This window comes from Rhizobium sp. ZW T2_16 (genome assembly GCF_044987325.1).
Lineage (GTDB): Bacteria > Pseudomonadota > Alphaproteobacteria > Rhizobiales > Rhizobiaceae > Neorhizobium > Neorhizobium cellulosilyticum.
Genome location: NZ_JBJDRG010000010.1, coordinates 1 through 115343 on the forward strand (window position 1 = coordinate 1; position 115343 = coordinate 115343).

Annotated in this window: 109 protein-coding genes, 1 tRNA gene and 1 pseudogene (1 of these 111 running past the window's edge); 50 read left to right on the top strand and 61 right to left on the bottom strand. The window is 56.4% G+C overall.

Annotated features, from left to right (window positions below):
- Window positions 1-29: 29 nt before the first annotated feature.
- The 5 genes from ACI3K0_RS20700 to traA all read right to left on the bottom strand — a co-directional run bounded on the left by ACI3K0_RS20700 (window position 30) and on the right by traA (window position 7134).
- A complete protein-coding gene (locus ACI3K0_RS20700; RefSeq protein ID WP_404946133.1) occupies window positions 30-584 on the bottom strand; it encodes an autoinducer binding domain-containing protein in 555 nt (184 codons plus the stop codon).
- 576 nt (window positions 585-1160) lie between these two features.
- Entirely contained in the window at window positions 1161-1772 is a 612-nt protein-coding gene (locus ACI3K0_RS20705) for a TraH family protein (protein ID WP_206828906.1), read from the bottom strand.
- Window positions 1773-1785: 13 nt separating this feature from the next.
- Complete coding sequence (locus ACI3K0_RS20710; protein ID WP_206828905.1) at window positions 1786-2949, bottom strand: conjugal transfer protein TraB; 1164 nt, start codon at window positions 2947-2949, stop codon at window positions 1786-1788.
- Window positions 2939-3505, bottom strand: coding sequence for a conjugative transfer signal peptidase TraF (gene traF, locus ACI3K0_RS20715; protein ID WP_404946134.1), 567 nt, complete (start codon window positions 3503-3505; stop codon window positions 2939-2941). The genes ACI3K0_RS20710 and traF overlap by 11 nt, the downstream gene beginning before the upstream one ends.
- On the bottom strand, window positions 3502-7134 hold the full coding sequence (traA, locus tag ACI3K0_RS20720; RefSeq protein ID WP_404946135.1) for a Ti-type conjugative transfer relaxase TraA: 3633 nt from the start codon (window positions 7132-7134) through the stop codon (window positions 3502-3504). The genes traF and traA overlap by 4 nt, the downstream gene beginning before the upstream one ends.
- Before the next feature lie 250 nt (window positions 7135-7384).
- On the opposite strand from traA, the gene ACI3K0_RS20725 reads away from it, so the two are divergent.
- Genes ACI3K0_RS20725 through traG form a run of 3 tightly spaced genes read left to right on the top strand, consistent with a single transcriptional unit; the run spans window position 7385 to window position 9813 of the window.
- Complete coding sequence (locus ACI3K0_RS20725) at window positions 7385-7648, top strand: TraC family protein (RefSeq protein ID WP_206828903.1); 264 nt, start codon at window positions 7385-7387, stop codon at window positions 7646-7648.
- Window positions 7649-7652: 4 nt separating this feature from the next.
- On the top strand, window positions 7653-7868 hold the full coding sequence (gene traD / locus ACI3K0_RS20730; RefSeq protein WP_404946136.1) for a type IV conjugative transfer system coupling protein TraD: 216 nt from the start codon (window positions 7653-7655) through the stop codon (window positions 7866-7868).
- The gene (gene traG, locus ACI3K0_RS20735) at window positions 7855-9813 is read left to right on the top strand and encodes a Ti-type conjugative transfer system protein TraG (protein WP_206828901.1); all 1959 of its coding nucleotides are present in this window, start codon (window positions 7855-7857) and stop codon (window positions 9811-9813) included. Before traD ends, traG begins: the two co-directional genes overlap by 14 nt.
- Window positions 9814-10352: 539 nt before the next feature.
- Here the strand turns inward: traG and ACI3K0_RS20740 are convergent.
- Window positions 10353-10661 (bottom strand): DUF736 domain-containing protein, encoded by a 309-nt coding sequence (locus ACI3K0_RS20740; RefSeq protein ID WP_183686418.1) that lies wholly within the window; start codon window positions 10659-10661, stop codon window positions 10353-10355.
- A 459-nt stretch (window positions 10662-11120) separates the two neighbouring features.
- On the opposite strand from ACI3K0_RS20740, the gene ACI3K0_RS20745 reads away from it, so the two are divergent.
- From ACI3K0_RS20745 to ACI3K0_RS20760, 4 genes are all read left to right on the top strand, one after another.
- Entirely contained in the window at window positions 11121-11495 is a 375-nt protein-coding gene (locus ACI3K0_RS20745) for a hypothetical protein (RefSeq protein WP_206828923.1), read from the top strand.
- A 212-nt stretch (window positions 11496-11707) separates the two neighbouring features.
- The gene (locus tag ACI3K0_RS20750) at window positions 11708-13177 is read left to right on the top strand and encodes a sensor domain-containing diguanylate cyclase (protein ID WP_148148640.1); all 1470 of its coding nucleotides are present in this window, start codon (window positions 11708-11710) and stop codon (window positions 13175-13177) included.
- 126 nt (window positions 13178-13303) lie between these two features.
- Complete coding sequence (locus ACI3K0_RS20755; RefSeq protein ID WP_404946137.1) at window positions 13304-13540, top strand: hypothetical protein; 237 nt, start codon at window positions 13304-13306, stop codon at window positions 13538-13540.
- A gap of 280 nt (window positions 13541-13820) precedes the next feature.
- A complete protein-coding gene (locus tag ACI3K0_RS20760; RefSeq protein WP_148148665.1) occupies window positions 13821-14081 on the top strand; it encodes a hypothetical protein in 261 nt (86 codons plus the stop codon).
- A gap of 362 nt (window positions 14082-14443) precedes the next feature.
- On the opposite strand, the gene ACI3K0_RS20765 is transcribed toward ACI3K0_RS20760, so the two are convergent.
- From ACI3K0_RS20765 to ACI3K0_RS20790, 6 genes are all read right to left on the bottom strand, one after another.
- Complete coding sequence (locus ACI3K0_RS20765; protein ID WP_404946138.1) at window positions 14444-14584, bottom strand: hypothetical protein; 141 nt, start codon at window positions 14582-14584, stop codon at window positions 14444-14446.
- 55 nt (window positions 14585-14639) lie between these two features.
- On the bottom strand, window positions 14640-14822 hold the full coding sequence (locus ACI3K0_RS20770; RefSeq protein ID WP_404946139.1) for a DUF1419 domain-containing protein: 183 nt from the start codon (window positions 14820-14822) through the stop codon (window positions 14640-14642).
- 234 nt (window positions 14823-15056) lie between these two features.
- Entirely contained in the window at window positions 15057-15950 is an 894-nt protein-coding gene (locus ACI3K0_RS20775) for a DUF3991 and toprim domain-containing protein (protein ID WP_404946140.1), read from the bottom strand.
- 711 nt (window positions 15951-16661) lie between these two features.
- Entirely contained in the window at window positions 16662-17423 is a 762-nt protein-coding gene (locus ACI3K0_RS20780; protein ID WP_183686408.1) for an acyl-homoserine-lactone synthase, read from the bottom strand.
- 75 nt (window positions 17424-17498) lie between these two features.
- The gene (locus ACI3K0_RS20785) at window positions 17499-18242 is read right to left on the bottom strand and encodes a LuxR family transcriptional regulator (protein WP_148148661.1); all 744 of its coding nucleotides are present in this window, start codon (window positions 18240-18242) and stop codon (window positions 17499-17501) included.
- A 237-nt stretch (window positions 18243-18479) separates the two neighbouring features.
- The gene (locus ACI3K0_RS20790) at window positions 18480-19220 is read right to left on the bottom strand and encodes a LuxR family transcriptional regulator (protein WP_206828894.1); all 741 of its coding nucleotides are present in this window, start codon (window positions 19218-19220) and stop codon (window positions 18480-18482) included.
- Window positions 19221-19507: 287 nt separating this feature from the next.
- Between ACI3K0_RS20790 and ACI3K0_RS20795 the strand changes: the two genes are divergently transcribed.
- The 4 genes from ACI3K0_RS20795 (at window position 19508) to ACI3K0_RS20810 (ending at window position 22361) form a co-directional block, all read left to right on the top strand.
- Entirely contained in the window at window positions 19508-19759 is a 252-nt protein-coding gene (locus ACI3K0_RS20795) for a hypothetical protein (protein ID WP_404946141.1), read from the top strand.
- Window positions 19759-21162: an amidase gene (locus ACI3K0_RS20800; RefSeq protein WP_404946142.1), complete on the top strand. Its 1404-nt coding sequence runs from the start codon at window positions 19759-19761 to the stop codon at window positions 21160-21162. The genes ACI3K0_RS20795 and ACI3K0_RS20800 overlap by 1 nt, the downstream gene beginning before the upstream one ends.
- Window positions 21163-21419: 257 nt before the next feature.
- The gene (locus ACI3K0_RS20805) at window positions 21420-21971 is read left to right on the top strand and encodes a hypothetical protein (protein WP_404946220.1); all 552 of its coding nucleotides are present in this window, start codon (window positions 21420-21422) and stop codon (window positions 21969-21971) included.
- Window positions 21972-22151: 180 nt separating this feature from the next.
- The gene (locus ACI3K0_RS20810; RefSeq protein ID WP_148148657.1) at window positions 22152-22361 is read left to right on the top strand and encodes a helix-turn-helix domain-containing protein; all 210 of its coding nucleotides are present in this window, start codon (window positions 22152-22154) and stop codon (window positions 22359-22361) included.
- Between the two features lie 66 nt (window positions 22362-22427).
- On the opposite strand, the gene ACI3K0_RS20815 is transcribed toward ACI3K0_RS20810, so the two are convergent.
- The 6 genes from ACI3K0_RS20815 to ACI3K0_RS20840 form a co-directional block, all read right to left on the bottom strand.
- Window positions 22428-23669, bottom strand: coding sequence for a CapA family protein (locus ACI3K0_RS20815; RefSeq protein WP_404946143.1), 1242 nt, complete (start codon window positions 23667-23669; stop codon window positions 22428-22430).
- Between the two features lie 91 nt (window positions 23670-23760).
- Window positions 23761-25443 carry a dipeptide ABC transporter ATP-binding protein gene (locus ACI3K0_RS20820; RefSeq protein WP_404946144.1) on the bottom strand — a complete coding sequence of 561 codons (1683 nt, stop codon included), beginning with the start codon at window positions 25441-25443 and terminating at the stop codon, window positions 23761-23763.
- 1 nt (window position 25444) lies between these two features.
- Window positions 25445-26299: an ABC transporter permease gene (locus tag ACI3K0_RS20825; protein ID WP_286195091.1), complete on the bottom strand. Its 855-nt coding sequence runs from the start codon at window positions 26297-26299 to the stop codon at window positions 25445-25447.
- Window positions 26300-26325: 26 nt separating this feature from the next.
- On the bottom strand, window positions 26326-27297 hold the full coding sequence (locus ACI3K0_RS20830) for an ABC transporter permease (RefSeq protein WP_183686393.1): 972 nt from the start codon (window positions 27295-27297) through the stop codon (window positions 26326-26328).
- Between the two features lie 10 nt (window positions 27298-27307).
- Complete coding sequence (locus tag ACI3K0_RS20835; RefSeq protein ID WP_404946145.1) at window positions 27308-28900, bottom strand: ABC transporter substrate-binding protein; 1593 nt, start codon at window positions 28898-28900, stop codon at window positions 27308-27310.
- A gap of 300 nt (window positions 28901-29200) precedes the next feature.
- Entirely contained in the window at window positions 29201-29845 is a 645-nt protein-coding gene (locus ACI3K0_RS20840; protein ID WP_404946146.1) for a hypothetical protein, read from the bottom strand.
- A 135-nt stretch (window positions 29846-29980) separates the two neighbouring features.
- Between ACI3K0_RS20840 and ACI3K0_RS20845 the strand changes: the two genes are divergently transcribed.
- Window positions 29981-30205, top strand: coding sequence for a helix-turn-helix transcriptional regulator (locus tag ACI3K0_RS20845; protein WP_220326518.1), 225 nt, complete (start codon window positions 29981-29983; stop codon window positions 30203-30205).
- 726 nt (window positions 30206-30931) lie between these two features.
- Here the strand turns inward: ACI3K0_RS20845 and ACI3K0_RS20850 are convergent.
- Window positions 30932-32110, bottom strand: coding sequence for a capsular polysaccharide biosynthesis protein (locus ACI3K0_RS20850; RefSeq protein WP_404946147.1), 1179 nt, complete (start codon window positions 32108-32110; stop codon window positions 30932-30934).
- Window positions 32111-32385: 275 nt separating this feature from the next.
- Between ACI3K0_RS20850 and ACI3K0_RS20855 the strand changes: the two genes are divergently transcribed.
- Both ACI3K0_RS20855 and ACI3K0_RS20860 read left to right on the top strand, forming a co-directional pair.
- Complete coding sequence (locus ACI3K0_RS20855) at window positions 32386-35958, top strand: CDP-glycerol glycerophosphotransferase family protein (protein ID WP_404946148.1); 3573 nt, start codon at window positions 32386-32388, stop codon at window positions 35956-35958.
- A 291-nt stretch (window positions 35959-36249) separates the two neighbouring features.
- Window positions 36250-36630 carry a hypothetical protein gene (locus ACI3K0_RS20860; protein WP_404946149.1) on the top strand — a complete coding sequence of 127 codons (381 nt, stop codon included), beginning with the start codon at window positions 36250-36252 and terminating at the stop codon, window positions 36628-36630.
- Here ACI3K0_RS20860 and ACI3K0_RS20865 read toward each other — a convergent pair.
- From ACI3K0_RS20865 to ACI3K0_RS20875, 3 genes are all read right to left on the bottom strand, one after another.
- Window positions 36620-37621 (bottom strand): hypothetical protein, encoded by a 1002-nt coding sequence (locus tag ACI3K0_RS20865; protein WP_404946150.1) that lies wholly within the window; start codon window positions 37619-37621, stop codon window positions 36620-36622. The genes ACI3K0_RS20860 and ACI3K0_RS20865 overlap by 11 nt on opposite strands.
- The gene (locus ACI3K0_RS20870; RefSeq protein WP_404946151.1) at window positions 37611-39236 is read right to left on the bottom strand and encodes a capsular polysaccharide synthesis protein; all 1626 of its coding nucleotides are present in this window, start codon (window positions 39234-39236) and stop codon (window positions 37611-37613) included. The genes ACI3K0_RS20865 and ACI3K0_RS20870 overlap by 11 nt, the downstream gene beginning before the upstream one ends.
- 70 nt (window positions 39237-39306) lie before the next feature.
- Entirely contained in the window at window positions 39307-40608 is a 1302-nt protein-coding gene (locus tag ACI3K0_RS20875; RefSeq protein WP_404946152.1) for a polysaccharide pyruvyl transferase family protein, read from the bottom strand.
- 511 nt (window positions 40609-41119) lie between these two features.
- Here ACI3K0_RS20875 and ACI3K0_RS20880 point away from each other — a divergent pair.
- Window positions 41120-41518: an adenylyltransferase/cytidyltransferase family protein gene (locus tag ACI3K0_RS20880; protein WP_404946153.1), complete on the top strand. Its 399-nt coding sequence runs from the start codon at window positions 41120-41122 to the stop codon at window positions 41516-41518.
- A 10-nt stretch (window positions 41519-41528) separates the two neighbouring features.
- Window positions 41529-42722 carry a CDP-glycerol glycerophosphotransferase family protein gene (locus ACI3K0_RS20885; protein ID WP_404946154.1) on the top strand — a complete coding sequence of 398 codons (1194 nt, stop codon included), beginning with the start codon at window positions 41529-41531 and terminating at the stop codon, window positions 42720-42722.
- A gap of 18 nt (window positions 42723-42740) precedes the next feature.
- Here ACI3K0_RS20885 and ACI3K0_RS20890 read toward each other — a convergent pair whose 3' ends face one another.
- Both ACI3K0_RS20890 and ACI3K0_RS20895 read right to left on the bottom strand, forming a co-directional pair.
- Window positions 42741-44951, bottom strand: coding sequence for a glycosyltransferase (locus tag ACI3K0_RS20890; protein ID WP_404946155.1), 2211 nt, complete (start codon window positions 44949-44951; stop codon window positions 42741-42743).
- 91 nt (window positions 44952-45042) lie between these two features.
- Window positions 45043-45771, bottom strand: a complete 729-nt coding sequence (locus tag ACI3K0_RS20895) for a CatB-related O-acetyltransferase (RefSeq protein ID WP_404946156.1) — start codon at window positions 45769-45771, stop codon at window positions 45043-45045.
- Window positions 45772-47088: 1317 nt separating this feature from the next.
- On the opposite strand from ACI3K0_RS20895, the gene ACI3K0_RS20900 reads away from it, so the two are divergent.
- From ACI3K0_RS20900 to ACI3K0_RS20920, 5 genes are all read left to right on the top strand, one after another.
- Window positions 47089-48390 (top strand): calcium-binding protein, encoded by a 1302-nt coding sequence (locus ACI3K0_RS20900; protein ID WP_404946157.1) that lies wholly within the window; start codon window positions 47089-47091, stop codon window positions 48388-48390.
- A gap of 307 nt (window positions 48391-48697) precedes the next feature.
- On the top strand, window positions 48698-50524 hold the full coding sequence (locus ACI3K0_RS20905) for a hypothetical protein (protein ID WP_404946158.1): 1827 nt from the start codon (window positions 48698-48700) through the stop codon (window positions 50522-50524).
- Window positions 50525-50660: 136 nt separating this feature from the next.
- Window positions 50661-51527, top strand: coding sequence for a calcium-binding protein (locus ACI3K0_RS20910; protein ID WP_404946159.1), 867 nt, complete (start codon window positions 50661-50663; stop codon window positions 51525-51527).
- A gap of 139 nt (window positions 51528-51666) precedes the next feature.
- Complete coding sequence (locus tag ACI3K0_RS20915) at window positions 51667-53439, top strand: type I secretion system permease/ATPase (protein WP_404946160.1); 1773 nt, start codon at window positions 51667-51669, stop codon at window positions 53437-53439.
- A 4-nt stretch (window positions 53440-53443) separates the two neighbouring features.
- Window positions 53444-54745 carry an HlyD family type I secretion periplasmic adaptor subunit gene (locus ACI3K0_RS20920; protein ID WP_404946161.1) on the top strand — a complete coding sequence of 434 codons (1302 nt, stop codon included), beginning with the start codon at window positions 53444-53446 and terminating at the stop codon, window positions 54743-54745.
- Between the two features lie 102 nt (window positions 54746-54847).
- Here ACI3K0_RS20920 and ACI3K0_RS20925 read toward each other — a convergent pair whose 3' ends face one another.
- Window positions 54848-55939, bottom strand: a complete 1092-nt coding sequence (locus tag ACI3K0_RS20925; RefSeq protein WP_404946162.1) for a calcium-binding protein — start codon at window positions 55937-55939, stop codon at window positions 54848-54850.
- Window positions 55940-56948: 1009 nt separating this feature from the next.
- Here ACI3K0_RS20925 and ACI3K0_RS20930 point away from each other — a divergent pair.
- Complete coding sequence (locus ACI3K0_RS20930) at window positions 56949-57287, top strand: Rmf/CrpP family protein (RefSeq protein ID WP_404946163.1); 339 nt, start codon at window positions 56949-56951, stop codon at window positions 57285-57287.
- 900 nt (window positions 57288-58187) lie between these two features.
- On the opposite strand, the gene ACI3K0_RS20935 is transcribed toward ACI3K0_RS20930, so the two are convergent.
- The 8 genes from ACI3K0_RS20935 to ACI3K0_RS20970 form a co-directional block, all read right to left on the bottom strand.
- The gene (locus tag ACI3K0_RS20935; protein WP_148144901.1) at window positions 58188-58385 is read right to left on the bottom strand and encodes a hypothetical protein; all 198 of its coding nucleotides are present in this window, start codon (window positions 58383-58385) and stop codon (window positions 58188-58190) included.
- Between the two features lie 63 nt (window positions 58386-58448).
- A complete protein-coding gene (locus ACI3K0_RS20940; protein WP_183687937.1) occupies window positions 58449-58637 on the bottom strand; it encodes a hypothetical protein in 189 nt (62 codons plus the stop codon).
- A 3-nt stretch (window positions 58638-58640) separates the two neighbouring features.
- Window positions 58641-58889 (bottom strand): DUF982 domain-containing protein, encoded by a 249-nt coding sequence (locus tag ACI3K0_RS20945; protein ID WP_148144903.1) that lies wholly within the window; start codon window positions 58887-58889, stop codon window positions 58641-58643.
- Window positions 58890-60175: 1286 nt separating this feature from the next.
- A complete protein-coding gene (locus tag ACI3K0_RS20950) occupies window positions 60176-60337 on the bottom strand; it encodes a hypothetical protein (protein ID WP_183687939.1) in 162 nt (53 codons plus the stop codon).
- A gap of 597 nt (window positions 60338-60934) precedes the next feature.
- A complete protein-coding gene (locus tag ACI3K0_RS20955) occupies window positions 60935-61252 on the bottom strand; it encodes an amidohydrolase family protein (protein ID WP_404946164.1) in 318 nt (105 codons plus the stop codon).
- Window positions 61253-61273: 21 nt separating this feature from the next.
- Window positions 61274-61735, bottom strand: a complete 462-nt coding sequence (locus tag ACI3K0_RS20960; protein WP_404946165.1) for an amidohydrolase family protein — start codon at window positions 61733-61735, stop codon at window positions 61274-61276.
- 241 nt (window positions 61736-61976) lie between these two features.
- Window positions 61977-62966 carry an alpha/beta hydrolase fold domain-containing protein gene (locus ACI3K0_RS20965; RefSeq protein ID WP_404946166.1) on the bottom strand — a complete coding sequence of 330 codons (990 nt, stop codon included), beginning with the start codon at window positions 62964-62966 and terminating at the stop codon, window positions 61977-61979.
- Between the two features lie 159 nt (window positions 62967-63125).
- The gene (locus tag ACI3K0_RS20970; RefSeq protein ID WP_404946167.1) at window positions 63126-64043 is read right to left on the bottom strand and encodes a LysR substrate-binding domain-containing protein; all 918 of its coding nucleotides are present in this window, start codon (window positions 64041-64043) and stop codon (window positions 63126-63128) included.
- Between the two features lie 121 nt (window positions 64044-64164).
- On the opposite strand from ACI3K0_RS20970, the gene ACI3K0_RS20975 reads away from it, so the two are divergent.
- The 5 genes from ACI3K0_RS20975 (at window position 64165) to ACI3K0_RS20995 (ending at window position 69722) form a co-directional block, all read left to right on the top strand.
- Window positions 64165-65130, top strand: coding sequence for a tripartite tricarboxylate transporter substrate-binding protein (locus tag ACI3K0_RS20975; RefSeq protein ID WP_404946168.1), 966 nt, complete (start codon window positions 64165-64167; stop codon window positions 65128-65130).
- A 52-nt stretch (window positions 65131-65182) separates the two neighbouring features.
- Window positions 65183-65635 (top strand): tripartite tricarboxylate transporter TctB family protein, encoded by a 453-nt coding sequence (locus ACI3K0_RS20980; protein ID WP_404946169.1) that lies wholly within the window; start codon window positions 65183-65185, stop codon window positions 65633-65635.
- A gap of 6 nt (window positions 65636-65641) precedes the next feature.
- On the top strand, window positions 65642-67147 hold the full coding sequence (locus ACI3K0_RS20985; RefSeq protein ID WP_404946221.1) for a tripartite tricarboxylate transporter permease: 1506 nt from the start codon (window positions 65642-65644) through the stop codon (window positions 67145-67147).
- Between the two features lie 12 nt (window positions 67148-67159).
- Window positions 67160-68245 (top strand): tartrate dehydrogenase, encoded by a 1086-nt coding sequence (locus tag ACI3K0_RS20990; RefSeq protein WP_404946170.1) that lies wholly within the window; start codon window positions 67160-67162, stop codon window positions 68243-68245.
- A gap of 313 nt (window positions 68246-68558) precedes the next feature.
- Window positions 68559-69722: a mandelate racemase/muconate lactonizing enzyme family protein gene (locus ACI3K0_RS20995; protein WP_404946171.1), complete on the top strand. Its 1164-nt coding sequence runs from the start codon at window positions 68559-68561 to the stop codon at window positions 69720-69722.
- Between the two features lie 203 nt (window positions 69723-69925).
- On the opposite strand, the gene ACI3K0_RS21000 is transcribed toward ACI3K0_RS20995, so the two are convergent.
- The 3 genes from ACI3K0_RS21000 to ACI3K0_RS21010 all read right to left on the bottom strand — a co-directional run bounded on the left by ACI3K0_RS21000 (window position 69926) and on the right by ACI3K0_RS21010 (window position 72838).
- Entirely contained in the window at window positions 69926-71248 is a 1323-nt protein-coding gene (locus ACI3K0_RS21000; RefSeq protein WP_404946172.1) for an NtaA/DmoA family FMN-dependent monooxygenase, read from the bottom strand.
- A gap of 91 nt (window positions 71249-71339) precedes the next feature.
- Complete coding sequence (locus tag ACI3K0_RS21005) at window positions 71340-72089, bottom strand: NADPH-dependent F420 reductase (RefSeq protein WP_404946222.1); 750 nt, start codon at window positions 72087-72089, stop codon at window positions 71340-71342.
- A gap of 14 nt (window positions 72090-72103) precedes the next feature.
- A complete protein-coding gene (locus tag ACI3K0_RS21010; RefSeq protein WP_404946173.1) occupies window positions 72104-72838 on the bottom strand; it encodes an NADPH-dependent F420 reductase in 735 nt (244 codons plus the stop codon).
- 136 nt (window positions 72839-72974) lie between these two features.
- Between ACI3K0_RS21010 and ACI3K0_RS21015 the strand changes: the two genes are divergently transcribed.
- Window positions 72975-73358 (top strand): winged helix-turn-helix transcriptional regulator, encoded by a 384-nt coding sequence (locus ACI3K0_RS21015; RefSeq protein ID WP_404946174.1) that lies wholly within the window; start codon window positions 72975-72977, stop codon window positions 73356-73358.
- 113 nt (window positions 73359-73471) lie between these two features.
- On the opposite strand, the gene ACI3K0_RS21020 is transcribed toward ACI3K0_RS21015, so the two are convergent.
- Window positions 73472-74095: a TetR/AcrR family transcriptional regulator gene (locus ACI3K0_RS21020; protein ID WP_404946175.1), complete on the bottom strand. Its 624-nt coding sequence runs from the start codon at window positions 74093-74095 to the stop codon at window positions 73472-73474.
- Between the two features lie 128 nt (window positions 74096-74223).
- Here ACI3K0_RS21020 and ACI3K0_RS21025 point away from each other — a divergent pair, with 128 nt between their 5' ends.
- The 3 genes from ACI3K0_RS21025 to ACI3K0_RS21035 all read left to right on the top strand — a co-directional run bounded on the left by ACI3K0_RS21025 (window position 74224) and on the right by ACI3K0_RS21035 (window position 76050).
- Window positions 74224-75102: an SDR family oxidoreductase gene (locus ACI3K0_RS21025; protein WP_404946176.1), complete on the top strand. Its 879-nt coding sequence runs from the start codon at window positions 74224-74226 to the stop codon at window positions 75100-75102.
- 13 nt (window positions 75103-75115) lie between these two features.
- Window positions 75116-75541, top strand: a complete 426-nt coding sequence (locus ACI3K0_RS21030; RefSeq protein WP_404946177.1) for an organic hydroperoxide resistance protein — start codon at window positions 75116-75118, stop codon at window positions 75539-75541.
- Between the two features lie 218 nt (window positions 75542-75759).
- Window positions 75760-76050, top strand: a complete 291-nt coding sequence (locus tag ACI3K0_RS21035) for a DUF1330 domain-containing protein (RefSeq protein ID WP_404946178.1) — start codon at window positions 75760-75762, stop codon at window positions 76048-76050.
- Window positions 76051-76901: 851 nt separating this feature from the next.
- Here ACI3K0_RS21035 and ACI3K0_RS21040 read toward each other — a convergent pair.
- From ACI3K0_RS21040 to ACI3K0_RS21065, 6 genes are all read right to left on the bottom strand, one after another.
- On the bottom strand, window positions 76902-77432 hold the full coding sequence (locus tag ACI3K0_RS21040; protein ID WP_404946179.1) for a DUF4142 domain-containing protein: 531 nt from the start codon (window positions 77430-77432) through the stop codon (window positions 76902-76904).
- A 103-nt stretch (window positions 77433-77535) separates the two neighbouring features.
- Complete coding sequence (locus ACI3K0_RS21045) at window positions 77536-77979, bottom strand: BA14K family protein (protein WP_404946180.1); 444 nt, start codon at window positions 77977-77979, stop codon at window positions 77536-77538.
- A gap of 115 nt (window positions 77980-78094) precedes the next feature.
- Complete coding sequence (locus ACI3K0_RS21050) at window positions 78095-79006, bottom strand: NAD(P)/FAD-dependent oxidoreductase (RefSeq protein WP_404946181.1); 912 nt, start codon at window positions 79004-79006, stop codon at window positions 78095-78097.
- A gap of 9 nt (window positions 79007-79015) precedes the next feature.
- Window positions 79016-80191 (bottom strand): zinc-dependent alcohol dehydrogenase, encoded by a 1176-nt coding sequence (locus ACI3K0_RS21055; protein ID WP_404946182.1) that lies wholly within the window; start codon window positions 80189-80191, stop codon window positions 79016-79018.
- Complete coding sequence (locus ACI3K0_RS21060) at window positions 80188-80568, bottom strand: hypothetical protein (protein WP_404946183.1); 381 nt, start codon at window positions 80566-80568, stop codon at window positions 80188-80190. Before ACI3K0_RS21060 ends, ACI3K0_RS21055 begins: the two co-directional genes overlap by 4 nt.
- Before the next feature lie 69 nt (window positions 80569-80637).
- Window positions 80638-81549: a PhnA-like protein gene (locus ACI3K0_RS21065; RefSeq protein WP_404946184.1), complete on the bottom strand. Its 912-nt coding sequence runs from the start codon at window positions 81547-81549 to the stop codon at window positions 80638-80640.
- 277 nt (window positions 81550-81826) lie between these two features.
- Here ACI3K0_RS21065 and ACI3K0_RS21070 point away from each other — a divergent pair, with 277 nt between their 5' ends.
- The 4 genes from ACI3K0_RS21070 to ACI3K0_RS21085 all read left to right on the top strand — a co-directional run bounded on the left by ACI3K0_RS21070 (window position 81827) and on the right by ACI3K0_RS21085 (window position 86934).
- On the top strand, window positions 81827-82897 hold the full coding sequence (locus ACI3K0_RS21070) for an ABC transporter ATP-binding protein (protein WP_404946185.1): 1071 nt from the start codon (window positions 81827-81829) through the stop codon (window positions 82895-82897).
- Window positions 82884-84470: a gamma-glutamyltransferase family protein gene (locus tag ACI3K0_RS21075; protein ID WP_404946186.1), complete on the top strand. Its 1587-nt coding sequence runs from the start codon at window positions 82884-82886 to the stop codon at window positions 84468-84470. The genes ACI3K0_RS21070 and ACI3K0_RS21075 overlap by 14 nt, the downstream gene beginning before the upstream one ends.
- A gap of 1646 nt (window positions 84471-86116) precedes the next feature.
- Complete coding sequence (locus ACI3K0_RS21080) at window positions 86117-86320, top strand: CsbD family protein (protein ID WP_148144907.1); 204 nt, start codon at window positions 86117-86119, stop codon at window positions 86318-86320.
- A 137-nt stretch (window positions 86321-86457) separates the two neighbouring features.
- Window positions 86458-86934 carry a PRC-barrel domain-containing protein gene (locus tag ACI3K0_RS21085; protein ID WP_404946187.1) on the top strand — a complete coding sequence of 159 codons (477 nt, stop codon included), beginning with the start codon at window positions 86458-86460 and terminating at the stop codon, window positions 86932-86934.
- A 149-nt stretch (window positions 86935-87083) separates the two neighbouring features.
- Here ACI3K0_RS21085 and ACI3K0_RS21090 read toward each other — a convergent pair whose 3' ends face one another.
- Entirely contained in the window at window positions 87084-87281 is a 198-nt protein-coding gene (locus ACI3K0_RS21090; protein ID WP_148144909.1) for a hypothetical protein, read from the bottom strand.
- A gap of 107 nt (window positions 87282-87388) precedes the next feature.
- Here ACI3K0_RS21090 and ACI3K0_RS21095 point away from each other — a divergent pair, with 107 nt between their 5' ends.
- Entirely contained in the window at window positions 87389-87547 is a 159-nt protein-coding gene (locus ACI3K0_RS21095; protein WP_210298141.1) for an entericidin, read from the top strand.
- A gap of 344 nt (window positions 87548-87891) precedes the next feature.
- Window positions 87892-88749, top strand: a pseudogene (locus ACI3K0_RS21100) (transposase); the annotation flags it as partial.
- 1371 nt (window positions 88750-90120) lie between these two features.
- Here the strand turns inward: ACI3K0_RS21100 and ACI3K0_RS21105 are convergent.
- The 3 genes from ACI3K0_RS21105 to ACI3K0_RS21115 form a co-directional block, all read right to left on the bottom strand.
- Window positions 90121-90309, bottom strand: coding sequence for a hypothetical protein (locus ACI3K0_RS21105; RefSeq protein WP_404946188.1), 189 nt, complete (start codon window positions 90307-90309; stop codon window positions 90121-90123).
- A gap of 177 nt (window positions 90310-90486) precedes the next feature.
- The gene (locus ACI3K0_RS21110; RefSeq protein WP_148144912.1) at window positions 90487-90771 is read right to left on the bottom strand and encodes a hypothetical protein; all 285 of its coding nucleotides are present in this window, start codon (window positions 90769-90771) and stop codon (window positions 90487-90489) included.
- A 679-nt stretch (window positions 90772-91450) separates the two neighbouring features.
- A complete protein-coding gene (locus tag ACI3K0_RS21115; protein WP_404946189.1) occupies window positions 91451-91705 on the bottom strand; it encodes a hypothetical protein in 255 nt (84 codons plus the stop codon).
- Window positions 91706-92037: 332 nt separating this feature from the next.
- Between ACI3K0_RS21115 and ACI3K0_RS21120 the strand changes: the two genes are divergently transcribed.
- Complete coding sequence (locus tag ACI3K0_RS21120; RefSeq protein WP_404946223.1) at window positions 92038-92151, top strand: hypothetical protein; 114 nt, start codon at window positions 92038-92040, stop codon at window positions 92149-92151.
- A gap of 663 nt (window positions 92152-92814) precedes the next feature.
- Here the strand turns inward: ACI3K0_RS21120 and ACI3K0_RS21125 are convergent.
- Window positions 92815-93078: a DUF982 domain-containing protein gene (locus ACI3K0_RS21125; RefSeq protein ID WP_183687961.1), complete on the bottom strand. Its 264-nt coding sequence runs from the start codon at window positions 93076-93078 to the stop codon at window positions 92815-92817.
- Between the two features lie 224 nt (window positions 93079-93302).
- Between ACI3K0_RS21125 and ACI3K0_RS21130 the strand changes: the two genes are divergently transcribed.
- The gene (locus tag ACI3K0_RS21130) at window positions 93303-93734 is read left to right on the top strand and encodes a BA14K family protein (RefSeq protein ID WP_148144915.1); all 432 of its coding nucleotides are present in this window, start codon (window positions 93303-93305) and stop codon (window positions 93732-93734) included.
- Between the two features lie 282 nt (window positions 93735-94016).
- On the opposite strand, the gene ACI3K0_RS21135 is transcribed toward ACI3K0_RS21130, so the two are convergent.
- A tRNA-Ser gene (locus ACI3K0_RS21135) sits at window positions 94017-94106 on the bottom strand.
- A gap of 159 nt (window positions 94107-94265) precedes the next feature.
- On the bottom strand, window positions 94266-94586 hold the full coding sequence (locus tag ACI3K0_RS21140) for a hypothetical protein (protein ID WP_404946190.1): 321 nt from the start codon (window positions 94584-94586) through the stop codon (window positions 94266-94268).
- Between the two features lie 271 nt (window positions 94587-94857).
- Here ACI3K0_RS21140 and ACI3K0_RS21145 point away from each other — a divergent pair, with 271 nt between their 5' ends.
- From ACI3K0_RS21145 to ACI3K0_RS21155, 3 genes are all read left to right on the top strand, one after another.
- The gene (locus ACI3K0_RS21145) at window positions 94858-95031 is read left to right on the top strand and encodes a hypothetical protein (RefSeq protein WP_404946191.1); all 174 of its coding nucleotides are present in this window, start codon (window positions 94858-94860) and stop codon (window positions 95029-95031) included.
- A gap of 1399 nt (window positions 95032-96430) precedes the next feature.
- On the top strand, window positions 96431-96607 hold the full coding sequence (locus tag ACI3K0_RS21150) for a DUF1330 domain-containing protein (RefSeq protein ID WP_404946192.1): 177 nt from the start codon (window positions 96431-96433) through the stop codon (window positions 96605-96607).
- 1228 nt (window positions 96608-97835) lie between these two features.
- Window positions 97836-98261, top strand: coding sequence for a PAS domain-containing protein (locus tag ACI3K0_RS21155; protein WP_286194948.1), 426 nt, complete (start codon window positions 97836-97838; stop codon window positions 98259-98261).
- Between the two features lie 731 nt (window positions 98262-98992).
- On the opposite strand, the gene ACI3K0_RS21160 is transcribed toward ACI3K0_RS21155, so the two are convergent.
- From ACI3K0_RS21160 to ACI3K0_RS21180, 5 genes are all read right to left on the bottom strand, one after another.
- Window positions 98993-99217: a hypothetical protein gene (locus ACI3K0_RS21160; protein ID WP_148144919.1), complete on the bottom strand. Its 225-nt coding sequence runs from the start codon at window positions 99215-99217 to the stop codon at window positions 98993-98995.
- Window positions 99218-99549: 332 nt separating this feature from the next.
- A complete protein-coding gene (locus ACI3K0_RS21165) occupies window positions 99550-99738 on the bottom strand; it encodes a hypothetical protein (protein ID WP_404946193.1) in 189 nt (62 codons plus the stop codon).
- Between the two features lie 337 nt (window positions 99739-100075).
- Complete coding sequence (locus tag ACI3K0_RS21170) at window positions 100076-100294, bottom strand: hypothetical protein (RefSeq protein ID WP_148144921.1); 219 nt, start codon at window positions 100292-100294, stop codon at window positions 100076-100078.
- A 232-nt stretch (window positions 100295-100526) separates the two neighbouring features.
- Window positions 100527-100700: a hypothetical protein gene (locus ACI3K0_RS21175; protein WP_183687967.1), complete on the bottom strand. Its 174-nt coding sequence runs from the start codon at window positions 100698-100700 to the stop codon at window positions 100527-100529.
- 560 nt (window positions 100701-101260) lie between these two features.
- A complete protein-coding gene (locus ACI3K0_RS21180) occupies window positions 101261-101467 on the bottom strand; it encodes a hypothetical protein (protein WP_206827344.1) in 207 nt (68 codons plus the stop codon).
- A 459-nt stretch (window positions 101468-101926) separates the two neighbouring features.
- Here ACI3K0_RS21180 and ACI3K0_RS21185 point away from each other — a divergent pair, with 459 nt between their 5' ends.
- Together ACI3K0_RS21185 and ACI3K0_RS21190 are read left to right on the top strand one after the other, a co-directional pair.
- Window positions 101927-102121, top strand: a complete 195-nt coding sequence (locus tag ACI3K0_RS21185; RefSeq protein ID WP_404946194.1) for a hypothetical protein — start codon at window positions 101927-101929, stop codon at window positions 102119-102121.
- A gap of 605 nt (window positions 102122-102726) precedes the next feature.
- Window positions 102727-103119, top strand: coding sequence for an RES family NAD+ phosphorylase (locus ACI3K0_RS21190; protein WP_353654213.1), 393 nt, complete (start codon window positions 102727-102729; stop codon window positions 103117-103119).
- Window positions 103120-103332: 213 nt separating this feature from the next.
- On the opposite strand, the gene ACI3K0_RS21195 is transcribed toward ACI3K0_RS21190, so the two are convergent.
- The 5 genes from ACI3K0_RS21195 to ACI3K0_RS21215 all read right to left on the bottom strand — a co-directional run bounded on the left by ACI3K0_RS21195 (window position 103333) and on the right by ACI3K0_RS21215 (window position 109655).
- Entirely contained in the window at window positions 103333-104808 is a 1476-nt protein-coding gene (locus tag ACI3K0_RS21195) for a hypothetical protein (protein ID WP_404946195.1), read from the bottom strand.
- A complete protein-coding gene (locus ACI3K0_RS21200) occupies window positions 104751-105821 on the bottom strand; it encodes a class I SAM-dependent methyltransferase (RefSeq protein ID WP_148144926.1) in 1071 nt (356 codons plus the stop codon). The genes ACI3K0_RS21195 and ACI3K0_RS21200 overlap by 58 nt, the downstream gene beginning before the upstream one ends.
- A 1436-nt stretch (window positions 105822-107257) precedes the next feature.
- Window positions 107258-108004 (bottom strand): SDR family oxidoreductase, encoded by a 747-nt coding sequence (locus tag ACI3K0_RS21205; protein WP_148144927.1) that lies wholly within the window; start codon window positions 108002-108004, stop codon window positions 107258-107260.
- Window positions 108005-108058: 54 nt separating this feature from the next.
- On the bottom strand, window positions 108059-108493 hold the full coding sequence (locus ACI3K0_RS21210; protein ID WP_206827346.1) for a MarR family winged helix-turn-helix transcriptional regulator: 435 nt from the start codon (window positions 108491-108493) through the stop codon (window positions 108059-108061).
- 259 nt (window positions 108494-108752) lie between these two features.
- Window positions 108753-109655 carry a LysR substrate-binding domain-containing protein gene (locus ACI3K0_RS21215; protein ID WP_404946196.1) on the bottom strand — a complete coding sequence of 301 codons (903 nt, stop codon included), beginning with the start codon at window positions 109653-109655 and terminating at the stop codon, window positions 108753-108755.
- Between the two features lie 147 nt (window positions 109656-109802).
- Between ACI3K0_RS21215 and ACI3K0_RS21220 the strand changes: the two genes are divergently transcribed.
- From ACI3K0_RS21220 to ACI3K0_RS21240, 5 genes are all read left to right on the top strand, one after another.
- Window positions 109803-110501, top strand: a complete 699-nt coding sequence (locus ACI3K0_RS21220; protein WP_183687975.1) for a type 1 glutamine amidotransferase domain-containing protein — start codon at window positions 109803-109805, stop codon at window positions 110499-110501.
- A 64-nt stretch (window positions 110502-110565) separates the two neighbouring features.
- Complete coding sequence (locus tag ACI3K0_RS21225; protein ID WP_404946197.1) at window positions 110566-111006, top strand: heme-binding protein; 441 nt, start codon at window positions 110566-110568, stop codon at window positions 111004-111006.
- 190 nt (window positions 111007-111196) lie between these two features.
- Entirely contained in the window at window positions 111197-111958 is a 762-nt protein-coding gene (locus ACI3K0_RS21230; RefSeq protein WP_183687979.1) for an alpha/beta fold hydrolase, read from the top strand.
- A 76-nt stretch (window positions 111959-112034) separates the two neighbouring features.
- On the top strand, window positions 112035-113315 hold the full coding sequence (locus ACI3K0_RS21235) for a CynX/NimT family MFS transporter (protein ID WP_206827352.1): 1281 nt from the start codon (window positions 112035-112037) through the stop codon (window positions 113313-113315).
- A gap of 87 nt (window positions 113316-113402) precedes the next feature.
- Entirely contained in the window at window positions 113403-114134 is a 732-nt protein-coding gene (locus tag ACI3K0_RS21240) for an SDR family oxidoreductase (RefSeq protein ID WP_404946198.1), read from the top strand.
- A gap of 271 nt (window positions 114135-114405) precedes the next feature.
- On the opposite strand, the gene ACI3K0_RS21245 is transcribed toward ACI3K0_RS21240, so the two are convergent.
- Window positions 114406-114819: a VOC family protein gene (locus ACI3K0_RS21245; RefSeq protein WP_206827356.1), complete on the bottom strand. Its 414-nt coding sequence runs from the start codon at window positions 114817-114819 to the stop codon at window positions 114406-114408.
- A gap of 92 nt (window positions 114820-114911) precedes the next feature.
- On the opposite strand from ACI3K0_RS21245, the gene ACI3K0_RS21250 reads away from it, so the two are divergent.
- Window positions 114912-115343: the start of a LysR family transcriptional regulator gene (locus ACI3K0_RS21250; protein WP_206827357.1), read on the top strand. The gene runs 435 nt beyond the window's last position; 432 of the gene's 867 nt are visible here — the first part of the coding sequence; it begins with the start codon at window positions 114912-114914; the stop codon falls past the right edge of the window.

Sequence of the window (115343 nt, forward strand, 5' to 3'; positions counted from 1 at the left end):
CTGGAAACCATCGCCACAATGAGCGATGATCAGCTTATCAGCTTGCCAGCCGCAAGTTGACCCATTCCCGGCCTTGGCCGGAAAGCTCGATGATCAACCGAGCTACACCATTCCATGGGACACGATCCGACAGCAGAAGCCGCTGCAATTGCATTGATGTCTCGCTCCATGACCAGCTTTGGTTTAGAAGATGCAAAAGTCAGCATGGAGATTGCCCCGTTCGGCGCGGCGATCGGGATGGAGACACCCGATCTGATGTCATAATCGGAAGCGTCAGAAAAGAAGCCCCGCTCCTTGGCGGATAGGGAACTTCGCAGCGCGTCACCAGACCATGAAAATGCGCGCATGAGGCGCCGCGCTTGCGTCATCACCGGATCGAGCAGTTGAAAACCTTTGTCGCGATATCGCGCTTGCCACTCGGGGTGATAGTTCGAGATTCCATAAGCCTGACCGGGTTGCAAGTTGACGAAAGCATATCCAGAACAGTCGAACCTATCTGCGAGTTCTGCAAGCGCCGATTTCAGCGTCTTTTGATCACGAGCTATCGCGTTAATGTCCAAAAGCTTTTCAACCCACCGGGCCATCAATGATTCCTCATCTCTTTAAGCCCCGCGATCGACTCTAATTCTCAGAGGGAAGCATAAAACTACAGCGCGATCGGACGGTGATCGCCGAAAATATGGGGCATACTAGATCGCAAACTTCATAAACATATCGGACTAAATATCATATTTTAACGTGAGTTGGTTGAATTGCAAACAGATTATACCCATTGTCTATCTCACCCATGGGTCAAACAGGCCGTTTCTGAAGGCCACGAGTGGCCTGGTTCGGGTACCTACTTCAGGAAGAACGACCTACAACAACGGGTCGATCGGCCCGAGTTATAAAGCCGCCAGTGGACTTACAGCGAGCCGTACGTTCTGGGCGCGATCGTCAATGGTGGTAATCGCCTTGATCTGATCACGCGCAAGTAATAGCCCTCGTCCAGACCAGCTACCGCTTGTTGAAAGGCCATTTCGACGCGATTGGCGATGCGGAAGATGACAAGAGATCCGACAAGCTCTGTAAGAAAACTGCCCCATGATGATTCAAATGTGTCGACGCATCCGTTAGAGCATTTTCGTGTCATTTCGGCCTCGCTCTCAATATCGACATCGTTACTGCCCACCGATGCGCGACAGATCGATGCGGATGCCTGTAGTTGCAGCGTCTTTGGGGTCAGTGTTTTTCTCCCTCTCGTCGCGGCGCGTCGGTTCGTTGATAAGCGCCATCGGCTGAACTTCCCCGGATCCATTGAAGAAAAACGTAGGACCGCCCGGATCTTCGGTCTTGAAAACATTCTGTCCTTCAAACTCTCCTGTTCTCCAGGCATAGATCGCGTCATCCATCATTTGAGGAAGAAGCTCGATGTTAGTTGGGCGGCCATACCACTTGGTCACGATCCGGGCGACTTTCGCGAACAGGGCGGTCCCAATGCGCATATTCTCACAGCGGTCAAAAATACCCGGCTGCAGTTGAGACGGGTCGTTAAGTCCTATTCCGGCGGGGAGCTGGGTTACCCCGACTCTAACCGATGCGCGCCCCACATAGTCCCTTACAGTGCTCAACGCCTCTTCGGGCGATCGCTGCTTCGGGATCAGGACAAGGCGCCCCCCTTGCTTGATTGTTATGGCCAAAGGATCGTCTGAGCCGGCGGATGCAACGAACTGCTCGATTATGGCAGGGGGCAATGCTGCGTCAAGGCAATCGTTCGTCAAGGCAGCGTACATTTTTCTCTCTCCGTCAGGTGTTGAAGGACATCACGAAAGGCTTGTAGAAAAGGCGAGCCCAGGCCACGACGCTCGTGCGCTGGATTTCGACTATGGATGTGCCCGTCGTCCACCAGCCGTTTCCTACGGCTAGGACCATGTCAGGGTGATGCAGCATGGATTGGAGGATGGGCCACACGATGAGCTGCTCGTAGCAAATCAGGGGGGCGATCTTCTTCCCGGCTATTTCGACTACAGGGTTCGCGAAGAAATGTGCGCGCGCACCACCGCTCTCGCCGGCCAGCTGTCGCCAAGGCTGCCACATCGCGCCCGGCACCGGCATTCGCTCGCGGTAGACGACCTCGGCGCGCTGGCCTGTGATCCGGACGAGAACGTTGTCGTATCCCGTTTCGTTGACGACGGCGGCCCCGGCGACAACAGTCATGCGGCCCTTCACAGCATTGGCCTGCCACACGGTCGCGACGGTCGGCGTCCAAAAGCCAAGAGCGCTTTCCGGCAGGACGACGAACCGGTTCGGGGGCTCGCTTCGAACGATCGTTGCAAGAAGATCATGCTGATAGGCGAGTCCTGCTTCACGGCCCATTCTGGCCCCCAATTGGAGGTCGATGCCCCGCCATTCGCGCCCTATCTGAGGCTGCGTCCAGAATGCGGCGGACCACAGCCAGCAACCTGCGAAGGTGAGGGCTGCAGTCGGCCAAAACCGCGTCGCCATGATCGAGAGGCCGGCTGCCATCCCTATCAGCCCCACCCAACCCCAGCCGGCAAAGACGACGCCTGCAGCGGTGATTGGATGAGCCCAGCCGAGAACTCCGAAGGGAGGCGAAGCCATGAGGATCATGGCGATGAGATAGGCCAGACCGCTTCGACCACCTTGTCGACCCGTCCAGAGCACAGATTGGACGAAGACAAACCCGCTCGACGCCACCAGCCACAAGATTAATCCTGGCCAAATATCGGATTGGTAGAAGGCCGCGACACCCAACGGCAATCCCCGCGAGGCTGCCAGGAAATACCCCGCGGACAAGAGCGCCGCCGAAGCCCGACTTGGCGCGCGTGACCACAGATACGGGAAGGCCACTGAAACCGGCAGAAGGGACAGATTGCCGCTCCATCCAACCCAGCCAGTTGCAACCGCGCATGCTATGAGGACCGCTGTCTTCCACCGATCAGGGCGCATAGGTCAGCACCTCGCGCGCGCGTCCGAGTATTCCCGAAACCGGAACCGGGCCAAAATACCGACTGTCCCATGAGCCTTCGAGAGGAGAGTGGAGAAAGACCCGTCCCGCCGGCACGATCCCACCGAGATAGGGGCGTAGCGGCCGGCCGAGACCATCACGTTTGACGAGTAGGGAGCGGTCCAACCTTACACCATCGATCGATACGCTCGTGTCGATTGCAACTTGTTGTCCAGCCATCGCAACGACTTCCTTTATCAGCGGCCCGGTCCCGCCAGGGCAAATTCCCCATCTCAGATAGCCACGCGATTTTCCCTCCTCACGCTCGGTGCTGTCAGGCATGCAGACAAAGACGAGATCGCCGATCTCGACCGGGCGATTGATCTGCACGATGCGCCAGAGCCCGAGCGGCTCGCTCGGTGTCGTGTTGATCCTAATGCCAGCACCGAAGCCTGCCGCCAGGACCGCCGTGAGGCAGAGCAAGGCGCCCAGCAGGATGAAAGCCACAGGTCGGCCTGCGCTCTTGGGACGACGCTTGTACAATGTTTCGGTGCTCATTTCAGGGAGAGTCCCGCGGTCTTCGTTTGGCGCATGGTCTCGGCCTGCTTGAGGGCGGTCACGGTTCGCTCATGGGCAGATAATTGCTGCACCGTCCGCATCGTGTTCCATGCTGACTCCAGTTCGGCCTTCTGGGCCAGCGCCATGCCGGTGGAAAGCTTCTCGAACACCTTGCCATCTGCCTCCTTCGCAGCGAGCGGCAGGAACGACCTTTCCCCAAAACGCTCGGAGACGGCTCTGGCAAATCCCTCCAGCTCTGCCTTCACCATTTTGTCGGAAAGCGCATATTCCAATCCGGAGGGAAGGTCGTTGCGGTCGATAGCATCACGCACCTTTTCGAGGATCTGCTTGGCCGCACCGGACAGCGCCGGAATATCGATCGAGACCTTCAAGCGATCTGCGCGCTCTTCGGCCTCGTAGCGACGCTCGGCTTCAGCCCGCTTCCGCAGATAGCCGTCGAGGTCACGGGCCAAAGCCGGAACATTCACAAGCGCCGTCTCGCGCGCCTGACTTTCGGCCTTGCCGGCGAATAGACCAGTCTTGCCCTTTAACGCGCCAAAGGTTTCCGGCTGCTTGTAAATCGTCATGATTGTTGTCTGCGCAGTTTCGGAATTGACAACCATGGCGTCGACATTGAGCGCATTGAACGCCGCCTGCGGATCGGCATAAACGAGGTGGAAGCGGGCCGAGACCTCCTGCCATTGCCTGTTCAAGGCGGGATCGGCGGAGACCTTGTCCTCGACGGATTTTTCGATCGATTTTGCAAATGTGCTGATGCCAGCAACCATGGGCTTCCTTTCCTCGTGTATGACAGAGTTGGTCTGGCTGCGGGTTTCGGATGCGCCGCGGGTGTGGATTTCGCTGGCAGAACCTGGACCCAATCCGAGACGGCTCGCGATGGCAGCGAGCCGCGAAACGAGATCGGTCAATTTGTCCTTCTGATGGATGGTCCACTGCAGCCGATCGCGCAGCAGGGTGCGCCCGACGTTCATCAGATGCAGGCCACGCGTGTCGGCAAACCGGAGTGCTCCGCGATAGGCAGAGGCGTGCTGATAATCGAGCGTCGTTTCCTTGGAGCCGTCACGAGACAGCCGTTCATGCACGCGCGCCATCGCGAGTTCCGAGACGGGCACGACCTTCCAGGAATTGCGATCCGCCTCGGTGCCATCAGGCAGCGTAACGCGCTCCGATCCGATATGCTTAAGACCGATGCGATCTCCAATCTCGGCTCTCGATTCATGCATCGCACGCGCGAGATCGACGCCCCAGACCGTGCGTTCCTGACCGTCGACAAAGTTGAGCGTGACATAGTAGCTGGCCCGGTTGCCTTGCTTGTGCTCGTAGGGCGCTTCGCCATGGTCCATCAACACGCCGCCGCGCAGCTGGGCGAACTCTTCCAGCCCGACATAGAGCTCGGCCGTCTCGCGATGGCGGGTCATCGCGACATAGGAAAGATGCCGGTCCAGCGTTCTCGATGCCAGCACTTTCACTCGGTCGACGGTGGCGCCCTGGCTTTTGTGAACGGTCGTGGCATAGCCATGGTCGACATTGGTATAGAAGCGCTGTTCGACGACGACATGACGCCGGTCACCGCCATTACCGATCTCAGCGGTGATGCGGCCTGGCTGCGCTTCAACGACACGCGCCAGCATGCCATTCTTGACACCGAGCGATCCTTCATTCTTCAGAAAGACGATCTGGTCTCCTGCCGCAAACTGACGCAATCCATCTTCCGTCTTGAACGCATGGCCGGGCTCAACGAGGCCGCGCTCGACGAGCTTGCTGCGTGCCAGATCGTTCAGCATCCTGACGTCGATACGGCGATGGGCAAGGATCAGGGAGGACTTGGCTGGGTCGTATTCGCGGTCCCAGTCGTCGATCAACATCGTGATGGCATCGTCCCGAGTCCAACCGTTTCGCACCATGCCCTTGCTCTCGTAGGCGGAGAGCGCATCCGATACGTTTCCACGGGCAAGCTCGAGCGAGGCATTGCGCATCCACTGCTCGTGCTGCCGGTAGACAGTCTCGAGTTCTGAATAGCCGATCCGCTCGGAAATCGCGCGGAAGGCAGCACCCGCTTCGATCGGCTGAAGCTGATCAGGATCGCCGACCAGGACCAGTTTTGCACCTGATAGTGTCGCAGCTTCGACCAAGCGCGCCATCTGCCGTGAGGAGACCATGCCGGCCTCGTCCAGGACCATGACGGTCTTCTCGTCGAGACGGTCACGGTCCTGATCCCAGCGCAGCTCCCAGGCCGCCAGCGTGCGGGACACTATGCCCGCTTCCTTCTCCAGGCCTTCGGCGGCCTTGCCGGCAAGCGCGGCACCGACGACGCGATAGCCGGCCGCTTCCCAAGCTTCCCGGGCGGCCTTCATCATGGTCGTCTTGCCGGCGCCAGCGCGGCCAACGACCGCAGCGATCCGACGATTTCCCGAGATATGCTCGATGGCCGATTTCTGCTCGTCCGAGAGACGATCATGCCGTTCAAAGGTCTGGGCGAGAACACGGCTCGCAACGTGATGCGCCTGCTGTCGACCGAGCCATAGCGCCCTGTTCGCCATCTCAGCTTCGATGCGGATGAGCTCGTGAGTAGTGTACTTGGCCGGGGACCGGGCACCCGTCGAAAACAAGATCCGCTCTTTGTCCAGCCGCAGCGCATCAGGGTGTTGCAGAACCCGCGCCATCAGATCTCGAAACAGGGCCGGATTGTCGATATAGCGGTGCAGGACCTTGGCGATGTCGCGCTCGTCGAAAACGCTTCTTTCGCGCGTGATGAGATCGATGACGAGGCCAGGATCCCGCTGGATGCGACGGGCATTCTCTTCGCGGCGCTCTTCCTGAAGCTCGATCCGTTCGAGCTTTACCGCAGCGGCGGATGCGGCCTCCCCCGCGCCATCTGCCTTCCGCTCGATCGCCGTCGCGCCAACGCCGACATGAATAGTCGGTTCTAGCGCGATCCCCTGCTTTTCGAAAGAACGACTGTCCACGCGGATGTCCAATCCAGCGAGCGCAAGATGCCGGTTCTGGCAGGCAAACCATCCCTCGCGAAAGGCGTTGAAATCCTCTGCACCACCGGCCCAAGTCTCATAGACGATCTTGCCGGCATCGTTGCGCTGCGGCCTTCCATCGGGGGCGAGGACTGCGACCTTCTTCGCCCCAAAACCATCCTCGGTCAGCGGTCGCAACGTCGTCATCAGATGGATATGCGGATTGCCCGGCGCGTCGTGATAGACCCAGTCGGCCACCATGCCGTTCGCCTTGGTATGCCGCTCAACGAAATCCCTAACCAACGCGATATTCTGCTCGGCCGACAGCTCGATTGGCAGGGCTATGGTGACGTCCTTTGCAAGCTGGGCGTCGGACCGCTTCTCGAACGCCTCCACCCTGTTCCAGAAGGCCTCGGACGCCCCTGAGACGGACCGCTCAGCCACCATCGCCCGCAACCAGTCGGGCGCATCTTCCGGGATCACGAACTCCTCATGCAAGAGACCCTGCTTGGCGCGATAGTCGATTGTTCTTGCTTCCCGCTCGAAATCCATTGTCGCGCAGTGCCGATACGCCGCAGACAGGACCGCGCTGCGGCCGGAGCCTCGCGCAACGATACTGACTGAGAAATGCGGGACGGCCACGAGGTAATTTTTCCTTTTGGCAAACGATTTCAATCGGTTCGAAGATAACGGCGGCCCCGCCAGGCCGCTCTTCGAGCACGTCGCGCCAGCGACGTATAATTGCGCCCTTGGATCCGCTTCTTCGAAACGGCGGGATCATTCGCCAAAAGCTGGCGCTTTGGCGAGGTGCAAATTTGCACCTTTCGAGCGGGAGAAAATTGAGGGACCGTTGGACCTCATCATCCCGTAGCGACGACAGGAGATCGCCAACATGAAGAAGCCAACAGCAAAACTTCGCGAGGAACTCGCTCGACTTCAGGAAGAACTGAAGCAAGCCGAAACGCGAGATGCCGAGCGGATCGGGCGCATTGCTCTGAAGGCGGGCCTCGGAAATTTCGAGGTCGAGGCAAGTGAGCTTCAATCGGCCTTCGAGGAAATCACCAATCGGTTTCGGAACGGCAGCAAAGCAGGGGGCAGTTACGCGAAGACGGCGGTCAGGGCTGTCCAGGCTGCGGGCCAATCTCAGGAGGCTTGAGCGGATGACACGGGCCAGTATCACCGAAGCCCGCAGGAAGGACACCCGCGAGAAAATCGAGCTCGGCGGACTGATCATCAAGGCCGGTCTGCGCTTCGAGAAGCGCGCGCTGTTGCTGGGTCTTCTGATCGACGGCGCCTTGCGCGTGAAAGCGGACGGCGAGGAACGGGATCGGCTGCTGGCGATCGGTGCGGAGGCCTTCGGCCATGACGATCAGTAGAATCGTGCTTGTCATCATGCCGGTCGTGCTTATGGCAACGATTTGCCTGCTCTTTCCTGGTATCGAAAACTGGCTGGCAGCATTTGGCAAATCGGAGCAAGCCAGGCTGACGCTCGGTCGGATTGGACTGGTGGCGCCCTATGTGCTCGCCGCCGCATCAGGCGTCACCATCCTGTTTTCCGCACAAGGGTCGCGGAGCATCAAGGCGGCTGGTTGGGGCGTGGCCGGCGGCACTCTTGGCGTGCTGGCTATCGCGTTCATCCGGGAAGGAACAAGGCTTGCCGGATTAATCGGACAGTTGCCAGCCGGCCGAAATCTGCTCTCCTATACCGACCCCTCTACGGTGATCGGAAGTGGAGCGGCCGTCGTCGCCGGGGCGTTCGCGCTCAGGGTCGCCGTGAAGGGCAATGCTGCCTTTGCACGGGATGAGCCGAAGCGGATGCGTGGGAAGCGCTCACTCCATGGCGAGGCCGACTGGATGAAGATGCCGGAGGCGGAGAAGCTGTTTTCCGGAGCCGGCGGAATGGTCATCGGCGAAAAGTATCGCGTCGATCGTGACAATGTCGCGGCTCTGGCATTTCGATCAGACGATCCCACGAGTTGGGGCAGCGGCGGCAAGTCGCCGCTCCTGTGCTTCGACGGATCCTTCGGCTCATCGCATGGTGTCGTCTTTGCCGGCTCCGGCGGCTTCAAGACGACGTCGGTGACCATACCGACGGCGCTGAAATGGGGCGGGATGCTGGTCGTCCTCGACCCCTCGAACGAAGTAGCGCCGATGGTGAGCGGACACCGGCGCAAGGCAGGCCGTCGCGTCGTCGTGCTCGACCCGAAGAACCCCCAATCGGGCTTCAACGTGCTGGATTGGATCGGCCGGAACGGCGGGACGAAGGAAGAGGATATCGCGGCCATCGCCTCCTGGATCATGAGCGACAGCGGCCGCGCCACGGGTGTCCGCGACGACTTCTTTCGAGCCTCCGGCCTTCATCTGCTAACGGCGATGATCGCAGATGTTTGCCTGTCCGGGCACACGGTCGAAAAGGATCAGACGCTGCGGCAGGTCCGCGCCAATCTCTCGGAGCCCGAGCCAAAATTGCGGGCGCGGTTGCAGGAGATCTATGACAATTCGGAATCGGATTTCGTGAAGGAAAATGTCGCCGCGTTCGTCAACATGACGCCTGAGACTTTTTCCGGCGTCTATGCGAATGCGATCAAGGAAACCCATTGGCTGAGCTACGCGAACTACGGCGCGCTTGTCTCAGGATCGAGCTTTTCGACTGACGCGCTGGCAGACGGTCAGACCGACGTCTTCATCAATATCGACCTTAAGACGCTGGAGACGCATGCCGGGCTTGCAAGAGTGATCATCGGCTCGTTCCTCAACGCGATCTACAATCGCGATGGCGCGATGCAGGGCAGGGCGCTCTTCCTCCTCGATGAGGTGGCGCGCCTTGGCTACATGCGGATCCTGGAGACGGCGCGAGACGCTGGCCGCAAGTACGGCATCAGCCTGACGATGATCTATCAGTCGATCGGCCAGTTGCGCGAAACCTATGGCGGGCGGGACGCGGCGAGCAAATGGTTCGAGAGTGCCAGCTGGATCTCGTTCGCTGCGATCAACGATCCAGAGACCGCGGATTACATTTCGCGGCGCTGCGGCACGACTACGGTCGAGATCGATCAGGTCAGCCACGGTTTCCAGGCGCGCGGATCCTCTCGCACGCGATCCAAGCAACTGGCGTCGAGGCCACTGATCCAGCCGCACGAGGTGCTGCGCATGCGTGCCGACGAGCAGATTGTCTTTACGGCGGGCAACGCGCCGCTGCGCTGCGGGCGCGCGATCTGGTTCCGCCGCGCTGACATGAGATCCTGTGTCGGAGAAAACCGGTTCCAGAAGAGCACCACCACCGCGGACGTCTCGTCGCAGGCTGCTGATCGAACTGGATAAAGGACGGGAGGCAGCGATGCGATACTGGGAAGCTTGCGAGGCGAATGTGACGGCAGACGAGGCTATTGCAGAATGCGATTTGTGATTGTGAAAAGGCTTGACGAAGGGGGTGTTCACATATCCGCCTCAGAAAGACGGCTCGCTTTCTGCAAAGCCGTCCACCTCGGCGCCCGCGACAATCAGCTCTGCCTGCGATTTCGAGCTCGGCCTGGATCTGACGGCGTTCCGCACCGTTTTCAGCGTTGCGCAGCTCAGTCCGGAGTTCTTCGATCTGGATTGCTAGTTCGTAGATCATCTCGCAAGCGACCGGCAAAGCCGGGGAGCGGGGGAGACGGTTTGCGAAGAACGTCCGTCAGGGGGGGGCTGGAGCAAATTGGGGAAACCGTTCATTCTCTGACGCAGGCAGTGACGATTGTACCATCACGCATTCTTAGCAGCTTCCCCACCCGAAAAAGCGGGACATGGCTCGATACCAGGTCCGGCTTTGGCTTTTCGGTCGCGAAGAAGGCCCCGCTGGTGGCGGAGCCTCATGATGTCGATCAGTCCCGGTTCGAGCGGGACCAGATGAGATGAAGGCCATCTTCACCTTCGACCTCAGCGAGCGTTGCGTAGATCGGAGCCGGGAAGCTCGGATCGTCGAGCTTGACCGAGAGGTAGTCGCGGCCCTGCTCGGAGGTTTTCTGCCAGGCGGCGCCGAGTTCAACACTACCGGCGTAGACGCGGAACTGCGGGCCCTTGTCGGAGGGGTTTTCGACCCGGGCGATGCGGGCCTTGACGTTGAGGGCGAGAGTGCGAATGGAGCCGGTGAAGCCATTTTCGGAAGAGGTGAAGGTGCCGATGGTAGCCATTGTCATATTCCTTTCTTGTGTATCGGGCCGCGCCCATCGCGGCCTCGATGGCTGTCGAAAGACCGGTGACGATCGGACCGCACCTGATAAGGCCGCAATGAAATGGAGGACGGCAAGGTGCAAATTTGTTGGTGGGAAAGGAGGAGCCAGTAAGGCTCCGGGGCAAGAAATCTGAACGTTGTCGTTGCGGGAAGACGATCGAGGCGCAGCCGATCTCCGTTCAGACATGCCTCATCGAGCCCGCAGATGGGTTGCCCGAGGCTCTGACGTGAAGGGATCTGACAATGGCGTTCCGCCGCATTTGCCATAACTACGAGTGGCAGTCACGGTCATGCCCCATAGAACCATCGTCATTGCTTGCCTCTTTGAGAAAGATACGCTCATCGCAAACAGAGCCCCGCTTGCCCGCAACGATCTGTGGGATATCGTTGCAACCGAGAATCGCAGCCAGGAGGACAAATGCCGCAGCAGACCAAGCCGTTCATTGTCGAACGCAACCATCCCGCAAACCCAGGCGCGACGCTCCAAAGCCGCCGATCTGGGGAAGGCTGGATGGAGATGGACGATGCCCACGGCTTCGATCGTCGCCAGCATCAGCACGTCTGCCTGCGGCGACGACTTAGACTGGCGCATGCGGTCAAGGTTTTCCTTCAAAGCGCGCGGGTCAGCCCTCATGATCTGCAAGTGATGTGTCCTTTTGAGGCTTGGGACCGGCACCTTGCCAGCCCTTCCTGTCTTCATTTTTCTCGAGGACACCCCCCGAACCGCCGGGCGGCCGGACTGCCGCAACTGCGGCCGAGCATCGCTGCTGCGCCGGACAAGCGGGGCTCTTGAGCCCTGCGAACGACGAGCGGCCGGGATCGCGTAGGCGGCAGTTGAGCGAAAGCGGCGGCAGGAGGAACGATCGGCGATCGGGTTCTTTCCTCATTCACCTTCACACCTCACTTAATAAGCGTGTAGGCAAGCAGCGGTTTACCTCTTGCCCATAAGGTGGCCTTTCCGGATACGTAGGTCCGGCTGTATCAGTCTTCTCTTAGGCACTCTTCATGACCGCTGTTTTTGATTCCGACATTTTCAACCTCGCGCCGATTGCCATGTGGATCGAGGATTTCAGCGGGGTGAAGGCACTATTCGATGATTGGCGCGCAGACGGCGTCGTTGATATCAGGGCCTTCCTGCGCGAGAATCGCGACCGGGTCATCGCCTGCTCAACCCGCATCCGGGTTCTCGACGTCAATTCCAAGACGCTGGAATTATTCGAGGCTGAAAGCCTCGATCATCTGACAGCTAATATCGCCTCCGTCTTCCGCGACGATATGCTGGACACCCATATCAACGAGCTTGCAGCACTTTTCGATGGCGCACAAACATTTACGAGCACGACGGTGAATTACACGATCGCTGGGCGGCGGCTGGATATCCAGCTGCGTGGCGCCGTGCTACCCGGTTATGAACGGACACTCGACCGGCTGCTTCTGACGACCGAAGACATTACTGACCGCGAAGATGCCCGCCGCGCCGAAGCCGAGCAACGTCGCCAGGCAGAGGGCGTCTTCGAGCATTCACCCGTGTCACTGTGGATCGAGGATTTCAGCCGCATCCGGGCGCTGATCGAGGACATACGTGATCGCGGTATCAGCGATTTCCGCACATTCATGGACGTTCATCCGGAGTTTGTGCGCCAATGCATGAGCGAGATCAGGGTGATTGATGTCAACCAGGCGACGCTCGACCTGTTCTGCGCAAAAGACCGGTCAGATCTCCTGCAGCGCCTCGGCGAAGTCTTCCGAGACGATATGGAAAAGCCATTCCGCGAACAGCTAATGGAGCTGTGGAATGGCAATCTTTTTCACCATCGTGAAGTGATCAATTACGCGCTCGATGGCTCCCAGCGACATATTTTGCTGCACTTTTCCGTGTTTCCCGGCCACGAGCGCGACTGGTCGCGAGTTCAGGTGGCACTCGCCGACATCACCGCGCGCAAGAAAGCGGAGGCCTATCTCGAATATCTCGGCAAGCACGATGTTCTGACCAAGCTCTATAACCGCGCATTCTATGCGGATGAGATGAACCGGCTGGAGCGCAAGTCGCTACGTCCGGTCTCGGCGATCGTGATCGATCTCAACGGCCTGAAGGATGCCAATGATCAACTCGGGCACGATGCCGGCGACGGTCTGCTGCGCCGGTTCGGCGAAATCCTCAACGGCGCCGTATCTGCGCCGAACCATGCCTGCCGCATAGGCGGCGACGAGTTTGCAGTCCTCTTGCCAGGTGCAGACGCCAAAACCGCTGGGGCGATGGTGGAAACGATCATGGAACTACTGAACATCAATAATCAGTTCTACTCTACCATGCCGCTCAGCATGTCTTACGGGGTCGCGACCAGCGAGACCGGAGAAGCGATGGAATCCGTCGTGAGGCGTGCCGATTTTCTGATGTACGAGCACAAGAAGGCACATTATGCCGCGGCCGCCGTCAGCGCTGGCATACGACGCGTCGACACTCGGACACGCTAGGATAACAGCAAGCGCCGTAAAGGGACGAACGGACTAAGTTCGCGGTCTCAAAAGCGCAACCGCATCCGCCATCATGCGCCTCAATATGAGTTTCCTATCAGTTGGCGTGACGAGGACGGCTTCCGATTGAGCGACGTGTGGTTGCTCAGCGGCTTCCACAATCGGGTGCAAGACAGGCGGCTGCCCGTCGCCTGTCGCAGCGACAGTGATATGCGTTATCGTGGTTTCATCGGACGTCACGGAGACGGTGATTTTCGCGCCGGAGCGGAGCTGGGCAGCTCCCGTCTCAGCGGCGTCATGTTCATTTTCGGCTTCGACCAGCAATGTCTGCGTTACAAGATAGAATGGCATGTGTTCCCATGATTTTTTATGCGCAAATCTCATCTTCGATGCGATCCCGGTCAAGATGCAACAGATCAGTTGCCGCCGTCACAAATAGGAAAAAGGCGCTCGACCCATCAGGGAAGCGCCTTTCTCTGTGTCCCGGCACAATGTCGAACGCCGCGGCGATTGCCGCGAGCAGGACGTCGTTTCATCGGGAAGTGATCGTCAGATATTGTTGACGAAGGAGGATTTCAAGTCGCGTCATGCGGAAGTGCCTGCTAGAGGTCGCGGCCCATGCCAAACAGAAGCTGAGGTCCATATGGTCGCTGATCCCGAGACCCGCAAAGCAATCGCGCAACGCGCCATCGACCGCGCAGCAGCCCGAGGCGCTCCGATCGATCAGGATCCAGCCTTCATCGCCTTGCTGAGTGACTGGATCCGAGGGGATATCGAGTTCAAGGAAATGCGCGAGCGATATCTGGACCTACTGGCGCTCCAGGCCGCCGAGCGGCGCGGCAGTTGGAGGAGCCGTGTTGGCAGAACGCGCCTGGCAATGCCGAACGAGCCGACCGAGGCATAAAAAAATGGGCCTGCGGAGAACGCGGCCCATGAAGTGTGGAGATCTTGAACCTCCAGAGGGGAACAGCTGCTGCGCGACTGGGAGGTCGCAATGTGCATCAGCTCCGGGCGTTATGATCCTTTTTTGATCGCGCCGCATCCATTTATTGTGCAGCGCAGCTATGCAGCCGGTGCGGCCCTGGCTGCATTAGCCTCGGTGAATACCTCCGCAGCCAGTTTATCTTCGTCGTCCCGCAGCTGTTTGAGTTTGGCATCCAGTTCGGCGGCGAACTGCAAGAGGCCACCGGTGCGCGTTTGATTAGACACCAATCGACGCTGTGCTTCGCCAGCCGCGGCGCAGATTTGTTGAGGATCAGATTTGGCTCAGGTGGCCAGGTCTGAGGGCAGGCGGCGCAGATGCACCTGCAGCTTGGCGGCGCTCTCTTCGTCGGTCAGCGCGTTGAGAAGCTTGAGGAAGCTGCCTTCCTTGCCGCGATAGAGCATCACTGTGCGATGGCCCTGCATCGGCCTCGGCCAGCGGTCGTGCTCCAGATATGCTCGAGGCACTCCTCGCGGCGCATTACCTGACCGCCGGACTTTCGCGTGCGATAATCGCCGCACGTATTATCTGCACGGAAGTGGCATCGGAAAGGTCGCAATAGGCATGGAAGTGACGGAGAGCGCCGTCTATATGGATAGCGTAAAAGATCGAGGTCATCGACCCGGTCATGAACTCACGCATGGCAAAGATCGGCCCACGCATCCACAGCGGCGTTAGGATATCGAGCAGGTAGGTGTAGCAGAACTCGTCGATTTCCAGGGTTCAGGCACCGAAGCGGGTGGTGTCCTGTCGACGTACCCGTCTCTTCAGTCCTTCATCACCCGTCCCGCTCGGCCGCTCTCGTGTCCGGGCGGGTCAAGCGCCGGCACTAGCCGGGCGAAGCCTCCCTTGATGCGGCCGGCGCGCATGCGGCAGGCCTCCTTCCACCTCCTGTTTTCACCCACCTCTTTGCTTCAGAACCTCATTCCAGTCGTCTGCAGTTGGACGCAGGCGCAGCCAGTCTCGATCCAGTTCGTCAGTGAGGGCGCGCAAGCGATCCGCAAAAGTCTCACCCTGCGAGTTGGCATCTGTCGCCGCGATGAGTTGCGCAGAGGGCTGACGCAACAGATGTCGAAGCGAAGTTTCGGTATTTGGCGACCAGCCGCCACCGGTGCTGAGATAGATCGTACCGTCCCGAAGACCCTCGATTGCCGCGAGGCTCAGCGCATCGATTGCGGCCTCTGTCACGCAGATCCGCAACCCGGCAGCAGCGCCAAATCGGAACAGCACCTTGGTGCCGCCGCTCGAAAAACCGCGCCAGTCGGGCCCACGCTCCTCCCAGCCGGTGACCGTGCCCGTGTCGTCGGTGTGAGCGGCCCACATGCTGTCGGACGGTCCTTCGCGAAGAAGATTCTGTCGGATGGCTTGTCGAAGAATATCAACTGGCAGACAACGATCCCTTTTTAGATAGCGCCAAACGCCGGACGCCGGTGCAGGACTGCTCCGTGCTAGCCATCGTTGGAACACTGGCACTATCGCCACTTTTTTAGGTCCAGTCTGCCATACGGGCGAAGCGGATCGAAATCCGCTGAGGCTGGCCACATGCTCCAACGCTTGCGGAAACCCGACGCTCTCGAGATGAGAGACGAGTGCAAACACATCGCCCTTCGCATCGCCAAGCGGATCGAACCATCCTTGCCCCTCATGGGTCAAGATGACGATTTCCGATGCCCGTCGGTATTTGACCGCGCGCCTTGTGCTTTCCTTGGCGTCGATCGCAAATCCCGCCGTCTCAAGCACAGCGACGCATGAAACACGCTCCCGCAATTCTTCTATCTCTTTTCTGTCCATTCCTTATCCGATCACACTAAGATCGGTCCTCTCACCTCAATTTATCCGCAATATGCGGGGCACTTCTGGTCCACCGCGAAAAGGAAAGCCTGCAAGGGCGCAGCAGGCTGTTCCCCAAAATGGGGTTCTTCACACTCCAACCGAGGGGAAGCCTCCCTTGCGGGCGCCTGCTCGCAAGCGGTACCACACTGGCCTTAACGGCCACGGCCGGCTCAATGAGCTGGCGAAGGGAAAATTCATGCACGATGTCGAGGTCGTCGCTTGCGTCGATTTCGTCGGAGGGCAGCACGCTATATTCACCGTCAACTTCAAAGACGGTAACCGGGACCCTCAGGTCGCGGGAAAGCTGGAAAGCTTGGGATTGTGCAAGACAAGATCGTATGACATCTGAGAGGCTCCGATTGCAAGCGGGCAAATTCCCGCTCGATGGCTTTTCAAGAGGCTGTGGACGGGGGCGATCACCGCGCTGGCGAGGCCAAGCGGCCGCAGCATGGCTGCCCGACCCCTTGCGGGTTGAACGTGGAAGATCCAGCCCTGAGCCTAGAAAGCCATCACATGAGAGCGGGTTTGGTTCGCCTCCATGATAGCTCGCCGAATGACATGACTGCCGCCTCGCTAAGACCGCACTGTAGGGTCTGCCCATCGGTCATCCCCGGCATTCAAATTCGCGGCGTTCAATGGGCGAGGGTGCGACACTAATCACTGGAGGCATCAGCCTTGCTCCCATTGAGAAAGTGGTTTGTCTCCTTTAGCCGTGCCCACCACTTTCACGCTTTCGAGATAGAGCTGATGCCGATGGTCGACAAACGGCAAACGTGCCACGCGAGTTGGTGTACTTGGTTCCGGAATGGACTGTCGATAACCGCTTAGCGGCTGTGTCACGTGTAAAGCCGCTCTCATCTTCGACAGGATCCTGGCCGAAACCTCGAAGGCCCCGCAGCAGACGGGAAGTCGGCCGTACCCATCTGCGCGTCCGAGCTCCTCGAGCTCTGCGCCCGCCCGCCTGTAAAGACGTCGCATGTGAGGTTCGTAATTCGACACGAGGGTATCGATGCCGTTTGTCATCGCGACTTCGCAAAGCGCGACGAGCAGCAAACAGAAGGCCCTCTCGGGTTTCAGATCAGGCATATCGTGGGAAATCGCCACGTCATCAATGCACATTCGCGTCCCTTCCCAGATTGATGGCGCCACAAGATCACAAGCATTTGGGAAGGTACTTCTGAACACGTCGTAAAGGAGCGTCGGTCCAGTGGTCGGCATCAGCCGCACGCAGCCGTACAGCGTGAGCGCGTCGTCATCGCACCACATGAAATAGGCCGGGTTGAGATCATCATAGATATCTCTTTCATAGTCGCCGACGACGGAGACCGACCATCCCAATTGGTCAGCGAAAATTCGCTTTCTCAGCCGGAAGGATTGGTCGAGCAGATCCGGATACCTGTCATATTGATGTGCTTGAATGAGGAGGTACATGTTCATCTCCAGTGCTTGGTGCACTGCAGCATGGAGCTGCTCCCGGAGACGAAAAATATCCTTCTATGCGTTCCCTCATATGGGGGTATTGCCATACGGATGGATGAGACGAAGATGTCTGGCTTTGGTGGTCGCTGCGGCCAAGGTGATGCAGCCGAGCTTATAACGAGCGGATTTCAGGTAAGTTTTGACGGTATGCTGCGACAGGTTGAGGATTGTTGAAATACCCGTGGCATCGTTTCCGAGAGCGGCCCAATGGAGGCACTCGAGCTCGCGCTGGCTAAGGAGAAGTATAGGATCGCGAGTGCCGTATAATTGTAGAACGGCTTTGCGGTGAATTAGCTGCGCGACTTCAATCCATTCACTTCGATATCGTGTTATCCTTCTAGTCCAAGCTGGGCCGTCAACGCCTGAATTGAGGGTCAACAGCGCGCGCCGTGACTTGTCGATGATTGGAATGGAAAAACCATTCTGCGCAACGCCGTGTTTTCGAGCATCGAGCATAAACGCTCGAACAGCGCTGTCTTTGACCGCAATCTCACGCCAGTCGAACGGTAGCTGGCGGACAAGCCCCTCCTGAATGACCGGATCGACCCGGACATAGCCGCGTAGGAGGTAGCGAGCGACCCAGGCGTCCTGATAGGTCGTACGGACGAAAGGCGTATCGACAATGTCGGAAATCGTGTGTGCGAGATGATAGGTCGTAAAATCAATGTCGTAGATTTTTTGTAAAGCAATCAAAGCGTCAGTTAATTCAGTAGCTTCGGATATTCGCACTGACGCTGCTAGAAGTGTTTTCGAGTGAAATTCGGTAGTCATTGTTCCTTGATTGAATAGTTTCGATTGGGAGAATGGCCGCTATGAAACAGCCTGTATAAAATATGATAAACTGTCACAATAATGAAGTTTGGCTTAACGAATTTTCAAAAGGCCGGCTTCATAGGCATAACCGGAGGTCGTAGTGACCATGGCCGTGGCGCATCGTGCCTGAGACGCTGCTTTCGACAACCTATCGAAATCAACAGATTGACGATTTCGAGTGAGGCACGGATTTTATCAGCGCTCGCTGTCTGCGGAGATGATCTCAAGGATGATGGCTTTCGCGACCGCGTGGTGGCTCGTACGAACCCCGAGTTTTCTTCTGGCAGATTGGAGATATAGCCTCACGGCGCTCTCTGAAATTTGCAGATACATTGCTGTTTGCTTTGCGATGGAACCGTTCGCCAAATAGCAGAGGCATTCGCGCTCGCGCTTTGACAAATGATGAGGGCGGTCGTGTTGGATAAATCCGCTGATGCGCAGGATTTTCTCGTAGAGATAATGGGACAAGACCAGCATGTCGTGAGTACGGTGATCGCGGAACTTAAACCACTCCGTACCATCGACCGCAGATGAAGCGGAAAGCAGGCTTTGAGCACCTCTCGGTCCTCGAACAGGGACCGAGAGGCCGTTTGGGCCGATGTCGTAAGATAAAGCCTCAAGGCGAAACCGCTCCGCTTCTGCCGAACGCCAGTCCAAAGTAGCCCAATCAATCGGCAACAATGCCAAGGGAAATGCACGCATCACCGGATCGATCGAGACGAAGTTATGGGCTGAATACGAAGAGGTCCATTCAGAAGGATAGGTCGTGCAATAGAAAGGATAGTTGTCCGAGGTTCCTCGGAGACGGGCAATCACGAACGTCATGTGGTTGAATTCATAGACGCTGGCAAGTTCACCAAGGACCGGTGTCATCTCCTCTATGCGATCGACATCCTCCAGCCTCCCAAGAGACCAGGAAAGAAGGCTTTGATCCATGGCTATCCTCCCTACGCTGCGCGGCCAGGCAAGTGATCGGCGATGCCGTGCGATTTATTGAGCGGGATGTGAATTTGAGGTCGGAGAAATCACCTCGACCATAGGTAGAGCATATGGGTGACACGTACTGCATTCCACAGAGTATCCTCTTCCTCGCGATCGGATCAGACCTCGTGTCTATGGCGCGAACTACGACTTTTAATCCGCAGGCAACCGAACCGTACAGAAAGCTCACATTGGGCCGCTTGGATCGGACACATCCGTGCGCACCGCGAAAGGCAGAATCAATGCAAATTGACAGGATCACGAGTGAGGACTGCGCAGCACTCATTGAACGCGCCGGATTGTCGCTGAACCAGGCGCAGTTTGAAGCCGCACTCCGATCGTACGGACGCCTGCGCGAACTGGCGGAGTCGTTGCGGATTCCCCGAAACCGAGCGGCCGAGCCGGCACACCTGTTCCATGTTCCAGCATCACCTCATGCCGGCGCCTCCGCTTTCGCCAAAACCGAAACTCGCCGCGAAACGGGGGACGAATGATGCCCGAAATTTGGGAGCTTGGCCTGTCAGCGATATCCCGGCTCATCGGTCAACGCAAATTATCGCCGGTCGATGTTCTCGACCATTATCTGGACCGTGCCTGCAGGCTCAATCCGACGCTCCACTGCTTCAACACTATTGATGCTGAACGTGCCCGGATCGATGCTCGATCCTCCGAGGCCGAAATGTCGCGCGGCCTCTACAAGGGACGCATGCACGGAATCCCATTCGCGGTAAAAGACATTATCGATGTTGAAGGGGTTGCGACCACCAACGGCTCGCGGCTGACGATCAATGAGGTTGCCAAAACGGACTCTGCGGTTGTTCAGCGATTGCGCGCCGCAGGGGGCATCTACATGGGCAAGAATGAGACGCAGGAATTTGCGATGGGTGGCCCGGATTTCAGCCTACCCTTTGGACCTGCACGCAACCCCTGGGATATCGAACGATTTACAGGAGGTTCATCCAGTGGGTCTGCGTCTGCCGTATCGGCGGGAGCTGTGCCACTGGCTATCGGAACCGATACTGGCGGATCGATTCGAACACCGTCTGCCTATTGCGGGATTGCCGGAATGAAGCCGACCTATGGTCGGTTAAGCCGTCGCGGCATTACACCGCAGGCCTTTTCGCTGGACACGGTCGGGCCGATGACGTGGACGGTCGAGGACAATGCGATCGCGCTCGAGGCGCTTGCAGGTTTCGATCCCGAGGATCCGTCGTCAGTCGAGATTGCCCCACAGCCATGGTCGCAAGCCCCAGCACTTGGCCTTCAAGGCATGAAAATAGGTCTCGTGCGACACTTTCACGAAGAGGAACGGGACCGCTTCTCGAACGAGTGTATCTCGGCCTTCGAGACAGCAGCTCTTCTGATGAAGGACGCGGGCGCCGAAACCGTTGAGGTTAGGTTGTCACCGCTACGTCACTATTTCGCAGCGCAACGGATCATCATGTATGGCGAAGCCGCCGCCATTCATGAATACGATTTGAGGCACAACATCGAGCAGTATGGGCCGTTTTCGGTGGAGCGCTTTCTCCCCGGCTATCTGCTCACTGCGGTCGATTACGTTCAGGCTTGCCGGCGCAGGGGAGAGCTTGTCCACGAGCTGGCGGAAGTCTTCCGCTTCGTTGATCTCCTGCTTGTAGTCGGTGCCCTCAGCGTTGCACCACGAATGAAGGATGTCGCCAGAAACTCGCTGGTAAACGGAACGCCATCTGCCAATGCGCCCTTCAACCTCACTGGCTCGCCGGCGATGAGCGTTTCAGCCGGCCTGAATGCCGATGGTTTTCCGCTCTCCGTTCAGATCGTCGGACGCAATTTTGATGAATTCAGCATTTATCGTGCCGCGCATGTCGTAGAGGCAGGCATGGGCTGCAGGAATATCCGTCCGCATGCGGCAAGGTAGAAGACTGAACCTGCACTCAAGCTGCCTCCGAGGTCAGATCGGGTGAGCTCATCGGGCGGATTTTAGGCAGGATGCCCGTGCTGGGGAGCGCGCTGGAGTGATTGAAGAGACTATTTCTCGAAGGTTTGCATGAAGCAGCGTGTCCCTGTAAATAGAATCTGAAACGGGACAGGCATGACAGGCGCTTTGTGTTATTGAGCGTCACATATAAAACGAATTTAGAAGCATTGCCTGGACATGGCACGCGGGAAAGCCTCTTGAAAAACCCAACCAATCGCCCTCAACGCAATTTTGTCGTCGAATACAAATCAAATCGCAGGCAGCCACGAGAAACCGCGAAGTCGATTTGGGGCAATACGGATTTACGTGCGCTGTCCGAAGCCGTCGCCGACGACATGCCGGCAACAATTGCAGCGCGCCAGCCGTCCGAAACCCCACTCGCAATGGAGTCCGCGATCACGCCCCAGCCGGAGCCTGTGCTGACGGAAGTGCCTCCGGTTGCAGCCTTGCGGGAAGCCTGTCCCGTGGTGGAGCCGATTGCGCCGGTGATCGAGGCAGCGGAGAGTGTCCCGGCTTCGAAAAAGCCGGAGAAAGTTCGGAAGCAGCGCCTGGCAAGAACCGCAAAGAAGCGGGCACAGCGCGCCCCAAGAGCGTCGGCTGCGATGAGGGCAGCCGCCATCTCATTCGACGAGCGCGATGTTTTGTCGGCGCTTGAGCTGGAGAACCGCCGCCTGAAAGGGCTCCTGGTCGATAAACTGCGCCGCGAGAATGACGAATTGATTGCAATGCTACGTCGGTTCGAAGACTGATCGGACATGGACAGAATTGATCTATGGATCGTGCACGCGGCAATGTGATCGATGGCACGATGTATCACGCCTCCTGAATGGGCAACCAGCGAGTCTGCAGACCTGAGCCCCGCACGAACTGCCCAGAAATGCAGAGTATACTCTGTAGATGAATGCGCGTCGCAGCGCATGAATCCGGCCATGGACATCAGAGAAATATTCGCTGCGAATTTGCGTGACACTCGGCTGAAGCAAGGCCTTTCACAGGAAGAGCTCGCACACCGGGCCGACATCCATCGAACCTATGTGAGTTCGCTGGAACGGTGCCAGTACTCGGCAACGATCGACATGGTTGACAGCCTGGCACGGATCCTCAATGTCGAAGCCGCCGACCTGTTGAAAGCACGGTAACCGAACTGGCGGACACGTGCCGACAGTCCGGCGTGGGAAGCGGTCCGCCCGACCCGCCGATACACTTTATCGCGCAACATCGTAGAACGCTGCATCATCCGAGATCCTGATCTGCGTGCCGAGCAATGCGCACTGGCTCTGAAACCGTCGCAGGATCCTCTGGGCGTCTTCGCCGATGGCGATTTCGGGGGCAATGCGTTGATCGAGCGCTTCCTGCTTCAGTCCTTCGCTGCCACCGATGACGACCGGATGAAACTCCATTCCGGTCAGGGATCCGTTCTCGTCGAAAAAGCAGAGCCCGATCACGCTCTCCCAGATTTCGCGAGCGGTCCATTTGGACTTTCCCGGCCGAAGGTGGAAGATGAAGTTGCCAAGGCTGTAGAAAATCGGCTTGCCCTTGTAGATCTCGACCGGCTGAAGAACCGGAGCACCATGGCTGACAAACATGGTGGCGCCGGCGTCAATGCAACGCTTCGCGACCGATCCGACCCAGCCCGGTACCTGGTACCAGTCCGAGGCCCAATGGTGATGATGGAGATAGGCGATGACGTGGCATCCGTCTTCTGCCGCAGCGGTGATCGCGGCAAGGTTCCGTGCAAGATCCTCCTGATCAATCTTGACGTTTCGGGCGAATCCCTCTGAGCGTCTGTAAAGGCCCCGAGCAAGCGCGATCTCTGTCAGTTCATCGACAATCGGTTTGTCGTCAGGCTGGCTGTCATTGCCGAGGTCCATCGTCGTATAGCCGACTTTGTCCCGGATCGCAGCAATCTGTTGGAACGCCTCATCATCCACATCGATGATCTGGGTTAGTTTCAGGCGATTGACACCCGGCCGTTCAGGCCGGCCTGCGGATGCGTCCGAGGCATACATGAAGTCTGGGCCAGGGCCACCATCCATGGCGACGAGAGCAACTTTGCGACCGCTGAACGAGCCCTTGCCGGCGCGAGCTGCAGCCGTCTGGTTCCGGCCGATGCCGGCATGCAGAAAGCCGCGACGTTCGACTTCTTCAAGCGTTGACAGGATCCCGGGCGAGCCCAGGTCGAAGGCGTGATTGTTCGAGAGGGAAAGACCGTGGATGCCAAGCGATTGAAGGGTATCGAGTACGACGGGTTGGCTGGCGCCGAAAAACGAGCCCTTAAGCGGCCATCCGCCGTGGCTGCCGAATATGGTGCTTTCAAAATTGGTAAACGCGAAGTCGGATTTCCCGAGCGCCTCGCGTACGCCGTTGAACCCCGGCGTCTGAACAGTGCGAATGTCGTGCTTGATGAGGGATTGGCCGGTTACGGCAACCGTGAAGATATTGGACATGATTGGGCTTTTCCTGCGTGGCAATCAGGCGTGAAACCTGCTGAAATGATCATTGAATATTCATGGCATCGGATCGGCGAACGACCTTCCGTCAGTGCGTGAACCGGCCGGGTCGTGCGTCGATGAGACGTCTCGTGTATGGATTTTGAGATTTGGAAAAGATGAAGTCGGCACTGCCGGCATCCTCGACGACACCGTCCCTGAAAATGTAGATTTCGCTGCAAAGGTCCTGCACGAGTGCGAGGTCATGTGAGATGAACAGCATCGAGACACCTCGCTCGCTGACCGTTTCCTTCAGCAGCCTCACGATGTCCGCCTGGACCGAAACGTCGAGCGCCGAGGTCGGCTCATCAGCAACGATGATGCTGGGATTGGCCAGAAGTGCTCGGGCAATGCACACTCTCTGTTTCTGGCCTCCCGAAAGCTGATGCGGAAAACTCAGCAGCAGCGATCTTGGAAGCCCTAGGCAATCCATCATCTCTCCGACATCCTGTCGATCCGATGGTGATCCCCGGCTCCCGAACCAGACGCTTTCCTCCAGGGCGGCACCAATCGACATGCGCGGATTGAGAGACATCGCCGGGTCCTGAAAGATCATCTGAACCTGACCGAGCAGCCCATTTTTCTTTCCGGCGAGAGAGATATCGAACTGCCTGCCATTAAGGTCGAGTGATCCTCGGCCTGCTGTTTCCAACCCGGCAACAATGCGTCCTATCGTGCTCTTGCCGCTGCCGCTCTCCCCCACGATGCCCGTTATGGAGCCGCGCACAAGTTCGATGGAGACATCCCGAAGGGCAGGAGATTGTGGGCCACGCCGAAGCCAGGGGAAACTGCGACCGGCATAAGTCTTGGTTACGTCCTTCACGCGCAATATCGGGTTCTGATCAAGCTTAGTCTGTGGCACGATGTTGGCTTGAGGATCGGCCGAACGAGGCACGTCGTTGGTTGGGGAGCTGGCTGGAGGGAGACGCAGACGCGGAACCGCAGCGAGGAGATCCTTCGTATACGCGTCGGCGGGCATGTCGAGAATGGCGGATGTTGCACCCTGTTCGACGACCTTGCCGTGACGCATTACAATGACCCTGTCGGCGATCTCCGAGATCACGCCCATATCGTGCGTAACGAGCATAACCGAGACCCCTGTTTCGTCAGTGAGGTTTCGCAATAGGGCAAGGATCTGCTTCTGGATGGTCGCGTCGAGAGCAGAGGTTGGTTCATCCGCAACGATGATATCCGGCCTGCCGGCCAATGCGATGGCGATGACGATACGCTGCCGCTGTCCACCGGAAAACTGGTGGGGGTAGTGACGGAAGCGTATGGCGGGATCGGGGATCCCCACGCGCTGCATGAGTTCGAGCGCACGACTCTTCGCCTGCCGCGATGTCAGGCCATCGTCCAGTGCCCGTATCGTTTCGACGATTTGAGATCCGACACTCATCAGCGGGTCGAGGGAGGCTGTGTGATCCTGGAAAATCGCCGAGATCCGGCGCCCCCTCAACTCCATCCGCTGCTTGTCGCTCAATTCATTGAGCGCAAGTCCTTCAAACAGAATGCGTCCGCCGGTCTGGCTAAATCCGGGTGCGAGCAGACCGAGGACCGCATTGCCGAGCGACGATTTTCCAGCACCGGACTCGCCAATTAGTCCGAGTATCTCACCTCGTCGCAACTCGAGACTGACATCGCGTAGGATGGTCGTGGTCGCCGCGGCGCCCTGATGTTTGAGGGTGAGGTTGTCTACAACGAGGAGGGGGTCGTGGTGGTGTTGCTGTTCCATATCAACGGCTCCTTGGATCGAGCCGCCGGCGCACATTCTCGCCGACGAAATTGATGCTTGCGATGAGGCCGAACAGAGCCAGACCGGGAAAGAGGCTGATCCAGTATTGTCCTGTAAGCAGATACTGAAACCCGTTAGCGACGGCGGAGCCGAGGGACGGCTTGTCGATCGGCACACCGAGGCCGAGAAACGAAAGCGTTGCTTCCAGCGCTACGGCATGACCGAGTTCGATCGGGACGAGGGTGATTGCGGGAGCAATGCTGTTCGGAAGAAGATGGCGAAAGATGATACGTCGGGTTGGCAGACGCAGGAGGCGCGCTGCATCCAGGTATGACTTGGCTGCCTCGCTCATCGCGACGCCGCGTGTCACGCGAGCGTAGGTAGCCCATTGTACGATCACGAGCGCCAAGATGATGCGGTCGATACCCGGCCCGAGCGTAACGATGGCGATGAGGGCAACAAGGATGGTCGGCAGGCTGAGCTGCAGATCGACGATCCGCATGATCAAGGCGTCGCCCCACTTGCCTGTATAGGCTGCTGTTACTCCGGCAGTCACGCCGATAAGAGCTGCGAGTGCCGTACTGGTGAAGGCAACGAAGAGGCTTATCCGCAATCCGTAAAGGACGGTGCTGAATATGTCGCGTCCCAGTCCGTCGGTTCCGAGCAGGTACGTGTAACCACCGCTGCCGGCGGTTCCCGGAGAAGACGAGGACTCCCAGGCGTATATCTGCAACGGGTCATAGGGATTTTGAGGAGCGATCAGAGATGCCGCGACTGCCAGCAGGACATAGGCCATCAATATCAGCAGCGGCAGGCTGACGCCGGATCGGCCGGAGCGTTTCCAGAATGTGCGCATTGTATCGGTTTTCATAGGGATACCTTTCAGGCGCTGCGGCGTGTTCGCGGATCGAGAACGACATAAAACAGGTCCACGAGTGCGTTGAGGGCGACAAAGGCAATCGAGATGAAGGTGAGGGTCGCCATGACGACCGGGCGGTCGAGAAGCTGAATCGAGTCGATCAGCAGTTTTCCGACGCCTGGCCAGTTGAAGATCGACTCCACCACCACGGCAAAGGCCAGCATTCCACCGAACTGCATGCCGATGATCGTGACAATCGGAACGCTGATGTTTGGCAGTGTATGCCTGAACAGGATGCGGCGGGGCGAGAGACCCTTCGCCTGGCAAAACCGTGTGAAGTCCTGGGTTTCTACCTCGATCGTTCCGGACCGCGTCAGCCGTGCGATGAGCGCAATGTTGGGAAGAGCAAGTGCCAACGCCGGAAGCGTCAGTTGTCTGAGCCCATCAAGCGTCAGGAAGCTCCACTCGGTTCCGAGGAGAGCCCCTGTTGGCCCCCGGCCGCCTGACGGGAACCAGCCCGTCAGGATGGCCCCGATCAGGATGAGCATCATGCTCAGCCAGAAGGACGGTATGCTCAGTGCAATAACGCTCAACCGAAGGATCGTCCGATCGACGGGCTTGTCCTTGCGGCGGCCTGCAAGCAGGCCTAACAGCACCCCCGCCGGAGCAGCGATCATCATCGCAACGATTGCGAGCTCGAGGGTTGCGGGGAGCTTGCCCATCACCAGCTGGAATGCCGGCAGGTGATAGATGTAGGAGGTCCCGAAATTACCTGTGAGGACATTGCCGATGAACCGGAAATACTGATGCCAGACCGGCTGATCCAATCCGAGAGCCACGGTCGCTCTCCTGATATCCTCAGGAGTAGCGGTTTCGGCGTTGACAAGATTGAAAACCGGGTTGCCGACGCTGTGAATGCCGATGAAGCCGATTACGGACATGACAAGGAGGAGGAGGAAGGCTTGTGAAAGCCTTCCAATGATTGCTGATATCATGGTGTCGCCCTCACTCGGTCGGTGGGGCGGCCTGCATGGCCATTGTCCAACCACGCGGGTGGACGGTGTAGGAACCAACCTTCTGGCTATGCCCGACGATCAGATGGAAGTGATAGAGCGGAATAGTGGGATAGTCGGCCATGACGAATTCCGTCGCGCTGGCGAGTGCCTCGCTGCGGCCAGGTCCTTCCTCCATCGCCTTGGCTTTGGTCAGCATCTGGTCGAAGGTCTTGTTTTCATAACGACCGTAATTCAGCGACCCGGTGCCGAGCGTTTCGTTTTGGGATGCGAGGACGCCATCGAGGCAAAGGGTGACAGCTTCTCCAGAGCAGCCGCCATACCAGAGAGGATACTCGCCACTTGAGCGTTTAGTCATGAAAACGGAGAACGGCGAAACGACAGGCTGTACCGTGACGCCGATACGAGCCCAGTTTTGGGCAACGGACTGAAGCGATTCGGCGTCGCCCGGATAACGACCGCCAGGCCCGGCGAGCACCACGTTGAACCCATTCGGGTAGCCGGCCTCTATAAGCAGTGCTCTTGCGCCATCATAGTCCGGCGGCGTGACCTTGAGCTTGTCCGACGTTCCTGAAAGACCCGGTGGGAATATCTGGGAAGCAGCCGTGCCGTAACCAGATAGGATTTTTTCGGTTATGAACGGACGATCGGTTGCCATCGTCAAAGCCTGACGGACGCGGCTGTCACGGAAGGGATTGGCAATTGTTTTGCCGGACTTGTCGGTAATGCCCGGATGCGTTTCGCTCGCGATATCGAATTGCAGGAAGTTCGACCGCGATGCGCTGGTGCTCTCGATCTTGATGTTGCGTTGCTTGAGATTTTCGACATCGCGGGCAGGGATGTAGTCGGCCAGATCGACGTCACCCGTTGTGAGCGCCGCTACGCGGGCAGCCGGGTTTTCAATGACGCGGAACGTGACATCGGACCATGCCGGCGGCTCGCCCCAATAGTCGGGGTTGCTGGCAAGTGTCAGCCGCTCGCCGGACTGCCAGCCCGCAAATTTGTAGGGACCGGTGCCGTTTGGCTTCGCGCCCGAATTCAGTTCTTCGGTCGTCGCGAAACCATTTGTCTTGTGCGGCAGGATGAACAGGGTCGTCATCTGAAGAGGGAGGGTAGGGGCTTCCCCATCGGTTTCGATGACGACGGTCATCGGATCGGGAGCGATCACAGACTTGATCGGCTTGGTGTAGGACTGGAAGCCGCCGCTCGGGGGCTTCAAAAAGTCGCGGACTCTCTCAATCGAGTAGATGACGTCCTGGGCGGTGAAGGGAGAGCCATCATGAAACCTCACGTCTTCGCGCAACTTGAACTCCCATTGCGTTGGGGCCAGCCGCTTCCAGGAAACGGCGAGAGCAGGCTGGGGAGAGAGATGTTCGTCCTGCCTGACCAGGCGCTCATATATATGGGCGAGAAGCGCGTTGTTCTCGTTGAGATCGGCATAATGCGGATCGAGCGTCATCAGCTTCAGCTGCGTCCCGATGCGCAACTCCTCCGCCATCGCCGTCGTTGCCGCAAGACCGGGGGAGAATACGGTCGCGATTGCTAGCGCCAGCAAAGGCGACCGGAATTTACGGATGAATTGCATTACGTCGTTCCCTTCTTTTTTGGTTTATTCAGCATTCCTTCAATGCGACGAGGAGTTGTCTCGACGCACACACCATCCTTTCCGCGACACGCTCCAATGGCGCCGCTGGTTAGGAATTCCTAATTATGAATTGCATACTCTGTAGTGGTATACTCTACATTGCATAACGCGATAAGCATGAAAAGCGGAAATTTTGCTTAATTTTCACGAGCGTTCGACCAGCCTCGGTTTAGAGAAGCGAATGTGAACGACGCGACTGCCGACGAAATCGAACTTCGGACTTGTAACGGGCGACCTGGATCAGCGATCACGACCGGGGAGGCAGAATACGCCGTTCATCGCAAGGAGATCGACTAGCATCGCACTGAGCTGCGGCCAGGGAAACTCCTTGCTATCAGACCGCGGTGCACCACGTTTCAAGATACAATGCAGCTTTGCAGCGGCAGCGACAGTCGACATTGCCGGCGCTTCCGACAGCTCGGCGGCCAATTGCTCCTCAACGATCGATGCTTCGCTTTCCGCTTGCTTCGCCCGGCTGTAACCGACCGATAGGTCTGCGGCATCCCACCGCCGTCGCTTGGCAAGCAATTCGGCCGCTGCATTTGCACGCGCATCGGCGAAATTTACGCCTCGAAGCTTGTCCTGAATTTCTTTGATGGTGGACACAACAGCCACCCCGCCGTGATCGGCAAGTTGGATCTCCACTCTTGCAGCAGGAACCATGGCAAATAGCGTGCTCTCGAGTTCCTGCTGCTCGCAACTTCGATGGCCGAGCTCCCGGAAAGCAAGCATCCAGGCTTTCCACCTTATCAGAACAACGTCGCGAACGCCGGCAACCCGGCGTTCCTGATCCGCGATATTCCTGGCCAGAAACCACTCTGTTGTTTGTAAAGGGTTTCTGCACGTGATTGCAGGCAAAGTTCTGCTATTCTCAGAATCAGCCATGATCCGAGCTCCAGACAGCTAGGGTTTGGTCAGGCTGTGAGAGGTGGTTGCAACACCACTCACAGCCGGTTGTTCGAATTAAAGGTACAAGCTCAGAACCCGATGCGCAACAAAAAATCAGTGCAGTGTGATGATATGAACGGTTTACAGTGCAAACTTGCGCGTACGGCCGTCGGTTGGGGCGTTCGTGAACTATCAAAAGCAGCCAAGGTATCTCAACAGACCATCACCCGCCTAGAAAAGGGCGAGCAGCTTCGTGAACCCACCCTAGCTAGGATAAAGAGTGCCCTTGAAGGAGCTGGCGTGGAGTTTATCGCTGCCAATGGTGGAGGTGTTGGGGTACGCCTCAGGGACCCTTGATTACGGCGTATGCCTCATTAAACACTCGAAGACATCCGGGGGCGCCGATCGGCGGCCGGCTTTCTTCCCTCATCGTCTATCCCAAAAGCATTGAAGAACGCCATTTCTCACGTTATATTGCCTCCATATCGGTGGCTCTGTGAGATTGAGGCGTATCATGGTCTCGCACAATATGCTGTGCTGGACGTCATCTGCCCCGAAACGGAACACAGGCCAAAATCTGAGCACGCTGCCGGTCGCTAATGCTTGATCGCATGATCTCTTCCACCCCTGTTAGCCATTGGCCGCTTCCATGGTCAGGTCATATCGCGCAAATACCCGGCATGACCGTCAAATTACCGTAGAAGTCAGTGTTTTAGGGCTACGCCGGAAAACCCATCACACCGCTGCCCAGGACCATTCAGTTGCATCGGGCGAAACACGCCCAGTCACGAGGTGCTTGGACATTTCGGTGTGGCAAAGAGAGTATTCAAAGACGTAGCGGTTAACTCGTTCACAACAAAGGTCGAAACGTTTACGGTCAAGGGCGATCTTTATTATACCGTGTCTTTGCACTTCATTGTCACGGAAAGGTATGATTTGGTCGACTGCGGGGCATATTCTGACGCTCCGAGGCGGCTTCCTCTGCTACGTCTTAGAGTAGATTTTCAATGTATGAACATCGGCTACCCGAACCTATTTTGAACTTTCGGTTTCGCGGGGTAAGGTCAAGGCCACTACAATAAGCTATGAAGACAAACTTTCGGTTCTTTTATTGGACAGAATCGAAAGGGCATCCTCAATCTCGATGTGCTTCTTTTGTTCAGGGTCGAAATATCGAGGATATAGAATGTAGGCACCCGCGAATATTTCCTCAACGGAGAGCTTCCTGCTTCGGCGTGGGTTGGCTTGTCGATCATCGGTTACGCCCCAGCCCGAGTAAAAGGGGCAGCCAATAGTCGTGACATGAATACCCCGTAAGAGTGCCTCGAAGCCTGACAGGGACGTGATTGTGTAAACATGGTCTACGGATCTGAATGCATCGGCGAGACTGACGTCTTGCTCCAAGATCCTGGCGATCATTCTAACATCGTTTGGGTCTGATAATTTTGTCGCGATCCCGCTGAGAACTTCTGGATGCGGTTTATAAACCACATCCGCGTCAGGATTCTCAAATCTAGCCAACCGTACCAGATCATTGTTTGTGAATGGCTTGTCGCATCCGTAAGAGATCGAAGAATCGCTTTCCACTTGGCCGATCACAAGAATGCGCTTCTTCGTTTTGGCACCATATACAGAGCTGATATCGATCGGGGTGCTGGAATTGTACTTGCTGATGCCGCTACTGAGAATAAAAGCAATTGCTTTCTTTGCGCGACTTATAAGTTTTTTGTCGTTAGAGAAATCGTAGTTTGAAAGTATATCCTCCAAGTCTGTAGAATTTCGTGATGAAAAGTACATGTCTTGGCAATCAAATGTCAAAGACATTGGTGGGGTATGCAGGGCTCCTAGCTTAATGGAGCGAATGAACCCATCTTCCACGTAATGAAATGAGATGTTGTTGTTTACGCAGAATTCTTTGAGGCTTGACGGGCCCTTGTACTGCCAGCTCAACACAGCGCTCCGATCGTCACGAAGTATTCGCTTTTTCCAAATCCGGTCGAATTGATCCGATGAAGTTTTTGCCGGCGCGATTATGACCTCGTGGTCAGGAAACCAGTCTTGGATAAAGGTTTTCCATTTACTGAAGCCGAATATGTATAATGGTGGTTTTCTCGAACGGGACAGCGCCCGCGCAGACTCGAGCCACTGCCTCAGGATTGGAATCCGCGCTGATCTTTTGCCGGAGGCGGCACTTTTATGCATCGCTTCGGGCAAAGCCGCGCTACTTTTAAGGTTCACGCGATCCAGAGCACGAAAAATCATCCGGCAAGCCCACACGACACTAGAAAAAAAATCGAGACCGCAACCTACCGCGGCTTTATGACAGGCGCATGAATTCGAGAGTAGCTTAATTGAGGAGCGGTGGATTTGTGTTTAAACCTCGCTGGGCACTCAGTCTCTGGTGGATAACTATGAAGCTAGTTCAACAGGTTGCCTTCATCGGGCCTTTTTCAGTTTGCAAATGTTGTTTGCGTGAGAAGGATGTGATTCCGGTCAGTTCGATCTCGACCAAACGAAGTTAGTACTGGACGCAAAATATGCTCAATGCAGCAGAGTTAAAAAATATACTGCTTAATAACAAATCATCAAAGTTTGGCAAATTAGCGCTGCGTTGGGCTGAAGCTGGAGCCGTCGCCGCGGTTACGGCGTTCAAACTCCTTCTTCGATTCTGGCCGAATTGTGCCTACTTTCATTCACGCCATGGCCGCTGGCTTGCTTTGCTTGGCTACCAGGATAAATCAATCACAGCGCTTGAAACTGCCACCAAACTTAATCCCGGCCTCGTACGAGATTGGGAGTTGCTGGCGGCCTCTTACGAAAAACAAAATCGCCCGTGGCTGCAGCTTGAGGCGATGCGAGGTGCGGTCGAGGCTGGACACGCAACTCCTTCAAGGCTTCGCCGGCTTGCACAGATCGAGGCGAAAATGCATCGCTACGAAGATGCATCTAGGACTTTTGAGAGCTTTCTATCTGCGAGGCCGAGTGACAAAGGTTTCGCCGAATACGGCTTAATGTTACTGGATGCGGGCGATCCTCTCAACGCAGCTGCGCAATTTCGCCGGGCGGAATCGGTTTCCAACAGAGAGAATGTGAAGCGTTTCGGTGTAGGGCATCTTCTTCAAGGCATGGGTCGATGGGCAGAGGCTGCCGAGGCCTATAGGCGCCTAGCCCAGGGAAAGCCGCATGACGGCGAGTTGTGCTATCGAACGGCTCAAGCTTACGATTATTGCTACAGGTGGGAGGATGCAATTCTCTGGTATCGCCGGGCTGTTGTTATCGACGAACGGAAAGCCAGATGGTACATGCGGCTCGGTTTCTGCCTGGAGCGCGCTGGCAACTACCTCGAGGCTTCGAAAGCCTATAGACAGGCCATTGCCTTGGAACATGTGCCGAGCTGGTGGTTCAGGCTAGGCGTGGTTCTTAACGCCCTAAACGACTATTTCGATGCTGCAGATGCTCTTCTCATTGCGCTCTCTGGGCACAGCGACATAGATCCGACTAATCAAGACCAGCCAAATCAGCCTGTTCTGCGGTTAGACGATTTCTCGTTGCCGGCCTTAGAGGGATTGGCCGCGGCCTCGAAAAGCCAAAAAGATTGGGCAATGCTTGGTGCGGCAAGCCAAGCACTGATCGACCGAACAGACAATCACACACAATCGCTCTATGCAGATTTGGGTTACGCGCTTATCCAAACGGGCCGCCTTGGGGACGGAATAGCGGCGCTGATCACCGCTCGCATCGATGCCCCAACCTTCGGAATGGACCATTCGATTTTCAAGCGGGCCGGGAACCGAACGCTTCTGGAAAATTACTCGCTGTTCAGGTCGACGCTGCCGATTCGCGAGAAAACTATCGTATTTGAGTCTTTTGGAGGCTCGTCAGTAGCCTGTAGCTCGCTCGCACTGTTTCGTCACCTGTTGAACGACCCACAGTTTGACGACTGGCTTCATGTATGGGCGTTATCGGATACCGAAAGCGCGCCAACCGAATACAAAAATCTTCCTAATGTCGTTTTCATCACAAAGGATAGCGACGCGTATGCGCGCTATCTGGCGACGGCGGGCTTCCTGATAAATAACAGCACTTTCCCTTATTGGTTCACACGGCGAGATGGCCAAAAATACCTAAATACCTGGCATGGCACGCCGTTGAAGACCCTCGGTATAAAAATGAAAGGGAGGCTTCTAGAGCACGCAAACGGTGCGAGGAATTTCCTGCAAGCGACCCATCTGGTGACACCGAACGCCCATACGACGCGTAGCACAATCGATGACTTTGGCGTCAAAGGATTAGTTGAATACAAGATTCGCGAGACGGGATATCCACGAGCAGATTTGGTTCTCGCATCTGATGATAGCCGCCGCGCGAGAACAAAACAGGCCTTGGGATTAACAGGCGAGAAGCCGGTTCTTTTCTACGCTCCAACTTGGCGCGGAACGCATGGGAAGGTGGAAGTCAATGTCGGAAGACTGCAGCAAGACATGTCAGCCTTGGAAAAAAGCGGCTTCGACATTGTCTATCGCGGGCACTCCATGGAACAGAAGGCTCTCGCTGGCCTTACGCTGAACGTGAAGATCGCGCCGATTGACATCGACACAAACGATATATTGGCCATCACCGACGTTCTTGTAACCGACTACTCATCGGTATTTTTCGAATTTATCCCAAGGAAGATGCCCATCATATTTTATGCTTACGATTACGAAGATTATTCGAGAGACCGTGGTTTTTACTTAGATATTCACGATATGCCTGGACGCGTAGTGAAGGACATTGATGGACTGCTATCGGCCATAGCGGATACCAATGTTGACGAATCCCGGTATGCGAAAGCAGCAGCTGAGTTCTGCTTTCATGATGATGGCCATGCCAGCGAGCGTGTTAAGCAATTCTTCTTTGGGGAGTGCCCTGCATGCAAGATTGATCGCAGCGAGAAGCGCGTCTTGTTCTATGCCGGTCCTTTTATGGCCAATGGTATCACAGCGTCATTTGCTAATCTTGCTAATGCTCTCGCAGATGATGAAGCTCAGACCTATCTGGCCGTCGATCCAAAGGCAGTGCAGAAGGACAAGCGGCGTGCAGCTCAGGTGGCTGGATTGCCGGAGTCTATGCATATCATCGGGCGCGTGGGATTAATGCCTATGACGCCGGAGCAGCGGTGGGTCACCAATCGAGCACTGACGATGGAGTCCATTGAGGCGCCCAACCTACGAAAAATACTTGTACAGGCTCACCGTAATGAATTTCGCCGGGTTTTCTCTGACGTGGAATTTGATGCGGTCGTCCACTTTGAAGGATACAACACATTCTGGTCGATGCTCCTCGCGAACTCGAACGCTAGCAAAACGATAGCTTACATGCATAACGATATGTATCAGGAGTGGTTCACAAAAAATCCTCCTCTGAAGTTCTTGTTTCGCAGCTTCAAGGAGTATGATGCACTAGTCTCCGTGAGCGAGCTGCTGAGCGAGCACAATCGCGAGGCAATGTCGACGGCATTCAGCATAGACCGAAGCAAGTTCGTGTCAGCGCCAAATCTTATCTCTCCTGACGGGATAATTGCACAGAGTCTCCATCCTCTCGACGAGGATCTCGTGCCTTGGTACGCTGGCGGGAAAACCTTCACCACAGTAGGCCGACTGTCGCCGGAGAAAGATCATCACAAGCTCATTAAGGCTTTCCTCGCGGTGTCGAAAGCGCACCAGGATGCAAAGTTGGTTATTTTAGGAGATGGCCCTCTACGATTATCGCTTGAGCATTTAGTCAACGATCTAGGTTTGAAAACTAAGGTTTTCCTGGCTGGCCATAGAGCTAATGCTTTCCCGGCAATGAGACGTTCAGCCGCATTTATTCTGAGTTCGAACCACGAGGGCCAGCCGATGGTCCTGCTCGAGGCGATGACGCTGGCGGTACCCATAATCGCAACAGATATACCGGGTAATCGCGGAGTTCTGAAGGGAAAGTTTGGCCAGTTAGTGCCAAACACAGAAGAAGGTATCGCCCTTGAACTTATTGAATTTCTTTCGGGAAAGCCTACCGTTGCAGAGGCATTTGATGCTTCAGCTTATCGGCATCGTGCGTTGGAATCGTTCAAGGAGCTATTGCGGTAGATCTCCGATATCCGGTCGAACTATGACACAAGCGAGGAGAAAGCGTCTATGTCTAAAAGGCAAGCAACTGTCGCCGCAATCATTTTGGAGTATATACCGATGGCATCTCCTGATGTCGCTGCGGAACTTTCTAAAAAGATTGTGGCTGCACTCGACGAGAAGAAGCTCCCCCAAGCGCCTGGTGGGTTCCTGGGAGGCTCTCAGCCGGATGACTAGAGAGCAATTCCCGGGGGAATTGGCCGAATTGTTGTGAACGTCTTGATCACTCGAAAATGAATTAGATAGACTCTGATGGATATCGAAGAATTAATCTTACAGTTAAAGGATGAGAAGTGGCCGAGCAGAAAGCTCGACACGGATATCGCGGCGTTTTTTGGGTTCAAACGCGCCTCATCGGCTCAGTACCCTAAATTCTCGTGGCATCATCCTAATGGCACAACGAACCCATTGCCAAAATTTACCTACTCTATGCAGGACGCCTATGAGCTTTTGCTGTTAGCAGCACCGGGATGCGTTGGAGCTTGCAGTTGGGAAGAAGGCCAGGCTACCGCCCGAGTCGAGAATGGCCCCTTCTGCATGGCCGCAACGCCCGCAATGGCGATCTGTATAGCGGCCCTTGTCGAGTTACGGCGCAATCACCAGGCAGGCTCTATGGCCACAGCTACTTCTTGATCGAGCACTTATCCGGCAGATCCGATCCCGGAACGCCTTCCGAAAGTGGAACGACAAAGGTATCGTACCCTCTACCGGAGCAGTCCTTCCGAGATATTCCTATCCAATATTCCGCCTGTCCGCCCGCGCCTTTGATCGTAAACATACCTTCCGGTTCTCCGATCTGAGGAACGTTTTCGTCACTTGATCGCAGCCTTTGAACGCCGGTTCCCAAACTCGAGGACTTCATTACGGACTTGCTCATGATATCAAAATCCGTGACGCTCTGCTGCCCAGCAACCAAATTGTTGCCGTTTAGGAACTTCAACTGATTTCCATCTAGGGCAATACCCTGGTTAGGCAATCCAAGGTTCGGCTGGATGATCTCAATGTACGGTGTACCATCACCGGTTCTGTCGCCCTGTGGCCCAGCGGTAAGTGCCGCAACCGGCCATATCCTGACATTCTTCCCCCTCTTATAGGGGCCGCCTGTCTTAATAAGTCTTGTCTTATCAACGGAGAGGGCGACGGTACCCGACTTAACCTCACTTGGCTGCAATGTGTAAACCCGCACATTTACGAGTTTCCAGCCTTTGCCCGATCCTGACATCTCAAAGAAAGTTGCTCCGCGGCTATCACCGCTGTCGGTCACTAGAGTGAAGGCACCATTAATAAAAAGATAGTCAATGCTTTGCCCGTGACCCAAGCTGTAAGGTGACGAGCTGCCAGGGCCGACCGTCTCACTGTAATCGATTACGTTACCAGTCGCATCGTGTCGGACAACGTTGATCCGCTCAGAGCCGTCCCCGTTGCGTCGGTTCCATGTCGAATAGAACATTTGCTGCTCAGGAACCCACACTACTCCTTGAATCCCTTGGAGCCTCTTGATGTTAGGCGTCCTGAGCTGAATGAATGCTTTGTCGCGGATTGCTGGGTCTGCATGCACCGACGACGGCGGCCAGGTAAAGGCGAGACATAAAAGCAAGAGCGGAATAATGGTTCTACGAGTCATGTTTAGTCACTCTTCTAAAGGTAACCACTGGTCCATGAGAGCCGACCGTTTCGTAGGCAAAGCCCTGCGCTGCCAATTCTCCGAACAACTGTGCCATCCCCGACAGCCCGAATATGCCGGGATGTGTCTCCATGATTATGACGTTAACAGAAGCCATATCGACGGTGGCGAATAGGCCCAGTTCCGCCCCTTCAATATCAATGATAATCACTTGTGGCTGGAGATCATCCAGAAACTTTTGCAAAGGTACTGCGGGAACGCGGACCGTCGTACGAGTCTGCCCGATGTTGTGAATAGATGATCCAAGAAGGCTTTTCCCGATATTGAAGTCGTAAAAACCGCGCTCAATAGCTTCGGCATCGCTTGTTGCGATGCAGTTATGAACCGTAGCCACCTTTAGATCATTGAGTTCATGCGCATCATTGATAGCTGGAACCAACGAAGGATTTGCTTCGATGATATTATAGCTTTGGGGGGATTTCGTTTTGCAGATAGTTGCCGACACGATCCCAAACCCACCGCCGAGTTCGAGTATGCGCTCTCCGCCCTTGAGAACTGATGACGCCGCCTGAATTTCCTTACTCTCAAACCGGCCCGCCTTGACCCGCGCGGCTTGATGCTCAGTCATCAAATCTGCGTTGTATCGCAGCTTTACGCCAGTTGTTGGGTTTATCAAGATCTCGCCAGGGTTCACCCTTTGATGTTCCTTCGGTGGGCTAACGGCTTTGAAATCGGTAAGATTTAACCAATCGCCACGAGCTACCGCCGCAATAAGCGTCTTTGAGGTAACCTGCTCAGGCTTATGCTTCCAGCTCAACTTATGGACAAACGAGGATCTATACACTTCCGGAAAGTTGATCCCGCTCGCGCTCTTCAACATCAGGCGGTTCATTTGCCTGGGCTTAGATTTCCCTGGATCAATAGATAATACGATTGACCTGAACTGGGCGTCTTTCTCAAAGCACAGTTTGAAAATTTGGTGCAAAGCAAAATAATGATCTGGACCGGGGTGCTCGCTGCAGTAGGCGATCATCATTTCCCGGATCAGGCAAGAGACGTAGTTCCCTGGTTGACTGGCTAAGAACCAGCTTGAAATCACTCCGTCTTTCCCTTTTGGAAACGCAAAAAATCCGCTATTTTCAATAAGCCTCTGCGCTACTGGTATCCAGTTCTTGGAGGCAAGGCAGGTCGCGTCAGCCCATATGCCTCCATATCGAGACAGCAATTCAAATCGAAGCAGGTCTGAGAAGAACGTCTTATTCGCAAATACTTCTGGCCTGACGGTATCAGGCAAGTCGACAAAAAATCGAAAATTGGCGTCGGTCACGAGCGCAACATCGGCCTCGGCATGAAGCGCCTTCAAATGTCTTAGGCAAGATTGCACGACCGCAGGTGCCTGCTCGAATCCCTGCGCCCAGTAGACAAAGATGCGGAACCTAGGAGTTAGATCTCCGAAGCGGTTCTTAGCAATCCAGTCAATGCGCTTCGATGCTGCTTTGGCTGCTGCCGGGTACTGTTTATCAACAAAACGGAAGACGGCTTCTATCTGCTGCGGCTCCGCCCCAAAAGGATCGCTCTTCTCATCACCTGTAACTAAAGCAGAGCCTGCAATCATCTGAATATCCCCGTTGTTTATCGAGCCGTACTTGGGTGGTCAGAGCCAGACAAGCCGGCTGGCGATGCAATCAAGCCTTTGCCGCTGCAGCGATTTTGTTCATCCGGACTTCCAGCTTTTTCAAGCGGGCGGCGATTCGCTCAATCTTGTCCTCGTATCGGGTGTGTAGACCGGTAATGCGATAGGCCAAGTCGTCAGATGCCGAAATAACATCAATTGGGGCCGGATAGTTCATCTTTGCCACCTTCTCGTCAAACGCTGCTACGTCTGAGCTATTTCCATAAATATGTGGAAGGCCGTTCTTTTCTAGGAACGCCTTATATGTGGTGAATCGTGCCAAATGGCCACGCATCATCGGACCATAATCGGCTCTTTCATAAAGCTCGCGTACGGAGGTCTTATCCGTGATTTCTTTACTCTTTACATGGGGAATTTCATAATACTGCGATAGTTCCAGCGTTCTAGAGTCGTGAGCAATCACCATGCCAGGGGTGCCAGCAAGGAGTGCGAAGACATTCCCGTGAATTCGTGTTCCGATCGCGAAGTGGCGCGGCCGCATGAAGTCAAGCCACGTTCGGACATCCGTGAAGAAGCGGGCTGCACCCGTCGCAATATACAAACTGCTCAAATCAGACGGGATGCCATCGGCAGACCCGGCCTCTTTTCGAGGCTTGCCCCACATTAGAAGGTGCGCATCTTCCATATCCTGCGGAACATAGACAGCCTGAGAATGGTCTTCTAAGGTTCGTGCAAAGAACCGTTCTACGATTGAGCCCTGCTTGTTTGTGATGTTGACCGTAACCAAGCTATCTCTATCGAGTGCTGCAACTTTTTTCGCAACCTTCAGGTTTTCGCCATTGAGGTACATCGAGGGACATCCGATGGTTTCGACGGCAGAGAATCCGAGGTTGTTGAGATATTCTCGCGTATATTCTCCTCTGACTCCGATTATGGCTGACTTATCGAGTACAGCCGCCACAAACTCTTTCGCAGCAGCGTCAATAGGAGAGCCCTTAAGCTGAGAGAAGTTCATATCGGTTTGAGCGCCAATTCCCACGACGACACACGGAATCTTTAGCTTTTTGATGAGATCCGTATGGGCACGGAGCTGTTTCTCGAAGCTTCCGCGAAAGGCGTTCGCAAAGGGAAGGACGAAAACATCGTACTTCTCGTTGATCTCGTCGGCTGATGCGGGATCTGCCTTGTACCGGGTAACATCGATCTCTGTGTTGGCCTTAGACAGGCTCTTGAATACGGACTGTGCGAACAGAAGATTTCCGCTGTTATTCGCGATCAGGTTCTGGTCAAGCGTGACCAAGGGGTCGATCACCTCGAAAGGAGATTTCCCGGCACGCATAAGTATCTTGGTCATCTTGCTCTCCAGAGTTGATGGGCCTCCATATCCCATCTTTCTGGAGACTGGCAACGCCGTATCGCTGGTTCCGACGTGTTCTGTCCTAGAGGTGTGTTTCCTTCCGTCTCATTTTGCGGAACACGCCACCAGCAAGACCTGCGCCTTCACTTGTTTGTAGCGCGATTTGAGAAAACAATCGTTTGCCGATGTTAGGTTCCCGGACTCTTGTTGACTGTCGTCAGCTGATAAACAGTCGACGTCAAGCGTAGATCATTTTCTGAGAAAACTGCGAGAATCATCAACGAGCAATGGGAGGCAACACAGTTTCAAGAAAAGGGCTCGTGCGGGTTAGTTTCGTGGGTATGTCACGGTGGACATCTGAGCAGTTTAGCCGCGATCACTCGCGAGAGCTGTATTTTTTTATGTCCTGAGCTTTTTCTGACTACGATTCCGAAAGCTTGGAAGCTTGCAATGCCGTCATAAAAGCTTCATAAATCTGTCATCTCCCAAGGGCAGAGAAGGGCCGTATATGAAGAGAATCATTACGTTCGGAACATTCGATGTTCTGCATGTTGGGCACATCAGGATTCTGCAGCGGGCGCGGCTGCTTGGCAATCATTTGACGGTCGGAATCTCAACCGACGCGCTTAATTGGTCCAAAAAACAGAAGAAAACCGTCTACTCCCAATTTGATCGTCTTGAAATCGTAAAAGCTGTCGCAGGTGTGGACGAAGTCTTTTTTGAACATTCTCTGGAAGAAAAAGGCGAATACATCAAACAACACGCGGCAGATGTTCTCGTCATGGGCGACGATTGGGCGGGAAGGTTTGACGAGTTCAAATCCCTTTGCGAGGTTGTTTACCTTCCGAGGACGGAGGGAATATCCACAACCCAATTGCTTGCTGAAATCCGAGCAATCGCGTCCTAAAGTCATTGCAATGAAAGCGCCTGCCGTTGGCTTTATAGCCCGAAATGAGTTTCAATTTAAACAAGTCGAACAGTTATGGCAGGCCTACCCCTCCTCAAAGGTATTACTCGTTGGAAACGCCGTTGATTGGACAGACTTCCTTGCGGCGATTCCACTCGAGGCGCGTGATCGCTTCCTCATTTTATCCTATCGTCAAGCGGTTGCGATGGAAGGAGATTTCGACGTTCTTTTTTTTCAGACGCCGTTTCCACTCATTGAGGAAATAAACAAAGCGCGTCTTGTATGTGTGCAATACGGACTAGCTAAAGAGCGTCATAATTACGGCGAATGGCATTCTCTCGCGGATATGAACCTTATGTACGGTGATTATTCTGCTGCTGCAGTCTCACATTTTTCTCCAAGTTATGCTGTCGGAAACTTGAAATTCGCAGGTTGGAAGGTTTGTGACGGGGCCTCTGCCAAGAAGGATGCGGCGATCAATTTAGGGTTGCGACCTGATCGCGCCACAATTCTTTATATGCCGACTTATAATGAGCTTGGTTCGCTCATGCGGCTTCTTGAGCCGTTATCTCGTTTAGCCCAAAGTTACAACGTTGTTATCAAGGCGCACCATAATCAAGAAAAGAACGGTGACACTTCTTGGCGACAAAAGGCGAAAGAATTCGGGTTTTGCCATCTTTTTGGTGCCTCCGCCGATCAGCGGGAACTGCTCAATGCTGCCAACGTCGTGATCAGTGATTTTTCCGGTGCGATTTTTGATGCACTTTATGCTCAGGTACCTGTCGTCCTCTTCCAAGAAGATGCAGCAAGCGCTGTTGGTATTCAGAAATTCAACCTCCACTCAATCGAGTACCGACGACGGCATGAACTCGGCGTGGTTTGCGAAAATCCCGAGAACCTTCGGCACTGTATCGAGCAAGCCTTAAATCCCTCGGCTTCGGAACGAGAGAAATTAGAGGTGCTGCGATCGGAGTTAATGATCGACTGCTCCAAGGTCGATGTGATTAAGTTGGCACAATCCAAAGTTCGGGACCTGCTTGAAGGGCGTGTCCCCGCTTTGAGTACCTCTCAGAGTTATGTACGCGAACTCGTAAAAATGGCTCGCAGTGGGGAACGGCAACTGAAAAGTGTTCAGAAGAAAAACTCGAACAGGCGTGTCGGGGTTGCGAGCTGGTTGACTTGGCTCAAGCGGTTTGTTGTCTAAAAGGCCTCAGGTATGCGGCTAAGCAATTACTCGGCCGCCTCGTTCCGTAAAGGGGGGGGGCGAGCTCAGTTCAGTTGCTCTCATTGACTGTACTAGATTGAAGGCATCTTCGATCTCAATGAGTTCGCCGGACATAGGGTTCACATAGACGGACATGTCGATGCATGCTGCGTGGAAAAGCTCCTCTTTTGTTCGTATCCTGGTACGTCGAGCGATCGGTTGGCGGTCTTCGGTCAAGCCCCAACCGGCGTAGAAAGGCATGCCAAATGTCACTACTTTTTTTTCCCGGAGCAGTGCTTCAAATCCCACTTGAGAAGAAACGACATATACAGATGCGCACTGATCCAGAACCTGCGTGATATCCGCATCGTCGGGAAGCAACTTCACGCGCGCTGTCGTCGGAAGGATATTGCGATTTGTCTTGACGTTGTCGGGATGACGCTTGAAATAGACCGTCGCATTCGGGTTTTCCCGAACTGCCGCAGTCACCATGTCGGTTATGGTGCGCTTCTCGGCGCCACCGAATCTGATTGAGGCATCATGCGGTGTTTGGTCGATCACAACCACAGCTCCTGGTTCCAAGGAAACGGATGCTCCTTTACCGGCATTCCGGTTGTATTTGGTGAGACGCTCGGATTTGACGCGTTGGATCAAGCTTTTTGCGCGAGCCAATTCTGCATCATTGAGTTCATACGAGGCATCATTCAACTTAAGCTCTAGGCGCGATGGCTGCCTTGCATCGTAATAATAGCATAGGTCGTCAAGAATATAGCCGAAGGGTCGCCTGCCAACAGCTGGTGATGCGTGGTCAAAATAACCAGCGTAAGCGCCAAAGAATGCGGCTTCTCCGAAAATGATGTCACGGTCGAAGCTTGCGGTAAGCAATGCATCCCAGAAGCCGGATGTGCGAATCGCCATATGCAGGACTAGCGAAAAATCGGCTTCGTAAGGGAGAACCTTCATGCTCACATTTGGCGTCCGGAGAATGAGTTTGATGTTCTCGTGGAACCCTCCTTCAAGGTCGTCATTGGGGGCGTTTGAATAGACTTTGGCGTTTTCGGGAATGTTGCGGACAAAATCCGTTGCAGAAAATTTCCGTTCCCGGCGCAATATTCCCCGCATTGCCAGGAAGGAGTGCATCTGGATTAGAGATTGCTTTTCCGACAAGGTGCGCAACTCATCAAAAGGCTTTTGCTTCCAGAGCTTTCCGCTTTTGACGTTTTTTTCGAGCCAAGTACGTGTTCCCTTTGCTTTGTAGCCCTCGTGTAAAGCTCTAACGAGCTTATCGAGCCACAGTTTCTGGTACAACGTCGCTAGCAGTGACGGCTTCTTATCGCGACGAACCTTGATGGTCGGCCAATCTGGCTCGGGGAATAAGTCGGCGTAAACAGAGACGTTTGAAAACCGGTACCAGTCACGTCGCCTTGGATGAGCGCCGCCGTTCCATGGCTTCATTGTGCCATTGTAGTGGATGATCTTGGGCTCAGTTCTTCCATCTGCAAAATCTGTGGCAGTCACAAGTGCTCGACCACCCATATTGTTCGCCACCCATTCCTCTTCGAACAGTTGTCCGTGCATGTTCCATCGGATGTGAACATAAGCCATTCGTTCGCTGAAAAGAGAATTCAGGATCTGCTGATCGCCATGGAATATGAGAAACTGGTTTTGCTCGACATAGGCGCTTACTACTTCGAGAAAGTCCATCGCGCGGATAGCTTTGATGTTGCAGACCAAAACGCCAGCATTCAGATTTACTGAAGTAGCCGAAGTCTTGTACGCCTTGCGATGTGCCACACTATTATAGTCCTCCGCACCAGCGAAGAGTGTTTCCTCGTTAAGAGGCGTATCGTAAAGATCCGCAATATTGCCGAGGATGATCATGTCGGAATCGAGATAAACAACCTTGTCGACATCGGGTGGCAAAACAAGGTGCATGCCTAGTCTGAAGTACGTCGCACTCGAAATGCCACGACTTGTTCGGACCGTCGCGTATTCTGCCGCGGAGACGGTCAATGACTGAACCTCAATATTGAATTGCTTTGCAAGGGTCTGAAAACGCGCAGCGTCATCCTGCGGCATCGGCTTTTCGATGAGAATGAAAGCCCGAAGCCTCCTTGTATCCCTGAAGTTTGCAGCAACCGAAGTAAGCGCCACGGCAGTGATTGGTAGGTACTCTTCGTCAGTCGCAAAAACGACGTTTACATAGGTGTTGCTATCAGTGTTCCGCATCGGCTCTCAGACCTGGATTTCCCCCTCCTGCCTTAGTTCATGTTCGATGACGGTATTGTGACAAACGTACAAATGAGGTTCCTACGTGCGATTAAGGGGACGGTGAAAGAGTCGCTCCGGCTGAAGTGATCTCAAGGCGCTGGGGTCGGTAAACCGGAGTGTTAGCCTTACGAAGATCCGCGATAAAACGGATCGCATCACTCGCTCGATCGAACGGGCAGCCGTCGAGCTGCGCAGGCGAGAACTCCCACCATTTGGTGTTCAAAAGTTCGTCTATAAGCCCAGGGTGAATTCGAGTCCTGATGATTCGACCGGGATTGCCGACGACAATTGAATACGGTGGTACATCTTTCGTCACAACGGCATGAGCGCCGATAACTGCTCCGGTACCTACGGTGATGCCAGTGCGAAGAAAGGCGCCGACCCCAATCCAAACGTCGTGCTGTATGAGCGTCTCTCTAGTGGTCGTGTGAGATACGCGTTTCCAATCACCAACCACTGCGGCCCAACCAGGCCTCATATATTGGACTGGTGATGTGCTGAGCCAGTCGGTCGGATGTTCAGGATAACCAATTTCCACGCCTTCAGCGATGGAACAGTACCGGCCTATCCGGACATTGGTGAAGCGCCCCTTGCCATTTATGTAGGAGAATGCGCCTACAGAGAGAATATCTCTCATCGACGTTTTGACTTGGCAGGGAATTTCGTACGAATTTCCACAGAGAAACTGGCTTTTCGGACTAAATTCCAACTCAAGCCCGAGATTCTTCAGCTCTTCGGGTGAAAATCTGGTGCCAAACTCAACTCTCCTAATGCTCATTTAGGCAGGCCTTCCGATCTGAAGGTCATGATAGTCGCAATGCAAAGCGCCGGTGCTGGGGTTGCGGCGCTCGCTCGCGGGCCGTTCTCGCCCACTTGCGCCGTCGCGAAAGTTTCTTGCCACGAGAACCCACAGACTCCGGACGGGCAAGCCTGCTGTCCGAGTGGATATGCTGCCTCAATACTCGATGTGTAGTGGGGTATCCTGTCAGGGTTTTCGGTATTTGGGATGAACCACGACATACCGTCCCGAACTTCGCCGGTTTCGCCGTAGGCAAACTGCCTATTTATCTTGCACCACGCCACACCCTGCGCAACAAGCGCATCGAGTTGTCTCGATCCTGCGCCAGCTTCACGCAGCAAATCAATAGTGCGATCTACGCGCATCTCATACCCTGAACTCTGAATGATTCAGTGGGCGTTTATGATAGTTTTGATACAGATTTACGACATTGGCGCGCGCAGTGATGCTTGGTTACCGAGCTTCGGAGAGGTATCTCAAGGCAGCGGAACTTAGTGCCAAGGCTGGTGTCCGTGCCTGAATGTAAGGGCCGGTTCCGATTCTAGCGGATGCTGCGCTATCCTCCCACGAGAAGCCCCCAGCGCTATTCGGCGCAATGAACTTAACGAGTGAGTGAGCGGCCTCTAAGTTGTCGCTGTAGTTGGGTATCGTACCAGGTTGCCCAGAACTAGGATCGTACCAGACCCCTCGAGAGATGGTTTGCCCTTTGTCATCACGATCTTCTCGTATCTCGCGGCGCCATCCGATCGCTTCGGCGATCTGCCGATCCAAGATCCGCGAGCCTGAACTGGCAGCCTCAAGACTGGCAACTATCTTGGCAATTTCCAAGCAAACGCTCCATAGGTTCGTTGCAGGTTCTCCCCGCTAATTTCAATGAAACATCAAAGCTGGAACTTCGTAAACGTCTTCAAGCTAAATTTCCAGTCGATCGAGACTTCGGATTTCATGGACAGAAACTTGATCCTAACTCGCATTTTCGATCCGATGCCGGCTGCGCTGGGCTTTATGCGAGTAACGCTCTGTGGCCCGGATGATCTTGTCTTGGCCATGCTTCTTCTCCTTTGGTGTGGGAGGAGCTGGAGGGCGCACTCCCCAGCATTCCATGCGTTCTCACTGGGCGCTTACCCCAGCGAAATCTGGAGCGACGCCGCGCTAAGATGAGGCGGTGCCTTTACCTAGAGATCTCTTGCTACCCGTTGTAGTATCTTGAGTAGCCTAACCCAAACGGGTGAAGCCAGATAATCCCATCGTGATACCATTTCTGTGGAATGAGCTGGGTTCGTCAGGGAGAGGAAAATGGCAACTTTGCAGAGATACTTCCCGGGGAACGTCAACCCGGATCACTATAGTCCACCGATCGTCGGTACGGATTATATGCCGTCCATGGCCGAGTTTCTTGACTTCGAGGCGGTAGTATCCCGGAGTTCATCCTCGACCCGAGTGCTCTTCAAGTTCGAGAACGGTATCCAGGCCAAGATCATTGGCACAGGGCTGAAGTTCGACAGCAATGGGGATGCGATAGCGGGCGAGGTGACCGAGGTTCAGGTCCTCACGGCAACTGGGAAGCTGATCGAAAAAATATCGGGCTTCGCTGTAGCCGCGAAAACGTTCCAAACCTATCTCGACGACTCCTGGTCGATGCAACAATGGTTGTTGCGCGGTAATGACAAGCTCAACGGCGGTGATGGCGGTGACGATCTCTACGGATACGCTGGAAATGACGTCCTTAAAGGCGGTGCAGGGGACGATTTCTTCGTCGGCGGCGAGGGCAAGGATACCTATGACGGTGGTGCAGGCTGGGACCAACTCAGCTTCGACGACAGTTTCCTCAGCAAGGCCGCCAAGAAAGGTGTGACGATCGACGCCACCGCTCACAAGGCGACAGACCCCTACGGCAACGTCGAGTCCTTTTCGAGTATCGAAAGCTTTCGCGGAACGAAGTTCGTCGATACGCTCAAGGGATCCACTGCAGATGAGCAGTTCATGGGGTTGGCCGGCGCCGATAAGATCGATGGCGGCGGCGGCTTCGATGAGGTGCGCTATCACCGCGATGTTAATCGCGGCGGCAAAAACGGCGTGACTGTGGACTTGACCAAAGGCTATGCCATCGATGGCTTCAAGACGAAAGACACACTGACAAGTATCGAAGCCGCCCGAGGCACCGACTTTGCGGACAAGCTGATAGGTAATTCCGTCAAAAACTCACTGCGCGGGGATGGCGGCAAGGACCAGATCTATGGCAAATTGGGCAATGACAAGCTCCAGGGCGGCGGCGGCAAAGACGCGTTCTTCTTCGATACCAAGCTGAACGGGTCCAGCAACGTCGACACTATTACCGACTTCAGCGTGACCGATGATACCGTCTACCTCGCCAAGGCGATATTCACGAAGATCGCCGGCACCGGGGCTATGAGCAGCGATCAATTCTACGCCTCCACATCCGGCAAGGCTCACGACGCCGACGATCGGATAACATATAACAAACAGACCGGTGATCTGTTCTATGACAGCGACGGCGCTGGTAAGGCCGCCGCAGTGCGTTTCGCGATCGTCGAAGACGGTCTAAAGCTCACATCGACGGATTTTTTCCTCTATTGAGGGAGCGGCAATGAATCGTACCCTGCGTCCACTAAATTGCTATCATTCTGACTGGGGCGTAACAGGAAATTTGTAGCGATCTGATTGGCCAAGGACGGTTGGCACGCCGCTCGTTAAGGGTTCGAATTTTCGGATCGAGCTAAACGGGACTTCTCGATTGGCCCCAATTTGGGTAAACCGTCGCAGTGCTATGTATGCGGGGAGGGGAAGTGGCTGCTCCGATTTCCACAGCGATAGTACTCGCGGCATCGGAACTTTTGCTATTATCCGTCGCCATCGCAGCAAATGACCAGCGTTAGGTTATGGAATGATAGGGTTTGTGGAGAGAAGAGTACGCGAGGGCCGAAACCTGCCTGTTCTGCGTATCGTTCTCGCAGCCGCGGCATCGTTATTGAACCCGTTTAAAGCAGCGAGGAAGATTTCGTCCCTCATCTTTGAAGGTCGCCTTCTCATCGAATATCACGAGGGACGGGCAGCAGCGGCTGAAGACATTTTTTTCCGATATGCAAAACGCAAACAGCTCACGTTTTGGGCCGTTAGTACCTACATCGCAAAGGTAGTCGATCTTGGACATTCACGGCGCCTTGATGAAATTCGGCGGCATCCGCACTTGTCTGCTGGAGCTTCAGCCCTGTTATCCGAGGCGGCATCGAGGCTTGCCGGTGATGGGGCGGGAGTCTCATCTGGAGATTTGGACGAAGGGCAGGCTGATCAGCTGAGATATCACCAACGCCTTGCCGAATACGGTTTGACTTTCATGCGGGCCGAGCCCGACTACATTGACATTACGCTTCCTCTATCAACCGCACTTTCCGCAGAAGCATGTGATCGCGAGGACATTTTTGCTGCTGCGGTTACATGTCTCATCGGACAATTAGCAAAGGTCGAGAAAAGTCGGCCTCTTTCGCGCGCGCATATCGGCGATGTTGTTGCTGCCAAACTGAGCCTCTTTGATCTGAAAGGCGCGCTGGTGTTTCTGAAACACCCTCATGTAGCAGACATGGCGAAGGCACGCCGGCTCACTGTTGAGGTTATCTCGCTCATCAACGAGACCGAGGCTTACAGCCGTGCAGTCAGCATGGCGAACGAGGACATTCTGGCCCGCGCCGCGGGAGCGCGCACACCTTTGGACAAACGGCCTGTAATCCTTATGCCTGCTGCTGGCTTCAGGAAGAACAAGATCGACTATCCGGGATTTCGCGCCGATATCAGGTTCGTCCTTTCGGCCGTGTTTGCAGCCTTCGAAAATAATAAGCTCGCTTATGCAGTCCGGAGCCGTCTCAGAACCCACGGCTTCATTGATCTCCCCGTCCCCAGCTTTTCCTACCACACGATATCGCATGGAAAGCTGGGGCTTCACTTCAAGGAAACAGACAGGCCGTCCCTCTTCAGCTTCGATAGCCGCGGCTATGCAGGCTGGTCGGAGTTTTCGGATTTGTCGTTGCAGCAGTTGCGCGCTGCGGATGTCGACCAGCAGGCGGCCGCTGCATTTTTCGAGGCTGACAAACAGCGTGTCATCGGCGGCAATCTGTCGAAATACCGGCAGGCGGACGTATCCGATAGCGAGAACCTGCCGGAGAACTTCATCTTCGTTGCGTTGCAGTTGATCGGCGATGCCGTCAGCCAACTTGCCTATCTCAGCCTGTTCGAGATGGTGGAAGAGGTTGTTCGGACAGCCGAGGCGAAAGGACTTTCCGTTGTGATCAAGCGGCATCCGCTTTGCACGACGCCGGAAGTTTCACGAATTCTATCGAAGCTTGTTGCCGAGGGCCGTGTGATCCAAGTCTATTCCAGTATTCACGCCATCATCCCGAAAGCCCTGGCCGTCTGCGTCGTCAATTCCGGCGTCGGCGCCGAGGCTCTGTTGCATGAGAAGCCGGTTTATGTATTCGGCAGGGCCGACTACATGGCCGGCTGTTTTGTGTGCCGCCAGCCGGGCGATTTTGCGGCTCAGTTTGTTGCCGGAGAATCCAGCCTGAGGCCAGATGACCTACGGAAGTTCTGGTTCCTCCTGCGGAACCGCTATGCGATCGATCTTCGGGACAAGGAAAGGGCGGCCGCCGAGATTGAGGCGCGCGTGATGGTGCACTTAAGGTCATCAATGTTGGATGAGCCATCATACCAGTCAAACTGACCCGAGTGATCTCAAGAGATAGGTAAAAAAACGAGATTCACTAAACTCGAAGAAACAACGATGCCGCCATTGGTTCAATGCATTGACCACAACTATAAATCGAGTAATCTCGCCGGATTATCTTTGGGGGAGCAGAATGGCCATAGTTACGGTCAACATCAATTACGGCATGGATATGCGGGGTTTCGACTTCAGCTCTATCTATGACGCATACTCATACACTTACGGATCGACGATTTTCCGCGCCAACTATGGAGATGGATGGCTCGATGAATTCAAAGGCACTGGTTTCAAGTACAACAGCTACGGCGAACCGGTCAGCGGCACAGTAACCAGCTATGCTCTCGTCTATAACGGCACTAAAGTCTTGTCCGTTGACAGTGGCTCGGTGGCAGTCACCTCGATCGTCAAGGCGGCGGGAACTTATTCAACGAAGGATGACGTGGCTATTGTTTCGTCTGTCTTGAAAGGCAACGACAAAATCATGGGCGGCAATGGCATCGATTATCTGACCGGCTTTGCGGGCAATGATACGATCTTTGCTAACAAGGGCAACGATATTCTAAAGGGCGGCACAGGCGACGACAAACTCGATGGCGGTGCAGGGAAAGACAAGCTCTACGGCGAGGATGGCAACGATCGCCTGTACGGCGGTCTGGACAAAGATTTCCTTCATGGTGGCGCAGGGAAAGACACTTTTCTCTTCGACACGAAGCTAGGGTCAACGAACATCGATACGATCGACGATTTCTCGGTCAAAGACGATACGATCTGGCTTGACGATGATATTTTCACCAAGGTTGGCAAGGTTGGGGACTTGGCCTCAGGTGCTTTTTATGTCGGCACGAAGGCCCACGATAGCTCGGATCGGATTGTCTACGACAACAAGTCAGGTAAGCTCTGGTATGATGCCGATGGCCACGGAACGGGGGCAGCACTTCAATTGGCCCAGTTGGACCCTGGCCTGAAGCTAACAGCTGCAGATTTCGACATAATCGGCTGATGGCTGCCGGGTAACTGCCCGAAAGAATGAAAGCCGGAAGCAAGATCGCCTCCGGCTTTTTTATGCCACGAGAATTTCTTAAAAGATGAGAGCAGTTGGCGTATATCGTGCCGATCGTCGGCTGAAGGACCTTGCCAGCATGAGCGTAACGAATGACCGCAGCAACGAAATCGCGAGCAAGAATGTTGCATCCGCGGTGTTCAATCGATGCCGAGGGGGGCTGATCGCGGTCGCAATCGCGAGCGCGCTTATCAACCTTCTTTATCTGACCAGTTCATTCTTCATGCTTCAGATCTACGACAGGGTCATTCCGAGCAGAAGCATCCCCACACTTGTTGCACTTTGCCTGCTTGCTTTGATGCTTTATGCCTTCCAGGGCGCGTTTGAACTGGCACGAAGCCGAATGCTGACTCGGGTAGCTGGTATATTCGACGAGGCGCTTGGAGCGCGGATCTTCAAAACGGTGGTAAAAGCACCGGTCAAAGGCCATGCTGGCGGCGATGGCTTGGCCCTGATGCGTGACTTCGACCAGGTCAGAACATTTCTGTCTAGCTCAGGCCTTCCCGCTTTTTTCGATTTGCCTTGGCTTCCATTTTACATTGCCATCTGCTTTTTGTTCCATCCGATGGTCGGCTGTATCGCTATTGCCGGCGCGGTCATCCTGACCATTTTGACCATTTTGACTAACAGCAAGACTCAGGCATCGGCCAAGGAGCTGCATGAGATTGGCAGTCAGCGCGGCACCCTGCTTGGGGTAGCGCATCGGAATGCAGAAGTCGTCGAAGCGATGGGGATGGGAGGCGATCTCTCCCGATCGTGGTCGCAGGTCAATGACCGCTACCGGCAATCTCATCGGCAAAATTCCGACGTTGCTAATGGTTACGCAACCCTTTCGAAGATTTTCCGTATCGCGCTCCAGTCAGGGGTGCTTGCGGCAGGTGCGGTTTTGGTGATTGAGAACCAGGCGTCGGCCGGCATTATCATAGCGGCTTCCATCTTGACGTCACGTGCCCTTGCGCCGGTCGAGCAGGCGATTGCTAATTGGCGTAGCTTCGTTTCTGCCCAGCAGTCTTGGAAACGTCTGCGGCAGTCTTTCGAGATTGTTCCTGAGACTGACGCACCGCTTGCGCTTCCGGCGCCAAGCCAGAATCTGACAGTAGATGGCCTGATAAGTGGTGCGCCCGGGCGCCAGGAGATGGTCATTGCGAATATCAGCTTTGCCGTCGACGCGGGAAGCGCGATCGGCGTCATTGGACCAAGTGCATCTGGTAAGTCGTCGCTGGCGCGCGCGCTGACCGGAATATGGCCGATCCACCGTGGATCGGCGCGGCTGGATGGAGCAACCGTCCAGCAGTGGAGCGATGAGGATCGAGGCAAGCATATCGGCTACCTCCCTCAAGATATCGAGTTGTTTGAGGGTACAATCACACAGAACATATCGCGGTTTCGCGAAAACCCGGCACCTGAGGCCGTCATCGAGGCCGCCAAGGTTGCCGGTGTCCACGAACTAATCTTAGGCCTGCCGGGCGGATATTCCACAGAGATCGGACCCGGCGGATCGACGTTATCGGCTGGACAACGTCAGCGTATTGCACTGGCGCGCGCCCTGTTCGGCAATCCTTTTCTTGTAGTGCTCGACGAACCGAACTCAAATCTTGATGCCGAAGGGGAAGCGGCACTTGCCGAGGCGATCGTGAGGATCCGCGAACGTGGCGGCATTGCTATCGTGATTGCCCACCGGCCAAGCGCGCTTGCCGGGGTGGATCTTGTCTTGATGATGAAGGAAGGGCGTGTCGCAGCATTCGGCCCTAAAGACGAAGTGCTTTCGCGCGTTCTGCGCCGTGAAGCAGCTTCTGGGGAACCAAGGCCGACGCCTTTGAAGATCGTCAGCGACGAACGGGCGCAGGAGTAAAGACATGACGGAACGAGGTTCGCAAGATTCCCTTGGTCGGCATATCATCTTTGTCACCATATTAGGCCTATCACTTGTTGCAGGTGTCGGTGGCTGGGCTGCGACGACCACGCTTTCCAATGCCGTTGTCGGCGATGGGACTGTGATCATCGATGAAAATGTAAAGAAAATACAGCACCTTAGCGGTGGTATCGTCTCGGAACTACTTGTCAAGGAGGGTGCCCAAGTGAAGGCCGGTGAGGTCCTTTTGCGGCTTGATGGCACGACCTTGCGGGCAAGCCTCGGTATCGTGACCAGCGCGCTTGCTCAGCTTTACGCCAAACGGGCTCGCCTGCAGGCGGAAACACTCGGCGCAGACACGCTGACAATCGCGGATCTGTCCGCCAGTGGGATTGACGTCAATGCCAACCGAAAGCTGGTCGACGGCGAAATACGACTGTTTACAACGCGAAAAGCCGCGCTGTCTGGCATGAAAAAACAGCTGGAGGAACGAAAGGCTCAGTTGAGAGAGCAGATCAGCGGTAACGATCTTCAGATCCGTGCGATCAACGATGCTGTAAACCTGATCGATGAGGAATACCGCGCCATCAATTCACTTTACCAGCAGCAGCTCGTGACGTTGCAACGGGTAAATTCGTTGAAACGTCAGCGAGTCGAGTTGGATGGCAACAAGGGTGAACGTATTGCGTCTCGCGCGCAGTCGGAAGGCCGGATCAACGAGATCGACCTTCAGATATTACAGCTCGACGAAGACCGCCGAACGGAAAATGCCAAAGAGCTGACCGAAGTCGAGGCAAGAATTTCCGAGATGGAAGAACGAAAAGTGGCCAATTTGGATCAGCTCCAGCGGCTCGACCTGAAAGCTCCGATGAGCGGGCGGGTTTACCAGCTGATGGTCCACACCGTTGGCGGTGTCGCCAATCCGGGCGATCCACTGATGCTTCTGGCACCGGATCAGCGCGAATTGACGGTTGAGGCGAAAATTGCCTCTCGCAATATCGATCAGGTTCATCCAGGCCAAACGGTCGACATTCGCTTCAGCGCTTTTGATCAGAGAACGACACCTGAAGTCATTGGTGAGGTCGTATCGATGTCGCCAGACATCATTTCGGATCAAAGGACTGGCATCAGCTACTATCCCGTCCGTGTTAGACCGGATCCGGCAAGCCTTGCGAAGCTCGAAAAACTGGCACTTTATCCTGGCATGCCGGCGGAGGTGTTTATCCGAGTGTCCGACAGGTCGGTAATTTCCTACCTTGCCAAGCCTTTCACAGACCAACTGGCTCACACATTCCGTGAGGAATGAGAGCCGCGAGCGACAAGATGATTTTAGGATCACGGGCAGACCCGCTCGCCAGCGGGTCTGCCGTCACGTCCGCTCACTTACCGAGAGGTTGGCTCCATTCACTTAAAGAAGAAAATCGCCTGCATACATTTTGGTGAAGTCATCGACTTTCACTTGGAAGTCAGCCACACCGTCGCCGTTGACATCCGCGGAGACAATACCGCTTTTGAACCTGAGTTCACCGGCCTCACCCGAAAAAGAGCTTGTGCCGATGAAATCAAATGCCTGATTACCGCCGCGCGTGGTATCGGCGTCGATTGATCGAAGATCGATGTAATCATCGTCACCGCGGCTAAAGTCAGTGATGACATCGCGAGCCGAACCTGCACGAGAATCCGATAGTGACGCAAACACGAATGTGTCTGCTCCTGATCCACCTGTCAGATAGTCGTTACCGGAACCGCCATAGAGCTTATCATTGCCCGCGCCTCCAGACAGATCATCGTTTCCCGATCCGCCATACAGACGGTCATTGCCGTTGCCACCTGACAAATAATCGTTACCGGAGTCGCCGTAGATTGTGTCGCTGCCGTCCCGGCCATAAACGGAGTCGTTTCCTGCGCCACCCCAAAGCTTGTTCGCCCCAGACGACCCGTAAATCTTGTCTGAAACTCCAGTCCCTTCGGCGTTCTCGATGCTCACGAGTTTCTCCGTGTAACTGGTCCCACGAGTATCCGCATATCCAGCTTGCAGATCGATCACAACGCCGGCGCCGCTCAGATCGGCATCATTGTCTTGGCTCTGATAGCTGATAGTGTCGTTGCCAGCACCTCCGTGGAAATAGTTATTAAATCCCACGGAGAAAAAGGTGTCGTTGCCGTCTTCACCGTAGTAGTCGCTGTGGTAGGTCGACACGTCGAGCTTATCGTTGCCGGAACCCGCATACACAATGTCATAGAGGCTGGCGGCTTTTGAAAATCCAGTGGCCACGTAGGTGTCGTTACCAGACTCGAGATCTATGCGGTTACCGCCTTCAAAACTGTTTTTTACCAGATCGCTGCCTGATCCCGCGTACACGGTGTTGTATCCGCCATATGCACCGACAAGATTTAGATAAATCGAGTCGTTACCGCCATAGGCATATACGGTCAGATCCGAATCGTAGTCGTCTTGATAAACAACGTTATTAGAGTTGTTTCCGTAGTATGTCGGCATAGAATTCTCCCAAATTTGGCGATGCCTACAGCAGCGTTCGGCGATTACGACCGTTGTGCATGAACAAAGCGGAAAGATGGCGATGTAGCCAAACCACGTCATCATCCCGAGGGCGCAAGCCGTCTGCGTCGCCAACTCCGGTGTTGGCGCAACGGCTCTGCCGCACGAGAAGCCGGTGTATGTTTTTGGGGCGGCCGCCTATGGGCCGGCTGTTTCGTTTGCCGCCGGCATGGCGATTTGCAGCTCAGTTCGTTGCCGGAATCTATGGTTTCCTCAAAATATCTGGCCATAACCGAGGTGGGCGTCTAGCGAAAGATTCATGTGGCTCTCAGCCGCGGTCATGAGCAGAACCGCGACGCCAGCCATCGCAACCTCAATTACCGATAATTGCCTCGACTTTAACGTGACGAGACCTACCGTCCAGAGTTTGGAGCGAACAGAGAGCCCGAATGAAAACTATAGCAGCAACCCCACGAGGGGAGCGAGCATAGCCTTATTGGGCAAAACGGCGCTAGTGTAGAAAGGCCCGCTGGCAGCGAATTTGATCGGCGGCAAAAAACAGCTCCCCAACTGAGCTCCTCAACATCGACTGGGGTGCGAGCACCGCTTCGGTTGCATGCAGCGACATGTGAATTGCCTATAGAGGAACTGTATTGGACGAAGACAAGCCTCCATCACCCCCAGGGCATCGATAAAGGCGGCATGCTTCGCGGATAAAGGAAAACGACACTGTACACGCAACTCGCCTCTCGGATGATTCCAAAGGGCGAGCAAGACTGTAAGTCAAAGCCGCGCCAAAAACGCCTTGCAACCAAGAAATCACAAAAGTTGAGGTTTGTTCATGAGGTGACCGTGCGGAGGCTCTGTTTGGTGTGCGTGATATACCTCACCCTTTAATTGATCGTACCCTGCGTCCGGTTCGCCAGTCGCGTGTTCCAAAAAATTTGGGAAGCGAAAGGAACTTCATTCGCAATCTTTAGTTTAGTGGAAGAAACCGGGGTTACCATATATGTCCGCTGAAGATGTCTTGCACTCGCACTGTTTTAATCAGGGGAGAAGAGCCGCTTGCATAGGCATGCCGCGCCACACCAATCCCTACATCGACTGCAGTGGTATAAAGCTGGACGCTTGGGTCGAAGGCTTCGAGACAGTGAACAATTCCGAGATCATACCGGTGGAGCGTATCCATCTATTTCATCTGGGCAGAGAAGCCGCGGAACGTGGCGATCCGGCATCTGTTTGCCCTTTTACCGAGGACGAAAACCCAGAGCGGATGGAAATTTGGCTCATCGGCTATGCTCCCCACATCGATCTGGAACTGGTCGCCAACGATAACGTTGCGCCCTGATGAGATTTCTGGAACGACGCCCGTTAGTTACGACCTTTCTCTTCTCTGCCGCGATAATCTTGTCGGTCTTTGTGGTGCAGACATGGATGACCGACCGGTTTGGCGCTGTAGACGGCAAAGCGCCTATCACCGACCCGCCAGGTTGAGATCCGGGTCCAGCGTGGTGATCACGAGCCAACCATGTGCACCATCCTGCAAGTGGAGCTGCCGATCGCCCAAACCGCATCGAGCATGTCGGCAGCTTCCATTGCTCCACTACATGAGCCGACAATTTCTGACGAGCCTCTAAAGATACTGAGGCGATACCGTATCAGCAGGGATCAAGCAAAAGAAACATCCGCGCCGGGCACGGGCGCCTCTGCCTTACGGCATGCGCTGGCCCGGGCGGCTGTCGAGCGCGTCGTACAAGTCACCCAGAGCGTCGTCGAAGAGGATCATGGTAAAACTTGGCTCAACCTCGAGGTAAGACAAAGACACGATCGAGCGCTTATCGGCTGTGATTGGGGAGCCACGATCAAGGGACGCAGGAGCGCGGTCAGGCCAGGCTTGAGAAGTTGACTTTCGCGCTGGGCCTCATCGAGAGTAACGATCCCGCTGACGTAAAGGGGATCCCGTTTGCGCTCGGTGAATACGACGCTTTTCGGCACATCTCATGCGGATGAATAGGGGTCGGCTACCAGGCCGGCAGCAGCCTATGGGATACTGCTCGTAAACGTGTAATCGATAGACGTTGGGCGCTCCCAAAGAATGGAAGCGCCCAACGCAACCAATGCCATCAAGGGTATTACGAAGAGGACAGCGCCGTTAATACGCATCATAAACTCCAGCAAAGTCGTCCCCTATCGGTGACTATGCTGGCAGTATCTTTAATGATCAGTTACCGCCGTGCCCCATATTGGTTCAGGCTTCGGGGCCCTTGCCGATCTTGTGAGCGTTTTCAGCTTCGCGGTAGATCCAGTCGTAGGTTGGCTCTTCCGGCGGAACCTGCTTACTGGGAGCTCGGCTCCGCCTCCAGCGGCTGTAGACCGCAATTGCTGCTGCGGCGAGAGCACAAACGAGTATCGCGGCAAGGATGCTCATGGGCAGATAAGTCGACATGCGGCCTCCAGTGGTTGCTGCACTGCAAACGGCGGACCGCGGCACAAGTTCCGAATTGGTCCATCAGAGCGGTCGCTTCCCGTTAGCGGCTTCGCGCTTCAGCCATTCGGCGGTCGGCTTGTCGGGATCGACCTGGCTAGGATTCCTCTCTCGCAGCTTTCCGCGACGGAGGATGATGAACGTGAAAATTCCGAGAGCGAGGATGAGAAATATCGCAAGCGCCAGCATGGGAAGAAAGGTGAGGGATGTCACGGCCTAACCCGCCAGCTTGTAGTCAAAGGTGGTTACCAGCGCAGCTGAATGAAGGGCTGCCTCAAAGAGCTCCCGCGCCTCATCAGGTGAGGCTCGGCCATCCAGCGCGCGGAGGATGCACGCATCAGCTGCAGCGAAGTTCGAATCCTTCTTGTGCGGCCAGTCGGTCATCAGAAACCGTCGGGCCTCAAGAGGACCAAAAACCAACTTGCCGCCCACGACGACTGGCTTGTCCCAAATAACGTTTTGCATAGCCGGCTCCTTCACGCGGTGTTTCAGACTTAGTCTGCCGTCACCAAACTCGTGCGAAGGTCAATGGTTCCGAGACAACATGCCCGCATGAGGGCCGGAGCCGCTCCAGCAGCAAGAGGAGAAACATGAGGCCAGCCAGCAATATCTTTGAACACCATCTTGGCTACATCCCACACCTCGTCGGGGGGAAGCGGACGTCGACTGATACGCGTGAGCACTGCAATCTCTCCTCCACCAATATGATGGCGAGATCTTCGGAGATGGGATCATCGGAGCTGTGAAAGATGCAGTCAAGTTTGTCGGTCACGATGTCTCGCAGCTTCGAGGCGTCGGGCAAAAAGCCACTATCGATGGATGGTCAAAGCGGAGGATTCTGAGCCGCTAAGCTTAACCTTCGGAAAGGTGAGCGCGTAAAAATCAGTAAAGCCGAGGCTAGGAAAATACTCGCTGCGGCCTACACTAACCCAACAGGCGTATCGGGAGTGCAGCGATGCGAAGACGGCTTTCCGTATGGCCCAAGCAACCTTCGCCAGCTCTTGATCGGTCGCCGAGAGGGAGCGAATGTTAAGAGCGGTTCGCAAGCTTAGCAGGAAATCTTCAACGAGCACGAAAACCGCGACACGTTCGGTCGTGCGCTCGATGTGATGCAGGATGAATACGTCCGCGTGCTGACCGAGGCGGCCACGACAAAGAGCATGGGCAGCTCGGAGAGGTCCGCGAAGGGCGACATGCGATCTGCGCCGGGAGGCGACTGCTGATCGCGGCCAAAACAACTTCGAGGAGGCTAGGAGGCTGGCGGATTATCGGCGAAGACTCAAGGGAGGTTTCCGGCAACTGGTGCCCCTTTATGGGTGAAGGGGTCGCGCACTTAGCGCGATCCCAATCATCCATGCGCCCTGAACTCGGACCGGACGCCCCGTTATGCTGCACGTTGTTGCAGCTTCTGAACGCGGGCGTAAGTTTTACCGCAGCCCGAAGAAGCCCAAGATAGCAAGTACGATGACGACGGCTCCAACGAGCCAAACAATGTTGTTCATAATCATTTCCTTTGAAATGTAAGTGGCTAACGGAAGCGAGAATGCAGCAGCACAGCTTCTGTTCCATCGTAACTACAATCTGCAATGTCGAGCCGCGCTGCGGACAATGGCGGCACCGCCAACGGTACGCCGGACGCCTCATACCAATGCGCACCTGCTGGCGTCTTCCATCGCCTGGCGCTGCCTCCTCTCAGCAACGGGTAATCCTGCGGCGGTCTCCCCATTGGGTCGAGATCGCCGCTTTTGTTTTTAGGCCGCAATACGGCGGGCAGCTTTGTCGATGGCCTTACGGTCTGAGCCATATTGGTCAATGATCTTGGCCGCGTCTTCGACAGGTATCCTAAACTTCTTGGCTAGAACTTTTGGTTCATAGGCGGGCTCTGCCGCCGAAGCGACTCCTTGGTCTGTCATGGGTTGTCTCCTTGAGATGGAGCGGCCAGATGATGGCCACGCACCGTGGCGGCCGCTTGTAGTGACCATATGGGAATTAGAGGCGGTCATTCCAAGTGATGCGGTAGAGCTGCGTGGTAGCTCGCTTGGCTCCTGACCCGAATGCCGCAGGTTCAAATCCTGCCCCCGCACTGCGCTGCGGTACTCCATAAACGCCGAAGCTACGATCCGGTGCGATGCGTTTCAAAAAATACCCACCGGACTTGAATCTGCTTGTGCCCAATGTAAGGTAATCAGCTTGCTCCGGCGCGTATGACTTGGGTCACGCGCTCCGCCCTGCGAAATCTCCCCTTGAATCAACTCGGTCGGAATTATCATGTGGCGGGATGCGCCATCAGCGCCTCCCGGATCGCTACCAGCTTGCGATGGCACGAAACCGCGAGCCTCAGTCCGCCTGTCGGCATCCCCTCCAGTCCGCCAAAAGGACCTTTGTTACGCGGTGTTTGTGGTGTTCGCTTCGCTCCCTGTGTTTCGGCGGGGGACAATGAGCGTCGATTGAAAGCCCATCGCCGTTCCCCGACTTCGGCACGACGATGGCACTGCGCTCTGTGGAGTTGATCAAGCTGCCGGTAGACGAAGGAGTGCGTCGGCATTGCCGTGGGCGATGCGCTCCCGGTCTGCGGGAGAAACCGGCAGGCTGCTGAGAAATGCCGTGCCTGCGCGGTTCGTGGCGTACGGATAGTCGACCGAGAACAGGATGAGATCCGCATTGAAAGCGGTCAGCGCGGCGAGAAATGCGGACGTGTCGAAGAAGCCAACTGGTCGTGATCCAAACTTGATCCAGAATAGTTTGCGATACGGTCCGCTGCCGTCCCGCTTCTGCTCCCGTCCCGAAGGTCTCCTCAACGCGTTTGAGCAGCATTGGGAGTAACTCACCCAAGTGACCGATGATGAGCTTCAGGCCCGGGTTCCGATCGAGCGTGCCGGACAGGACGAGGCGCAAAATGTGAATGGCCGTTTCGGCATGCCAGCCGAAGCCTGCATTGGACAGTAGATATGATGAGATATCGCCCGGCAGTCCGTCATAGTAAGCATCCCGCACTGAACGGGGCGGGGTCCGGGATGAATATAAAGCGGGCACCCGAGCGCCTCGGCACACGACAGGATAGGTGCGAACCGCGGTTCGTCCAGGAACAGTCCATCCGTGGTCCCATTGATAGAGGCCCCGCGAAAACCGAGGTGTTTCACGCACCGTTCCAGTTCGTCCGCCGCCGCCGCAGGTTCTTTCATAGGCAAGTGGGCGAATGCCGCGAAACGATCGGGATGTCTTTCTACCGCAACAGCAAGTCGATCGACCTCCTTTATAACAATGTTAGGTAAGGCGTTGGGAACAACGCCGTCGCGATACTTCGACCGCACAGTTACCGATCCGCGAAGGCTTAGAAGGAAAAGTCAGCAAGCCGAATAGTTCGGTAAGTCGCTCAAAAGTTTGTCTCTCTGTTATCGATGCCCCTTGCTGCAAGGGCGTCTACAAGGCGATTTCCTACACTGAGAGGCGAGTGGCGGCGTCGCGATCAATGACCTTGAGAAGGATTGAGGACCAATTCACTTCAAATCGGCGTCTGTCTCTACTTAAATTGAGGCGTCCATCTTGCTCGATTCAGAGATTTCCGCCGCTGGCATTCCCGGTGCTGCTGTTTCCCTTGATCGGACCACCCAATGTGGCCTTGAACCACTCGACCACCCGGTCGATGATCGGCGGCTGATACCAGGTGAGATCGCCATGACCTGCGCCCTCGACAAGAACGTACTCAACCTTGTCGCCCTTCTTCTTCAGGGCCTCAAAGAGCTGCAGGCTCTGGAGGGGCGAAACGAGCGTGTCGGCGCTTCCATGCATGATGAGGAACGGCGGCTTGCTGCCTTCGACATGGCCCATGGGACTTGCCTGTAAGGCCTTCTCGGGGTCGCTACCGATCGATGCACCGGGGAAATCCCCAAACGCCGTGCCGTTCACCAGCAGCGCCTCGGTCACCGCCGGTGATTGATGCACCTTTGCGATATCATCCGGAAAGCCGTCGCCAATTTCCAGAAGGTTCGAGATCCCATACATCGTCACGGCCGCCTGGACGTCGGAGGATTTGTCGAGGAACTGACCTTTGTCGAAGGCCTTTTCGCCATTCGTCATGCCCATCATCTGCGACACGTATCCGCCGGCTGAATCGCCAAGCACACCGATGCGTGCGGGGTCAATGCCATATTCACCAGCATGTTCGCGCAGATAGCGGATAACCGCCTTGCCGTCCTCGACAAGTGACGGATACTTGTCAGGAACCGTGCGGTATTGCGCGGCCGCGACCACGAAACCCGTTTTCGCGAGCGCCATGCGCAGATCGATGAATTTCTCATGATCCGCCGAGATAAAGCCGCCGCCCGGGAAATAAACGATCGCCGGCTTCAACTCGTTGGTCCGGGGGACCAGCAGCGACATTTCGAGCTGGGTAACGGCACGAACTTGCTTGATCTGCGTAAAAACCACGCCGCCGATCTCATCGATCTGGCCTTGCGTCTTTTCCACGCGAACCACCTGCGCACCCTCGGCGTAGCCAGGAAGCGAGGTCTTATCTTCAGCTTGGCCAAGATTGCTGGCCACTATGGTTGCTCCAAAAAATAAGGTGCCAAGAAGTATTCTCTGCTTCGTCTTCATTTCGATTTTCTCCCAGGGAATGTGGATTAGATCACCCGTTAGACGGTCGTTAATATATTGCAGAACAAGAGCGTGCCTAGCCGGCGGGCTCAGTCACGCTCATCGCTATGCCGGCTTTCGCTTGGATGCACTTTCGACGGTCGTCCAGAATTTCTCGGCCAATTCTGCCATGCGTGACCGGGATCGGATCAACACGATCTTGACCGGGACCATCCACTTCTCGTCGCCGGCGATTGCGAGCGTTCCTTCAGGCTCCAGCTCGGATTTGGCAAGGCTGCGTGGTATCCAGGCGACACCCTTCCCCTCGAGTGCCAACGCTTTCAACACCATGGCCAGATGAGATGTGAACACACGAGCGAGATGCAGTTCGCTCCCGACGTGGGGCAGATTAGCCGCCAGGATCCGCCCCATGCCTGATTTCTCGTCAAACGATATATGAGCGATGGGCTCGGATGGTGTGCCTGGCAGTTTATGGATCGGCGTTCCATTTTTATCTTTTTGCGCCACCGGGAGAAGAACGTCGCTGGCCAGTTCCACGTGCTTGAAATCGGCTTCATGCAACCGGATTTCGCTGTTCGGATGGAAGTGGCAGAGAAGAAACTGGGCTCGGCCTTCCGCCATCATCTTCTCACACTCGTTCATATTGTCCGAAAGGAGCCGGATCGGCACGGTAGCCACCGACGAGCCGAGGCTTTGGATCCAACCCGGGAAAAACGTGAAGGACAGAGCGTGCGTTGCCGCAAAGGTCAGGGTCGCGGTGGCGGATCGTTCCTGGCTCAAGTCGTGGACGGCCCGTTCGATCCTTTGAAGAATATCGTTTGCGGCATCCAGCATGATTTCGCCAGCAGGCGTGATCCTGATGCGGTGCGTCGACCGGTCGACCAGAACGGATCCGCTCCAGTCCTCGAAAGCCTTGATCCGACGGCCAAACGCGGGCTGGGTAATGTTGCGCACCTCCGCCGCTCTCGAGAAATTCAGCGTATCGGCGAGTGCCCGCAAATCCAGAAGCCAGGCTGTATCCATCTCTTTTCCTCACTTGCGGCACCAATTGAAGCCGAAACGGCATTGGACCGTCAATCGCTTGTTCGCGAATGTTGCATTGAGGAGTGCCGTTGCTGGAGACGACGGCAAATGGGAGGAAGACATGAAGCTACTTTCAACAATAGCTGCCTTTACGCTAGCAGTCACCCCGGTTTTTGCGGCAGACTATCCGGAACGCAACATATTTATGGTCGTTCCCTATGCGGCGGGTGGGCCAACTGACACTATTGCCCGGCTTACCGCCGACGCCATGTCAAAGTCGCTCGGCAAGCAGATCGTCGTGGAGAACGTCGCAGGCGCAGGCGGTACGATTGGTGCCCGGCGTGTGGCCGACGCAGATCCGGACGGCTATACGATCCTCGTACACCATATCGGAATGGCGACGGCCCCAGCACTTTACCGGCAATTGCCCTATAAACCCATGGAGGCGTTTGAACCGATCGGGCTCGTCAGCGACGCCGCGATGACGGTCATCGCGCGCAATGAGTTCCCGGCGTCGACGTTTCAGGAACTCGTCGCCTACATCAAGCAGAACGGTAACAAGGTCACGTATGCTCATGCTGGCATTGGAGCCGCATCCCATCTGTGCGGCACGTTGTTCATGTCAACGATCGGGACGCAGATGACAACCGTTCCCTACAAGGGAAATGGCCCGATCATGACGGATTTGCTTGGTGGCCAGATCGATATGACCTGTGACCAGGCCACAAATACCGTCGGTCCGATCACGCAGAAGCAAGTCAAGGCATACGCGATTACCAGTGAAGCACGCGCTGCCACACTGCCTGACGTGCCGACGACCACCGAGGCCGGATTGCCGGAATTCAAAGTGGGCGTCTGGCATGGCGTATACGCGCCCAAGGGCACTCCGAAAGACGTCCTCGACAAGCTGACGTCGGCGCTCCAGGCTGCAATGGACGACGCTACTTTGAAGGAACGCTTCGCGCAGATCGCCACCATGCCCGCGACGAAGGAACAGGCGACGCAGGAGGCGCTTCGCACCAAACTCGATAGCGAAATCAAACGCTGGGACCCCATCATCAAGGCTGCCGGTCAGTTTGCAGATTAACGGTGATGGTTCGGTTGGGGGATGACGTCCCCTAACCGAACGGAGGTCTTTCATGGATATCAAAAACATTGCCGCTTCCGGCACGCTGCTGGCCGTCGGGCTAGCGTTCGGCATTTCGTCCATATTTACGATGGACGTCGGATCGGCGCTCAGGATGGGGCCGGGCTATTTTCCCCTAATTCTGTCGATCGTCATCACAGTGATTGGCGTCGTTATCGGAATCAAAGCCCTGAAGGACATCGAAGTTTTTCGCCCGCAAATTGCACCCTTGCGTGCTCTGGCCGCGATCATCGTTGCGCCGATCCTGTTCGGCCTGACAGTCCGCGGCTTGGGGTTTGTACCAGCGGTTGCGCTCACCTCGTTGTCTGCTGCAACCGCGGCGAGCGGGCAAAGACCGCTTGTCGTTCTTGCCATCACACTCGGCATTACCGTGTTCTGTCTGGGCGTTTTCTACTATGGCCTCGGGCTGCCCGTCCGTCTTATCGGTCCCTGGTTGGGAGTTTAGGCTATGATGGACATCATCGGTAATCTTGGGCTCGGTCTCAGCGCTGCGCTTACGCCCTACAACATTCTCTTCTGCTTCGTCGGCACACTGCTTGGAACGTTGGTGGGCGTACTGCCGGGGATCGGACCGACGGCAACGATCGCCATGCTTTTGCCGATCACCCTGTCGCTCTCGCCGGAAACGTCGCTGATCATGCTCGCCGGCATCTATTACGGTGCACAGTATGGGGGCTCAACGACGGCGATCCTGATCAATCTGCCAGGCGAGTCCTCGTCGGCCGTGACCGCTCTGGATGGATACCAGTTGGCGCGGCAGGGGAGGGCGGGGCCGGCGCTTGCCGCCGCGGCGCTGAGTTCATTTTTTGCCGGGACAATCGCCACCGTGGTCGTCGCCGCCCTTGCGCCGCCGCTGACGACGGTCGCGCTCAAATTCGGCTCGCCGGAATATTTCGGCCTGATGGTGCTCGGCCTCGCCGCCTCCATCGTTCTGGCGCGCGGCTCGGTGCTCAAGACCATCGCAATGGTCTCGATGGGTCTCGTCTTCGGGCTTGTCGGAACGGACATCAATACAGGGGCGATGCGCTTCACGCTCGGCCGGCCCGAACTGGCGGACGGTCTGAACTTCGTCGCCGTTGCCGTCGGTCTCTTCGGGATCGCCGAGATCCTGCGCAACCTGGAAACGACGATCGAGCGAACGGCCGTCGTTAGCCGCGTGGCGGGTCTATGGCCAAGTCGCTCAGATTTCAAAGCGATGATTGCCCCGGCGTGCCGGGGCACTTTGCTTGGTTCCGCTCTGGGCGTTCTTCCAGGAGGCGGCGCCATTCTCGCGTCCTTTGCGTCCTACGCGCTTGAGAAGAAAATCTCAAAAACTCCAGAGCGCTTCGGCAATGGTGCTATCGAGGGCGTCGCCGGACCTGAGGCCGCCAACAACGCCGGCGCGCAGACCTCCTTCATTCCCATGCTGACCCTCGGCGTGCCCGCCAATCCCGTCATGGCGCTCATGATCGGCGCGATGATCATCCAGGGCATCGTGCCGGGACCGCAGGTCGCGACCGAGCAACCCGTTCTGTTCTGGGGCCTCATCGCCTCGATGTGGATCGGCAACCTTCTTCTCGTCATCCTCAATCTGCCACTTATCGGCCTGTGGGTTAAGCTTCTGACCGTTCCCTACACGGTGCTGTTTCCGGCGATCCTCGCCTTCGCCTCGATTGGCGTCTACAGCGTGAACTCCAACACGTTCGATCTCTATGTGATGGCCGCGTTCGGTGTGTTCGGTTACGTGTTGTCGAAGCTGGATTTCGAGCCCGCGCCCATGCTGCTGGGCTTCGTCCTCGGGCCCCTGCTGGAGGAGCATCTGCGCAGGGCGATGACGATTTCGCACGGCGACGTTTCCGTCTTCTTTACCCGGCCCATCAGCGCAGGACTTCTGACGGTCGCCCTCATCGTGCTGATCGTCGCCTTTCTCCCCAATATCGCGAGACGTCGCAACGAGGTCTTCGTCGAGGAAGACTGATCCAACAGGAGCATGACTTTGGAAAATAGAACAAACCGCGTCTACAGGATCGCCTCCATCGCCGGCGATGGCATCGGGAAGGAGGTCGTTCCCGAAGGCCTCCGGGTGCTGGAAGCGGCATCGAAAAAGTTCGGCTTCGAGCTGCGGATCGACGGCTTTGACTTCGCCTCCTGCGATTACTATGTGAAGCACGGTCAGATGATGCCCGAGGACTGGAAGGCGCAGATCGGCAGCCATGATGCCATCTTCTTCGGCGCGGTCGGCTGGCCGGAGGTCGTTCCCGATCATATCTCGCTCTGGGGCTCGCTGATTCAATTCCGCCGGGAATTCGACCAGTATGTCAGCCTGCGGCCCGTGCGGCTGATGCCGGGCGTGACCTCGCCGCTCGCCGGGCGCGGCCCCGGCGATATCGACTTCTACGTCGTCCGGGAAAACACCGAGGGCGAATATTCCTCGGTCGGCGGGCGCATCTTCCCGGGAACCGAGCGGGAAACGGTTCTCCAGGAAACGGTGATGACGCGGATCGGCGTCGATCGGATTCTGAAATTCGCTTTCGATCTCGCGCAGACCCGCCCCCGCAAGCGCCTGACCTCCGCCACCAAGTCGAACGGCATCTCCATCTCGATGCCCTATTGGGACGAGCGGGTCGAGGAAATGGCAAAGTCCTATCCGGATATCACCTGGGACAAATATCATATCGATATTCTCTGCGCCCATTTCGTGCTGAACCCGGACCGCTTCGATGTGGTCGTGGCATCGAACCTGTTTGGCGACATCCTCTCGGATCTGGGGCCGGCCTGCACGGGTACGATCGGCATCGCGCCGTCGGGAAACATCAATCCGGAGCGGAAATTTCCCTCCCTGTTCGAACCCGTTCACGGATCAGCGCCGGACATTGCGGGACAGGGCCTTGCCAACCCTATCGGACAGATATGGTCGGCAGCGATGATGCTGGACCATCTCGGAGAGTATGAAGCCAGCGCTGCCGTGATGGCTGGCATCGAGACCGTTCTCGCGGACCAAAGGCTGCGGACACGCGACCTGGGCGGAGATGCGGACACCGTCACTTGCGGAAAGGCCGTTGCGGAAACCCTTTGATGACATGCCGTGGCGCTGAATATGCCGGCAGCCGCTCAATGAAGCCGAATTGGCATCGCCGGGTATTCGATTCTATGGAGGCGGATAGAGCGATTCAGTCAAGCATCCTTATCGCCCGCCCAGGTTCTCATTCTATTTCATCAAATTGCGAGAACTGGCAATGCTGAAACGGCACCAATACAAATCGTCAGAGCATTGGAATGCGTGGCCTCGCTCGGCTACCAAGGCATTAGTGCTCTCGTCTGATCGCTGCGAAGGTGCGGCAGAGAGACAACATTTCGCTACCTACCTAAAAACTGAACCGGAGATTCAAATGCGTATCGTCGACGTCTGCGAAGTCACTAAGCCCATCGCTTCGCCCATCCGCAATGCCTATATCGACTTCTCGAAGATGACAGCCAGCCTCGTCGCCGTCGTCACCGATGTTGTCAAGGACGGCCGTCGCGTCGTCGGCTATGGCTTCAACTCGAACGGCCGTTATGGCCAGGGCGGCCTGATCCGCGAACGGTTCAAGGACCGCATCCTGCAGGCAGACCCGAACAGCCTGATCAACGACGCCGGCACCAACCTCGATCCGCACAAGATCTGGTCGACTATGATGATGAATGAAAAGCCTGGCGGTCACGGCGAGCGCTCGGTTGCGGTCGGAACGCTCGACATGGCGGTCTGGGATGCGGTCGCCAAGATCGAGGACAAGCCGCTGTTCCGCCATCTCGCCGACATGAAGGGCCGGGAAGCCAATCCGAAGGTTTTCGTCTACGCCGCCGGCGGCTACTACTATCCGGGCAAGGACAACAGCGCGCTCCGCAAGGAGATGCGCGGCTATCTCGACCGCGGCTACAATGTCGTGAAGATGAAGATCGGCGGCGCCTCGATCGACGAGGACCGCGGCCGCATCGAATCCGTGCTGGAGGAAATCGGACCCGAGGCGAAGCTTGCGGTGGATGCGAACGGCCGCTTCGATCTGGAGACCGGCATCGCCTACGCCAAGATGCTGCGAGACTATCCGCTCTTTTGGTACGAAGAAATCGGCGACCCGCTGGACTACGCGCTGCAGGCCGCCATCTCGGAATTCTACGATGCCCCGATGGCGACCGGAGAGAACCTCTTCTCCCATCAGGATGCCCGTAACCTGCTGCGCTACGGCGGCATGCGGTCTGACCGCGACTTCCTGCAGTTTGACTGCGCCCTGTCATACGGTCTCGTCGAGTACCTGCGTACGCTAGACGTGCTGCGCCAGTTCGGTTGGTCACCGTCGCGTTGTATCCCTCATGGCGGCCACCAGATGTCGCTCAATATCGCCGCCGGCCTTGGGCTGGGCGGCAACGAGAGCTATCCAGATCTCTTCCAGCCCTATGGCGGCTTCCCGGACGGCGTCGAGGTCATCGACGGCCACATCACCATGCCGGAACTGCCGGGCATCGGCTTCGAAGGCAAATCCGACCTGATCAAGGTCATGCGCGAACTCGCCGAATAGTGGTATCGGACGTTAGGAGCGTTCATGAAGCTCCTGACGCTTTCTCTTCAAGGGTTTCCTGCTCTCCCAAGGATTCAAAGCCATGATCTGTGACGTCGGACAAGCCGCTCTCGACCATCATCGTCTGGAGTCGGGGAAACCCGGCATTCAGACGACCAAGCAAATTGATACGCAAAGCGATCTGGCGCTCGCCTATTTTCGGTTCACAGCATGATACGCGTATCAAGCCCGTACTGGGGCGGTGCGCCGAGATGGTCGCGCAGGGTCGTTCCCTCATAATCCCGATGAAATAGTCCGCGATCCTGAAGGAGAGGGACCACCTCATCGACGAGCGCATCGATGCCGTCCTCGTAGACGTCGGGCGACAGCCAGAAGCCATCGGCCGCACCCGCCTCGAACCAGGTCTGCATATGGTCGGCAGCTTCGACCGCGGGGCCGGCGATGACCGGGTGATAGTCGATCACGCCATGCGCCAGAATATCCCGCAGGCTCCAGCCCTCTCTTGCGATATTCAGGGCATGGGCTGAGCGGGGATCGCGCGGAGACGGACGAGCAGCCGCGAGTTGAGCCGTTGACAGCGGCTCGTCGAGCCGTGCCGCGTACAGCTGCAATCCCAGCATCTGCCCGAGATATTCTACGCGCTGCGGGAAGGTTTCCCCGCTGACCGCAATCCGGCGATCAAGCCCGCTTCGTCTGTCGGGCGTGATCGTCGTCATGAGGCCGGGGAAAAACTTTATCTCGTCAGGATCGCGACCAACACGTTCCGCAGCGTTGCGGAGCGCCCTGCGCTGGGCACGGGCGGCCTCGATGGTGTAGACCGCCCCGATCACGCCGCTTGCATAACGGGCCGCGACCTCCAATCCCTGGTCGCCCCCGCCTGCCTGGAAGATGACGGGCTGCCCCTGTTCTGACGGCGGGAGGGGCAGCGGACCGCTTGAACCGACATGATTTCCTCGTAGATTGATGGGCTGGATCCTGAAAGGGTCCGCGAAGCGCCCTGATGCGGCGTCGTGCAGCCATGCTCCCTTTTCCCAGCTGCCCCACAGTGCTTGAACGATCTGGATCGACTCGTGAAGCCGCTGATACTTTTCGCTGCGGGACGGCAAGTCGCGACCGTAATTGGCCGCGATCGCGGGATCGCTGGTCGGAACCGCGTTCCATCCCGCCCGGCCGTGGCTCATCAGGTCGAGGGCCTTGAATTGGCGCGCCAGATTATAGGGCTCGTTGAAGGTGGTCGAACCGGTCGCGACCAATCCGATCCGTTCGGTCCCGCGCGCGACGGCCGCGAGCGTCATCATCGGATCGATGTTAATCATCGGCGCTTCGGTTTCGACATTGCCGGTCAACACCGGAAAGTCCGGCATGAACAGGAACTGAAACTTGCCCCGTTCCGCTGCCTGGGCGTAGCGCACCTGGCTGTCGAAATTCGTGTAGTTCAGGGGATCGACCCCGGCCATGCGCCATGCGCCCGGCTGGGAACCATAACCGTTTCCGAAATGCATTCCGATCATCATTTTACGCGACATTATCGATTCCATGTATGCGCCTCCGCGGCTTACGGGCCGCGGGTCATCAGTTTTTTACCGGGGATTATATCCGTTGCTACCGAGTGGCTATCTACAGGAACAGGGCCCTGTTCAAACGCACGAGGAAATCCGCGTCGGGATTGCTCTTCGTATCGCCAAGCCTCTCCTGAACCGCAGCGACGGAAAGGTCTCGCCGCTTTGGCAACCGGGATCTTTCCGCGGCGGCGAGTGCATCGGGAATCTCGATGGCCGTGAGGTCTGTGCAGTAAACCGGAGATCCTGGCTGCTGGCGCCATGACTCCGAAAGCGGTCCGGCATCGACCGCGTCGAAGCCCGTATCACCCACAAGCGCCATAGCGACAAGTCGGTCGCGTTCATTGTCTGCAGCGACCGGTATGGCGATCCGATCCGGGTGACCCGCAGGTTTTCCCAGTCGGGCGAAAGAATCGGAACCGATTGCATTCCAAGCCTTTGCGACTGGTCGGCCGAGTTGTCCGGATACCCAGACGCTCTCGGCTTCGCCCGCCTCGATGTCGGCGATCTCGGTGTCGCGCATCGGATAGTAGTTGGACGTGTCGATAACGACGACGTCCTTTGGAAGAGCGGCAAGTTTGGCAGCGATTTCGGGCAGGCGGTTGAGAGGGATCGAGAGAATCAGGACGTCCACGTCCTCGACGGCCTGTTCGAGCGTTACGGCGCGTCCGCCGAATGCAAGCACTGATGGCGCGATCGTCTCAGGACCACGTGAGTTTGCTACCTTCACATCGTACCCAGTTCTGCTGAGTTGACGGACCAGCGTTTTTCCGATGTGGCCCGCGCCAAGAATACCAACTTTCATGATGTTTCCTGTCCTGCTCACGCTGTTACGGCGCGGTTGCGGGCGATGATGTCGTCGTGGGTCAGGCTCTCGCCTCCTTCCATGAAACCCTTGATCAGAGTCTCGCGGTTGTCCGCCGAGCGGTTCGGATCTGCTTTTCCAAGAGCGGTTTTCAGCTCGTCAGCCGTCAGTTCCGTGCAATAGGCAGGCGTGCCCGGCTGCTGTCGCCACGAGGTCGCAAGGCCCCCGGCATCGAAGGCGTCGAAGCCTGTGGCCTCGACCAGTTCCAGCACGCGCGATTTCTTTTCAGGATCGTCGCCCGCGACCGGAAGGGCGATGCGGCCGGGTTGCGTCTTATCTGCGCCTTTCTTGGCAAGGGTCTCGGCAAGCACCGCGTTCCACGCCTTGATGATGGGCCGCTCGATCTGCTCGGTGACCCAGACCGCCTCCGGCTTGCCGTCATCGATCTCGGCGATCGCACCGTCGCGGAACGGATAATAGTTGGATGTGTCGATAACGACGACGTTCTCGGGAACGGTCTGAAACAACGCGGCGAGATCGCGATGCGCTGCGAACGGGATGGAGAGGATCACCGCATCCACACCTGTTACGGCATCTTCCCGGGTCGTTGCCGTCGCACCGACTTCTGCGGCAAGGTCGCGGATCGATTCCGGTCCCCTGGAATTGGCAAGCTTGATCTCGTGCCCAGCCGCCGCGAGCTTGCGTGCCAGTGTCGAACCGATGTTGCCTGCGCCAATGATTCCGACCTTCATTGTCATTCCCTTGCTGAGAGTATTGAACTCAACGCACTCCGACGGAGACGTGACTTTTCGTACTCCGAAGACTAGGTATAGCTAGATGATACGGCAAGAACCTACTCGAAAGTGGGTAACCCACCCGGAGGTAAGTATGGCTATAGAGAGAGACTGGCGCTGCGACGATCCCAAGCAGCAGTTGATCTGGGCAGCAGCGACCAGGGACGCTCTTCAGGTCCTTGAGGGCAAGTGGAAAATTGTCATCATCTGCCAGCTGTTTGGTGCGAAGGGGCCGCTAAGATTTTCGGAACTTGAGAAGCGTGTAGAGGGCGTGAACCAGAAAATGCTCATCCAGCAACTCAAAGAACTGGAGAAAGACGGTATCGTCACGCGAACCGTGTTTCCTCAGGTTCCGCCCAGGGTAGAGTATGCGCTCAGTGAGATGGGGATCGCCCTTGGTCCATCCATGGCGGAACTGATTGACTGGGCTTTTATGCGTCGTGACGCACGTGCTTCGGTGTCGCAGGAGCCCGCGTAAGCGGCAATACTACTCCCAGCGACCCGAGCGTCGCGCATTGATTTTTAGCAGGCTGTTCGAAGGTTTGCGGGTCGAAGAGAGGGGAGACGCCAACAGGCGCTTGCCCGAAGGAATTAATCGGGCAACCCATGCTCCAACAGGAGTCTGGCTGCATCGCGGTTTGCTTCAACAATTCCACCGTTAGGAATGGATTGCGCCATCACAAACGAGCCCTGGACCAGCGACAATATCTGGATAACGGCCCGCTCGGGGTTTTCCAAAGCGAGCGGCTCAATGAGCGATGCAACGAATTCATGCAGTTCCGTGAAATACTCGGCAATCGTGGCCTGCACCTCCGGCGTGTTTGCCTCGGGTCCGAATTCCGCCAATCCTCGTGCGAATGTACAGCCGCGAAAAGTCTTTGCTCTGAGAGGTTCATCTATCGCATCGAAAATCGCGAGCACGCGCTCCTTCGACGACAGGCCAGGCTTTTCGGTCGCAGTCGCGAGCATCTGGAACCAGATGACTCTCTTGTGGCGAAGATAGGTAGCGATGAGGGTGGCCTTCGAGGGGAAGTGCTTGTAAAAAGTCATCTTCGCCACGCCACTTTCGGCGATAATCCGATCTATCCCGACAGCGTTGATGCTGAGTCGGTAAAACAGGTCCGACGCCGTCTTCAATATGCGTTCACGCGGAGCTAGGGCTTCTAGCGATTGCCCATCCACATCCACGAAGTCTAGCACGCTGCGCCTCTGCATTTTCGTCACCTCAGATTCTTCGCTTACACAATACAGACTAGTCTGTAAATTTTTTGATTGCAGATACATACAGGTCTGTCTATCTGTTGGTCGCGACCAATGGAATTTAAAAAGAGAGAGAACTGAAGATGAGCGGAAAAGTCGTTGTAGTCACCGGTGCGAGCAGTGGTTTCGGAAACCTCACGGTATTGGAACTCGCAAGGCGGGGTCATACGGTGGTTGCGACAATGCGGGACGTTGAGGGAAGAAATGCCAAGGTCCGAAAGGACCTTATCGACGCGGCGAAAGCCGAGGGACATGGGGTGCAAGTCCTTGAAATGGACGTCGCCGACGAGGCCTCGGTGAACGCCACGATCGATCAGGTCGTCAAGCAGCATGGAAAAATCGATGTGTTGGTCAACAATGCCGGACTGATGCCCGTCGGGGTCACCGAAGCCTACACAGTTGCGGACATCGAGCGGCTGTTTGCGGTGAACTTCTTTGGTGCCGTGCGGGCAGACCGCGCCGTGCTGCCGCATATGCGTGCTGTTGGTAGCGGGCTCCTCGTTCATGTGACATCCCTGATGGGTCGGGTGGTCTTTCCGTTCTTCGGCACCTACTCGGCTAGCAAGTTCGCGCTCGAGGGACTCGCGGAAGCCTATCGGTACGAACTGAAGGGCTTTGGAATCGACTCCGTCATTGTCGAGCCAGGACCATTCCCGAGCAATCTCATCTCCTCGAGCCCGGAGCCATCCGACCAGGCCGTGCTTGCGTCCTACGGCGAGGTCGCGGCGATCCCGGGTCAGATCAAGGCCCACGCCAATGATGGACAGGACGAGGCCAATCCCCCGCGCCCCCAACGCGTGGCCGATGCTATCGCGGAGCTGGTCGAGGCTACGGAGCGGCGTCCATTGCGCACGGTCGTCATGCCCGAAGGTCTGGACTTCGGTGTCCATCGACTGAACGAGGCCGTACGCCCGATTCAGAACGAGATGCTGACCTCGTTTGGTATGTCAGAGATGCTGTGACAGGAGCCCGAGGATGAGCGCACTTTACAGCACCAAAGTGACCGCGATCGGTGGCCGCAGCGGTACCGTCCGGAGCGAAGACGGCCTTCTTGATCTTTCGCTGGCGCTGCCCACGACGATGGGCGGTAAGGGCGGTGCGACTAATCCCGAGCAACTTTTCGCGGCCGGCTATGCGGCCTGCTTCGAAAATGCGGTGATCCACGTCACTCGCAACAAGGCCACCAGGGTGAAGGATACCGACATCGTGGTCGTGGCCGACGTGGGTTTGCAACCAAATGGCAACGGTGGTTTCGTGCTTTCAGTGGCGCTCGACGTCGCGATCACCGGTCTCGATCGGGCAGCGGCTGAGGAGATCGTGCAGGCGGCGCATGCGACGTGCCCCTATTCGAACGCGGTAAGGGGCAACATCGACGTGGCCATCACCGTTACGACGAACTGATGTCGATGCGGGAGGCGGAAATGGGCGACAACGTCGGTCCCTGATCTGCAGATCCGGCTCCCGCATATCCGCTGTTAACGGCTAGCGTAGCTCGAAATCCTCCCTGCGATCGATATCGTCTTCGACCTCGACAAGCCCGCGCAGCCTTCAAACGACCCGTCTTAAGCAAGGTCGTCAATTGCAACCGACCGGGTCCGGAACTCTTAAGGAGATTTAACATGACCGCTTATGCCATTTTCATTCAAGAACGTAGCCGCGATGCAGCTGAACTGCAGACTTATGCGGAAATGTTGAGGCCATTGCTGGGGGAATCGGGAGGAACCGTACTTGCCGCCCACGGCCCTCAGGACGTTCTGGAGGGGGCAGCTCCCGACGGTGTGGTGATGGTCAGCTTTCCCACTATGGAGGCGGCACGCGCCTTTTACGATAGTCCCGGATACCAAGCTGCCGTGAAACACCGGTTTCTCGGGGCGGACTATCGGTCCTTTATCATAGACGGGATCAAGTAGTTTGCCTCGCTTCCGATCCCGTAAACGTCATCAATAGTCCCCGGCCTTCTGGGCGGGCGCCAGTCCATCAACAAGATGCTCTCCGAAGAATGAGTGCAGCTTTTTCGAAGGGTATCTCGTCATCCCGTCCACTCAGATCTTCCTTTTCAATGTTGGGAAGAAACGGCAGACAAGGCCGCCCAGCGTACGATGTGCACCTATCATCAATGAATGGAGGTAGTCGTGGGACCAAGCACGGCAGGTTTGCCGGTGGCTGGGATGCCAGCCAATTTCGGTGCAACCGCGGTTGTATGTGGGGGAGAATAGGCGGGCCACAGCATAAAATAGGTGGGCGGGTAAACAGGTAGTTGAACTGGCGAAGTCGCGAGCCTAGGCCGCTAGCTTTGGAAGACGCTTTTCAACCAGCCGCAGGAATGGTTGGTTGTGAGCCCCCGCAACCACTCTACAGCACGCTAGACCACGCTAATTTACGATAGTCTGCGACATGCTATTCCCTTGAATAGATAGGTTCAAATCATGTTCGGGCCGCTTCGAAGTGGCAGCGGCCCTGGCATGTCTGTTGTGCCAAAAATTCGTAGATCATATGCGGGTCGACGAGTAACGGTTTCAGCCACCTAGCGCGGCGGCTTTGCACCCATGGAGCTTGGATGTATTGCCCGCGTTCCAAAAGGCCGAGCGCTCAGGATTACGGGGGTTGGGCACCCGGGCTGAAGGCCGGGCGAACTGTATCGCACGGACCTTCCCTTCTCGCCCTAACCTGTGCCAGTTACATCCGTGGTCACCATGGGCGGAGCTTATGAAGTAGCGGGTGGCGTCGGCCAGCCGGACTTGAGGCGGACGGCTTTTAACTGCTACTTTTCCAAATCTTGAGCCATCTTGTAATGATGCTCGAGCGCCGGCAGTGTCTTTGCAGCCCAGGCCTTCAGTTCCGGATTTTCGCCACCTTCAGCATAGCGCTTAAAGAGATCCACCGCGTCCTCGTGCGCGTCGACCTGATCGTCGAAATATTCCTCTTTGAACTCGTTGCCAGAAAGCTTGGCCAGGCCTTCGACCTCTTCCTTAAGATCTTCCGTCAGCGCTGTCACCGGAGTTCCCTTGACCTTGCCACCGGCGAGCATTGCCTTCATCTCAGCACTCGTCTTCTCGTGATCGGTAATCATCTGCTGAGCGAAAACTTTGGTCTGCTCGTCGCCTTTCTGCACTGCAAGCTTGCTCGATTCGATTTCGAACATGTCGCTAGCGGATGCCTGCATGACGAAATCCTCTGTCGAAGGTGCCCTGCCGATCAAGGAATTGGCGCCGGTGCTTTCCGCCGTCGACTGGGCGAATGCCGAAGCGGACGCCGCGAGGATGACAGCTGCGGTAATGATGATCTTTTTCATGTCGGTACTCCTTGATAGGGTCCGAATAGTTCCGCAAGAACGGCGAGGGAAGCCGACCCTGCTGAACAGGACGGGCTCGGATAGCTAAGCAGCGGTGCTTGGATCAGTTTTGCGAAACGCACTGCGCCCGAACGCCGGCGCGCGGGACGTAGGAATTGTCCGAAGCGCGGTATGACTGATAGCGATTTGCGCACCACTGAACATGGCTTGATGCGCCACCATTGGAGCGCGGCTGGTTCGCAATTGCCCCGCCAATAATTGCTGCCGCACCGAACGCGGCTGACGGATACCAGAAACCGTCCGAGTGGCGACGATAGCCCGGCCTGCGGTCACGATAGCCACGTTGTCCATTGTAGTAGCCCTGGCGGCGATATTCGCGGCGATCGCGCATGTCGCGATCCCGGCGAAACTGTACTTCCTCGACTTGGCGGTTTGCCTGGTCAGGTTTTGCGACAGGCAACGGAACAGCAAATGCTGTGGTCATTGACGTGAGGCTGATCGCCACAGCCAAGGTCGCTGCGGACAGCGCTTTAGACAAATTTCTCATATTGGGGTTTCCCCGGTCACGAGAGGTAACCTCCCGCACAGAGTATGGTTCCCTCATGACGCCGCCCTGCATCACGGCCTCTTCGAAAAGCTCCGCTCAGCTGTCGCGTATATGGTCAAGTTCGCAGCATGATCCGCTGCTCGCACAGATCGTTTCGGATCGTCGTCGCGGCAACCGAGGCCTGGCCCATGGCACTGCTGATTTGATCCAGCCCCAGCACCACATCACCAGCCGCATACAGCCCGGCGATCGTTGTCCTCTGATGCCAGTCGACCTCGACGCATCCGACCTCCGTTCGCTTGGCTCCGAGTGCTCCTGCAAGCTCCGACCGGATATCCGATCCCATTGCTGGGTAAATCGACTCGAACGTCATGGATGCCCCAGGCAGGCCGACGATGATCCGGTTTTCCTTCAAGTCGATTCCGCTGATCGGACCTGAGAAAACTTCTATTCCATGTCGCGCCAGCGTCGCCAACTGCTCCCGGCTCAGGTCGTGAGTATCTCGAGGTGATATCATGGTGACTCGGGCGGTAAAGCTCCGCAGGAACAGCGCTTCGTTCAAAGCCCGTTGGCCGGTACCGACAACGCCGACATCCTTGTCGGTGATCTCTAAACCATCGCAGATCGGGCAGTACCGGATCAAGCCTTTCTCCAGAGCCTCCGTGTGCAGGTCGTCCGGCATCGGCGGACGATGGTTGACAACGCCGGTGGCGAGCAACACGGCGCGCGCCTCGACGAATTCGCCATCCGCCATTGCAATGAAACCGTCCCCATTCCTTTCCAGGGACGTCACCTCGGCGACCCGAAACTTTGCTCCATAGCGTTCGGCCTGGAGCCGCATCTGTCGTACGAGATCGCACCCGGCTATGCCTTCCGGATAACCGGCGTGGTTGTGGGTGATCGGGATGGACGCCGCGCGGCCCTGACCGTGGTCCAATACGATCACGGCCAGATGGAAGCGTGCCAAGTAAATGGCGGCGGTGAGCCCTGCAGGCCCACCGCCGATGACTACGCAATCATAATTCATTGCGGGAGATCATGGGGTCAGCACCACCTTGATGCAGTTGTCCTTCTTGTCGCGGAAGGTTTCGTAGAGGGCGGGCCCGTCTTCGAGCTTTGCCCGGTGGGTAATGATGAAGCTTGGGTCGATCTCGCCTTCCTCGATACGGCGCAGCAGGTCGAGCGAGTAACGGTTGACATGAGTCTGGCCGGTTCTGATGGTCAGGCCCTTGTTCATCGCCGCGCCAAACGGGATCTTGTCCAGGAAGCCGCCGTAGACGCCCGGAACCGAGACGATCCCGCCGGGGCGGCAAGCCATGATGGCGGCGCGCAAGGCGTGTGGCCGGTCCGTGCCCAGGAGCGTCGCTGCCTTGACCTTGTCGATGACGGCGTCGAAGGAGGCAGTGGCGTGGGATTCGGCTCCAACGGCATCGATGCATTTGTCCGCGCCGTGACCGCCCGTCATCTCCTTGATGCGGTCGGGAATGGTCGCGTCCTCGTCGTCGAAATTGATGATCTCCGCGCCGGCCTGCTGCGCCAGCGCTAGGCGCTCCGGCACGTTGTCGATCGCGATGACACGGGCCGCGCCCTGCATCAGTGCGCTCTTGATGCAGAACTGGCCGACGGGGCCGCAGCCCCAGATCGCGACGATGTCGGAAGGCTCGATCTCACAGTTGGCAGCAGCCATCCAGCCCGTTGGGAAGATGTCGCCGAGAAACAGCGCCTGTTCGTCGCTCATGCCGTTCGGGATGATGATCGGCGAGACGTCGGCGTAGGGGACGCGGACATATTCCGCCTGGCCGCCGGCATAGGCCCCCGTCAGATGCGAATATCCGAACAGGCCCGCCGTCGGATAACCGAATGCTTTCGTCGCATTGTCGGCGTTGCGGTTGGTCCTTTCGCAGACCGACCAGTTGCCCTTGAGGCATTGCTGGCACTCGCCGCAGCAGATGGTGAACGGCACGACAACCCGGTCTCCAACCTTCAGCTTCTTGTTGTCGCGGCCGACTTCGACCACTTCGCCCATGAACTCGTGACCGAGGATGTCGCCCTTTTCCATGAAGGGGATGTATCCGTCCATGAGGTGGAGGTCGGATCCGCAGATCGCGCAGGCGGTCATCTTGATGATGACGTCCCGGCCGTCCTCAATCGTGGGGTCCGGGACGCTGTCGCAGCGGATATCGCCCTTGCCGTGCCAGCAAAGTGCCTTCATCTGGTAATCTCCTTGTTGTTGTCTTGGTCGGCCGTACCGGTCGCACGGATTTCCGTGGTCGCTACGAGGACAAGTGCGGCGATGCCGATAAGATAGTTGGGCCACCTTAAATCCGCCGGGAAATCGAGAAATGACGGCAAGGTCAGCATCGCGATGGCGAAGACAATATCCAGCATAAGGTGAAAACGAACTCTGAGATACCTAACCACCCCAAGTTCGTAGTCCGTGATCAGGCTATAGAGAATCGCAATGATCCCCAAGGCAACCAACGTCAGCCTCGTCGCGCCTTGGAAACCCAGCATGAACGGCAGCGCGATGACAACGAGACCGACGATATAGTCGATCACGCCATGCACGAGCGTCGGTATAAAGCGCATTTGCTTTCTCCCTATTTCGCGAGTGAGTGTCGCGACGACGGTACTGGGGTCAGTGCCCAGGCATGACGGTCAGACAGACCGGCGGCCGGATGTTTCCATCGTGAGGACAGCGCGCTTTGTACCTGCCACTCCTCCGAACCATGACGCAGCCGCACCAAGCGCGAGGGCTAGGAACCCGAGGATGGCACCCGTCGAGACCGTCGTGGCTGCGACCTCGGCTGCATTGACCGCCTGTTGCTTCGCTGCCGCCATGTTCTCGCGGTAAGTCTTTTCGTATTGTTCGACCTGGGTGCGCGCCTGGTCGACCGGAATGCCCTGTGCCCGCGAGATCGCGTCAGCGGCGCGCGTTCTCGCATCTTCAGCCGTTGCCTGATCTCCAGTCATGGCCGCCCGTACGGCCGAGACTGCCGCATCCTGAAGCGCCTTCGGATCGCTTCCCGTCGAGCCTCGGATCTGACGTTCGATGCCGGCCATGGGATCGGTGGCGCTTGCGAGCGAAGGTGCTGCGGTCATTGCCGCCGTCGCGGCGGTCTGCCCTACGCCGCCGATAACGCTGGACAGCCCGTTAAACGCGCCGCCGATCAGAGCGCCGACGGAGGTCGTCAGCATGTAGAGAACGACGAGAGTCGTGACCGCCCAGGTCGTCACGCCGTGATAGCCACCGGTCGATTTGCTGGGGCGACCAGAAAGTCGGCTGGCGACATAGCCTCCGACGAAAGCCGCGACGATACCGGCGACGACAAACCAGAGGCCTCCGGCGATCGAAAACGTCGTTGCTTCCGGATTGTCGGAGGTGGCCGGATCGAGAACTGCAGCACCGATGCCGACCCCGAGCAGATTGAGGAGGAACTGGATCGCGAGTGCGATGACGACTCCGGCGAAGATCGCGCCCCACGAGACCTTGTTCAACGCGGCCGTGGCCGAGGGATCGAGCGTATGGACCGTATCGTGGTGGAGATGAGTGGAAGTGGGTAGGGTCATCGGAGTGCTCCTGATTGGCTCCGCCATTGCGGTGCTCGCTAACCCGGCGAAGCCCGGCGAGTTCCATGCAACTTCAAAGGAAAACGTCAGAAGCGAATTTCTTTGAGATCGTGTCGGAACCTCCCTCATCGCAAGGGCCACCCGGTGACTATTTCCGCCCCCTTCCAATCTCGCGCGCCAGAATGGGTCCTGCAAATGGCTCCAGAGCGCCTCGCCGACATCCAGCGGTCCGGGCAGTACGCCCGCCGGTTGTCGAGACGGAAGGACGTGCGCTCGCATGCTGGAACCCGGAATGAATGCAATGATCGATCCGGCGAAGGAAAAGGCAGGTGCCGACAGCCAAACTATCTTCGAGCTTCTCGATGTCGAAAAAGTTTATGAGGTCACCAAATCCGAAGGGTTTCTGAAACGCAGCAAACGAAAACTCGCGGCCCTCGATGGTGTGCGCCTGCGCATCGATCAGGGCGCCAGCATGGCGCTGGTCGGCGAGAGTGGCTCAGGCAAATCCACGCTTCTGCGCGTGCTTCTCGGCCTGACGGAACCGACACAGGGGCTGGCGCTTTATCGCGGTCGTTCGGTCAACCAGATGCGCGAAGCAGGGCCGGACTTCGCCCGCGACGTGGCGATGGTCTACCAGGACGCGCTCGGCTCGCTCAATCCGCGCATGACGGTCGGCCAGTTAATCGCCGAGCCGCTGCGCCATTTCGGCATCTGCCCGGAGAGCGACATTGCGGAGCAGACAAGATCGCTTCTGGCACGCGTCGGCCTCGCCGCCGATGTCGCAGGGCGTTATCCGGCCGCCATGTCTGGCGGGCAGATCCGCCGCGTGGCGATTGCCCGTGCACTTGCCTCCAACCCGACCGTTCTGGTCGCTGACGAAGCCGTTTCCGGGCTAGACGTCTCGACCCAGGCACAACTCCTCAATCTGCTGCGCAAACTACAGAAGGAAATGGGGCTGACGCTGATCTTCATCACCCATGATCTCGGCGTGGCGAGTTATCTCTGCGCGGAAATCGCCATCATGTATCTCGGCTGCATCGTCGAGACCGGACCGACACAGGCGGTGCTGAACAATCCGGCGCATCCCTATTCGAAGGCGCTCCGCCATTCCGCGCCGGAATTTTTCGAGCCGATCTCCGACCCGCTGCCCGGCGAAATCCCGAGCCCGCTAGATCTTCCGCCCGGCTGCCGTTTTTCCGGTCGCTGTGCGGTTGCACAATCCGACTGTCTGGCAAATGATCCGGTCCTGACCCGCAGGGGGCACGACCGGGCCGTCGCCTGTTACCACCCATACGCAATGTCAAACATATCGCCTGAGGGCACCAAGGAACCGCATGTCACATTTTGATTTCTTCTCCGCGCGACGCCCGTCGACGCTCTCCACCGAAGCCATGATCGCCACCTCCCACCCGCTGTCGACCGCAGCCGGGCTGGAAATCCTGCAGGATGGCGGCAATGCCGTGGATGCGGCGATCGCCGCCGTTTCGGTCCAGTGCGTCGTTGATCCGCTGATGACGGGGATCGGTGGCGATTGTTTTGCGCTCTACGCGCCTGCTGGAGAGAAGGTCAAGGCGCTGAACGGCTCCGGCCGCGCACCAGCGGCAGCAAGTGTAGCCAAACTGACGGAACTCGGTCTTTCCGGCGAAATTCCGCAGACCAGCCCGCATGCGATCACCGTGCCCGGCGCGATTTCCGCCTGGTGCCGCCTGCATGCCGATCACGGTACACTGTCGCTGGAGCGTCTGTTCATGCGCGCCATCGGTTATGCCCGCAAGGGTTTTGTCGTCACCCCGCGTGTCGCCATGGACTGGGCTAACCACGAGGGAAGCATAGCGGGCGACGCCCATGCCGCAGCCGTCTTCCTGCCGAACGGAAAGGCGCCGGCCGCCGGCGACATCATCAAGCAGCCTCTGCTTGCCGAACGCCTCGAGGAAATCGCTGCCAAGGGTGCGGCCGCTTTCTATGAAGGAGAAGCCGCGGCAAAAATGGTCGCCCATCTCAATTCGCTGGGCGGGCTGCACACGGTGGAAGACTTCGCCGCTGGCAATGATGGTGCAAACTGGATGGAGCCGGTCAGCACGAATTATCGCGGTTATGACGTGCATGAATGCCCGCCGAACGGCCAAGGCCTTGCCGCCCTGCTGATCCTGAAAATCATCGAGGGTTTCGATATCGCCTCAATGGCCGATGCTGATCGCATCCATCTGCATGCGGAAGCAACCAAGATTGCCTATCATCACCGTGATGCTCTGATCGCCGATCCCGATCACTGCCCGGGCGTTGCCGAGAAATTGCTCTCCGACGAGGTGATCGCCACATTGCGCGCCCGTATCGACATGAAACGCGCCCTGCCACCGGTTCTCTGGGATGAGCCGGAACACAAGGACACGATCTATCTCTGCGTTGTCGATGGTGAGGGCAATGCGATCTCCTTCATCAACTCCATCTTCCATGCTTTTGGCTCGACCCGTCTCGACCCGGCGACCGGCGTGCTTTTCCATAGCCGAGGCGCTTCTTTCCGCCTGATCGAGGGCCATCCGAACGCGATCGGCCCACGGAAACGGCCGATGCATACGATCATCCCGGGCATGGTGACCAAGGACGGCAAGGCGCTGATGACTTTTGGCGTGATGGGTGGACATTATCAGGCGGCGGGACACGCAGCATTCCTGTCCTGCGTCATTGACCATGGTCATGGTCTTCAGGAAGCGATGGATGTACCGCGCAGTTTTGGCTTCGGCGGCATGCTGGAGGTCGAACCGACCATTGCGCTGGAGGTCCGCGCCGAACTGGAAGCCCGCGGCCATGTCCTCAAAGTCGCCAGTAGCCCAATCGGTGGCAGCCAGGCGATCCGCATCGGCAATGGCGTGCTCGAAGGCGGTTCCGACAGCCGTAAGGATGGCATGGCTCTCGGTATTTGAAGCCGACGGCAGACGTGCCTTCGGCTCTTTTCGCTTCTGGTGAGTCCTTGAAAGCAACCTGATTGGGGGGCTTGCGGTGATGAGCACATCCGGCTTCCAGATTGATGGGGAGTGCAGCGTTACTATGCCATGTTTACGCAGCACTACGAAAAAGGCCGATGCCCCTTTCGGCAGCCAGAACCATAGCTAACCGGTTCGCGGTGTTCGTACCCCACAAGTTAAGATGAAATCCTGCCCCCTCAACTGACTGCCTCAGGAAGTGTCGCTACGACACGACCGCATGGAGGAAGCTACACGTCGTCGGCTTGCAATAGCGCCACTCCGCGAATTCTGTCTGATCACCGAGAATATCCCGGCCCTGAGGTTGTCGACAATCGCAAGGCTCACAAAGGCGACCTCGATCTATTTATGACCCGGACAACCTGCAGTCGCTTTGCAATCATCGTTACGACAGCTCGAAGCAGATCATCGATAAGGGCAAGAAGGTCGCGGTGGACGGAGTTGATGGGTATCCGATCGAGCTAGGCTAGCGAGCTAATGCGCCATCCACGCGAGCGATAAAATTAGCAGAGCAAGCGCGACAATGAGACCGATGTAATGGGCGAATTCTCGCGTACACTTCCTGTGCAATAGTAATTCCTCCTGCATGCCTAACTGCCAAAATGCCTCGGCGTTCCGCGCCGACGAGGCGGGGTTGAGGGGTAGGTCAAAGTCTGACCCGTCCGGCAGCCCTACCGGCGGTGTCCAACAGCGATAGCGCTAATACGGTTTTTTGCCTCTCGCGTGCGCAAGCACGCCAGGACCGACGAGGATCTACGACATGGCCAAGAGTTCGAATCGGCCTCATAAATTCTTGCACCAAGGCTTCACCGGCCTTATTTCTGCCGACACCACCGGCAAGGAAGCCGCCCCTTCGTGAGGGGCGGCTATTCTTGTTTCTAGGGATCAGGATCTGGGCCGTCGCAGAATGATTGGTTCGTTACCGCCTTGGTTGTTGCTGCGGTAGTTCCTGTGGTCACGCCTTTCAGATCGTCGACGGTCGTTGCGATCCCAATCGCGGCGGTCGCGGTGATCATCACGTCGTGCCTCGCGGTGACGGTTTCAATCGCGCCTGTCGTGATGCCAACGATCCCAGTCCCGACGTGGCCGGTCGACACGGTAGACGTACGGGGGGCGGTCGTAGCGGCTGTAACTGCGCCCGTAGGTCGAGTAGCCGCTCTCGCTGACGCAGCCTGCGAGAGTGAGGCAGGCATGGCTGCTGCGGCTAGCGTGGATATTCCTAAACCTAATTGCGACCCTTCGTTCGATCGGCACAGAAAAGGGCACTATGCTGAACGTTCCGCTGGGGTGTTAGATAGGTGGGTGCCAGCACGATCAGGAACAACTGAAGACGTGTCGCATTTCCATCCAGAAAGGAGATCGCAATGAACCTTATAAGGCCAGCGGCGCATTACACTCTGGAAGAGCTGCAGGAGGCTTACGAGCTAAACATTCCTCAAGCTGCCCAAATAATTGATAAATTTGGTGGGGAGAAGACCCGCATTGACAGATTTATGAGCCGCTGCATTCGGCGGCGCGCGTAGCGGTACGGAACCTTCCTTGCGCTCATCGGTTTATTTGACAAGCGTATAACAGGAGGAAACGACATGGACTGGAACCGCGTGGAAGGTAACTGGAAGCAGGTGAAGGGTAAGGTCAAGGAGCAGTGGGGCAAGCTCACTGACGACGACCTCGACGTCATAGCCGGCAAGCGCGATCAGTTGGAAGGCAAGATCCAGGAGCGATACGGTTACGAAAAGGACCGCACCACCAAAGACATTGACGACTGGTATGGGCGTCAGAGTTGGTAATCACGAGACCCCGCTTCATCGGCGGGGTTTTTTATTTTGTCATAATTTTCTTTTTTTGCCGGAACCAAAGCAGGGCAGGGTCGTTTCTCACCGCCACGAAAAAATTCGTGGGATCAATTGCATACGAGGAAATACTCATGAAGACGATTATCGCCGCCGCCCTTGCTCTTGGAACGATGAGCACCGCTGTTCTCGCTCAGCAGTCCACTGCTCCCGCTGCGACCGGCCCTGCCGCGACAGCTGCTTCGGGCGCCGATGCGACGATGGTAGGTCCGGGTATCACCATGGGCACGGCAGCAACAATGCCGCTCAAGACCGTAGAGATCAAAGACACAGACCTAGTTACCTCGAAGCTTGTCGGTCTGAACATTTACAACAAGGAAAACGAAGAGGTCGGCGAGATCTCCGACGTCGTGATCGGGAACGGGAAGTCCGTCATCGGCGTAATCGCGAGCGTTGGTGGCTTCCTTGGCCTTGGTGCAAGCTACGTCGTGATCGATCCGGCGTCTATGGCACTTGCAGACGATAACGGCACCTGGAAGGCCTACGTCGACACCAACAAGGACGACCTGTCGAAGGCTCCGAAGTTCGACTACGACAAGCTGAAGAAGTAATTATCGAGCTCTGCCGGCGACCACGGATGTAATGGCGCCCGGTTAAGCTCGAGACCAAGGTCGGCGCGAGGTTTCGCTCCGGCCTTTTTTATTTGATCGCGGAACGAAATTTGCGGCCACCGATTATGTCGGTCACCACGGGAGATTAATCAATGATGATCATCCACGACTGGATTGACGACCGTCTTGAGGAGCGCCGGTTTGCGGCCTTGCCAGCAGGCAATGAGCACGATTTCGCAATGCTTGCGGGTGTCCTTAGGGCGGAAGCCGAAGCCGCGGGTTACAGCGCAGATCGTCTGGTTGAGGCCTGCGACGGTGACGTTGTGGCGTACATTATGTCTAGACAATTGCGGTCAGTTTCTGCTGAGGGCGCCGGCGCAGAACTTACGCTTTAGCACATGGTCACAGTGCTCTACCGCCCTATCTCAGAGAAGTGAAAACCGGAGAGGGTATCATGAGTAAAGCAATCACTACTGTATTCGCCGTGGCTTTGGCTACCGTCGCGTTGTCGTCTTGCGGCAACACGATCCGCGGCATGGGGCAGGACACGGCCAACACCGTGAACGCAACCCAGGATGCCGGCAATCGTGTCGGGAATGCTGCCGCTAGATGAGGTACCAAAGCGACAAAAGGGCGGCGGAAATGCCGCCTTTTTATTTTCAAGGCATACGTGCAACGCAAGTGAAGTCGAATTGGTCCGACATCTTTGTCAAGTCGTGCTGTTGATGGGGGGTCTCCTTGGGGACACTTCAAAAACCGTGCATTATCTGTGACATCTGGGCGGAGACACCTGCACAACGATGCCCGGTAAGCGCAGGGCAGCGTGCTGCACGCACGGTTGTTAATGGATGTCATTCGGGCGCCGCTCACCTTGCAGACAAGGATCAGCAGGAACGCATCGGATCATGGCGAGTCCAAGGGCAGCGATTACAGATCGAGGTTGTCAGTGGCATCTGCCGCCCCATAGTGGACCGGCTCGCGGATGCCGCTTTCGGTGCTGCGTCGCCAGTGACACCAAAGTTCATCTCCCCGTCTGATCCTGCCGCGCAATGGACCGGCGCTCACGAAGGCCATGCCTTCTTCGCCTACGCCACCAATTATCTGATAGACACCGATCATGGTGTCATTGTCGATGTGGAGGCTACGCGTGCGATCCGCCGGGCCGAAGTCGGGGCATCCCGCACGATGCTCGAAAGGACCGAGAATCGCTTTGGCTTGAGGCCGGGCTATGTGGCTGCTGACAGCGCTTACGGTTCCGCCGACAACTTGGCATGGCTTGTCAAGGAGAAGAAGATCGAGCCGCACATTCCGGTCTTTGACAAGTCGAACCGGACGGGCGGCACCTTCTCCCGTTCGGACTTCACTTGGGAAGCCGAGAACGAGCGATACATCTGTCCGGCCGGGAACGAACTGAAGCAGTTCCACCGCACTTACGATACGCCAAGATCGGGGATCACGTCCGAAGGCACACGGATTTATCGTGCCAGCAAAAAGGACTGTGATGTCTGTGATCTGAAACAGCGTTGTTGCCCTAACACGCCTATGCGCAAGGTGCCGCGCGATCTCAATGAGGATGCGCGCGATGTTGCCAGAGCGATTGCAGCCACACCGGAATATGAACTGTCGCGTCACCGCCGAAAGAAAGTTGAGATGCTCTTCGCGCATCTCAAACGCATTCTACGGATGGCGCGTCTTCGGCTTCGAGGACCGTGTGGTGCGCAAGACGAATTCTTGCTTGCAGCCACCGCACAAAATCTAAGGAGATTGGCCAAACTCAGGCCGCAAACGCCAACACATGGCGTCATTGCCGCATGAGAGCGACATGAATGGAGACCCTGCGCCGAAGCGCGGAGCAGAAACCCATTGGCACTCCGCCCGGAAAACAAAATCGGGGGATGAGCAGCCAATCTAGCGAGTTTTTCAACGAAATCGGCCGAAAGCGGAACCCACCGCCCTGACATCTAACAAAGGGGCTTGAAGATTTTCGAGAGTGCCTAAGTTAGTTGCTCGCAATGGGAGTAACAACCTATGATCTACGCGATTGTCATCATCGGCTTTTCCGTCGCCATGGGCACCGTTCTAATTCGATATGGCATGGGAGGCGGCGAAGAACGGTAAAGCTTGTTTCCGCCCACTTCGCCCTGACATCAAAAGCCCCGCTACAACTTACTGGAAGTAGCGGGGCTTTATATCTAGCCCCGGAGCAGACGCAACAGAGTGTGGCGGCCATGGAACTGCTAATTCCGAATAAGGTTCCGCCGTTGTCTCACCACTATGCCATCACTGGCGAGTAGTGCTGCCTTCAGGCTGGTTAGATTGAGAAGGCCCACCTGTCCCACCGTCCGGATGAGGGCTTTGGTCAATAGGCGCCGACACAGCAGGTCCGGTACTGGGCGGGGCGGGTTGCGTTGGTGAGTTGCTTTGAGCTGGGGGTGTCGCGGTATTCTCGGCGGGAGCATCGGTAGACTCTCCCCACATCTCCGCTCCAAGCCAAGCAATCATTGCCAGCGCCAAACCAGCAACAAGAACAATCAACACCGGACGACCGGGTCTGCCCTGTCGCGCGTCTGTGCCAGTCTCGACAACTTTACGATCCATTGTGTCACTCTCCCAATTAGGTGAGCCGAACCAGATGAGGCCGAGTTAGTTCCACTTGGAAGGTCCTTAATTAATCGGCCTGTTTCGCTCCCTGCCGTCACCGTTTCCAAACCAATGGCGGCAGTCTTCATTGACCCCTTGCAAAGAGGGCCGCTTCCTCACCGTCCTGACATCGACGAATGTCATTTATCGCTTCCGCCAGCTATGGGCTGAGAAACTTACTCGGCGAAAGGAACTTCAAATACAATTTTTAGTTTAGTCTGTTCAACGGGGGCGTAGCTCCCCGCCCTGACATCGTCTTACCCACATTTGTGATGCCCGGTCTCGGAAAGCTATTTCTAGCGTCCCTCAAGTATGGAGTAAGGGTCGTCGATGTTTGACCTGATTGAGCGACTGAAAGAGCGATTAGCGCGAAACCATGCAAGGGCTGCGGTGCTTTGGTCGTCAAGGGACCGTGATGGTTCCGGTAGCGCCGAGGTGGACGAGGAAATTGCGCGAGTTGAGCGCACTATTGCAATCGAAGAACGATTATTGACGCTACTCATTCGGGACGTTCGCCGCACACCGCCCTGACTTCATACGAACCATTCAATGGATCGTACGCTTGTCGTTATCGATATCATTCAGCACCTCAGCCAAGGCTGTCGCAACGTCCTCAGTGAGTAGATCCATGGGGTAACCAGAGACGCGGTAGGGAAGGCCAGTCTCAACCACGATTACACTCCAGCTGTAATCGGGTTCTTGAACGGCGCGATAGATGGGGTCGGTGGTGATCATATGGCTCTCCGCGCTAAGGCGAGAGCTCAACAATCTCCCAGTCACCGGGAAACCGGCGATACCAATTACGTAGTGCTGAAGTCGAAAAAAGAAACCCCGCCGCCCTGACATCAATCGAAGGATATTACCGCGGATAAAGCTAGTCATGTGCCGGGCGAGCGTTCACAAACAAGCAAACTAATGCTTCGTCTCGCCTCTGCCCATCTCGTATTCGAAATCAGCAATCAGAGTGATTGCTTCGAAGACAAGCTTTGCCGCAGCCTCATAGTCGGCAGAAAGGAGAGCGTGGTCTCGCTCAATTTGCGTGCCGAGTTCCTCCAAGCGAAAATGATGGTTCGTTGAGAGAGTTCGAGAAGCTAGGGCCGTATACGCTAGGCTTTTTGCGAGCTCGACTAGCACGCGATCACGCTGATGAGCCGTCATCTGCGAAAACGCTAATGGCTCGGTCTGATTGAGGTCCACACGCAGTACTCCGTTTTGCGACTCGATCGTTACTCAAGGGATTCGTTCCCATCGATTTTAACTGTCTACCGAAACCATCGCTCAGCCGCTTTGAGGAGTTCTGGTTCAGTGGTTAATCCGTCCTGAAACAACCGCACCAGCAGCATTGCGAGCTCATCCGGGTGAGTATCGTGTTCCGGAATCACTTGGGCGAAAACGCGTTCAAGCAACGCCAGATCGTCAGGTCGAAGGATTACATTCGATGGGATGCGACCGCGCATTGCAATTCCCTCGCAGCAGTACCTATCTTACTACCCTACGCAGTCAAAGTTCCCAATGTTTTAATGTTTGCGTGATGCACTCGCTCCATGACCAAGCGCCAGATATCGAAAAGCCCCGCTGCGGCTTTGGGATCGCAACGGGGCCTGCCTACTTCTAGAGCGGACGCAACAAAAGTCTGGCGGCTATATAATAATGAAGGCAGGAAAATGTTCCCGCGCGTCATATGCACTTCTCGTATAGGAGCGATATTCACACGGAAGCGAGAGAGATTTGCTCGATCACTGCCGCCACCGAGATGGTGATAATAAAGATAATCCCTGAAAAGATTATCCACTCCGCCGTTTGCTGCTTACGTCTCATGTGCGATTTCCAAAGTAAAATTCCATTCCGTTATCGCGAACTATGTACAGGTCACGGATCATCCCGGCGGCTTGCAGCATCCCCGTCGAACTTCCTCAGCTGGAAGAGGGATAGCATCGATTTTTGTGGCCAGGATCTTTAGATCGGTGACAGCGTCGTTTCCCTTTACACTTCGAGGAATTCCGACCTTTACCCGCAATTCGTAGATTTCCGCCACAGCCCGTTCGAGTAACTGACGACGCTCGGAGACGCCAATCGTCTCGATCAGGTTTGCTGATCTGATGAGCTCCGTGATCAATTCGTTGTGCTTCAAGCTTTCCTCTCATAGCGCCAAGGGCACCGATGCCAGAGATGACATGCGCGCAATAAAATCAGGTTAAAGGGAGAAGCCCGTCCGCCTCGCGCATCCGATCATACCAGTCCTATTGACGGTGTCCTTAAATTGAGGACGCCCATAAGCCGCCCAAGGTTCGCGCCGGCAGGATAGTCGCCGACCGTTTCAACCAGCTGAGTTTCAACGTTGTTGCTACTGCGGCAGATGTGTTTCCCTCTCGTGGGATAGTGACTCGCTGAAACGCCCAGACAACGCGACAATCGAGCATATACGCCGGCGGAGCCAACGGCGGAACAGACCGTCCATCCAACATCGCCATGTCGTGTAAACGCTGCAACGACGAGCGCGGCGACACGGATTGGCTACACAAGACATTTCGGCGGAGTGAGTACACGGAATACCGGGCGATCGAGTGTTCTCGATAAGGTGCGACAGCGCGGTTGCCTCCGCTCCTGTCGTTTTGGCCGCCCTTGCTTGGAGCGCGGGGCGGCCTTTTTTTTATTGACGGCAGCCAATGTGAATGGCTTGATTGACCTTCCGGTTTGTGTGCGGCCTTTTGGAATTGACCATAAGATTTGCCACCGAATAATTGACCACGCCCAAAGTAAGCGCCGTCAATACCACGGTTACGAAGCGGAGAGCGATGAGAGCCGCTAACGACAATAATCCGGTCACGCTACTGACCAAGACGCAAGCGGCCGAGGTGTGAGGCTACGCGAGACTGTGTGGTTGCGCTAACAGTTGCGCGCGTCTACGATAGTCGCATGGACATCATGATCAGCGATCTTCTGCACATGCGCGTGCGCCATCGGGGCGCACCGGCACCTGTCGGAGATCATGATGCATCACAAACGGAAACGTACTAGGATTGCTGCGTGCAGTTTATGCAAGCCTCATAAAACCAATAGCAGCTGCCCTAGGCACAAGACATGTCGGTAGGCGATCTTCATCGCTACCTGTCTGGAACTCACCAGCTTCGCTGCGAGGGACTGAAGCCTTCGTCTCGTGATCGCTAACAAAGCAGTAGAGAAGCCGTCCCTTCGCGAGGGGCGGCTTCTCTTGTTTTCGCTGGGCATGCCGGCATGATTTCAGTCAAGCATTTGCGCTTCAATCGCCGCCTTAATGAACACCTCACGCGAAGCATTCAATTCAAGCCGGCTGCTAAGAGCTTTGAGGCAGGTCGCCTTGGCAAGCGAATAATAGGTGCCGCTCTGGCTGGGCCATCGATACACTAGCTTTTCGAGGGCATCGTTAGGGCTTCTCACGGCCTCGGCGACGCCGCTCCCGACACGGATCCAGACAGGAGCGAGCCATCGCGCATCCGTCCGGGTCTCGAACTTCTCGTACTTCATTTCATGCGTACTCTCATTAAGCGCGCAATGAACTCGATAGCGTTGATTCTGTTCCCGGCCGTCAGCTTGAAAGTTCTCCTGTCGATGGTCGGCGAGAGATGGTGGTGTTCGTCAGGGCGAGGATTCGTTCCGGCCTTTTTGTTCACTCTGATTGTTTGCGCACTAACTAATTTTGGAACCAGTACGTTTCCGGAGCATTATGTCCCGTATTAACGGAGACAATTATGCGAACAATTTCCAAGGTATTTTCTGCGGTCTCGCTTTCGGCGATCGTAACGCTGACCTCGTTTGCCCCGGCTGCGGCCCTACCACTTCCCACAGTTTCTGCCCCACAGGCTAGCAACGCTGAACAGGTCCAATACCGCGACCATCGTCGCTACTACCGGCATCATCGCGGTGATAGGCGGCACTATAGCCGACACCACCGCCGGTATGACCGTCACCACCACAGGCATCGTCGATCGAATGCAGGTGCGGTAATCGGTGGCCTGGCGGCTGGCGCCATCATCGGTGGTGCGATTGCCAACTCCGGCAATCGTTCGTACGGCAGCAGCCACGCGCAGTGGTGCGCTAATCGCTATCGTACCTACCGTGCATCGGACAACACGTATGTACCTCGCGCGGGCGTGCGTGCGCAGTGCCAGTCGCCTTACTGATTGATCGTGGCAGCGTGAAGAGAGGCGGCAGAGATGCCGCCTTTTTTCTTACTCCATGATGTAGCGAATGGGACTTGTCGACGCGGACTGCAAGCCAACGATCTGGTGATGTAGGTGACCAGTGATTCTACGGAGCAGCGATCTCCAGAGGATCGAGATTGCCCCACCCACAGGGGATGGGCTCGCCGATATCCAAAAAACAAAGGTGTTGCAGACGCCGTTACGATAAAACGACCCGAATATCAGTTTTGCTCACGTAAATATCTGTTTTAATTGATAAAATGGCGGACAAGGTGGGATTCGAACCCACGGTACGCTTTCACGCACACACGCGTTCCAGGCGTGCGCCTTAAACCACTCGGCCACCTGTCCTTCAGGATGTTCTGCGTCGCTGCCGACCCAAAAACGTTGGAACGGCGCGATATATACCGATGAATTTCGAGGGATCAACCGATATTTACAGAAATATCTCGAAAACTTGGCGTTTCCTCAAGAAAATGTTGGAAAAGAGTCAGCGGCGGAGCAATTTCCTTAAGGCCGGGGTTTGGAACCAGTAGGATCTATCCGACCGGCCTGCCTTAGAGCCCAGTTCGCCCGTTGGTCCAGTCCGCTATCGAATGCGAGCGAATCGGCATCGCGACGGTCCACCACTGCAGAAACATAGGCGCGGATATCCGCCGCTTGGCGAAATGTCTTTGCCTCGCCAAGTAGCTGTTCTAATCGCTTTGTCTCGACATTGCGGCGATGCTCATCCTCCGACCTGACTTTTTGAAGGTAATGGTCGTCCCATTGCAACATCAGCATCCTTCTTTGTTCAAGCAAATCGGTTCTGCGGTAGGCAGCCTCGATCATGCTCTTCAGGCTGTGGGAAGTGTGCGCTCAGCAAGATCGTTGGAGTAACCGTTTTTCGAGACCCAGTCGCGAAAGCTCGAACGAAATCCATGAGCAGTCGCAATCTGCCTTTCGTATCGCTTCCCACCTGGTTCTCATGAAGGATCTTCGTTAGCGCCATATCTCTGACGGGGGTTCCGGCGCGAGACCAAAATACCAATTCCCGAGGCACTGCAGATTTGTCGCGCTCGTTTTCTAGAAGGTGCAGCACCCGCGGGGTTAAGGGAACGCGATGAGCGACCCGAGATTTCATCCTGGATGCCGGGATAGTGAACGTGGCGATCCAGCATCTATTTGCCCTTATACCGAGGACGAAAACCCGGAGCGGATGGAAATTTGGCTCATCGGCTATGCGCCCCACATCGATCTGGATGTGATCGCGAATGACAACGTTGCGCCTTCATGAGATTTCTGGAACGACGTTCGTTAGTTACGACGTTTCTTTTCTCTGCCGCGATAATCCTGTCGGTCTTAGTGGTGCAGACATAGATGACTGGCCGGTTTGGCACCGTGGACGGCAAAGCGCCGATCACCGACCCGCCTGGTTGATTAGATAAGAAGCGAAACCATCACCTTTGACATCAAGAGCCCCGCTGAGGGTTTGGGATCGCGGCGTGGCCGAAAGCCGACCTCGAAATGGACAAACCAAGGGTGGCGGCTGGGAAACCGGACAGACCAAGAAAAGCTCCGGTGCCAGCCCAACCCGATGTCATTTGTCAATCACCCTCTTTTGGAACCGACAAAGGGAGAATTAACCGCGCTGGAAATTACTCACCACATCGATTGCGCCGATGCATTCAAATCTGCTTTTATCTCCGCGTTGATAGTGGAGTTGCTCGTGAAGGAGTTAGCAGAGCGCCTTGCTCAGAATAGTGCGATGTCCAGTGACCGATTGATGTCCGTCTCAGCTTACTTAAAGACCAGACTGCGAAGGCAGCTCCACGAGAAGTGGCCGATGAATTTCATGGTTACCGGGACATGCGCATAATCGAGCTGGCGCTCAGTATCCGGAATCCCAAGAGACATCATCGCTGGTATCTCTAAACCGCCGCTCACTTGCAGAATTCAGCGACGGCTGAGATGTCGCTAAGCGCCTCCTGCCAGCCCGTCGGGCGATAGCCCTTAACCTTCTCTGGCCACTCGCAGATCCCGTCGGCATTCACGTAGCCTATCCAATGTGCGTTCGTCAGGTGGTCGAACTTTAGGAAGATTAGCTTGTTGGCAGCTAACGAAGACACAGGTCGCCAAATCATCTCGAATCGCTCTTGTTCAATTACTGTAGAGAGGGGTATCTGCGCTGGCTTGCTTAAAGCTGGCAGGGCTAGGTGAGCCGATTGTCGGGGCCGTCTGCCCTGACATCAAAAAGCCCCGCTACAACTTCGTGGAAGTAGCGGGGCTTGTTACCCATCCCCGGAGCGGATGCAACAGGGTTTGGCGGCTGTCGAACGGCGAGGGCAGGAGAAGGTTCCGTGGCATTATCCGATTGGCCTCACCTTCCGCTGATCAGACCATAGCTAACGATCATTAGCCAAATCCCAGCTATAAGCGCCGCGAAGGACGCCAGAGCGATTATTGCCCCTCGACCAAGCAAAGCTTTCTTTCTGCGCTCATACACCGGCTCACTCCTGTTCTGCAGGCCGGGGTCGTTCTCCAGTCTCGTCATTTTGGGGCTCTCCGTTCTCGCCAATAACAGCGAATAGACCCGAAGGTTCCGCGGGATATGTCTCGGTAGGGGGCGAAGACTGAAAGTAATTATTTATGCCGATTCGCATTCCCCTTGCAGCATTTCGTCGGAGGTTAACAGCGTGTTTTTTCATCACACGCGATGTTACGAAGCAGGACTTGAGCAGCGCACGGTGATTTTTGAATTTGATAGAGTGGAACATGCAAAAGCTGCGCACGACAGCCCGGCTTATCAGGATACGATGGCGTTGCTCGAAGGTGTCGTAGAGCGAGACATCCGTATCGTCGAAGGTGTGTGACTTGAGGACAGCGTACCCGCCGCCCTGACATCAAAAGCCCCGCTGCGATGATGGCGCACCGGGGCCGAGGAAGACCTTGAGATGGACAAAACAGTGTTGGCGGGTGAAAAACCGGAAAGACAGAGAGAAGTTTCGTGCGCACCGACATCCTCATTCGGAGCCTACCTTGGATCAGGAGCATCCTGTCTTCTGTCAGAGATCTCACTTAAACGTTCGAGGTTTGATCTCATCTCGTCCAGCCGCGCTTGGAGCAGCTTGGCCGCCTCAATGAAAGTCTTTTCGGCGCGCCGTAGCTCGTCCAAATTGTCGTTGGCAACGTTCATGACACTTTCGCAATGTTAACTGAATAAAAGGCGTGATGGCTTCCTCGCAGAATAACGAGGAAACTATGTTATCAATATCGAAACTTGTGCGAGGCGCTCGGACTGCCGCCCTGACATCGTGGGGTGCCCACGCCGCTTCGGTTGACGCAGCTGTAAAGCCAACTATTCCGCATTAGCGAAATCGGGGAGAGACAAGCCCCTCCCGCACCCCAAAGTTGATATAGTCAGATGGTAATAGCGAGGAAAGGTCCTATACCGTACCGAGCGAAGGCCACTCGTGTGGTTCCGAGAGGCCTGTGCCTCGACTGGAGGTCAAAGACGCGCAGTTGCGCCCACCGATATTTAGCCACAGCTAATGGATTTTGTCTATCGGAACTGACGGCACACCACCGCCATGGCATCAGTCGGTGGTTTCAAAGACTACCTGTTGGTCTCGTCAGGGCCATCGCCTGCGCTAGTCTTCCGGTGTCCAACGTGAGCCTGACGTTTTGCGTCGCGGACTTTACTGATATGGCGAGATAATGCAGAGGACGACGCCTGATGTCTTTCGGATGACGGCGCCATATTGAGTTCGGTTTTCCACCGCTCCAAACGAGCCGCGATAGTCTTATCCATTTCGGTACCTTTCAGCATGTCAGGCGAACGTCTTGTTATTTTATATCCGAGACGGTTTTCAGTTCTTTTGTATGTCCCAGCCGGAGATTATTACTCATAATCGAATATTGTGACAAGTTATCACCTAAATACTTGGGTGGGGGCAATTTTTTAAACGATTAGTGAAGGAACTACTTGCATTTTTTTGGGTTGGTCTACCATAGATAGTAAGCCGCTGTATCCCGCCTGGCTGCAGGACGGGTGTTCGTAAGTGAGGAAGCGGCGCTGCTAGGAGGAAAGACGTGATTTTGATGGAAGTGGAAAACCAACAAGATGCGGAAGATCATTTAGCGCCCACTGAAGCCGGTATTTTCACATGGGTTGTGGAGAGCAACCTCATTTTTGGAGATACCCTGGTGGCCTCGCTATTTGGGCTCGATCCCAGGCAAACCGTTAAAGGCCTTCCTTTCGAATCCTATTTCGCTCGCGTACATGAAGAAGATCGAGCTGAAACGAAGCGTCTGATTAAACAAGCTATTCTCGACGGCCAATCATATCATGCAGAGCACCGGCTGATGAACGCTTCAGGTGCCTATAGATGGTCGGTTGCTATGGGACGTTGTTTCCAGAACGAGAATTCGATGCCGCTATTTTTCTCCGGCATAGTCTATCCCATCGATCAACTGAGGGAACCTGGCCAGGAAGCACAGACTGATGGCTCCCAGATGCCACCCTAACATCTTCTGCGCGCTTGGCGTGCCGTGATTGTCCCCCAGCCGTTCCGCTAAATGGTACGGTATTTGACAATCTCTGCGGAGGCAGCCTCGAATAGACCGTAGGCTCTTCGCCGGGGGTGAGGGCCCTGCCAGCATTTACGGGAATTTCATGATGGCCGAACCCACCACCCTGACATCAAGAGGCTACGGGCCGGACTAAACACAGCCCGACCCGTTTAACTGTCCAAGAGGGGTAAATGACAGCACTCAAAGGATGGCCAAAATTACTAGCGCGAGGCTGCTCACCTCAAAGACCAATACCGATGGCCGTTATCATTAGACGGCTCTACGAACACGTGATCCAATATTTCGTCAGCATAAACGAACACAATATCGGGCTTCATTGGGCGTATGGGTAGCGGTACATTTTTTACGGGCGTCTTCGGGCGCTTCCGAAATGTCAGTCTCGGAGAACGAACACTATAGAGCCTTTTGCCTGCCATAATATGCCTCGCGATTGAACGAGGTAATATTTAGGTAATTATCTAGGTCGGCAAGAAACTATTCGGATAATGGTAAGCGTAGAAGGTTAATTCTGCTAATGCAGCCGGGACATCAAAAAGCCCCGCTACAACTTCGTGGAAGTAGCGGGGCTTGTTACCCAGCCCCGGAGCGGACGCAACAAGGGTTTGGCGGCTGTATAACTGCGAATTTCGTAAAAAGGTTCCGCTGTCCGCACCACCGCCCTGAGATCAGTGAACGGAGCCAGCATGAGAGGTCCGCCAGAACCAGACGCTCCAGCCGGCACCTCGATACATACCGCAAACAGAGTTTGATTGGAGCATCGCAGCTGCTTCCATAGCCTCAGCATACACATCGACATTATCCACGATTTGCTCGATAAGTTCTTCGATGTCGATATCCCTGATAAATGAAAGGGTCGGGCTCTCGAAGCCAGCGTGAATAATTTCGCTCATTTCCACAATCTGTTGCCTCAATATCAACTGGGTGCCTGCACCGCTTCGGTTGATGCAGCACCATGTCAATGCCTAGAAAAACTATAGTCGGAAGGAGACTAGCCTCCATCGCACCCAGACCATCGATATAGTCGTCATGCTTCCTGGAGAAAAGAGTACGAGACCGTACACGCAAATTGCCCCTCGGGTGGTTCCGAGGGGCTAGAATGACTGCAAGTCAGGGGCGCGCTAAAAGCGCCATACAACCATGAAATCACACAAATTGACGTTTGTCCATTCTCGGGGATCGTACGACGGGGACCTATCTGTCATTAGAGTATGCCACCGGGACATCAGCCGTCATCCTTTGACTGGTTTGCGAAAGCCAGCAATTTGGTTGCGACGTCCCGCGCAGCTTCTTCGGTGATGGCAACTGCGAATTGGCGCTTGTCGGTCAGTAAGTGCAGGATGCCGACCGGCGGCGACGCGTGAATAGTTTCGACAGCACACTGTATGAGAAATTCGGGCTCTTTTTGCAACATCAGCAGTCTCCTCGTTACTGTCGTAGCCTTCGCAAAGCAGCCGCCCGTCATCGAGCGGGCGGCAACCCGTTCGCCTCGCGCATCCGATCATATCAATCTTCGACCGCATTCGCGGCTTGCCAGTGCTCTGGCCCCCATCCTCGATACGGCCTGGTGATGCGACGCGTGAAGCCGCCTTTCCCATGAGCGACGCCTGACCACATGAATTCGTTCTTGCTGGTGTGTGTCGTCAGCTCTCGCATGATGCGGCCGATTTAGATTGAGCCGTCATAGCCGCTACAGTTCTGATGGCCTTCGCCCGGCCAGGCGATGCGCCAATCGTATTTTTCAGTCCATATCACCGGAGAATGTCGGCGATCTCGGCTGCAGCTAATCGTGCCTCACCATGCCGAGGCAGGCCCCGATAGATGGGCGGCTGATGCTCGGCGCAATACCAAAGTGTGATGGCTCTGCTTTCCTCGAAGCCGTAACAGCCCCACTTTTTGCAGCCGTCATGGCAGCAGTAGTGTTCAACGATTACAGAGTCGGTGCGGGTGGTTCTGGTTTCGTCGCTCATCCTCGCGCCTCTATGAGAAGCCTGGCGTTCAGCAGGCAAGGGAAAGATGCGTAGCAGCGATCAGTTTCTGCGTACTCACACCCATTTGCCAAGATCCTCCGAAGCTCGGAAAATTTCGTGTTGGCGCCGAACTTTTTGATAAGCGCCTTCCTTTCGAATTCCCCATAGCTGCCGCACCAATTGCACGACATGTCGATCTTGTCTGCGGGGTAGTCTTTCAGACGAGGAAGTGTCACTGCAGGTTAAGTCGCAGCTGTATGCCCTTCGGGACAGTAGGACGCTTTAGAGAGGCGATCTGAACGCGTTCGTAAACTTCACGCCTCTGCTTTTCCTGCTTCTCACGCAGCGCGCGCGATGCAGCAACGACAGCCAAGGCTCGAGATACAACTTCATCGGTACGGTTCATCTGCACCTCCATAATGTTCACTGTATGTTCTCATATAGAATGCAAAAAGTCAATGGTGATTCGCACTGACATCGGAGGGAGGAGGGTGTCGCGAGAGCTTGAGTTCGAGAGGGGACTTAAACTCTGTCAGGGGACGGGGGACGGCTCTCGCGACGTCGATATAACGAAGCTGGCACGCGTTGGTTCCTTGTGAAGTGGCCAGAGCTGCACAAAGCGCGCTCCGGCCACACTCGTCCCCACGAGAACGCGACAGCATGTTACGAAAGAGCCGCCTCCATTACAAGCGCCCTCTGCCTAATCGCGGAGGGCGCTTCTTCCGTTTCGACAGAAGGGAAGGAGCAGGCCAAACGTGAGCGTGCCGAAGACAGGATCAAGTTCTGTGCGGTCTTATGCGAGGAGGGGTAGGACGCGCGGGGGGCCAGGGCAGGGTCGTCGGGCTTGATAGACCGGCCGGATTTGTCTTTGAGGAGAGGCCCGCCTCGCCAAGCCTAGCAGTAGGTGCTGGTTTCACCGATGGCGAGAGTTTTGCGAACTTTCGTCAGCCTGTTTGATGAGCGAGGTCATGGCTGTTCCTCGAAGACTTCAGTTGTCCGAGGGATGATGCTGCGCTGCGCGGCACGATGTTCGGCGCCGGCAAAGAAGGTGAGCTGCACGTCCTCGCGCAGCCAACCCATCTCGGGTTCAAGTGGCTGCGCGGATCGCGCGTAGATGAGGGAGGCTTCGTGTAAGTTGGATCGAACCAATTTCACAACCATCAATACGAACAAATCGGCTCGGGAAAGCCGATCAATGACCCATTCATGTGGTGGCCGGGCAGGGTGCGGCCTAGCGGTTTGTAGCCGCAGTTACAAGCTAGCGGCAGATTAGTGGCAGCAGTCGCTATGGACGCCATTCTAAGCTGGCGTCTGGCAAACGAAAATCACCGTGACACAGAGCGGGGAATTTTCGCTTGCCGAATTGAAGGGCTCGAGACGAAGCAGCATATTATACCACTTCCACGCCAGAGACGGCGCTCTACCAATTAGGCGTAGCGAGCTCGCATGCGGACAACCTCGTGGCCACCTACTTCGACGACCTCGTTGGCACTAACCTGTACCGCAACCTAGAGCGCATGCTTAATCAGATGACGAGGTACATCGAAGAGACAAGCGGCGTTACGAGGAGGTGGGCCTACTTTATTATTCCGATCCCCGAACCGACGGATACGAATTTGGGGAGGCCGGTCAATGAACGCGACCGACAAACTCCAAGCGACCGTACGAACCCTCGGCATCAAGATCCGCATCATGTCCGCCCTTACCCCCCACGCCAAGGAAGCAGGAAGCGACAACGAGATCGAGATCTGGCAGGCCTATCGGGTATCGGAGGCATCTGAAGAACGGCCGGCCCTGGTCCACCAGCAACTGCCTTGTAAGCAGTAGGCGCAATTCAGTACCAAGGCTTCAGCAACCTTGGCCCACCGACACCACCGGCAAGGAAGCCGGCCCTTCACGAGGGGCGGCTTTCTCGCGTCTAAGGATCAAGAACGACGCGGCGGCAGAATGATGGGTTCGTTACCGTCTCGGTCGTTGCTGCGATAGTTTCGGTACTCCCGAGTTTCCGATCGACGACGGTCGTTGCGATCCCAATCGCGGCGGTCACGGTGATCATCCCGTCGCGTCTCCCGGTGGCGGTCCCAATCGCGCCTGTCATGATGTCGGCGATCCCAATCCCTACCGGGCCGGTCAGCGCGATAAACATACGATGGTCTGTCGTAGCGATTGTAGCCTCTGTCGTACGTTGAATAACCGCTCTCGCTGACGCAGCCTACGAGAGTGAGGCAGGCCATTGCCGCTGCGGTGAGCGTAGATAACTTCTTGAACATCTGGGTGAGCCTCCATCCGATTAGCAAGGAACGGGCACGGCTCCGGAACGTTCCTTCCGAGGCCGAAATGGGTCGCGCTAAAATATGAGCGCCTTATCTATAAGCTAACGCTCGCTCGCCGGTGACCACGGATGTACTGGCACTGGCTGAGGCGATCGAAAGGTGTGCCGGCCCTTTTATCCGTCGCTGACGATCATGACTGCGCTCAAAGAGGCCAATCAAGTCGGTTATCTGCAACCGACCACGCTGGTCTCCTATGATGCGGATCTCGAACATGTATTCGACTGTCGGGACCACACGGCCGGTCGGGCGCAAGGCATGGATGCGGCGGCACTCGCGGATCCGACCTTGCGTTACCAGATGAAGTCTGCTGGAGAGACAAGAAAGCAGACCTTCGGGCGTCGGCTTGCCGCTGACGGTTATTGCGGGCTGATCGTGAAGAGCTACGCACCCGCCGCAACCGCCGATGATCTCAATCTCGTCCTTTGGAACTGGAGCAACGCGTCGGCCAGTCGCCTGATCCTTATCGGCGACGAACACAGACTGTCGCTATAGCGGACGGAGGACACCATTTGTGTCGACAGGGAGTGCCGATCCCATCTACCAACCCCGCCGGAGGCGATTGCTTGGAGGCGTGATCATTCGACCTCTGCGGACTGCAGGCGGTTTCCGGGCGGCGGCGCCAGCAGTCGCCATATGGCTGGCGATGAACGCCACGACCGCATTACCGCGGAAGTCATTTTCCAATTGCGCTGCAGTGAAAACCCGTCACGCCGCTGACCAGGACCACTCTGGAGAGCCGGCAGAGATGTCGCCGTTTGCCAGATGCTTGGCCATTTCCGCCCAGATTGCGTCCTTCGTAAAGCTCGTCAAATCGCCACTTGCTTCGGTCACTCGCATGTTTCGATATTTGTGCAATAGCGTTGAAATGCCACCGGCTGTATCGACCTCCAGAATGGGATCCGCAGCTGCGGGTAGAAAGACACGATGGCCCCACTGTCCTGGTCGCTCATCCTGCCTTAGCGCATCCAGTAGCTCATAGTCTCCGTACCGCGTCACACTTAAAGCGGTGAGGTAACGCATAAGCGGGAGGTAGACTGTTTGCCGGCATCCACCGAGCGCGCGAACACCAGGAAGTATCGAAAGCACGAGAAATGCCGTGAACAGGCTTGGAAGCAGTTTCCGATCGCGGAGCGCCGCAGCGATTGCAGAAGGTGTGAATTCGATGTCGGGATGGCAAGCATTGCCGCTGCGCAGATAGCCGGCGTACAGCCGTAAGGGCACGACGCTATCTCTCTCCACCAGCCAGAAATGATCTGTCGTCCTCTTGATCCATCCTCGCCAAGGACCAGCATTGAGCCGGTCGATATCTGCAGAAATCTTTTCAGCTTCACCTCCAGAAACGAAGCATTTCGCCATCCATGATCCGGTATCATCCAGGTGATCGGCGATGAGCTCGGCAACATCGAAATCGTCTAGCTGAAGCAGCTTCAGGGGTGTGCCCATCCGCTTCTGCCACAATATCTGGTTTGCGCATTTGATAGCTTCGGCTGCGGAGCCGAAGGAGAAAGAGGGAAGGTCGTCCAGCAGTTGCCGGGACGCCTGGGTCGGCGTTTTCTTACCTTCCGAGTTCGTCAGCGCGAAACGATATGGGCCGTTTGGGCAGCAGATGCTGCGTCCATCCATTCGACTACGGGGCAGGCCGAAGAGATTGAGCGGCTCTCCATCGATCCTAAGCCAGCCGGGCCCCTTCTTGGCCGATTCCTTGAATGACATCGTCGTGCCGAAATAGGTGATGTGCCATTCTCTACGATGAGCGGCCAAGCCGAGCAGGCTGAACAGATGCGTATAAAACGCATCCGGCTCGAAAAGCAGCAAGCAATGGGGCCCCGTCTGTATGACCGGAGATTGGAGCAACTCACGGCCAGCAGCTGCGGTTTCGTCTGTATCGTAGCCTGCTTTGAGCGCGGCCCGCTCGGTGACAGCACGCAGGAGCGTCATCGCATGGTTTCGCACGCAGCTCCTTGACTGCGGTCTATCCAATCGGTAGGCCGCCGCGGCATAGGCGGCGATCGGTTGGTTCCAGAAGGGCTCAATGGATGGCATCAGAGCCGTGAGCGCGAACCGGATTTCGGCAGCGCCACTATAGTGCATGATAGACGCAGACATGCTCGCCCCGCCAATGTTCAGTAAACGAATGGCCGGCGTGGTTCGAATGCGACCATTGGGCTTGGAGATCGCCAATTGAGCTCCGATGCGACCGCATCTGCATCGGTGTCAACCAGCACGATCGGCAGCGGATGATGGCAAAAGGCGGGAGGAATTGCAGGCTTGAGCATCAGCGAAACAAATTCGACGATGGTCGCTCGGGCGTTGGACGAGATGATGGTGTAGAAATTTCCGCTGTTCCAGGTGATTGCGGAGTAACGGAAAAACGAGGCAAGCGCCGCGCCCGTCGCCTGCATGTCGACCTGAAGATCGTGCATCGTATCAAGCACCTCGTCCTGCTTGTTAGCGATGCTGCTCGGGGTGAAGAAACGCGGTTTGAAGAGCTCGTCCTTCTGGCGCTCGCGATCGAGATAGATGTCGACATCATTGTGAGCCAGTTTCTCAATCTGGACCAACAATCCACCCGGTTTGATACGCGGGACAATGAAGTCGAGTTGCCTCAGACGGTCGCTATCATACATCTGGAACGTCGTGTCTTCGAGAAGCACGTCGAAACCGTCACGAAATGGGCGAAGCTCTGGATCCGTATCATAGCGATCTTCGGTGAGATCGAAGAAAGGTCCATGAAAAAAATGGGCGTGTTCGCTTCCACGGTTTGCAGAGAAAGCATCTCGGTTTGCAGAGGTTGGGCTGCAGCAAAGCGCCTCGATACGACCGTCTCCCAGGGTAGAAAGCGTGCGTGCGAGACAACCCGTGCCGGTTCCGAGCGTATAGAGTTTAGATGGGGCCCCGGATCGCGCCCATTTCCTCAAGGCCAGCGACAGAAGTGAAGATCCAATACGGCATTCCTCCTCGAGCCGGAAAGGTATGCTCGCAAAGTAATGACTGTCGAACGCACCCCATAGTCGCCGGTGGGTAGATGCGAAAACCGTGCAATCGAGGTCGAAGTCCAGCAAGCTGAGGTCCACATCCGGCTCTCTCCGATCAGGCGCGCCGCCTTTTCCGCTCGCTGTCCGTTCGAAAAAACCCGCAAGCGTTGTCAATCGGGGGGCGTTTCGCCATTTATCGATCACGTGTTTTTCAACCATGGCCGCATCCTTCCGTTTGCGCGGTTAGAGAACCTCCCTGGCTTGTTGACTTTGCCCGCACGCAGCGTGGCGTCTCCCTATGACAATTTGTGACCTCTGACGACAACTTCAGCAATCTATCGTTTTCGCCAGATTGACTAAGGTGCCAGAATATCGCGTGCGCGGACGATTGATCCAACCAGATAGAAGTCACGCATCATTCGTGGGGAAGGCTCTAAAGAGTAGGCGACTGCAGCCTGGGCGTGAGACGCCAGTACGATCTTCTGCGCATGTCCCGGATTCTTATCGTCTCGCTACGTCAACATATCTACTGGCCTTTGCTGCCGGCATGGAACAGGCGACGGCCTCTCCAGTCGCATGTGTCGCGCAGAAGAACGATATCGTCTCCGAAATGTCCCCGATCTTCTGAGCCCTCACCAAGTGATTTCTTGCATTTATCGCGCACGCAAGCGCACGTCCGGAAAGTCGGTCATAGACCTTCCTGGAAATCCGGTCTGCAATTGGATTTTATCAGCGGGGCAACCCTGTCATTTCACCCACCCGATCCCATGTTTGGAGACTGCCTGCGATTCGAAGATGGCTAAATCGCGATAGATCGGCCGCCGCGCGATCGGGCCTGCGCGCAGTGTAACGAGCAAGGCCGATCCAGGAAGATGAAGAGTATCGGAGAAATCAGCATAGCGACGTTCGCAGGACGTGATTTCGGGAATTCTCGCCGTGCAGGAGCGGGAAATAGGGCAGCCGCAGGAGCCTCAACATAGTGGCCAGAAGGGAGGCGGGATCGACTGCCCCCGATCCGGCACCCCGCATAACTGCCCCACCTCCCGTCGATGGCATCGTCACGCCGGAACCTGGTCCCGTCCTTGACCTAAGCGACTTCCAGCCCACGCCAACCAAGCGTCCCGACATGGACACTATGGCGCAGGCAGCGAAAAAAACTTCAAGAGCCGAGAGCCCAGGCCCGCGTCTGCTGCTCCGGCCGCGGCGCGCGACATCAGGCGCAGCCGCACTTTCGGATCTCCCCATTGCGAGACTTGGCCGGCAGTGTCCGTTTCACCCGATTGCTTGCGGCGTGACGTCAGGCCCAGTAGGCTCCCACGGAGGTTGCGTTTCGAAAGCGTGACGGGTCGTCGATGGTATGGCGGCTTCGCCACCGCTGCGACCTCAGGCGCGTGAAGCTCTGAGACGTCCACGGTTCTCGAATTGCATGAAGGCCGGTTTCGAGGTTCCAACGAAGTATGTGTAGGTAAGATACCTTCGTTCCCATGAAAATCGATTACGCATTACCGTGGTGTCTTTGCCAAAACCTCCGCCACTCGTCTCAACGCGTCGCTTCCATCAGGCCTGCCGACCATGACAGGTATCGACGCTATCCCGCCTGGAGACACTGAGATGCGGAACCGATTGGCTCGCATCCCATATCCCCTGATTCCGTATCACCAACTCATTTGCAAAAGTTCGCCTGATGGAGCGCAAGCGAAGAACCCCGCTGTCGGTCCATATGCGTGGGTCGTTGCTAGCGCAAATGCTGGGCGAGCGCCTTCCTCGGGTGAGTGCCCGGCTTTGTTGCCTGTCATATCGGTCGATGTGAGGCCGGGGTCTACTGCGTTGACTTTTATCCCTTCCCGATCCAGCTCCTTCGCGAGCTTGACGGTCAACATGTTCAGCGCAGTCTTAGAGGCGCAGTATCCGGCATAGCCGACCGTCCATGTTTCGCTGCGCATGTCCAAGGCGTCCGTCAATGAACTCAGGCCGCTGCTCATCATTACGATCCGGGCCGCCTTCGAATTGCGCAGCATCGGCAAGAAAGCTTGAGTGACGCGCATGACGCCGAATACATTGGTGTTGAACATCCGCTGCATCTCGTCAAGTGACTCTTCGGCAAGCGAGGGCGGCGGACCAAACATGAGCCCGGCATTGTTGACCAAAACATCCAGATGCCCCACTTTGCTTTCGATGGTTTTGGCAGCGTTGGAAACGCTTGTATTGTCTGTGACATCAAGTTGCACAGCATGAGCGTCTATTCCGCTATCTCGCAGGTCGCTAGCTGCCGTCTCACCTCGTGAAATGTCTCGGCATCCCAGCCAGACCGTGTGTCCGGCTGTGCCAAGCTGCCGCGCGATGGCGAGGCCAATACCCTTGTTTGCTCCTGTGATGAGTGCAGTGGGCGATGTGTTGGTCATGATGACGTCCCTGATCGTTTCGATCTCGGAGAGATACTACGAAGTTCGTAATATTCAAACGCCGTATTTTTCGATTTGCTGGGTAAGCCGCAAGAATTCGGTTTGATCAACGGGATCGAGAGCCTGAAGCATTGCTTTGCAAGAGGCTCGATATCCATCGAGATAGCCTGCAACCGCTTGCTGTCCATTGATTGTGATGGTCAGAGCCACCGACCTACGGTTCGCCTCTGGCCGTTGTCGGTCAATCATACCCCGACGTACCAGTCGGTCGGCTGAAGACGACATTGTCGTCAGAGCGACTTGAAGGTGCCGGGCAACATCCCCCAAATTACACTCGGGATGTTCATCAATGAATAGAAGCGCCTGAATGTCGAGTGCGTTGAGCGAGTTTTGCATGACTGCCGCTGCCTCCGCGACCTTGAAACGACGGGTAAATCGCTCAAAGGCAGTAGCGAGTTTTTCGATTTGATCGGGCGTAGGTTCTGTCATTCCCGATATTAAACATTTCTGCTCGGAGGACGTAAGACGTATACCCCAGAAATAGGTATTCCTTGAATTTATGCGATGAACGCTTGGGGCGCAAAGCTGCCGAAACCGCCGACCTAAGCCGGCCATTCCGAAGAGGAACGTAGTTTCCTAATTTGGAAAATTTCAGACAGACAAAACCATCGAACTGAGGGTCCGCGGTTCGATCCTCGTCAAGGCGAATGCTATCGCGCGGACGAGCGAAATGGGGGGACGGCTTCTGTTACGCTACCAAGTCTTTCGCAAGTTCGCTCACGACACCCCTAAGCCAACGATGAGCGGGATCGTGACGATATCGCACATGCCAGGCCATCTCGACCGGGAATGTTCCAAGATCGACAGGCGCTTCCAAGACCTTAAGCCGCGGGTCGCGCTCTAGGCTGCGGCAGATCAGGCGCGGCAACGTTGCGCAATAATCGGTCACCGCGACCATCTCGGGAACTGACAGGAAATGGGTGACGGAGACAGCAACCTCGCGCTTGAGATTCTGCTGCCCCAACGCCTGGAATACGCCCGCACGAATGCGACCCGGCGGCAACACGTTGACATGCTTCAGGCTCTCGTAGAGATCTCGCGTCAGGCTGGCACCGACATCCGGATGGTCGCGACGTACGATGCAAGTCAGTCCATCGTCCATCAAATGCTGGACGACGAGGTTGTCTGGTGGGTCAATGACCCTTCCTAGCACCATGGCCGTCGTCCCCGAAATCACTCCGGTATCGACGAGATCGTTGCCGAAAGGCGTCATGCGAAGTTTGATCCCCGGAGCTTGCTCTCGCAGCCTTGCCACCAGCGCTGGCATCAACACCAGTTCGACGTAGCTGTTTGGCGCGATCAGAAACAGCCGTTCCGCGCTTGCCGGATCGAAATCTTGCTGGTGGACGACGAGATCATCAAGCTGCGCCAAAGCCGCCTCGATCGTCGGCGCAATTTCCTCGGCAAGCTGTGTCGGCCTGATGCCGTAGCGTTCGCGGATGAACAGCGGATCTTTCAGCATGTCGCGGAGCCGATTGAGCGAATTCGACAGCGCAGGCTGCGTGATGCCAAGACGGCTGGCAGCGCGGGTGACGCTCCGCTCCTCCATGAGAGCCAGGAAGACGGGCAGAAGGTTCAGATCGTATTTCATTCAGATGTAATGGCACGTGAATATCTAAAATCCAATAAGTAAATTTCTCAAATATCTCTGCGGATGACATGATCACTTCATCGAAAGGCCAGCAGCGCTGATCGACAATCCAGGCCGGTCCGGCCGCGACAAACAAAGGATAAGACGATGAAAGTTCTCATGGTACTGACTTCGCACGATACGCTCGGCGACACCGGCCGCAAGACCGGGTTCTGGCTTGAGGAGCTGGCAGCTCCCTATTACGTTTTCAAGGACGCCGGCGCCGAGATCACGCTTGCGTCGCCCAAGGGCGGCCAGCCGCCGCTCGACCCGAAGAGCGACGAACCGATGTTCCAGACCGAGCTCACTGCTCGTTTCAAGGCAGACGCCGACGCTAACGCTCAGCTCGCCCAGACAGTACGCCTCGACAGCGTCGATCAGAAGGACTTTGACACTGTCTTCTATCCCGGCGGTCATGGCCCGATGTGGGATCTCGCTGAAGACAAGAATTCCATCGCGCTCATCGAATCCTTCATCGCCGCCGGCAAGACCATTGCGCTTGTCTGCCATGCTCCGGGCGTGCTGCGCCATGTCAAGAACGCCGACGGCTCGCCGTTTGCTCAGGGTCGCTACCTCACAGGCTTCACCAACACCGAAGAAGAAGGTGTTGGCCTGACCAAGGTTGTCCCTTTCTTGGTCGAGGATGTGCTCATCGCCCAGGGAGCCGTGTTCTCCAAGGTAAAAGACTGGGGCGTCCACACCGTCGTCGATGGCCAGCTCATCACCGGCCAGAACCCGGGATCTTCCGGCGAGGCCGCCGAAGCTCTGTTCACCGCCCTGCGCCAGACGCGTGCCCGGGTAGCCTGATCGTTCAGCATTGTGGACGGCCGCCAGCAGACGGCGGTCGGCCACCCGAAAATCGGATACCGAAATGATCTGCTTCATACCAACGCTCTCGGCTGCACAGGCCCGGGAGATGATCGAGACATCGAAGTCCAAGGCGACCGCCTTGAATGTCCCATGTTCGATCGCAGTCATTGGTCCGGACGGCTACCTCCTTGCCTTCGATCGCCAAGATGGAGCCATGGCGGGATCCGTTGAACTGGCGATCAACAAAGCGTTCACCGCTCAGATCTTCAACAACGCGACTGACAGGCTGAGCGTGTTGGCTCAACCGGGTGCTGAGCTCTTCGGAATTCAGCATTCCCACAATGGTCGCGTGGTCGTGTTCGGAGGAGGCATTCCTATCCAATTCCAGGGGCAGGCGATCGGCGCGATCGGCGTTAGCGGCGGCACTGTCGCAGAAGATGTGGCCATCGCGGAGGCTGGCGCTGGAATTCTGGCCGACCTTCTCGTCCCCGGTCGCGCCTAGGCCGACCAATGGGCTGAAGCCAAATAGAATTCGGCCCCGATAATCCAAACCTGTCGCGAACGCCCATGTCCGCGGCTTGACCCTTCATCACGCATCGTAGCGCCCGATTTCAACCGAAGTTGTTTCGGGATCGGACAACTGCGCGCTCAATTTCCCCTCCGATCACCATGATTTCAAAAGGATACGCGAAATGAAACTCCTGAACTCCCTCATCTCGGCCGTGGCCGTCTTCGCAATTACAGCAAGTGTCGCCCTTCCCGCGGCTGCGGCAGACTTCAAGGCCAAGACCGTTGTCCTCGTTCACGGCGCATTTGCCGATGGTTCGTCTTGGAACAAGGTCATCCCGCTTCTGAAAAAGGCCGGATTGAAGGTCGTGGCTGTCCAGAACCCGTTGGACACCTTGGAAAACGACGTCGCTTTCACCGACCGGGCCATTGCCGATGCTGAAGGCCCGGTTGTGTTGGTCGGTCACTCCTACGGTGGCGCCGTCATCACGCAGGCAGGCATCAACCCGAAGGTTCATTCACTGGTGTATGTCGCGGCTTACGCGCCTGAAGTCGGCCAGTCGGTCCTCGATACGCAAAAGCCATATCCGGATGCGCCCGGCAGACCGTTCATCGTGAAGGACGATGCAGGCTATCTGAAATTCACCGACGAAGGCGTGTTCCATTATTTCGCGGCCGACCTGCCGCGCCCTGAACAGGAACTGATCGCGGCGACCCAGGGTGCGTTCGGCGTCAAGGCAATCTCGACCCCGGTGACCCAGGCGGCCTGGCATACGGTTCGTTCCTTCGAGGTCGTGTCGACCGAGGACAAGATCATCCAGCCGCAGCTGCAGCGAGATCAGGTCAAGCGCCTCAAGGCGACTGCCGTCGAGGTGGCTGCCAGCCATGTCGTCATGCTGTCGCACCCGGACGTGGTGGCGAAGCTGATCCTCGAGGCTGCGAAGTAACTCCAATGTCATGGTGGGTCGTTTTCGTCTCGGCCCGCCATGCCCATCAATCTGCTTCTCGCCTTGGAGATCCCCGATGACGCATATTCTTTCCACCCGCCCGTTAGCCCACTATCGTCTTCGAGTTATCGAGATCGATGCTGCTACGGCAGAGGTTCCGGCACCACTCGCCCGCCCGGCGCTTTCGTTCGCCGCCACCGTCGCTGCGATTGTGCTGGTCGCCATCGATCTTCGTCCGGGGATCGTTTCGATCGGACCCTTGCTGCCACATATTCGTCAAGAGTTTGGGATGTCCAACGCTGAGGCATCCCTGCTGACAGCCATTCCTGCAATGCTGATGGGTTTGCTGGCGTTTCCCACTCCTTGGCTGGCCCACCGATTTGGCCGCGACAGGGTTATTCTGACCGCGCTGATTGTCCTCATGCTGACGACAATCCTGCGCGCCCTCTCCGGCTCCGTCGTTATGCTTCTGGCTTCCACTGTAGGAGTAGGAGCGGGGATTGCGATCGCAGGTGCATTAATCCCAGGCTTCGCAAAGAAGAGTTTTCCGAAGCAGGCAGCGGTTCTAATGGGGATCTACGCATCTTCACTGGGCCTCGGTAGCACGCTTGCGGCCGGCCTGACCGAGCCGCTTGCAAATCTGGGCGGAGGCTGGAGGTTCGCTGACGGTATCCTTGCAATTCCCTCCCTCACGGCCATAGCCGCTTGGATTGTTGTCTCCACTGCTGAAGGTAGAACACGGGCGCTCGTCAAAGAAACCTCACCATCGGCGCGACGCGGCCTGCCCACCGCCAATCCTGTTGCGTGGCTGATCGCCCTCTACTTTGCTGCCAACAATATCCTGTTTTTCGGGTACGTCTCATGGACAGCACCGATATTCAGAGAACTCGGCATGAGTGCCACTGCGGCAGGGCTCCTGCTGGCAGGTTTCACTGCTGCGTTCATGGTGGCGAATCCATTGGCTGGAGTGATCAGCCGCGATGAAGACCGTCGCATCGTGATCGCCCTGTTTGCGGCACTGGCGCTTGCGGGGGCGGCTGCCGTCGCGATTTCGCCGACGCTGCTGCCTTTCCTTTTTATCCCGATGATTGCGTTCGGTATCGGCGGATCCTTCACGCTCGCGATGATCCTGCCCCTCGACAATGCAGCCGATGCACAGGACGCCAACACATGGACGGCGTTCGTGATGGGGATTGGCTATTCTGCCGGGGCACTTGGCCCCCTGCTCCTGGGGATCCTTCGTGACAGCACCGGCGACTTCAGGCTCCCTCTCTGGATCCTCTCTGTTGTGGCGCTCTTGATGTTTGCTCTCTCACCTTTCCTGCAGCCGCATCACCACCGTCGCGTGCAAGCATAATATTTTCATCCAAGTTGCTGGCCTGGGCCCGCATCAAACGGCTGCCTCGCGGCTGGCCATAACCCCACCAAACTCAAGGAAAAGATCATGATCAAAGACAAAGTCGTTCTCATCACCGGCGCCAGCACAGGCATCGGAGCGGAGGTCGCCAGAACTCTGGCGGCAAGGGGCGCAAAGGTAGCGATTGCCGCAAGGCGCCAAGACAAGCTCGATGAAGTCCGAGCCGAAATCGCAGCGCAGGGCGGGGACATCCGGGTGTACGTGATGGATGTAACCGACAAGCATCAGGTCAAGGCTGTCGTCGAGACCGTGGTTCAAGACTTCGGCCGCCTCGATGTCATCATCAACAATGCGGGCATTATGCCGATCCGGCCGATGTCCGAAGTCAACACGGACGAGTGGGACGCGATGATCGACGTGAACATCAAAGGCACCCTCTATGGGATCGCCGCTGCCTTGCCCTTGTTCCTCGCGCAGCAGAGCGGTCATATCATCAACCTGAGCTCCGTCGCGGGCATCAAAGTCTTTGCGCCGGGCGGTACCGTCTATTCCGGCACGAAGTTCGCGGTCAGCGCGATCTCGGAGGGGCTGCGCATGGAGGTCGGAAGTGCCGTACGCGTCACGTCGATCGAACCGGGCGCCGTTGAGAGCGATCTGAAGCTAGGAACGACCGGCACCGCGCGCGACACGGTGCACGGTTTCTACGAACAGGCCATCCCGGCATCGTCCGTGGCACGTGCGATTGCCTTTGCAATCGAGCAGCCTAACGATGTCGATATCAATGCGATTGTGATCCGTCCCACAGTGCAGGAATTCTAGTCAACTTGGGTTAGGGCGAGATCGATTCTCGCCCGAGCCTAGTGTTGAATCTCGAAAGCTGACGGCAGCGTCACACATATTCGGCGACACGGAAGCACAAAGATGAAACACTGTAAGGTGTCACAACTGTCATCCCCCATACGGTTGTAATAGGGGGCGACTGTTCGTGTCCCTTCAAGAGCACAGTACCTTGTACACTTGGGAATTAAGGTTGCTGCGACGAGATCCTAACGTAGCACTCGGATCTCGTCGATGCGATGCAAACGTTGCATTACTGCGCGAAAACGCTGCCAAAATCCTTGAAGCCTTTGACCTCGATGGGGTTTCCGCTCGGATCGAAGAAGAACATGGTGCGCTGTTCACCGGGCTCGCCTTCGAAGCGGACGACCGGCGGAATGTCGAAAGCGATGCCGCCACTCTGGAGGCGTTCGGCAAGTGTGAACCACTCGTCGAGTGGCAGGATGACACCGAGATGGGGCATCATCACCATGTGGTCGCCAACCTTGCCGGTGCGCGTCGTCTCGAACGGCTTGCCGAGATGAAGCGAAATCTGATGGCCGTAGAAGTCGAAATCGACCCAGGTATCGGTGCTGCGGCCTTCGGTGCAGCCCAGCACGTCGCCGTAGAAGCGGCGACAGTCATCGAGGTTCTTGACGTGATAGGCGAGGTGAAAAAGCGAGCGCATAGGGTGTCCCTTCAAGATTAACGTCCAAGCTCTAGCCTGCTTTCAGAAAAACATTTAATGCCTTTTTCTCTCTCCGAGCGTAAGGAAATGTTTTGGATATTCGGTTTATCGAGAGCCTGCTTGCCGTGATCGAAACCGGTTCGATCGCTGCGGCTGCGCGACGCCAGAACCTGACACCGGCTGCGGTCAGCCAAAGGGTGCAGACGCTTGAAACGTTACTCGGCAGTGCGTTGCTTGCCCGCGGTGCACATTCGGCAAGGCCGACCGAGACCTGTCTGGCGCTGATGCCGCGAATGCGCCATCTGATCGCCGAAGCGAAGGTGCTTATCGCCGAAGCGGCGGGTGGTGAATTGAGTGGCGAACTTGCCATCGGCGCGATCTCGACGGCCCTGACGGGGATGATGCCGACGGTGCTCAAAAAGTTTGCGGGCACGGCGCCGGATCTGCGGCTGAAGATCAGTCCCGGTACGTCGGACATGCTTTACGAAGCGGTGCTGTCCAGTGAACTTGACGCCGCGATTTTG

Bases quoted from the DNA above. Each gene is read 5' to 3' on its own strand.
- ACI3K0_RS20760 (WP_148148665.1), top strand. From the start codon at position 13,821: ATGGTCGCTGATCCCGAGACCCGCAAAGCAATCGCGCAACGCGCCATC.
- ACI3K0_RS20865 (WP_404946150.1), bottom strand. From the start codon at position 37,621: ATGACTCGTAGAACCATTATTCCGCTCTTGCTTTTATGTCTCGCCTTT.
- ACI3K0_RS20860 (WP_404946149.1), top strand. From the start codon at position 36,250: ATGGATATCGAAGAATTAATCTTACAGTTAAAGGATGAGAAGTGGCCG.
- traD (WP_404946136.1), top strand. From the start codon at position 7,653: ATGACACGGGCCAGTATCACCGAAGCCCGCAGGAAGGACACCCGCGAG.
- ACI3K0_RS21200 (WP_148144926.1), bottom strand. From the start codon at position 105,821: ATGGTTGAAAAACACGTGATCGATAAATGGCGAAACGCCCCCCGATTG.
- ACI3K0_RS21015 (WP_404946174.1), top strand. From the start codon at position 72,975: ATGGCTATAGAGAGAGACTGGCGCTGCGACGATCCCAAGCAGCAGTTG.
- ACI3K0_RS21065 (WP_404946184.1), bottom strand. From the start codon at position 81,549: ATGACCCTACCCACTTCCACTCATCTCCACCACGATACGGTCCATACG.
- ACI3K0_RS21020 (WP_404946175.1), bottom strand. From the start codon at position 74,095: ATGCAGAGGCGCAGCGTGCTAGACTTCGTGGATGTGGATGGGCAATCG.
- ACI3K0_RS20740 (WP_183686418.1), bottom strand. From the start codon at position 10,661: ATGGCTACCATCGGCACCTTCACCTCTTCCGAAAATGGCTTCACCGGC.
- ACI3K0_RS21050 (WP_404946181.1), bottom strand. From the start codon at position 79,006: ATGAATTATGATTGCGTAGTCATCGGCGGTGGGCCTGCAGGGCTCACC.
- ACI3K0_RS21240 (WP_404946198.1), top strand. From the start codon at position 113,403: ATGATCAAAGACAAAGTCGTTCTCATCACCGGCGCCAGCACAGGCATC.
- ACI3K0_RS20910 (WP_404946159.1), top strand. From the start codon at position 50,661: ATGGCCATAGTTACGGTCAACATCAATTACGGCATGGATATGCGGGGT.
- ACI3K0_RS21025 (WP_404946176.1), top strand. From the start codon at position 74,224: ATGAGCGGAAAAGTCGTTGTAGTCACCGGTGCGAGCAGTGGTTTCGGA.
- ACI3K0_RS20750 (WP_148148640.1), top strand. From the start codon at position 11,708: ATGACCGCTGTTTTTGATTCCGACATTTTCAACCTCGCGCCGATTGCC.
- ACI3K0_RS21145 (WP_404946191.1), top strand. From the start codon at position 94,858: ATGAGCGACCCGAGATTTCATCCTGGATGCCGGGATAGTGAACGTGGC.
- ACI3K0_RS21185 (WP_404946194.1), top strand. From the start codon at position 101,927: ATGAACGCGACCGACAAACTCCAAGCGACCGTACGAACCCTCGGCATC.
- ACI3K0_RS21000 (WP_404946172.1), bottom strand. From the start codon at position 71,248: ATGTCGCGTAAAATGATGATCGGAATGCATTTCGGAAACGGTTATGGT.
- ACI3K0_RS21235 (WP_206827352.1), top strand. From the start codon at position 112,035: ATGACGCATATTCTTTCCACCCGCCCGTTAGCCCACTATCGTCTTCGA.
- ACI3K0_RS21245 (WP_206827356.1), bottom strand. From the start codon at position 114,819: ATGCGCTCGCTTTTTCACCTCGCCTATCACGTCAAGAACCTCGATGAC.
- ACI3K0_RS20790 (WP_206828894.1), bottom strand. From the start codon at position 19,220: ATGGATCAAAGCCTTCTTTCCTGGTCTCTTGGGAGGCTGGAGGATGTC.
- ACI3K0_RS20985 (WP_404946221.1), top strand. From the start codon at position 65,642: ATGGACATCATCGGTAATCTTGGGCTCGGTCTCAGCGCTGCGCTTACG.
- ACI3K0_RS21105 (WP_404946188.1), bottom strand. From the start codon at position 90,309: ATGATCACCACCGACCCCATCTATCGCGCCGTTCAAGAACCCGATTAC.
- ACI3K0_RS20820 (WP_404946144.1), bottom strand. From the start codon at position 25,443: ATGGAACAGCAACACCACCACGACCCCCTCCTCGTTGTAGACAACCTC.
- ACI3K0_RS21210 (WP_206827346.1), bottom strand. From the start codon at position 108,493: ATGACAGAACCTACGCCCGATCAAATCGAAAAACTCGCTACTGCCTTT.
- ACI3K0_RS21160 (WP_148144919.1), bottom strand. From the start codon at position 99,217: ATGAGCGAAATTATTCACGCTGGCTTCGAGAGCCCGACCCTTTCATTT.
- traG (WP_206828901.1), top strand. From the start codon at position 7,855: ATGACGATCAGTAGAATCGTGCTTGTCATCATGCCGGTCGTGCTTATG.
- ACI3K0_RS20845 (WP_220326518.1), top strand. From the start codon at position 29,981: ATGAACGGTTTACAGTGCAAACTTGCGCGTACGGCCGTCGGTTGGGGC.
- ACI3K0_RS20800 (WP_404946142.1), top strand. From the start codon at position 19,759: ATGCCCGAAATTTGGGAGCTTGGCCTGTCAGCGATATCCCGGCTCATC.
- ACI3K0_RS21060 (WP_404946183.1), bottom strand. From the start codon at position 80,568: ATGCGCTTTATACCGACGCTCGTGCATGGCGTGATCGACTATATCGTC.
- ACI3K0_RS20995 (WP_404946171.1), top strand. From the start codon at position 68,559: ATGCGTATCGTCGACGTCTGCGAAGTCACTAAGCCCATCGCTTCGCCC.
- ACI3K0_RS20855 (WP_404946148.1), top strand. From the start codon at position 32,386: ATGCTCAATGCAGCAGAGTTAAAAAATATACTGCTTAATAACAAATCA.
- ACI3K0_RS20835 (WP_404946145.1), bottom strand. From the start codon at position 28,900: ATGCAATTCATCCGTAAATTCCGGTCGCCTTTGCTGGCGCTAGCAATC.
- ACI3K0_RS21080 (WP_148144907.1), top strand. From the start codon at position 86,117: ATGGACTGGAACCGCGTGGAAGGTAACTGGAAGCAGGTGAAGGGTAAG.
- ACI3K0_RS20770 (WP_404946139.1), bottom strand. From the start codon at position 14,822: ATGCGTGGGCCGATCTTTGCCATGCGTGAGTTCATGACCGGGTCGATG.
- ACI3K0_RS20895 (WP_404946156.1), bottom strand. From the start codon at position 45,771: ATGAGCATTAGGAGAGTTGAGTTTGGCACCAGATTTTCACCCGAAGAG.
- ACI3K0_RS20925 (WP_404946162.1), bottom strand. From the start codon at position 55,939: ATGCCGACATACTACGGAAACAACTCTAATAACGTTGTTTATCAAGAC.
- ACI3K0_RS20710 (WP_206828905.1), bottom strand. From the start codon at position 2,949: ATGCGCCCTGATCGGTGGAAGACAGCGGTCCTCATAGCATGCGCGGTT.
- ACI3K0_RS20780 (WP_183686408.1), bottom strand. From the start codon at position 17,423: ATGTACCTCCTCATTCAAGCACATCAATATGACAGGTATCCGGATCTG.
- ACI3K0_RS21010 (WP_404946173.1), bottom strand. From the start codon at position 72,838: ATGAAGGTCGGAATCATTGGCGCAGGCAACATCGGTTCGACACTGGCA.
- ACI3K0_RS20795 (WP_404946141.1), top strand. From the start codon at position 19,508: ATGCAAATTGACAGGATCACGAGTGAGGACTGCGCAGCACTCATTGAA.
- ACI3K0_RS20700 (WP_404946133.1), bottom strand. From the start codon at position 584: ATGGCCCGGTGGGTTGAAAAGCTTTTGGACATTAACGCGATAGCTCGT.
- ACI3K0_RS20830 (WP_183686393.1), bottom strand. From the start codon at position 27,297: ATGATATCAGCAATCATTGGAAGGCTTTCACAAGCCTTCCTCCTCCTC.
- ACI3K0_RS20875 (WP_404946152.1), bottom strand. From the start codon at position 40,608: ATGACCAAGATACTTATGCGTGCCGGGAAATCTCCTTTCGAGGTGATC.
- traF (WP_404946134.1), bottom strand. From the start codon at position 3,505: ATGAGCACCGAAACATTGTACAAGCGTCGTCCCAAGAGCGCAGGCCGA.
- ACI3K0_RS20900 (WP_404946157.1), top strand. From the start codon at position 47,089: ATGGCAACTTTGCAGAGATACTTCCCGGGGAACGTCAACCCGGATCAC.
- ACI3K0_RS20705 (WP_206828906.1), bottom strand. From the start codon at position 1,772: ATGTACGCTGCCTTGACGAACGATTGCCTTGACGCAGCATTGCCCCCT.
- ACI3K0_RS20850 (WP_404946147.1), bottom strand. From the start codon at position 32,110: ATGATTTTTCGTGCTCTGGATCGCGTGAACCTTAAAAGTAGCGCGGCT.
- ACI3K0_RS20765 (WP_404946138.1), bottom strand. From the start codon at position 14,584: ATGCAGGGCCATCGCACAGTGATGCTCTATCGCGGCAAGGAAGGCAGC.
- ACI3K0_RS20920 (WP_404946161.1), top strand. From the start codon at position 53,444: ATGACGGAACGAGGTTCGCAAGATTCCCTTGGTCGGCATATCATCTTT.
- ACI3K0_RS20980 (WP_404946169.1), top strand. From the start codon at position 65,183: ATGGATATCAAAAACATTGCCGCTTCCGGCACGCTGCTGGCCGTCGGG.
- ACI3K0_RS21055 (WP_404946182.1), bottom strand. From the start codon at position 80,191: ATGAAGGCACTTTGCTGGCACGGCAAGGGCGATATCCGCTGCGACAGC.
- ACI3K0_RS21075 (WP_404946186.1), top strand. From the start codon at position 82,884: ATGTCACATTTTGATTTCTTCTCCGCGCGACGCCCGTCGACGCTCTCC.
- ACI3K0_RS20785 (WP_148148661.1), bottom strand. From the start codon at position 18,242: ATGACTACCGAATTTCACTCGAAAACACTTCTAGCAGCGTCAGTGCGA.
- ACI3K0_RS21165 (WP_404946193.1), bottom strand. From the start codon at position 99,738: ATGTTGCAAAAAGAGCCCGAATTTCTCATACAGTGTGCTGTCGAAACT.
- ACI3K0_RS20745 (WP_206828923.1), top strand. From the start codon at position 11,121: ATGCCGCAGCAGACCAAGCCGTTCATTGTCGAACGCAACCATCCCGCA.
- ACI3K0_RS21040 (WP_404946179.1), bottom strand. From the start codon at position 77,432: ATGAAAAAGATCATCATTACCGCAGCTGTCATCCTCGCGGCGTCCGCT.
- ACI3K0_RS21130 (WP_148144915.1), top strand. From the start codon at position 93,303: ATGCGAACAATTTCCAAGGTATTTTCTGCGGTCTCGCTTTCGGCGATC.
- ACI3K0_RS20935 (WP_148144901.1), bottom strand. From the start codon at position 58,385: ATGTCGACTTATCTGCCCATGAGCATCCTTGCCGCGATACTCGTTTGT.
- ACI3K0_RS20880 (WP_404946153.1), top strand. From the start codon at position 41,120: ATGAAGAGAATCATTACGTTCGGAACATTCGATGTTCTGCATGTTGGG.
- ACI3K0_RS20950 (WP_183687939.1), bottom strand. From the start codon at position 60,337: ATGACAGACCAAGGAGTCGCTTCGGCGGCAGAGCCCGCCTATGAACCA.
- ACI3K0_RS21230 (WP_183687979.1), top strand. From the start codon at position 111,197: ATGAAACTCCTGAACTCCCTCATCTCGGCCGTGGCCGTCTTCGCAATT.
- ACI3K0_RS20930 (WP_404946163.1), top strand. From the start codon at position 56,949: ATGTCCGCTGAAGATGTCTTGCACTCGCACTGTTTTAATCAGGGGAGA.
- ACI3K0_RS20885 (WP_404946154.1), top strand. From the start codon at position 41,529: ATGAAAGCGCCTGCCGTTGGCTTTATAGCCCGAAATGAGTTTCAATTT.
- ACI3K0_RS20815 (WP_404946143.1), bottom strand. From the start codon at position 23,669: ATGTCCAATATCTTCACGGTTGCCGTAACCGGCCAATCCCTCATCAAG.
- ACI3K0_RS20725 (WP_206828903.1), top strand. From the start codon at position 7,385: ATGAAGAAGCCAACAGCAAAACTTCGCGAGGAACTCGCTCGACTTCAG.
- ACI3K0_RS21035 (WP_404946178.1), top strand. From the start codon at position 75,760: ATGACCGCTTATGCCATTTTCATTCAAGAACGTAGCCGCGATGCAGCT.
- ACI3K0_RS20905 (WP_404946158.1), top strand. From the start codon at position 48,698: ATGATAGGGTTTGTGGAGAGAAGAGTACGCGAGGGCCGAAACCTGCCT.
- ACI3K0_RS20840 (WP_404946146.1), bottom strand. From the start codon at position 29,845: ATGGCTGATTCTGAGAATAGCAGAACTTTGCCTGCAATCACGTGCAGA.
- ACI3K0_RS20990 (WP_404946170.1), top strand. From the start codon at position 67,160: ATGACTTTGGAAAATAGAACAAACCGCGTCTACAGGATCGCCTCCATC.
- ACI3K0_RS21170 (WP_148144921.1), bottom strand. From the start codon at position 100,294: ATGAGCGACGAAACCAGAACCACCCGCACCGACTCTGTAATCGTTGAA.
- ACI3K0_RS21155 (WP_286194948.1), top strand. From the start codon at position 97,836: ATGGAAGTGGAAAACCAACAAGATGCGGAAGATCATTTAGCGCCCACT.
- ACI3K0_RS21095 (WP_210298141.1), top strand. From the start codon at position 87,389: ATGAGTAAAGCAATCACTACTGTATTCGCCGTGGCTTTGGCTACCGTC.
- ACI3K0_RS21140 (WP_404946190.1), bottom strand. From the start codon at position 94,586: ATGATCGAGGCTGCCTACCGCAGAACCGATTTGCTTGAACAAAGAAGG.
- ACI3K0_RS21070 (WP_404946185.1), top strand. From the start codon at position 81,827: ATGCTGGAACCCGGAATGAATGCAATGATCGATCCGGCGAAGGAAAAG.
- ACI3K0_RS21225 (WP_404946197.1), top strand. From the start codon at position 110,566: ATGATCTGCTTCATACCAACGCTCTCGGCTGCACAGGCCCGGGAGATG.
- ACI3K0_RS21175 (WP_183687967.1), bottom strand. From the start codon at position 100,700: ATGAACCGTACCGATGAAGTTGTATCTCGAGCCTTGGCTGTCGTTGCT.
- ACI3K0_RS21220 (WP_183687975.1), top strand. From the start codon at position 109,803: ATGAAAGTTCTCATGGTACTGACTTCGCACGATACGCTCGGCGACACC.
- ACI3K0_RS20890 (WP_404946155.1), bottom strand. From the start codon at position 44,951: ATGCGGAACACTGATAGCAACACCTATGTAAACGTCGTTTTTGCGACT.
- ACI3K0_RS20870 (WP_404946151.1), bottom strand. From the start codon at position 39,236: ATGATTGCAGGCTCTGCTTTAGTTACAGGTGATGAGAAGAGCGATCCT.
- ACI3K0_RS20810 (WP_148148657.1), top strand. From the start codon at position 22,152: ATGGACATCAGAGAAATATTCGCTGCGAATTTGCGTGACACTCGGCTG.
- ACI3K0_RS21205 (WP_148144927.1), bottom strand. From the start codon at position 108,004: ATGACCAACACATCGCCCACTGCACTCATCACAGGAGCAAACAAGGGT.
- ACI3K0_RS20975 (WP_404946168.1), top strand. From the start codon at position 64,165: ATGAAGCTACTTTCAACAATAGCTGCCTTTACGCTAGCAGTCACCCCG.
- ACI3K0_RS20825 (WP_286195091.1), bottom strand. From the start codon at position 26,299: ATGCGCACATTCTGGAAACGCTCCGGCCGATCCGGCGTCAGCCTGCCG.
- ACI3K0_RS20915 (WP_404946160.1), top strand. From the start codon at position 51,667: ATGAGCGTAACGAATGACCGCAGCAACGAAATCGCGAGCAAGAATGTT.
- ACI3K0_RS21085 (WP_404946187.1), top strand. From the start codon at position 86,458: ATGAAGACGATTATCGCCGCCGCCCTTGCTCTTGGAACGATGAGCACC.
- ACI3K0_RS21215 (WP_404946196.1), bottom strand. From the start codon at position 109,655: ATGAAATACGATCTGAACCTTCTGCCCGTCTTCCTGGCTCTCATGGAG.
- ACI3K0_RS21045 (WP_404946180.1), bottom strand. From the start codon at position 77,979: ATGAGAAATTTGTCTAAAGCGCTGTCCGCAGCGACCTTGGCTGTGGCG.
- ACI3K0_RS20775 (WP_404946140.1), bottom strand. From the start codon at position 15,950: ATGGACAGAAAAGAGATAGAAGAATTGCGGGAGCGTGTTTCATGCGTC.
- ACI3K0_RS21125 (WP_183687961.1), bottom strand. From the start codon at position 93,078: ATGAAGTACGAGAAGTTCGAGACCCGGACGGATGCGCGATGGCTCGCT.
- ACI3K0_RS21030 (WP_404946177.1), top strand. From the start codon at position 75,116: ATGAGCGCACTTTACAGCACCAAAGTGACCGCGATCGGTGGCCGCAGC.
- ACI3K0_RS20970 (WP_404946167.1), bottom strand. From the start codon at position 64,043: ATGGATACAGCCTGGCTTCTGGATTTGCGGGCACTCGCCGATACGCTG.
- ACI3K0_RS20945 (WP_148144903.1), bottom strand. From the start codon at position 58,889: ATGCAAAACGTTATTTGGGACAAGCCAGTCGTCGTGGGCGGCAAGTTG.